Here is a 115343-nt window from a genome sequence, read left to right as displayed (position 1 = left end):
TAGTAGTTGCCGACCATGTTGACGCCGTCGGCCCACTCCCCTCCGTAGCAGGAGGTGAAGCCGTAGTTGTAGATGACGTTGTTGCGGTGGTCGGCCCGCTGGGGCACGTCCTCGACGAAGCTGAAGCGCGGGTTGCGTCCGCCCTGGTGCACCAGCAGGTTGTGGTGGTAGGTGACGTTGTCGCCGCCCCACAGTCCGCCGTAGCCGTGCCGGCCCTTCTCGTGGGCGGACATCGCGAGGCCCTCCGCGATGATGCACCACTGCATGGTGAAGTTCTCGTTGCCGTACGGCGAGCAGACCTCGTCGACCGCCCAGCTGAAGGAGCAGTGGTCGATGATGACGTTGCGGCAGCGCTCCATGCCGAAGGTGTCGATGGGCGTGCCGAGGGTGTCCGTGCCACGGAAGCGCAGGTGCCGGAGGATGATGTTCTCGACGTCCTTCGCCTTCGTCTCGTTGCCCACGACGCAGATGCCGTCGCCGGGCGCGGTCTGGCCGGCGATCGTGAGGTTCGACCCGGTGATGTCCAGGCCGCCCTTGAGCTCGATGTTCCCCGACACCCGGAAGACGACGGTACGGTCGCTGCCGGAGACGGCGTCGCGCAGCGACCCGGGCCCGGAGTCGGCGAGGGTGGTGACCTCGTAGACCGAGCCGCCCCGGCCTCCCGTGGCATAGCGGCCGCCGCCCTCCGCCCCGGGGAAGGCGAGGACGTCGCCCGCGGCGTCGGCCGCCGCGGCGAGCTTGTCGGCGGCCTGCGCGGACGGCATGCGCAGGGCCGCCGTACCGATCAGGGCCCCGGCGCCGACGACGAAGGCGCGGCGTCCCAGGCGTCTGTCCGTGTCGTCGCTCCTGCCGGTGGCGTGGCCGTTCAGGGGATTCATGGCGTGGCTTCTCCTTGAGGGGTCGAGGGAGTCGGGCCGGTCGGGGTGTCGCGCCGTCCGGGCGACACGGGTCGTCTCAGGGCTCGTCGGCGCAGTTCACGTCGAGGTCCCACAGGATCACGTCGAGGGCGTGGGGGCTGATGGTGTGTTCTCCGTGGGTGGCGTCCTCCAGGAGTTCCCAGTGGCCGTTGCCGATGACCTGGATCCGCTGGCGCACCACCGGTTCGTAGCTGCGGTGCCCCACGCCGTTGAAGCAGCAGGCGTCGAAGCGGTTGAGGATCTGCATCTGCCGGCGGTGCCGCCCGACGGACGCCAGGGCGTAGAGGTCGGGGAAGTCGCAGATGCCGTAGAACACCGGGTGCCTGTCCAGGCGCTGCTCCCAGTCGCCGGTGGTGGGGCTCGGTTTGGGCGGCGCCGAGCGCAGGAAGAACGGCAGCGAACCGGCCGTCGGATAGCTGCGGGTGATGCGGGGATCGAGGGCCGGGTACACGGTGGCGGTCCAGCCACCGCCGGAGAGACCGATCATCTGCAGGGACGAGGGCCGGTAGGTCCGGGACACGTGGTTGACCGCCACCGCGAGCGGCTCCAGGAAGAAGCGGAGGGTGGAAAAGGTCTCGGTCTCCCACGGCCCCAGGTCGTTGTGGGACTCGGGGGTCACCAGGGTGCCGGGGTCGGTGGGGCTCTGCAGCTGCTTCGGGTTCCAGTGGTACAAGGGCATCGCGCACAGCAGCACGCCGTAGCCGGCGTCGAGGAGTGCCTGCGCGGTGCGCTGCATGGTCTCGGGTGTCTCGCCGTGGCCGTTGTGGTACAGGGCGAAGCGTCCGTGGGCGGCGGCGCGGCGCGGCAGCACCAGGTGGACCACGGACCGCAGACCGTACGGCAGGTGCACGGTGAGCCGGTCGGTGCGCCGCACGCCGGTGAAGGCGGGCAGCTCGGGCGCGGTGACGCCCTGCTCCACCTCGGGCAGGGTCTGCGGCAGCCGCCCGTCGGCGGACTTCCACACCTCGGCGACGAGCAGCTGCCGCAGACGCTCGGTGTCCGCCTCGGTGTGCACGGTCATCAGCTGCTCGACGTCGACGCCGACGACCTGCTGCGGCAGGGCCCGGTAGTCGATGCCGTGGGCCCGGGCCACCTCCTGGTCGACGGGGGCGACCGGGCGCGGCCGGGCCGGCGGGCGGCCGCCCGGCGGCATCCCCTGCGCGGACGCCGTGCCGCTCGGGCCGGTACCCGCGAGCGTGGCGGCGGTCGCGGCGGCGCCCGCGGTGAGGAACAGGGATCTGCGGCTGACAGGTGGCATGACGGCCCCTCAGTGGTGTCGGGTGTGGTCGGGTGCGGCGGCCGGGTCCCAGCCGTCCAGCAGGCGGGCCGGGTCGCGCCACTCGCGCGCCTCGGCGGCGGACAGCTGCCGCGAGCACGAGAGCCGGTCGCCGGTGTCCACCGGCGCGCCGCTCAGGTCCGTGCTGCCGTACTCCCAGAAGCGCAGCCGCTGCCCGGCCGAGCAGTCGAAGCCGGTCAGGCCCCAGCCGACCGGTGCCACGTGGGAATCCATGGCCGTGTCGACGAAGACGGCCTGGCTCGCGGGGAAGCGGCTGTCGATGCGGCTGAGCAGCACACTGCCGTCGGGTACGGAGTCCGCACGGGTGAGCCTGGTGTTCACGAGGACGGCGCCGGGCGCGTCGGGTGCGTTGCGGATCTGGCTGATGTAGCCGATGTCCAGCGACTTGAGCTCGGAGTCCCGGACGAAGACGCCTCCGGTGCCCCAGAAGAAGTCGACGTTGCCCTCGATGTAGGAGTCGGTGACGAACGCCCTGCCCTGGAGCCGCAGGCTGTCCTGGAAGCTGAGTACGCGTACCCCGTCGAGGACGATGCGGTCGCCGTTGCCACGGAAGGCCTCGGCCTGCGATCCGCCCTTGGGGGTGAGGTTGTGGACGGTGAGGTCGCTCAGCCGGAAGTCGTCGGCGTCGGCTCCGAAGGCCGCGCGCCAGCAGTTGAAGCGGTCGGGGTCCGGCAGGACGCGGCGTGGGCAGTAGCTCTGCTCGGGTGGCACGCCGGCCATCGCGGAGTCGCCGTTGAGCAGGTTGTTGTTCGGGTAGCCGATGACGGTGCGGCCCGCCCCGGCGCCACGGATCCGCAGATGGGGCCGGGTCGGTCCGACGTAGACGATCTCCCGGTAGGTGCCGGGGGCCACGTCGATGCGCACCTCGGCGCGGTTGCCCTCCGGCACGGAGTCGACGGCGCCCTGGACGGTGCAGAAGTCACCTGTGCCGCGGGCGTCCACGCGCAGGCGCCGGGTGCCGCGTGGCGGTGCGTCCGCGGTGCGGAAGCGCCAGGCGTGCGGCGAGGTGATGCCCCGGTGGCCACGGAAGAAGCCGGGCTCGACGGTGACGTAGTACTCCTGGCCCGCCTCCAGGGTGCGGTGCAGCAGGACGGTGGCGGTGCGGCCGGTGACGACGACCGGCTCGTAGGTCCACAGGTGCGGTTCGCCGTAGTCGGAGCGCGCGTTTCCGACGGTCCGCCGGTACGTCGCCGGGTCGGCGAGGTCGACGGTGTCCGCGGCGCTGCCGTCGGCGCGGTGCACGGTCAGACGGCCTTCCGTGCCGAGCTGGACGGCCGAGTCGAAGGCGAGGCGCAAGGGGGTGTCGGCGCAGACGGCCCGCGCCGTACCGTTCGGTGCCGCGGACACCGGCCGGCCCCCCGCGGCGCCGCCGGTCGCGTCGGCCGCGGCCGGCGGGGCGACGACGGCCGGGGCCAGCAGAAGGGCCAGGACCGGGCCGGTGCGCAGCAGCGGGCGCACACGGGAAACAAGCTGACTGAACATAGATCGCACAGGACGACTCCTCGTCGGCATACCTATGGCATGCCAGCGATGGAAGCACATGAGTCACTCACTGAACACCCCCCTTGCCGGAGTGAAGCCCATTGCCGGAGGCACGAGTTGACTCCGAGGACCGCTCCGACCCCGCTGTACCCGCCTCGCCGGGGGGCCCGCGCCGGGTGCGCCGGCCCGTTCGCGGCGCGCAGGGATTCACACGGCGTCGCCCGAACCGGCAGACACTCCGCCTACCAGTGGCATACCATGAGTCCGGGCGCGCTGACCGGACGATACGGTGGCCCGGACAGCAGTCGCGGAGTGCCAGGAGGACGGCATGACCCCACCGAAAGCGGCATCGGCCCGGCAGGAACCGGCCGCGTCGTCGACAGCGCCGGCGTCCGAGGAGAGCCTGGAGGACCGGGCGCGCCAGGCGTTGGTGGACTGGCTGACGAAGGAGCACCCGGCGCCGGGCCAGCCCGTCCCGGTCCGGGAGTTCGCCCGGCGCCTGGGCATGAGCCGCACCCCGGTGCGCAGCGCGGTGGGGCGCCTCTACGAGCGCGGTCTGCTGGCCTACGACCCGGTCGCCGGATTCACCGTCGCCATCCCCTCGCTCTCCAGCATCTACGAGTTGTTCGAACTGCGGCTGATGCTCGAGTCGCACGCCCTGCGGCTGTTCGCGGAGCGCACCGACCGCGAGCCGCCGGCCCGTCTGCGCGAACTGGTGGACGAGGCCGACGAACTGGCCCGCCTGTCGGTCGAGGACCACACGCGGTACATCGACTTCCGGGAGAACGACAGCCGCTTCCACCGCGCCGTGGTCGAGCTCGGGGGTCTGCCCCGGCTGCTGGAGCTCCACGACGACCTGCACCTCAGCATCCATGTGACGCGCACCGGCATGGAAGCCCCCATCACCGCGTCCCGGCTGAACACGGCCGTGGGCGAACACCGGGCCGTGGTCGACGCGCTCGAGCGCGGTGACCGGCAGGCGGCCCGGGACCTGCTGGAGGCCCACATCCTGCGGGTCCGTGACCAGACCATCGCCTTCCTCGCCCGGCCCAGGATCTAGGGCCGGCCCAGAATCCAGAGGTGACCATGTCGGGACCCGCGGTTCCCACCGGCACAGCTCACTCCGCGCACCGTCCGCTGCACCTGGAACGCACCGAGCTCACCGGCGGCCTGTGGCGCCGGTGGCGGGACGTCAACCGCGCCGTCAGCCTGCCGCTCGCCCGGCAGTGGCTGGAGCGGGCGGGGAACCTGGACAACCTCCGCATCGCCGCCGGCGAGACGGACGGCCGGTACCGGGGACCGGTCTACATGGACTCCGACGTGTACAAGGTGCTGGAGTCCGCCGCGTGGGAGCTCCAGCACGAGGGCGACGCGGACCTCGCGGACTTCCTCGGCCGGACGGCGGACCTGCTGGAACGCGCCCAGCAGGACGACGGCTACCTGAACTCCCACTACCAGGTGGCGGAACCGGGCGGGCGCTACACCAGGCTGGTCGACAGCCACGAGCTGTACTGCGCGGGGCACCTGATGCAGGCGGCGGTGGCCGCCCACCGGGCGACCTCGGACACCCGGCTGCTGGGCGTGGCCCGCCGCCTCGCCGGCCACCTCGCCGAGGTCTTCCTGGACGGCGCGGGTCCCGGTCTCGACGGCCATCCCGAGGTGGAGACCGCCCTGGTCGAGCTGTACCGGGTCACGGGCGAGGAGCGGCACCTCGCGCTGGCGTCCGCGCTGGTCGAGCGCCGCGGCCGCGGCCTGGTCGGCCGGCACAAGCACGGCGCGCGCCACCGCCAGGACCATCTGCCGGTGCGCGAGGCACCGGCCCTCACCGGACACGCCGTCCGCGCGCTCTACCTGGAGGCCGGCGTCGTGGACGTCGCCACGGAGACGGGCGACGCGTCGCTGCTCGCGGCGTCGGCGCGCCGCTGGGAGGACATGGTGGCCACCCGGACCTCGCTGACCGGCGGCCTCGGCTCCCGCCAGGTGGGCGAGGTGTTCGGCGAACGCTACGAACTGCCGCCGGACCTGTCGTACAACGAGACGTGCGCCTCGGCGGCGAGCATCCAGTGGAGCTGGCGGCTGCTGCTCGCCACGGGCCGGGCCCGCTACGCGGATCTCATCGAGCGCACGCTCCTCAACGCGTTCGCCGCGGCGCGCTCCGACGACGGCAGGACGTACTACAAGGGCAACCCGCTGCAACGGCGCCCCGACCACGCCGAGGCGGTCGGTGACCCGCGGTGCCGCGACGAGTGGTTCTTCTCCGCCTGCTGCCCGCCGGCCGTGACCCGCCTCGTCGGCTCGCTGGAGCACTACGCGGCGACCGTCTCCGAACACGCCGGGGTGCCCACCCTCCACCTGCAGCAGTACACGTCGGTCACGCTGGCCTGCCCGTTCGCCGACGGCCGGCTGGGCCTGCGGGTGCGGACGGACTACCCCTGGCGCGGCACCGTCGAGGTCACCGTCACCGAGGCGCCCTCGGGACCCTGGGCGCTCGCGCTCCGCATACCGCCGTGGAGCACCCGCACCCGGCTGGACACGCCGGACGAGAAGGGTGCCGCGGTCACCGCGGACGAGCACGGGTACGCCGTGCTGCTCCGGTCGTGGCAGCCCGGCGACACGGTGGTCCTGCACCTGGACCTGACCCCCCGGCTGACCCTGCCGCACCCGCGGATCGACGCCGTGCGCGGCTGCGCGGCCGTCGAACGCGGCCCGCTGGTCTACTGCTTCGAGCAGACCGACCAGCAGGACGGCGTCGCGGTCGACGACCTGGCACTCTCCCCGGACACCGTGTTCGAGGAGGTCGCGCACGACGACCTGGCCGGCGTCGGCCCCACCGTGGCCCTGCGGACCCGGGCGGCGGCCGTCACCGGCCGGCACCAGGACGGGCTGCCCTACCGCACCCTCGGCGGCACGGACGCCGTGGACGCCGAGCGTCCCGTCACCGCCACCGCGGTGCCCTACTTCCAGTGGGACAACCGCGGCGACGGCGCGATGCGGGTGTGGATGCCGCTACTGGCCGGCTGAGCTCAGCCGGTACCGGCCGCCCCGGCGAGTGGCGAAGGACACCACACACTTCTCCGGGCGGCCGGCGTCGGCGCCCTCGACGTCCACCGGGTGCGGGGTGCGGATGCGCACCGGGTTGCCGAGCAGGGACCGCACCTCGGCGTGCGTGACGGTGCCCGCCGTCCACTCCAGGTCGACCTCGAAGCCGCCGCGGGCCCGCAGCCCCCGGAAGGAGCCGGTCGGCCAGGCCTCGGGAAGGGCGGGCAGCAGATCGATCTCGCCGGCGTGGCTCTGCAGCAGCATCTCGGTGATGCCGGACACGCCGCCGAAGTTGCCGTCGATCTGGAACGGCGGGTGCAGGTCGAAGAGGTTGGGCGCGGTGCGCGCCGGGGTGAGCAGGTCCGACAGGTGCTTGTAGGCGCGCGCCGGGTCCAGCAGCCGGGCCCACATGTTGATCTTCCAGGCGAGGGACCAGCCCTGGCCCGCCGTTCCCCGCAGCTCCAGGCTCCTGGCCGCCGCCTCGGCCAGTTCCGGAGTGCCCCGCGGGGTGATCTGCGCGCTCGGGAAGAGACCGTAGAGGTGCGAGACGTGGCGGCTGCGGACCAGCGCCGCTTCCTCCCAGTCCTCCAGCCACTCCTGGATCTGGCCGAGGTAGCCGATCCGGGTGGGGGCGAGACGGTCGCGGACCTCGCTGACCCGTTCGACGAGCCCGGGGTCGCGGTCGAGCACCTTGGCGGCCTGCCGGAAGGCGTCGAAGAGGTCCCGCAGCAGCTGCATGTCCATGGTGGGACCGGCGCAGACGGTGACGCTCTCGCCCTCGTCCTGGTGGTGGGTGACCTCGGGGGACTGCGAGGGGTTGGTGACGAGCCAGCCGGTCTTGGCGTCCACCACCAGCGCGTCGAGGAAGAACTCCACCGCGCCCTTCATCACCGGGTAGTTGCGGGCGAGCATGCCGGTCTCGCCGGTGAACTGGTAGTGGTCCCACAGCATCACGCACAGCCACGCGCCGCCGGTCGGCCACATGCCGTACTGCGCGAAGTCCACCGGCGCGGTCCCGCGCCAGCCGTCCGTGTTGTGGTGCATCACCCAGCCCGGCGCTCCGTACAGCTGCTTGGCGGTGCGGGTGCCGGACTCGGCCAGTTCGTGCACCATCCGCACGGCGGGCTCCCAGCACTCGGCGAGGTTGCCGGGGCCGGCCGGCCAGTAGTTCATCTCGAAATTGATGTTGACGGTGTACTTGGACTCCCAGGCCGGGTTCATGCTGTCGTTCCACAGGCCCTGGAGGTTGGCGGGCTGGCCCGGCGAGCGGGAGCAGGAGGCCAGCAGGTAGCGGCCGTACTGGAAGTAGAGCGCGGCCAGCTGCGGGTCCTTGCCGTCGGCGAAGAGGGGGATGCGCTGGTCGGTGGGCAGACCGGTCCGCCCCGAGGGGCCGAGGTCGATGGCCACCCGGCTGAACAGCCGCCGGTAGTCGTCCACGTGCCGCGAGAGCAGTTTCTCGTAGGGCTTGCCGGCGGCCGGGGTCAGGTGGTGGCGGGCACGCGCCACCGGGTCGGCACCGGCGTCGAGGTAGTTGCGGTAGCTGGTCGCCATGGAGATGAGCAGGGTGACCGTGTCGGCGCCCTCGACGGTCAAGGTCCCCTGGTCGGTGCGTACCCGTCCGCCCTCGGCCTCGGCCCGGGCCAGCGCGCGGAAGCGGACCGAGCCGGGCAGGCCGTACCAGTCGCCGCTCACGCCGTCGAGCGCGATGGTGTGCTCGTCGACGGCCGAGTCGCTCGCCCGCTGAGGGGTGGTGAACCGGGCGGTGAAGCCGATGGAGCCGGGGGTGTCCGCGGTCATCCGGACCACGACGACCTGGTCGGGGGCGCTGGCGAAGACCTCACGCACATGACGTACGCCGCCGCGGGTGTATCCGGTGCGGACGACGGCGGTCTCCAGGTCCAGCTCGCGTTCGTAGCCGCTGACCTCGCCGGTGCCGGTGAAGGCGAGTTCCAGGTCGCCGAGCACCTGGTAGGCGACCTGCTCGGAGGGGCTGCCGAGGAACTCGGCGTCGATCAGTCTCTGCGCCTGGTTCCACTTCTCCTCCACCACCAGGCGGCGGATCTCCTCCAGGTGTTCCACGGCGCCCGGACGGGCGTAGTCGTGCGGACCGCCGGCCCACAGGCTGTCCTCGTTGAGCTGCAGCCGTTCGGTGTCCGTACCGCCGAAGACCATGGCGCCGATCCGGCCGTTGCCGACCGGCAGTGCCTCCAGCCACTCCCCCGCCGGGGCCCGGTACCACAGACGCATGGCGTCGCCGCCGTGGCCGGGTCCCGGCGCGGCCGGTGCGGTGCCGTCCGGTGCGGCCTGTGCGGTGGTGACGCTCAGCGCGGTCGCCGCCGCTGTGGCTCCGGCCGCGGCCAGGACGTTTCGTCGGGACAACTCGGGCATGGGTGCCTCCAGGTACGTCGTGAGGGCGGTCTGGTGCGGTGCTGTCGGCGCGGGCCGGCGCCCGCCGCTCCCCCGGGCAGCGGTTCTGGACGCACGCTGCCCGGGGGGGATCATCGGATGCGGTCGCTCAGCGGCCGCTCACTGGGTGTCGCCGTCCGGCAGGGGGTAGGGGAAGTCACCGGTGACGCCGATCTTGTCGTACTCCATCTTCGACGCGTCGTAGCCGGCCTCCCAGTTGGCGTTCTTGACGTCGTTGCACTGGTAGCTCTGGTACGACTGGTCGGTGGTCCTGCCCACCTCGATGTCCTGGAAGGTGAAGCCGCAGCCGCCGGCGTCCATGTGGATGCCCCGGGTGCCGCTGTCCGGCATCGAACCGTCCGGGATCACGTCGCCGATGACCATCTGGCGCACGTGGTTGTCCATCGGGTAGGGCTCGACGTTGTTGACGCCGTAGGTGTAGAAGGCGCCCATGTCCCCGCTGTCCAGGCCGGCTTCGTCGATGCGCAGGTACTCGAAGGTGTTGTTGCGGGCGTAGTTGTCCTTCAGGGCGACCTCCGGCCGCACCTCCAGGCTGATGCCGTAGCGGGCGCTGTGCCTGACGTGGATGTGGCTGACGGTGTTGTTGCCGGTGTTCTGCAGCTCGATGCCAGAGGCGTCACCGGGCACCAGTTCGCCGACGTGGGTGATGTAGTTGTTGGTCAGCACGTGGCCGTTGGAGGTGTTGCCCTCGCCGGGGTAGGGACCCTCGACCTTGATCCCGTCGCCGCCGGTGTTCTCCAGCAGGCTGTCGCGGACCGTCAGCCCGTCGTTGGCGAACAGGGCGTAGACGGCGTGGTAACCGGTGTCGGACACGTGCACCCGGGAGAGGGTGATGTCCTTGCTGTTGGTGACGGTGACCGCACCGAAGCGGTTGCGCGGGAGCTCGATCTGCCGGTCGTACTCCGGGTACTTGCGCGGTTCGCCGGAGTCTCCGTCGCTGATCCAGCCGTAGCGGTACCAGTCGACGAAGTCGGTGTACTGCAGGGCGAGTCCGTCCAGCGTGATGTTCTGTACGCGCCGGTCCGGGTCGGCGCCGGCCAGGTCGAACAGGGTCTTCACCGTGGGCCGCAGCACCGTGACGTCGTTGATGTCACCGCGGGGCTTGTAGTACAGCTGGCCCTTCTTGAAGTCCATGTAGTACTCGCCGGCCTGGTCCAAGAAGTCCAGGGAGTTCTGCAGGAAGTAGCGCGATCCGCCGCGGGAGTTGATGAGCGCGTAGCGGGTCCAGTACTTCAGCGTCATCTGGTTCTTGGCGGGGTTCCAGTCCCGGATCGGGACCGTGTCGGTGAACCAGCTCCAGCTGCCGCCCGACCAGATCACCGCCTGGGCGTTGCTGAGGTCCCACTTCGGGTCCCACTCACCGGGGTTGGAGTAGAGCCACTGACGTACGGCCTCCTTCTCCGGCTCCTTCAGCACGGAGGTCAGGTACGGAGCCCACTCGTCGTCGGACGTGCGGTTGGGGTAACGGGCGGTGGTGGCGCGCTTGCCGTCCTCGAAGAGGGTGTAGAAGGGGTTGTCGGTGCCGACGTCCGCGCGGTAGATGCCGTCCTTGTACTCCTCCCAGCCGGTGACGGGCCGGGCGCCCATGACCCGGGCCTTGCCGGGGCCGTCGTAGGAGCGGTAGACCACCCGGTGGCCGTCGGCGCCCGAGTCGCGGTCGTCGAGTTCGATGGTGCTGCTCACCGGGTAGTCGCCGGCGCGCAGGTTGACGTCGATGTCGCAGTGCATCCGGCCGGGGCGGTTCAGGCCCTTGTCGCGGATGAGGTCGCGTGCTCCCTCGATGGTCTTCAGGGGCCGGCTCTCGGTGCCCTTGGCCTTGTCGTTCCCGTCGGGCGACACGAAGAGTTCGGTGGCCTTGCAGGCGGCGGGCTTCGCGTTCGCGTCCGGCACGTCCAGCATCGCCCCGCCGACCAGCAGGCTGCCGGCCGCGAGCAGGAGCAGAAGTCTCGGCTTGCGCCGTAGGGGTTGTGGCTGCGTGGTTGGCACGGAGGCCTCCTTGCCGCGTGGAGTACGTGATGTCGTTGTCGAGTCCGTGGACGGCCCGGCGGCCTTCGGCGTCACGGGTGGGTGACGCGCCGCGCCGGACGTGGTGCGGTGGTGCGGACGTCGCCCCGGAGCACCGCGCGGTCCGCGGACCCGCCAGGGGCCCGGGAGCGGGGGACGGCCCGGGACGTGGGCTTGTGGCGGCTGCGCTCGCAGCACGGCACACACCGTCTAGTGGGTCACTGATCGACCACCGATAGTTAATATGTTCGTGCCGATGTGCCGTCAATACACAGGAACCAATCTGAAGTTGGTGACCGGCGGGACGGCGTTTTCCCGGCATCCGAGTCAGAAGTCCGCCCAGTCAAGGAGGCGCGGCGCCATGACCGTTCCCGACGTCCCGGTGTTTCCCCCGCTCAGCGAGGAGGACCGGGCCACCCTGACCGACTGTGCCCAGCGGCCGCCCGGGGCGCTGCGGCTGCGCAGCCGCATCGTCCTGGCCTGTGCCGAGGGACTGACCAACGCGGAGATCGCGCAGCGGCTGCGGGTCTCTCCGACCACGGTGGCCAAGTGGCGGGACCGCTACCTGCGCCGGGGCATCGCCGGTCTGCGGGACGCGCCCCGCTCGGGGCGGCCGCGCAGCACGGTCCGGCAGGAGGCGGAGGCGCATGTCGCGGCCGTGCTCGAACAGGCCCGGGACGGCTCCCCGGTGCCCTCCACCCGCGCCCTGTCGGACACCCTGGGCCTGTCGCAGTCCACGGTCGCCCGGATCTGGCGCGAGCAGCTGGCCGAGCTGCCCGACCCGCCCGGACCGCGGGGCCGCCGGACCCGCACGGAGGGCGGCAGGGCCGGTGGGGGGACGGTCCCGGGCGCTGCGCGCATGCCGCGCCAGCTGCTGTCGGACCACGTGTACTCGCTGCTGCGCGACTGGATCGTCAGTGGTCAGCTGGCCCCCGGGCAGCGGCTGGTGGAGTCGGAGATCGCGCGCGGTTTCGGCACGAGCCAGGCCCCTCCGCGGGAGGCGATCAAGCGCCTGGCGTACGAGGGGTTGGTCATCTCCCAGCCGCACCGCGGCACCTACGTGGCGCGGATCTCCGAGCGGCAGGCGCAGGACGTGCGGGACATCCGGGTGATGTTCGAGGAGTACGCGGCCCGCCGGGTGACCGGCCGTCTGGACGCCGAGCACACACGGCTGCTCACCGACGACGTGACGCAACTGCGCCGGGCCGCGGCCAAGGACGACATCGGCGCTTTCCGTGACGCCGACATGTCATTTCACCGCCATCTGTGCGAGGCTGCCCGGAACGCGGCGCTGATCCGCCTGTGGCGCATGATCGAGTCCAGCCTGTGGGACCTGCACGTGCTGGGCGATCCGCGCTACGCGGGCGGGTGGGGCGCGATGGCCGAACACCACGCGGAACTCCTGGACGTCCTGCGCTCCGGCGACCCCGACGTCGCCGGCCCGATGTTCGCCGCCCACGCCGCGGGCGAGGCGTCCCGCTACCTTCCCGACCGGTCCGGGCCCGGCACCGCTCCCGTGCGGCGCGGCGACCGCACCCCACCGGACCACCTCACCGAGGGGCACAAGCATGAGTGATCCGGCACGCAGAAACGTCCTCCGGCTCGGGGCCCTGGCGGCCGCCGCCGCCGTCCCCCTGGCTCACGCCACCGGCGCGGCCGCGGGCGGCAGGGGCCGTCCGAGCTTCCCCGACGCCTGGTTCCCCGTCACCGACCACGGGGCCGTCGGCGACGGCACCACCGACTGCACGGCCGCCGTCCGGGCGGCCGTCCGGGCCTGCCACGCCGCCGGCGGCGGGCACGTGCTGATACCCCCGGGCCGCTGGGCCACCGGTGCGATCCACCTGCTCAGCGGGGTCGACCTGCACGTCGCCGAGGGTGCGACCGTGCTGTTCAGCACCGACCCGGCCGCCTACCTCCCGGTCGTGCGGACCCGGTGGCAGGGCATCGAGGTCCACAACTACTCGCCCCTGATCTACGCCCACGGCCGGCACGACATCGCGGTCACCGGCCGCGGGGTGCTCGACGCACGGAGCGACGACGCGCACTGGTGGCCGTGGAAGGGCTCCGGGCAGTACGGGTGGAAGCCGGGCATGCCCCACGAGCGTACGGACTGGGCGACCCTCGAGCAGTGGGGCGCGCAGGGCGTCCCGGTGTCCGAGCGCGTCCTCGGTGCCGGGCACTTCCTGCGGCCCAGCTTCATCCAGCCGTACGCCTGCGAGAACGTGCTGATCGAGGGCGTCACGCTGCGCAACTCCCCGTTCTGGAACATCCATCCGGTGCTGAGCCGGAACATCACCGTGCGCGACGTCCGCATCGAGTGCGAGGGTCCCAACAGCGACGGCTGCGATCCCGACTCGTGCGAGAACGTCACCATCGAACGCGTCACCTTCGCCACGCACGACGACTGCATCGCCATCAAGTCCGGCCGCGACGAGGACGGCCGGCGGGTCGGCGTGCCGTCCCGGCGCATCCGCATCCAGGACTGCGTCTACCTCAGCGGCGGGGCGGCGGTGGCGATCGGCAGCGAGATGAGCGGCGGTGTCTCGGACGTGGTGGCCCGGCGGCTGTACCTGCCGTTCGACCCGGACCTGGGCGAGGCGTCCGTCGCCTCGGTGCTCAACGTCAAGTCGACGCCGACCCGGGGCGGTTACGTCCGGGACGTCCGCGTCACCGACGTCGACGCCCCGGCCTGGACGTACGTGCCCTTCGAGGTCACCTTCCAGTACGCGGGCGGCACGGGCGGCGAGCAGCCGGCCGAGGTGTCCCGTCTGTCCGCGGAACGCTGGTCGGTGGGCGGCCGCTGCGAGTATCCCGTGCGCATCCGTGCGCTTCCCCAGGCGCCGGTCAGCGGCGTGCGCCTGGACCGGCTCGCCTTCGACGACGCAGCGCAGGACGTCCTCCTGCAGTCCGTCACGGACCTGTCGCTGCGTCGCGTGACGGTCAACGGCCTTCCCGTGGACGGTTCCGCATGACCGTCGCTCACTGCTAGCCTGCGCTGGCATGCCTCCGGCATGCCAGGCGCTCGGTCGCCTCGTGCTCCAGGCCGCCCTCCGGTCGTCCGGGCCTCGTGCCCTCGACGCCGTACTCCCCCACGGGAACGGACAGAAGGGAAACCGCCTTGCTCATCGGCGAGATCACCGCGTACAGCGTGCCGCCCCGCTGGGTCATGGTCCGGGTCACCACCGACACCGGGGTCACGGGCTGGGGCGAGGCGCTCCTGTCGAAACGGCGGCGGGCCGTCCTCGGCGCCGTCGCCGACCTGGCCGACAACCTCGTCGGGGCACCGGCCGGGCGGATCGAGGAGCTGTGGCACCGGATGCGCCGGGGGGCCTTCTTCCGCGACGGGCCGGTGCTGGCCACCGCAGCCGCGGCGATCGAGCAGGCGCTGTGGGACATCAAGGGGCGGTCGCTGGGCGTTCCCGTGCACGAACTGCTCGGCGGCCCCGTGCGGGAGCGCACGCGGGTCTACGCGTGGATCGGCGGCGACCGGCCGAGCGACGTGGTCGCCGACGCCCGGGCCCGGCTGGCCCAGGGTTTCACCGCGGTGAAGATGAACGCGACGGCCGAACTGGACCACATCGCGGGCGCGGCCGAGGTGGACGCGGTCGTCGCCCGGGTCGCGGCGCTGCGCGAGGAGTTCGGCACCGGGCTGGACGTCGCGCTGGACTTCCACGGCCGGGTGCACCGGTCGATGGTGCGTCCGCTGCTGCGCGAGCTGGAGCAGTTCCGGCTGCTGTGGGTCGAGGAACCGCTGTCGCCGGGCCACGAGGACCTGCTGCCCGAGGTGGCGCGGGCGGCGGGCGCGACCCGGATCGCCACGGGCGAGCGCCTGACCTCGCGGTGGGACTTCCGGGCCCTGCTGCGGCGCGGGGGCGTCGACATCCTCCAGCCCGACGTGTCCGTGACCGGCCTCGGCGAGCTGGTGAGGATCTGCCACCTGGCCGAGGCCCACGATGTCGCGGTCGTGCCGCACTGCCCCAACGGGCCCGTCTCGCTGGCGGCCTCCCTGCAGGTGTCCGGCGTCGCCCTCAACGTGCCGCTGCACGAGCAGAGCCTGGGCCTGCACTACAACACCGGCCATGCCGGGCTGCCCCGGGGCGAGATGGCGGACTACCTGCTGGATCCGGCACGGCTCGCTCCCGTGGACGGGGCCATCGCGCTGCCGACGGGTCCGGGCATCGGCATCGAGGTCGACGAGGCGGCGGTGCGTGCCAGGGACGGCGAGTGGCGCCACCCCGATGCGCGGTGGCGCCACCCCGACGGGCGGATCGCCGAGTGGTGACGGTCCGGTGGGCCGCGTCGGTCACCCCTGCCCGCTCATCCGGCGCACGACGTCCTGGATGAGTGCGGCCACGGCCGCCACGCGGCCGGGTGAGGCCTGGGACTTGAGCAGCGACGAACTGACGGCGAAGGGCCGGCCGTCCGGCGGACCGGGCACGGCCACCGCGACGCACACGATGCCCTCGGCGGTCTCCTGGTCGTCGACCGCGTAACCCGCCGAGCGCGCCTCACGCAGGTCGGCGATCAGCCCGTCGAGTGCCGTGATCGACCAGGACGTGCGGGCCTCGAACGGTTCGCGGCCGGCGAGGAGCCGGCGCACCTCGGCCTCGCTCGTCCCGGCCAGCATGGCCTTGCCCAGCGCCGTGCAGGTGACCGGCAGCCGGGCCCCCGCCCTGCCGGTCAGACGCATCAGGACGGTGCCCTCGTGCACCGACAGGTAGACGACGTCCGTGCCTTCCATGGTGGCCAGTTGGAGCGACTCCTCGCGGTCGCCCAGCCGGCTCACCTGCTCCCTGAAGGCGTGTACGGGATCGAGTGCGTCGAGGTAGGCCTGGGACAGCCCCAGCAACCCGGGTCCGAGCACGAATCCGCCGTCCGCGGCCCGGATCAGCGCGCACGCGTGCAGGGCCGCGCAGATGTTGACGACCGAGGCACGGGGTATGCCGCCCAGCGCGGCGGCCAGTTGGGCGGGTGACAGGGCCCGGCCCCGGGCCTGCGCCAGCGCGTCGAGGATCGCGCCGGCCCTGAGCACGGCCGGCGCCGGTGCGGCACTGGCCCATACCGATCCGTCCTGAGTAGCCATGGCGCTCACCCTAGCCGTCAGCCCAGTCAGCCCACTGACAACCCAGCAGTCCATTGACAACTGGCGGTGCCGTACACCGATACTGTGCCCGGAATTCCTGGAGCGACGGCGGCGGGACGGACCCGGACGCAGCGGCCACCCGCGCACGCCCAGGGGGTGGGGAAACGCTTCGTCAGGGCGGCCGCCACCCCTGCCCCTTCTTCACGCCGGCCCGGCCGACGGCACACACGTCCCGCACGGCGCCGGCCCTCACCGAAGGAAGAACCGCACATGAAACTCGTACGGCTCGGCGAGCCCGGGCAGGAGCGTCCCGCGGTCATCGACGACCAGGGCGTCACCCGTGACCTCTCCCCCCTGACCCGCGACATCGACGGCGCGTTCCTCGCGTCGGACGGGGTGCTCCGCACCCGCCGGGCCCTGGCGGAGGGTGCCCTCCCCGCACTGGACGCCGAGGGACTTCGCTTCGGACCCCCGGTCGCCCGGCCCGGCGCGGTCATCTGCGTCGGCCAGAACTACGCGGCCCACGCGGCCGAGTCCGGCAGCGCGCCGCCCACCCGGCCGGTGATCTTCTTCAAGCCGCCGAACACGGTGGTCGGCCCGTACGACGAGGTGGAGATCCCGCGCGGATCGGTCAGGACGGACTGGGAGGTCGAACTGGCCGTCGTCATCGGCAGGACGGCGCGGTACCTGGAGTCCCCCGCACAGGCCCTCGGCCACGTGGCCGGCTACACCGTCTCGAACGACGTCTCCGAGCGCGACTTCCAGCTGGAGCACTCCGGGGGGCAGTGGTCGAAGGGCAAGTCCTGCGCCGGCTTCAACCCCCTCGGTCCCTTCCTCGTGCCGGCCGACGAGGTGCCCGATGTGCAGGGTCTGCGGCTGCGGTCCTTCGTGAACGGCGAGCCGCGCCAGGACTCCGGCACGGCGGACATGATCTTCTCCGTCGCGCAGCTCGTGTACGACCTCAGCCAGTACCTCGTGCTGGACCCCGGGGACGTGGTCAACACCGGAACCCCCGAGGGTGTCGCCCTGTCCGGCCGGTTCCCCTACCTGCGGCAGGGAGACGTGATGGAGATCGAGATCGAAGGGCTGGGACGCCAGCGGCAGACCCTCGGCGCAGCCTAGCCGCAGCCGGATCCGGTGGCCGCCGACCCCTTTCCACTCATCACTTGTATGATACGTTACGACTTGTTGAGGGCGCGGTTCGGGGCCTCCCCCGACGGCCGCACAGCGCCGTTCCCCGCCGCCTGCCGGCACACTCCCCCACCTCCCGCGTCCCGGTCCGCCGGCGCGGTCCGGGTGGGCCACGGGTGCACGCGCCGTGGCACCCGGGCGCGGCAAGTGCCCGGGCGAGGGGAACGGTGAACGAGCACGAGGAGGGGGAGCGGATGAAGATCACCGGCTACCGGACCCTGCGGACGGTGCACCACTGGGGCCGTCCCGTGGGAGACGCGAACGGTGTCGTCGCCGGGGGCGTCACGGACGTCCCGGTGCTGCTGGTGGAGACCGACGGCGGCCTCACCGGAGTGGGCCTCGGTGCCCACGGCGACGCCGCTCGCATCTTTCCCGCCCTCGAGGGCCAGGATCCGCGCGCCGTCACCGCGCTCTACGACCGCATGCTGGCCCACACGTTCAAGAGCGGCCACGCCGGCACGACCTTCGGCACCATCGGCGCCTTCGACATGGCGCTGTGGGACCTGAAGGCGAAGATGGCCGACGAGCCGCTGTGGCGCACGCTCGGCGCCGCCGACCGCTTCGTGCCCGGCTACGCCTCGGGGCTCGACATCGCGCTCGACGACGAGGAGCTGGCGACGCTGTACTCCGGCTGGGCCGAGCGCGGCTTCACCGGCGCCAAGATCAAGGGCGGTCTGGACACGGAACGCGACATCCGGCGGTTGCGCACCGTCGCGGAGGTGCTGCGCGGGAACACGCGCTCCCCCGCGCTGATGCTCGACGTCAACGAGACCTGGGGCAGGCACCAGGCCGTGCGGCTGCTCGCCCGCATCGAGGACCGCGTCGAACTCGCCTGGATCGAGGAACCGGTGCGCCGCTGGGACGTGAAGGGCAACCGGGCCGTGGGCCGGGCCGCCCGCACCGCCGTCGCCTCCGGCGAGAACCTGACGGGGCTCGAACAGTTCCGTCCCCTGCTGGCCGCCGACGCCCTGCAGGTGGTGCAGACCGCCGGCGTCTGGGGGATCACCCACTTCCTGCGGGTCGCCACCCTCGCCCACGGGCACGACCTGCCGGTCAGCCCGGTCGGCTACGACACCAACCCCCTGGCACACGCCGCTGCCGCCGCCCCCAACCATCTGGTCACCGAGGTGCAGGACACGACGAGTCCCGTGGGGCTCACCGTGGACCAGGTCATCGCGGACGGCGGCATCGTCCTCGGCGACGCACCCGGCCTCGGCATCACGGTCGACGAGACCACCGTCGCCGGCGCGGACGCGACCGCGGGGTGGTCCCGCCCCGAAGGGCCCCATGTGCGGCCACGGGGCGCCGGTCTGCGGCTCGTTCCGGAGCCCGGGCCCCCGGGGCCGGCCGTGGACGGCGTCCGCGGCCCCGCCCGCGGTCTTCCCCGCGACGCGCGCACAGAGAGGGAGAGCACCCCGTGACGCGACCACGCGCCGTCCTCGCCATGAACCCCCCGCGGCTGGCCCGCGCCCTCTTCGACGAGGACGCCCTGGCCCGGCTGCGCCGTGCCGCCGACATCGACACCGGCCTCGTCATCGGTGAGCTGGACTCCGACCGGTCACGGAACGCTCTGGCCGAGGCCGAGATCCTCATCGCCGGCTGGGGCGCGCCGGTCGTCCGCGCCGCCCATCTTCCCCACACCTCGCGGCTGCGGGCCGTGGTCTACGCGGGCGGGGTCGCCGCGACCTGCCTGGAGGACCCGGCGGCCCTCGCCGCCCGCGGCGTCGTCGCGGCCAACGCCCGTACCGCGAACTCCGGGCCGGTGGCCGAGTACACGCTGGCGATGATCCTGCTCGCCAACAAGCGGGTCCTCGTCCACGAGCGGCGCTACCGCGCGTCCATGAGCCTTCCGGACCATGTCGCCGCCCACACCGGGCGCGGCAACTACCGGCAGACCGTGGGCATCGTCGGCGCCTCCACCGTGGGCCGGGCGGTGCTCGCCCTGCTGCGCCCCTTCGACCTCGACGTGCTGCTGTACGACCCCACGCTCACCGAGGAGGAGGCGGCGGGTCTCGGTGCGCGCCTGGTGCCGCTCGACGAGCTGATGGCGAACAGTCAGGTCGTCTCCCTGCACCAGCCGCTGACTCCCGGTACGCGCGGGCAGATCGACGCGGGCCGGCTGGCGCTGATGCGGGACGGCGCGACCCTCGTGAACACCGCGCGGGGTGCCGTCGTCGACCAGGACGCCCTGATCGCGCAGCTGCGCACCGGCCGCATCGACGCCGTCCTCGACGTCACGGATCCGGAGCCGCCGGCACCCGACAGCGAGCTGTGGACCCTGGACAACGTGGTACTCACCCCTCATCTGGCCGGATCGCTCGGCGGTGAACTCCACCGCCTCGGTGACGCCGTCGCCGACGAGGTGGAACGGTTCGCCTCGGGCCGGCCGTTCGCCCACCCGGAGGACCTGGCGGTCTCCGCGCCCACGAGGGTGCGGTGAGGCCGATGCGTTCCCGCACCCCCGCACCCGGCCTTCGGCTGTCCGAACTCGGTCTGGGAGCGGCCCAATTGGGCAACCTGGGCCGGCCGACGAGCGACGAGGACGCCGTCGGCGCCGTCGACGCGGCCTGGGACAGCGGCGTCCGCTACTTCGACACGGCCCCGCACTACGGTCTCGGACTGTCCGAACGCCGCCTCGGCGCCGCCCTCGCACGGCGCCCGCGGGCCGAGTACACCGTGTCGACCAAGGTCGGCCGGCTGCTGACGCCCAGCCCGGCAACGGCACACCGGCAGGACGACGGCGGATTCGCGGTGCCCGCCGCGTTCCGCCGCAGCTGGGACTTCAGCAGGGACGGGATCATGCGCTCGCTCGAGGGCAGCCTGCGGCGCCTCGGCCTCGACCACATCGACATCGTCTACCTCCACGACCCCGACGACCACTGGGAGCAGGCCTCGACCACCGGCGTCGACACCCTCGTCGAACTGCGCGACCAGGGGGTGGTGAAGGCGGTGGGCGCCGGCATGAACCAGGCCGCGATGCTCGCCGAGTTCGTCCGCCGCTGCGACGTCGACCTCGTCATGGTCGCCGGCCGCCACACCCTGCTCGACCAGTCCGCGCGGGACGCGTTGCTGCCGCTCGCCCAGGAGCGCGGCGTGGGCGTCGTCGCCGCCGCGGTCTACAACTCGGGCCTGCTCGCGGCCCCCCGGCCCCCGGCCGACGCCACGTACGACTACGCGCCGGCCCCCCGGGAGCTGACCGAGCGCGCCCTCGCCGTCGCCGACGTCTGCGAACGCCACGGTGTGACCCTGCCGGAAGCCGCCGTCGCCTACCCGCTCCGGCACCCCGCGGTCGTGTCGGTGGTGCTCGGCGCCCGCGACGCCGAGCAGTCCCGCACGAACGCGCGCCGTCTCGCGGCCCGCGTGCCCGACGCGCTCTGGGCCGAACTGGCACTCCTCGGCCTGGTCCCCGACGGCCCCGCGGCACCCGCCGCGCCGCGTACCGGAGAGGAACGGTCATGACCGTCATCGACGCCCACCAGCACGTCTGGGACCCCGGCCGCGCCCCCTACGACTGGCTGGGTCCCGCGATGGCGCCGATCGACCGTGCCATGGGGTTCGCCGACGTCCGCCCGGCGCTCGACGCCGCCGGAGTCACCGCGACCGTGCTCGTGCAGGCGGCGGACAACGACGCGGACACCGGCCACATGCTGGAGACCGCCGCCGCCCACCCCCGGGCCGTCGGCGTCGTCGCCTGGGTACCGCTGGACGACCCCGCCCGTGCCCGGGCCCGGCTCGCCGTCCTGCGCCGCGACCCGCACGTGGTGGGCGTACGGGCTCTCGTCCACGAGATGTCCGACCGCGACTGGATACTCCGCTCCGACGTCGGCGAGGGACTCGCCCTGCTCGCCGAGGCCGGCCTCGCCTTCGACTACGTCACCTCCTCCCCCGAGGCACTGGCCCACGTACCCCTGCTGGCGGAGCGTCACCCCGCACTGCGCCTGGTCGTCGACCACCTCGGCAAACCACCGGTCGGCGGCGGCCCCGAGGACCGCGCCGGCTGGCGCAAGCTGATCGCCGCCGCCGCACGGCACCCCGGCGTCCACGCCAAGGTGTCCGGGCTCTACTCCGCGTCCGGCCCCCTCGACTCGTGGACCACCGACGGGGTGCGCCCGTTCGTCGAGGACGCGCTGGAGCTGTTCGGGCCCGGCCGGCTGATGTACGGCGGCGACTGGCCGGTCTCGCTGCTGGCGGGGGGCTACGAACGCACCTGGGAGGCCGTCACGGACCTGCTCGCCCCGCTGGACGCCGACGACCGTGCCGCCGTGCTCGGCGGCACCGCCGCCCGCTTCTACCGCCTCGACGCCGCCCTGCTGAACGCCGCACGCGCCGCCGCCGCGTGAACCGCTCCGGAAGGAACGCCATGGAACACCACACCACCACGCCGGACACGGCGGCGCTGGCCGGCTGGCTGCACAGCTGGGTGACGGAGGAGGGGGCGATCAACGGCTTCCACAACCACAGCGTGTGGGGCACCAACCCCTTCACCTTCATAGACTTCACCAGCGGGCACACCACCTTCGCGGGCCCAGCCGTCGCCGCGTGGGCCCAGGCACTCGCGGCCCGGCCCGACGAGCGGGGTACCGCGCTGCTGCGCCGGCTGCTGCGCTACCAGGCCGGCGAGACCCAGCCCGACGGGCAGTACCGGCACATCGGCTTCCAGGTCGGCGAGTCGGCGACCCAGGGCCTCATCCACAACGCCGTCGCGAGCCTCGGCATGCTGCTCGCCCTGCGGCACGCCGGCCATCTGCTGCCCGACGACGAGGTGGCCGGCGTCCTGGCCGCCGTACGGCGCAACCTGGACGCCTGCGAGATGTACGGCGGCGGCCGTCCCGGCGAGGACGGCACGTGCAACCAGGAGTACGCCCGGGTCTGGGTCAAGCAGCTCTACACCGAGCTGAGCGACGACAAGACCTACGCCGACGAGATTCCCGAGGACCTGGCCGAGCTGGTCCGTCTCTTCCACCACCGGGGCGTGCCCGACCAGGACGGCGCGGGCGCCTTCCGCACGGTCCGGGACCGCACCGAGGGCGGCATCCTGGAGCCGGCCGAGTACTACGGCCTCATGATCGTGCCCCTGGTGCTGGGGTACCGGTCCCAGGGCGACCCGGAACTCCTCGCCGAGGCACGGCGCCTGTGCCGGCACGTCGCCCGCTCGGCCTGGACCGACGACACCGGCGCCACCCGCTACCACCGTTACTGGTACGTCAAGGGCGAGCGGGCCCTCAAGACGGACACACCGATGCTGATCGCGGGCATGGGACTGACCCTGTACGGCATCCACGAGGTCCTGGCCGAAGGCCCGGACGCCGAGCTGGAAGCCTTCACCGCGGCCTGCCTCGCCACCTACGCCCGCTATCAGACGCCGGCCGGCTACTTCGCCTCCGCGAGCGGCTGGCACAACGAGGCCGACATCGCCCCCAGCACCGCCTGGCACGCCCACGACCTGATGTTCCTGATGGCCGCGCTCGGTCCGGGCGACGGCTTCTGGGACCGGGTGTTCTCGGCACGGGAGCGGCAGTCGGTCCTGGTCAGCGATCGCGCCTACTGGAGCGAGTCCGGGGTCCACTGGTCCGTGCGCAGCCCGCTGACCGCCGGCGACCTGCACCTGTACGGCCGCAAGGACCGGGCCGCCTTCGCCCGTGAGTTCTTCGCCTGGACGGACCGCGAGGCGCTGCCCGAGGAGTTGCGCTACCCGGACGTGCCCGAGTTCTTCGTCGCGGACGACGGCATCTACCGCGTCGACCACGGCGAGGCACCCACCGATGTCACGGCCGTCGGTCCCCTGCCCTACCGCGGGCGGCTGTGACGGCTGCCCGTACCGCCCCCGCCCCACCGTGGGCGGGTGCGGGTCCCCGCTTTCCCCATCGAGGAAATGAGAGACGACGATGATGTCAACCCCCAGAGGAAGCAGGGCGCGCGGTGCCGCGCTCGCCGCCGCGGTTCCGCTGATGCTCGTCGCGGCCTGCTCGTCGGGCTCCGGCTCGGCCGGCGGCGAGGACGGCGAGATACGGATGATGGTCAATCTCACCGACAACCTCGATCAGGCCTACTGGGAGAAGCTGGTCGAGCCGTTCGAGGACAAGACCGGCCTGAAGGTGAAGATCGAGGGCCCGACCGGCAAGTCCGTCGCCGAGTCCTTCCCGCAGCAGCTCGCCGCCGGCACCGCTCCCGACGTCATTCAGTCGATCTTCCCCGACGACGACACGGCACCCGAGCTGGTGGACCTCGGCAACGAGCCCTGGGCCAAGGGGACTCCGATGTTCGACGAGTACGCCCTGGGCGACAAGCACTACGCGGTCGGCGTCGGCACCCAGACCCAGTCGCTGATCTACTACAACAAGAGTGCGTTCGAGAAGGCCGGCATCGCCAAGACCCCCACCACCTGGGCGGAACTCGCGGACGACATGGCCAGGTTGAAGCGAGCGGGCTACATCGCCCTGCAGACCGCCGGGGACTTCCAGACCGGCCTTCAGCTCCAGCAGATGTACCACCCGGCGCTGAACCAGCTGCACCCGAAGTGGCAGTCCGCGGTCTCCGACGAGCAGCTCACGGTCGGTGAGGTGTACAAGCCCGCGTTCGAGATGTACGAGGACTGGATCGGCGAGGGCTACATCGCCAAGAGCGACGTCGGACTCAACCCCTCGCAGGCGGACGGCAACTTCGTCGCGGGCAAGGTGGGCCTGTACACCAACGGCAGCTGGTTCGCCGCCACGCTCGACCGGACCAAGGACCTGCCGTTCGAGGTGGGTGTGTTCTCGCCGCCGGCCGCGGACGGCAAGCCCTACCCGGGCCCCCAGGGCGCCACCATGGCCAACCCCTACATGGTCCGCAAGGGCACCGCCGACGAGGACGGCGCCAAGCGGCTGGTCGAGTTCCTGGTCACCGACCCCGCGGCGATCAAGGCCCAGCTCGGCTCCGACGGGGTGTTCCGCAAGGACGCCGACGCGCAGCGGACCGCCGTCGACGCCCAGATCCAGGACATCCTGGACAACGCCCCCGAGCTGGTCGCCGTGGGTGAGGGCCAGGGCAACGTCCGGCTCCCCGTGACGGGGTTCAACCCGAAGTTCACCGAGGTCGCGCAGAGCCTGTACACCGGGGCGAGTGCGGCGGACGCCGCCAAGGCCGTCGACCAGTGGGTCGACGAGAACCGCTGACCCATGGAACGGACATCTCCCTCGAAGCCGCGGGGATGGCGCGACGCGGGCGCCCGCGTCAGCATGGTCGTCCCCGCGGTGCTCGTCTACGTCGCTCTGCTGGTCGTACCGGTGGTCTACGCGTTCTACTACAGCTTCACCGAGTACAACGGATTCCCCACCCGCGTCCCGGAGTTCATCGGTCTCGACAACTACCGCACCGTCCTCGGGTCCGACGACATGACCGGCACCATGGCGGTCACGGCGGTGGTGGCCGTGGTGGGCGCGCTCGCGGTCAACCTCGCCGCGCTCGGCCTCGCGCTGCTGCTGCAGCGCACCAACCGGTTCAACACCTTCGGCCGGGTGGTGATGTTCTACCCGCACGTGCTCAGCGCGCTGGTGGTCGGCTTCCTGTGGCAGGCCGTCCTCGGGCCGCAAGGGGTGGTCAACACCATGCTGGAGAAGGTGGGCACCGACAGCCTGCCCTTCCTCAGCGACCCCGACTGGGCCCTGTGGTCGATGATCCTCGTCATCGTGTGGTCCCTGTTCGGCGTCCAGCTGGTCCTCTACCTGGCGGGCCTGCAGGCCGTGCCGGCGGACCTGCTGGAGGCGGCGCGGATCGACGGGGCGGGCAGGTGGCAGACGTTCCGTGCCGTCACCTGGCCCTCCCTGGCGTCCACGGTGACGGTCGCGGTCATCACCTCCGGCATCTCCCTGCTGAAGACCTACGACGTGGTCGTCTCGCTGACCGGGGGCGGCCCCGCCGGTTCCACGAAGACCCTCGCCTACTCGATCCTCGCGGTCTCCTTCCCCCAGCGGAACATCGGCGTCGCCTCGGCCCAGGCCGTGCTGCTGATCCTGGCGGCCGCGGTCCTGGCCATCACCGTCCTCGTCCTGCGCCGGCGAGCCGAGGACGACGCGGAGTCCATCGGATGAAGAAGACCCTGACCCCGGCCGCCACCGTCCGCGTGGCGTTCATCTCCCTCGTCTCCCTCGGCATGCTCGTGCCGATGTACCTCCTGGTCGTCAACGCCTTCAAGAGCCAGCGGGAGATCCTCGCCAACCCGTTCACACTGGACTTCGGCACGGCGACCTTCCAGTACCTCGCGGACGCCTGGAACAACCCGGACTTCAGCATCCTGAAGGGCTACGGCATCACCCTCGCGCTGGTGGTCTGCGTGAACGCGCTCGCCATGGCGGTGTGCGCGCCCGCGGCCTACGTGCTGGCCCGCACCCCGAAGACGGTGGCCCGGATGCTGCTGTTCTTCTTCATCGCGGGCATGTTCATCCCCACCCAGGTGATCCTGGTGCCGGTGATCTTCGTGCTGCGCTCGATCGGTCTGATGGGCACGCTGCCCGGGCTCATCCTGTTCATGACGGCCACCACCGTCCCGTTCACGCTGTTCGTGTTCTTCGGATACATCCGCGTGCTGCCCCGGTCGCTCGACGAGGCGGCGGCCATCGACGGGGCCGGCAGGTACCGCACGCTGTGGCGGATCATCCTGCCGCTGATGCGGCCGATCATCGCCACGGTGTTCATCCTGAACTCGCTCAGCGTCTGGAACGACTTCGCCAGCCCGCAGATGATCCTCGGCCCCGGCAGCGGCGTCTACACCGTCACCACCGGTGTGTACGCGGCCGTCGGCCAGTACTCCACGGACTACACCAAGGTGTTCCCCACGCTGCTGCTCGCGGTGATCCCGATCCTGGTGATCTTCGTCGTGATGCAGCGGCACATCATGAGCGGCCTCGCGGCGGGAGCGGTCAAGGGATAGCACCGACCCCCGCGAGGCCCGGCGTCACGAAGGAGTGACCAGCCATGCCCGCACCCCGCACACCCCGCCGGGTCGCGTCCGTGATCCGGCTGCGACCCGAACACGCCGAGAGGTACCGGGCGTTGCACCGCTCCGTTCCGCAACCGGTGCTGGACACCCTCTCGCGCGCCCATGTCACCGATTACTCCATCTTCCTGCGCGACGACACGCTGTTCGCCTACTTCGAGTACACCGGCGACGACTACGAGGCGGACATGGCCGCCATCGCCGCCGATCCGGAGACCCAGCAGTGGTGGACGCTCACCGACCCCTGCCAGCAGCCCCTGGACTCGGCGGAGCCCGGGGAGCGGTGGGTGACCGGCGAGGAACTCTTCCACCTGGACTGACCACCCCGCCCCCGTGCCGTCCGGTGTCCGCCCGCGAGGCGGCACCGTGCGGTCACCCCACGCCGAGGAACACTTCCATGCCGCACAGCACCACTCCCCCGCCCCTCGAACTCGACGGTCTCACGGCCGTGGTCACGGGCGGCGCGTCCGGGATCGGGCTCGCCACCGCCCGGCTCCTGACCCGCCGCGGCGCCCGGGTCGCCGTCCTGGACCTCGATCCCGGCGCCCTGCCGGCCGCCGACCGGGACTCCCTGCTGCCCGTGCGCTGCGACGTCGGGGACGACGCCTCGGTCCGCACCGCCGTCGCGGAGGCCGCGGACCGGCTGGGCGCACTCGACATCCTGGTCAACAACGCGGGCATCGGCGCGCAGGGCACGGTGGCGGACAACGACGACGCCGAATGGCACCACGTCCTGGACGTCAACGTCGTCGGCATCGTGCGGACGACCCGGGCGGCGCTGCCCCTGCTGCGCGAGTCCCGGCACGCGGCGGTGGTCAACACCTGCTCGGTCGCCGCGACCGCGGGACTGCCCCAGCGCGCGCTGTACAGCGCGAGCAAGGGGGCGGTGCTGTCGCTGACGCTCGCCATGGCGGCCGACCACGTCCGTGAGGGCGTCCGCGTGAACTGCGTCAACCCCGGTACGGCGGACACCCCGTGGATCGACCGGCTGCTGTCCCGCGCCGACGATCCCGCGGCGGAGCGCACGGCGCTCAACGCCCGGCAGCCGACGGGGCGGCTGGTCTCCGCCGAGGAGGTCGCCGCGGCCGTCGCCTACCTGGCGTCCCCGGCCGCGGCCTCCGTCACCGGTACCGCCCTCGCCGTCGACGGCGGCATGCAGGGCCTTCGGCTGCGGCCCGAGAACGGCTGACCCCGGCACCCCGCACCGCACCGCACCGCACCGCACCGCACCTGCCAGGAACACGAGATCCCACGGAAGGGCACCCCCATGGCGAGAACCCGGCGACGACCGGCACGGACACTGCTGGCGTCCGTCGCACTGGCGCTGGTGACGGGCGTCGGCGGGCCGGCGACCGGCGCGACCGCGGCCCCCGACTCCGCCGCCCCCGGGCGACTGACGGTCTACGTCTCGGCCACCGACGGCGACGACGGCAACAGCGGCGGCAGACGAGACCCCTTCAGGACGCTCACCGCCGCCCGGGACGCGCTGGCCGGCCGTACGTCCGCGACAGCGCGCGGCACGGTGTACGTCCGGGGCGGCACCTACGTCCTCGACGACACGGTCCGGCTGACGGGGCCGGACAACTCGTGGGTCACGTACACCGCGTACCGGAACGAGAAGGTGACGATCACCGGGTCGCACGCCTTGCCGGCCGACGGCTGGAAGAGGCTCACCGACCTGTCCGCCGAGACGCTCGCGCAGCCCCGGTACTCCTCGAACAGCCGCCTCGACACCCCCGAGCTGCGGGAGGGGGTGTGGGTCTACGACCTGGGAGCGCAGGGGATCGACCCCGGCACGCTGTACAAGAACGGCTTCAACTGGGTGCAGGACCCCTTCGCGCCGGAACTCGTCGTCGGTGGTGACACGCAGGTGCTCGCCGAGTACCCCAACGGCTCCACGTGCCCCACCACCCAGACCGGCTGCCACCTGTGGGGAACGGGTGACAAGTGGGATGCCGAGGGTCCCCGGGACCTCATGAACGTGGACGTCGACGGCCGTTTCGGGCGGCAGGACGACTGGAACTCCTCCGGCACCACCCCGAGGGCGCAGTTCGAGGACAAGAAGCAGCTCCTCGCCGGCCCCGGGGAGCGCGACACCTGGTCCGTGCAGGAGATGAGGCGCATGACGCCGTCCGTCTTCACGGTCGGCGGCCGCGCGCTCGACGGGGACCGCTACCGGCGGTGGGCGCCCGAGTCCGTGCCCGTGGTGGACGATCTCGGCACCCGCGGATTCGGTGCGTACGCGGACGTGCCGGTGCAGCTCGACCCGCGGTGGATCGAGGACATCGACAACACGAAGTCCGAGACCGAGGGCTGGCTGTCCGGGTACTTCGGCAACAACTACGCCAACGACATGATGCGGATCCTGTCGTGGAGCGAGGACCGGCTCTACACGAAGTACCCGTCCATGTACATCCCGCAGGACGCGTGGACGAAGGTCAAGGTGATCAACGTCCTGTCGGAGATGGACACGGCCGGCGAGTACTACATCGACCGCTACCACGACAACGACGTCCTCTACTACCGGCCGGAGGGCGGGACCGTCGAGGGCACCAGTGCCACCCTGCAGACCTTCGACAAGAACTTCTTCCTGCTCGAGGGCACCACCGGCGTCACTCTGCGGGGACTGGCCATGACCGGGTCGCTCGTCAGCGGCGTGCAGCTCCTGGACGCCGTCGGGACACTCGTCGACGGCGTCGACATCTCCAACGTGAGCATGGACGCGGTCCGGATCGGCCGGCCGGCCGACACCATCACGAGCATGCCCGACTACGAGACCCTGCGGGGCGGCCACGGCAACGTCGTGCAGAACTCCTACCTCCACGACCTCGGGGGCGGCGGGGTACTGCTCGGCGGCGGGGACCGGGCCACGCTGGAACGGGGCGACAACGTGGCCCGCCGCAACGAGATCGCGCGCTTCTCGAAGCTGGCGACGTACACACCGGCCGGCTACCTGTACGGGGTCGGCAACTCCTTCGAGTACAACTACGTCCACGACGCCCCGCACATGGCGGTGCAGATCATGGGCAACGACATGCGGGTCAACCACAACCACTTCTACGACGTGGTGAAGAACGCCGGTGACATGGGTGCGGTGTACGCGGGCCGGGACTTCACGTACCTGGGCAACGAGATCGCGTACAACCACTTCGAGAAGATCGGCGGCTCGAACGACGCCCTGTACATGGACGACGGAGCCTCGGGCGTGCGGTTCCACCACAACGTGGTGAACGGCTCGAACTCCGGGGTCAATTTCAACTCCGGGCACAGCAACACCGCGAACGACAACGTGTTCATCGGGGTGAAGCACGCCGGTCACGGGGGCATCTACCACAAGAAGGGCGAGACGCGGCTCCCGCTGGACAACAGCTGGGTGCTGCAGAGCCGTTTCGACTCCTTCCTCGACGTCCGTGAGGGGGAGAAGTACAGCGCGACTCCCGAGACCGTCGCGGCCTGGCACGAGCACTACACGAGCGGGAAGTCCAGGTACTCCGACGGGAAGCCGATCTCGTACCCGCAGGTGGCGCGGTGGTACGTGCCGAGGGTGACCGCGACCGGCCGGGACTGCACGGCGGCCGACTACTCGACGGCGGGTACGAACGGCTGCAGCCGGGCGACGGTCTGGGACGACCCCGACTCGGTGTACGTTCCGTCCGGCGTCGAGGTCGACCACGCGGTGGTCGTGGGCGGCGGGTCGGGGTTCGTGGAGACGACGGCGGCCTTCACGCAGCCGGCGGCGGAGTACGGCGTGTCGCGCTGGAGCGACAAGGTCAACACCCATGTACTGGCGGCCGCTTCGGTGGCGGACACGGGCCTGGACCTCGGCACGCTGAAGTTCTCGGGCTCCGGCGCGGTGGCCGGGGCGTACGGGTCCGCCTGGGTCGCCGAGTGGAACCGGCACGTCACGAGCGAGGGGATCGGCCGGCCGTGACGGGCTGAGCGCCGCCCTCCTGTGCGGCGGAGGGGCCCGTCCGTGACGGGTCCCTCCGCCGCTTCGTCACGGCTCCCTACGCGTCGGGCAGGTCGGCCGGACGCCGGCGGGCCCACGACGACGTGATGTGCTCACGCATCGCCTCGGCGGCCCCGTCGACGTCCCGGGCGAGCACCGCCGCCGCGACCCGGGCGTGCGCCTCGTGCGTCAGCTCGATGTCCTCACGGGTCGGATCCCCGCTGTACTGCGGGGAGCGCACCGCCTTGCCCTGGATGCTGGAGACGATGGCCCGCCCGAACGCGTCCTGCGAGGCCCGGTGGATGATCTCGTGGAACTCTATGTCCGCCCGCGAATAGGCCTCGGGATCGTCGATGAGGGCCGCGAGTTCGTCGAGCTTGGCCGAGAGGGCGCCCGCCTGGGCGTCGTCGATGCGCACGGCGGCGCGGGCGGCCATGGCGCACTCCAGCGTCGTCCTGATCTCGATGAGGTTGTCCAGGTAGACCAGGCGGTCCTTGCGCTGGAACAGCGCGTCGAGGACCAGCGGATCGAGCAGGCTCCACTGGTCCTGGTCGAGGACGACGGTCCCCCAGCCCTGCCGCGTCGCGACCAGGCCCTTCTCCGCGAGGGTGGTCGTCGCCTCACGGATCACGGTCCGGCTCACCTCGTACTCCTCACAGAGGTCACCCGCCGACGGCAGGGCCGTGCCCGGTGGGTACTCACCGAGCACGATGGCCGTCGCGAGGCTCTGGACGACGGCCGCAGCGAGCGGTGGCCGGCGCCGTTGAGGTCGGGACACGGCAGTGGTGTCCGCGGATGGCTTACTCATCTGGTCGAAGACTCCCAATGTTCGTGCAGGTTTGCCCGGCCCCCGCTGTCCAATGACCCAAGGTTAGCCGAACGTGCTAAGGTCATCACTCGTATCACAAGTTATGAATGACAGGCGTGGGGCGGGTGGCACCACGCGGGCGCCTCGCGTGCGACGCGGGCAGACCAAGGAGAAGCGTGATGCGGATCACCGGATACCGGTCACTTGCCACGGTGCACCGCTGGGGACGGCCGGTGGGCGACGTGAACGGTGTCGTCGCCGGCGGAGTCACCGAGGTGCCCGTCGTGCTCCTGGAGACGGACGGGGGCCTCACCGGCGTCGGGCTCGGCGGCCACGCCGACGTGCACCGGGTGTTCCCCGCACTCGAGGGCCAGGACCCGCGGGCCGTCACCTCGCTCTACGACAGGATGCTCGCCCACGTCTTCAAGTACGGGCACAGCGGCCACACCTTCGGGACCATCGGCGCACTCGACATGGCCCTGTGGGACCTCAAGGCGAAGATGGCGCAGGAACCCCTGTGGCGGACCCTCGGCGCGGCCGACCGCTTCGTACCGGCCTACGCCTCCGGTCTGGACTACGCCCTGTCCGACGGCGAACTCGTCGCCTTCTACGAACAGTGGGCGCGGCGGGGCTTCACCGGCGCCAAGGTCAAGGGCGGACTCGACGTCGAACGGGACGTGCGGCGCCTCGCCGCCGTCCGGGACGTGCTGCGGGCCAACAGCGAGCGGCCGGCGATGATGTACGACGTCAACGAGGCCTGGGGCCACCACCAGGCGGTGCGCCTCGCCCGGCAGGTCGAGGAACAAGCCGACATCACCTGGATCGAGGAACCGGTCCGGCGGTGGGACGTCACCGGACACCGCGCCGTCGCCGCCGGCATCCGTGCCGCCGTCGCCACCGGGGAGAATCTGACGGGCCTGGAGCACTACCGGCCGCTGCTGGCCGCGGACGCCGTGGGGGTCGTGCAGACCGGCAGCGTGTGGGGCATCACCCACTTCCTGCGCGTGTCGACCCTCGCCTTCGGCCACAGCCTGCCGGTGAGCCCCGTGGGGTACAACGCCAACCCCGTCGCGCACGCCGCGGCGGCCGTGCCGAACCATCTGGTGACCGAGGTGCAGGACCTGCACTTCCCGGTCGGGCTGCGCGTGGACCAGGAGATCGCCGACGGCGGGATCGTCCTCGGCGACGCCCCCGGGCTGGGCATCGAGGTCGACGAGGAGGCGATCGCCACGCAGACGGCGTCCGGCGGCTGGTCCGTACCGGCCGGACCGCACGTCCGGCCCGACGACGCCGGTCTGCGGCTCGTGCCGCAGGCGCGGTGAGAAGGGAGTCGGGCGTGAGGTCGCGCAGAGCACTGGTCGTCCGCGGCGGGTGGGAGGGCCACGACCCGGCGGGCTGCACGGAGGTGTTCACCCCCCGGCTGGAGCGCGCGGGGTTCGAGGTCTCGGTCGCGGAGGACCTGGCGGTCTACGACGACGCCGGCCTGCTCGCCGCCACCGACCTCGTCGTGCACTCCTGGTCGGGAGGCGAGCTGACCGCGGCTCAGGAGGCCAACCTGGTCGCCGCCGTGGAGGCGGGCACGGGCTTCGCCGGGTGGCACGGCGGCGTCATCGGGACGAACGTCGTCAACGCCCGCTACCTGCGGATGGTCGGCGGCCGGTTCCTGTGGCACCCGGACGGCTTCCAGGAGTTCACCGTGCGCATCGCCGCCATGCCGGACCGGGACGGGGAGATCACCGAGGGCATCACCGACTACGACGTCGTCACCGAGCACTACTGGGTGCTGACGGACGCGCTCAACACCGTCCTGGCCACCTCCGTGCTCGCCCCCGGCAGCGCCGGCCCGTGGGACGTCCCGGTCGAGTTCCCCGTGGTCTGGACGCGCCTGTGGGGAGCCGGCCGGGTGTTCGTGTGCACCCTGGGACACCGCGTGGCGGACCTCCGGGTGCCGCAGACGGCGACGATCGTCGGCCGAGGGCTGGAATGGGCGGCCCGGACCTGACGGCGAGCGAAGGCCCGACGGGTCAGGTGCTCTCGCGGACGACGACCCGGTAGCCGACGTCCCGGTGCGGCACCTCGACCGGGGCGCCGCGCATCCGCGTGAGCAGCAGCTCGGCCCCCAGCTCCCCGATACGGGCGCTGGGCACCGCCACCGTGGTCAGCGCCGGGACGAGATGCCGGGCCAGCTCGAAGTCGCCGAAACCGGCCAGCGCGAGAGTGCCGGGCACCTCGACACCGCGTCGCACGCACGCCTGCAGGGCGCCGGCGGCGAAGACGTCGCTCGAGAACATCACGGCGTCGGAGTCCGGGTACCGCTCCAGGGCCAGGTCCAGCAGGGCGACGCCCGTGTCCATGGTGACCGGCTCCGGACCGGCGTCCACCGTGCGCGGGGGGCTGCCCAACAGGTCGCGGACCGCGTCCGTGTAGCCGTCGAGGCGTTCGGCGGCCCGGGAGTCGCCCGAGGTGTGCCGGCCGGCGAACGTGATCCTCCGCCGGCCGCGCTCGACGAGGTGGGCGACCATCGCGGACGCGGCGGCCGCGTTGGAGAAGCCGACCAGCAGGTCCACCGGGTCGTCCGACCAGCCCCAGGTCTCCACGACCGGCACCCCGGCCGCCCCGAGCAGCGACAGGGTGCCCGGCGTGTGGCGCGTGCCCACCATGAGCAGTCCGTCGGGCCTGCGCCCCAGGAAGCTGCGCAGTACCTCCTCCTCGTGCTCCGGCCGGTAGTCGGTCGAGCCGACGAAGATCTGGTAGCCGTGCGCCGCCAGGGCACTCGAGAAGGCGTGCACGGTGTCCGCGAAGACCGACGCGTTGATCTGGGGCACCAGCACGGCGACCGTGCGGCTGCGGTTCGACGCCAGGTTGCTGGCGGCGAGGTTGGGCACGTAGCCCGTCGCCGCGACGGCCGCCTCGACCCGGGCCCGTGTCTCGTCCGGCACCGACAGGGGGTCGCGGACGACGCGCGAGACCGTCTGGGCCGACACCCCGGCCGCGGCGGCGACGTCCGACAGGGTCACCGATCGGGTGGCGGAGCGTTTGCGCGGGCGGCGGGGCGGCGGGGTCACACCGGAAACGATATCCATCGCTGCGCCGCCCTCCGCCCGCCCCGGCTCACGGCCGCCGCTCGTGGGACCCGCGGTCACAGCGCTCCCCGCGCGGTCAGCGACCGCATCAGGTCGGCGATGCCGAAGGTCCACGGCGCGCACGCGTCGCTCGGCCGGATCCGGTTGACGAGGGTGCCGAGCCGGGGTGTCGCGATGCTGACGAGGTCGCCGTCGTGGTGGGTGAATCCCTGTCCCGGCGCGTCGCGGTCCTCGACGGGCGCGAACATGGTGCCCAGGTACAGCACCGCGCCGTCCGGGTACTGGTGGTGGGGCCCGATCAGCTGGGCGACGAGGTCGAGGGGGTCGCGGCTGATGGCGGACATCGAGGACTCGGCGTCGAGGCGGTAGCCGTCGGTGCCCTCGACGGTCAGGGACACCGTCGCCCCCCGCACGTCGTCGATGCCGAAGCCCGGCTCGAAGAGTCTCAGGAACGGTCCGAGGGCCGCCGAGGCGTTGTTGTCCTTGGCCTGCGGCAGGAGCAGCGCGGAACGGCCCTCCACGTCACGGAGGTTGATGTCGTTGCCGAGCGTGGCGCCCACGACGGCCCCGGTGGAGGAGACGGCCAGGACCACCTCGGGCTCGGGGTTGTTCCACCGGGAGGAGGGATGCACCCCCGCGTCGGACGCACTGCCGACGGCGGCCAGTACGGGGGCCTTGGTGAAGATCTCGGCGTCGGGGCCGATGCCGACCTCCAGGTACTGGCTCCACATCCCCTGGGCGACCAGGATCTCCTTGAGCGCGGCGGCCTTCTCGGAGCCCGGCCGCAGCGCAGCGAGGTCGTCCCCGACGACCCGGCGGATCCCTTCGCGGGTCCGGGCGGCCTCCGAGGCGTCGCCGCGGACCCGCTCCTCGATCACCCGTTCCAGCATCGACACCACGAAGGTCACCCCGGCGGCCTTGACGGCCTGGAGGTCGACCGGGGCGAGCAGCCAGGGCCGGCCGGTGTCCCGCGTGCCGGCCGGCGTGTTGGCCAGCAGTTCACCGAGCCCGGCGATCCGCTCCCCGTCCGCGGCGCGCAGCCGCCCCGCCGGGTCGGGTGCTTCGCACAGGTCCCGGACGGTCGCGAAGGCCGCGGTCACGTCGTACACGCCGGTGTCGCGGACGGCGACGACGGAGGGTCCGAGGCCGGGTCGCCAGACCCGGCCCACGAGCGCCCCCTCGGTACCGTCGGACGGCAGGGTGGTCTCGGCGTCCGGCCACTGGTTCATGGGCGTTCCTCTCAGCGCTTGCGGAAGACGGGAGTGCGCTTCTCGGCGAACGCGCGACGGCCTTCGGCGGCGTCCTCGGTGGCGAAGCAGATGGTCTGGAGGTCGCGTTCGTAGGCGAGCGCCTGGTCCTCGGGGAGATTGCCGGCGGCCCGCAGGTTGATCTTCGCGGTCTCCGCCGCCACGGGAGCCCGGGACGCGATCACGGCCGCGAGCGCGCGGGCCCGGTCGAGCAGTTCGGCGCGCGGCACGACGTCGCTGACCAGGTGCCAGTCCAGCGCCCGCGCCGCGTCGATGCGTTCGCCGGTGAGCAGCATCAGCGCGGCGTTGCCGGGGCCGGCGGCGCGGCTGAGGAAGGCGGCCATGCCGCCGCCTCCGATCCAGCCGAGCGCGATCTCCGGCGCGCCGAAGGAGGCGGTGTCCGCGGCGAGGCGGATGTCGCAGGACAGCGCGGTCTCCAGTCCACCGCCCAGGGCGTAGCCACCGACCGCCGCGATGGTGGGGGTGCGGGCCGCGCGGACGGCGTCGCAGTAGTCGACGCGGTGGCGGAAGTCCCACGGCGTCGCGTACCGGTCGAGTTCGCCGATGTCCGAGCCGACGCTGAAGGCGCGTTCGCCGGCGCCGGTGACGATCACGGCACGGACGTCGTCGGTGGTGTCGCACCATGCGATCGCCCGCACCAGGGCGCGGGACATCTCGGGCGTCACGGCGTTGAGCTTCCCGGGCCGGTTCAGGGTCAGGGTCGCCACCCGGTCCGCCACGTCGAGCAGGACGTGCCCGGTCCCGAGGTCGGGCGGGCCGGACGGGGCGGGAGGGGTGGCATCGGTGGGATCACTGTGGGTCATGCTGCTCGTTCCTCCGGTGTGCGGCTCGCCCGGTACAGCGTGCGCAGACGGTCGAGTACGTCGCGGTGGCCGGCCTCCCCGGCGAGCGCGGCCCGGACGGCGCCCGACGCCGCGGTCTGGAAGCCGATGTAACCGGCGTGCCGGGGTCTGACCCAGGCCTGTTCGCAGGTCCTGGTGGTGCGCCGGTAGAAGTCCGCGCCGACGATCGCGGGATCGGTCCAGGCGGCGCGCGCGCTGGGCTGCCCGTGGTGCCGGGGCAGGAAGTCGCGCTGTGCGGCGGGGGACATCAGCCAGCGCACGTGGTCGAGGAGGGCGTCGGACGGGGTACAACGGGCGCTCAGGGCCAGCCCGGTGCCGCCGAGGGTGGATCCCGGGCGTCCCCCGGGCGCCACGGTGGGGGCGTCGGTGAAGGCCGTCCGGTCGGCGTAGGTGACATAGCCGTAGACGAGCGGGCAGTGCGCCAGGCGGTCGGTGCTCGACATCAGTTCCAGCAGCCCGATCGGGTTGAGGGCACGGGTCTCGGGCGGGGCGAGCGCGTCGACTGCGGCCATCAGGTCGAGGACGGCCGCCCCCGTCCCGGGGCTGATCAGTTCGTCGGGGTCGGCGGCCGGTTCCTCCCCCATCGCGACCGCGACGGAGGCGAAGGTGAGGAAGGCGTGCGGCCCGGCGAGGGACAGCGCCACCGGAGCGCGGCGGGCGAGGCGGAGGACCTCGTCCCAGGTGGCGGGCGCCTCGCCGACGAGGTCGGTCCGGGTGGCGGCGACCTGGGTGGCCGCGTCCAGGGGGAGCGCCCACTGCCTGCCGTCCATGGCGTACGAACGCATGGTGGGGCCGATGGAGGCGGCGTCCCACCGGGCCAGTTCCCCGGGGGTGAACAGATCGTCCAGCGGCAGCAGGCACCGTGCCCGGACGGCCTCCCCGAGGTGCGGGTGGTCGAGGACGACGAGGTCGTACCGGGCGCACAGCTCGTCGACGGGACGGGACTCGAAGCCTTCCAGCGGCTGCACGTCCCAGTGGACGAGGTCGCCGGCCGCCGCGGCGAGGGCGTCGTGGCCGCGGGGATGGTCCCAGGTCAGTCCGGCGTACGTCATGAGGTCTCCGCCACGGCGCCGGAGGCGAACAGTTCCTCGATCTCCTGTGCGCCGAGCCCGGCTTCGGCGAGGATCTCGCGGGTGTGTTCCCCGGTGAGGGGTGCGCCGCGGTCGATGCGGGGCGGGGTCGCGGAGAACCGGTAGGGGAAGCCGGGCGTCGTCACGCGGCCCTCGGTGGGGTGGTCGTAGGTGACGAAGGTGCCGTTGTGCCGGATCTGGGGGTCCTGGACCAGGTCCGCGTAGCCGTAGACCGGGCCGGCCCAGATGCCGGCGGCCTCGAAGGCGTCGAGCCAGTGGCGCGTGGGCCGGGTCAGCAGGCGGGACGCGGTGCGGGCGAAGATCTCGTCGCGGTGGGTCCAGCCGTGCTCCTCGTCCTCCATGGACAGGAAGCTCTCCTCGCCGATGATCTCGCCGAGCCGCTTCAGGGGCGGGAAGGCGAGGACGAGGTAGCCGTCGGCGGTCCGGAAGGCGCCGTAGGGCGAGCGTATGTAGACGTGCGCGTGCGGTTCGGCGGACCGCGTCTGGGGCAGTCCGCCGACGGTGTGTACGGACAGTTCCTGCATCTGCAGGGTGGTGACGGCGTCGAGCATGTTCACCGTCACGAGCTGTCCCTCACCCGTGCGTTCGCGGTGCAGCAGCGCGGCGAGGACCCCCTCGAACGCCGTTGACGCGGTGACGGCGTCCACGAGGTACTGGCCCGCGGCCCGTGGGGCCTCGCCCGCCCGTCCCGCGGAGAGCATGGCCCCGGACATCGCCTGCAGCAGCAGGTCCTGGCCGGGGCGCTGGGCGTAGGGGCCGTCCTCGCCGTAGCCGGAGATGGAGACGTACACGAGGGACGGGTTGACGGCGGCCAGGGACGCGTGGTCGACGCCGAGCCGGTCGGCGACACCGGGGCGGTAGTTCTGGAGGAAGACGTCGGCGCCGGCGACGAGGCGGCGCAGGACCTCCTTGCCCGCCGGGTCCTTGAGGTCGACGGCCAGTGAGCGCTTGTTGCGGTTCAGGGAGAGGAAGGAGACGTTGATCCGGTTGCCGGCCGCACCGCCCGCCGCGGCGTGGCGCTGCCACTCGCCGGTGACCGGTTCCACCTTGACGACGTCGGCGCCGAGGTCGCCGAGGCGCTGGGCCGCGAACGGGCCGGCCATGGCGATGGAACAGTCGAGGACCCGGTACCCGGCGAGGATTCCGGGCTTGTCACGCGTGGTCATGGGGCTCCTTGAGGGGCGGCACCGACGTGCGGACGAGGGTGCGGAACGCGTGGGCGTCATCGCCGCACTGCCTGTCCGGACCCTGTTGTTAGCGCTATCGATAGCGCTAACATGCACGCTAAGCGGGCCCCGCTCGCAGTGTCAACGCCCACTCGACCGCCCTCTCGGCGCCCGGCCGGCACCGGGAAGATGGGATCCACCGATGAAACAACCCCGAGCCGCACTCGTGACCGGCGCCGGCGGCGCCCTGGGCCGGGCGGTCGCCGTCCGGCTGGCCGCCGACGGGCACGACGTCGCCGTACTCGACCGCGACGCCGAGTCGCTGGAGCAGACCGCCGCGCAGGTGGAGAAGGCAGGCGCCCGGGTCCTGCCCCTCACCACCGACCTGCGTGACGCGACGGCCGTCGAGGCGGCCGTCGACCGGACCGCGGCCGAGCTGGGCACGCTGCGCGTCCTGGTCAACAACGCCGCCGTGTACCCGAGCCGGCCGTTCCTCGACGTTCCGCTCGCCGAGTACGAGGAGGTGGTGGCGGTCAACCAGCGGGCGTACTGGGTCGCCGCCCAGGCCGCCGCGCGGCGCATGACCGCGACGGGCGGCGGGGCGATCGTCAACATCGCGTCGATCACCATGCACGGCGGCTGGGACTCGCTGGCCGCGTACGTCTCCACCAAGGGCGCCGCCGTCGCGTTCACCCGCGCCCTCGCCCGGGAGCTGGGCCCCGCGGAGATCCGCGTCAACTGCGTCTCGCCGGGCGCCTTTCCCACCGCGGCCGAGGAGATCCACGACGACCCCGGCGCCTACCGGCGGCACGTCCTGGACCACCAGGCCCTGAAGCGGCGCGGGCGCCCCGACGAGCTGGCCTCGGTGGTGTCCTTCCTCGCCGGACCCGACGCCTCCTTCGTCACCGGCCAGTGCATCGAGGTCAACGGAGGGTGGGTGATGTCGTGAACCTCAACGGGCGTTCCTACGACCGTCGGTCCCTGGCGCGGCTCGCGGGCGACCTGAGCGCGGCCGGCGGCGTACGGTCCGTGGTGCTGGACGACGGCTCCGAACGCGGCATCCGCACGCTGGAGTTCCGTACCGGCGCGGGGCTCTCCTTCGACGTGCTGGTGGACCGGGCCATGGACCTGGGCGGCGCGGAGTTCGCGGGCCGCGGCTTCGGCTGGCGCTCCGCGACCGGGTTCCGGCATCCCGGTCTGCACGAGTACCGGGACGACGACGGCCTGTCGATGATGCGCAGCTTCTCGGGACTGCTGCTCACCGCCGGCCTCGACCACACCCTCTTCGGCGCCGAGGTCGACGCCTCGCAGTACCGCTATCCGCCGCGGCGCACGGCCGTCCACGCGCTGCACGGACGCGTCGCCAACCTGCCGGCCCGGCTCACCGGGTACGGCGAGCGGTGGCAGGACGACGGCCGCTGCGTGCTGTGGGCGGAGGGCGAGGTCCGGCAGGCCGCCGTCTTCGGCGAGCACCTGCGGCTCACCCGCCGGATCGAGGCCGACCTGGGCGGTACGGAGATCCGGCTCACCGACCGGGTGCGCAACGCCGGATTCGACCCGACGCCGCACATGTACCTGTACCACGTCAACATCGGCTGGCCCTTCCTGGACGAGGGCGCACGCTACGAACTGCCGCCGCACCGCACCGTGTGGCAGAGCGACAGCGTCGCCGAGCAGGGCGTCTCCCACACCGACATGCCGGGCCCGGTGACGGGGTTCGTCGAGCAGGTCTACGAGCACGAACTGCAACCGGACGCGGGCGGCCTGGTCCGGCCGCGGCTGGTCAACGAACACCTCGGCGTGTACTTCGAGTTGGAGTTCGACACCGCGCAGTTCCCCTGCTTCTTCCAGTGGCTGCACCTGCGCGAGGGCGCCTACGCGGTGGGGTTCGAGCCCTCCACGCACCATGTCGGGGGCGAGGCCGCGGCCCGGGAGGACGGTTCCATGACGTTCCTGGAGCCCGGCGAGGAACGCGCGTACACGACGACGTTCCGGGTGGGGCGGCTGGGCTGACCACGCGTGCCCCGGCGGGCGGCACCGCCGGGGCGGTGTCACCCGCCGGGCACCGCTCGGGTAGGGTCCGCGTGCGCCGGAACGGCCCCAGCCGGTCGGCTGTCCGGCGGACGCGAGTCCTGACGACGAGTACGGGGGTACCCACCGCCATGAACGCACTGTTCCACCTCACCATGGTGGTCCTGCTGGCCGCCATGGTCTGGTCCGCGGTCGCGCTGGTCCGCCGGACACGGCAGCGGCGGGAGGCCTGGGAGAGCGGACTGAGCGCCCCCGCGCGGGTGGTGCGCGCCTGGGCCACGACCCAGATGGTCAACAACGTGGCCCGGCGCGTGCAGTGGCACGAGTACGACTACACCACCCGGGACGGCCGCGCGGTCCGCTTCCGGGAGAGCGGCGGCCCCCGCGACCGGGCCGAGGGCGACACGGTCCCCGTCCACTACTCCCCGCAGGACCCGGAGCGGGCCACCGCGGCCGAGCCGCAGCCCGGCAAGGACGCGGCGGCCATGGCGTTCTGGCTGGTGGTCCTGGCGGCGTGCGCGATCTTCCTGGTGTACGAGTGGGTGGATCTGTCCACGGCGCTGAGCTGATGCGCGGCACGCGGGCACGGGACGTCCGCGGCGGGGGCCGGCGGCCCTCCCGGGGGCCCGCCTAGCCGGCCGCCCAGCTCCGCAGCAGCCTCTCCCGTTCCGGCCCCCGCGGGGTCCCGCCCGCCGAGGCGCGGCCCCACTGCGACATCGCGGCCGGGTGGTCGCCATGGTCGCGGCGCCGTCGGTGAGGCGGGACAGGAGGGCGAGGGAGAGCTCGACCTCCGCCGGCGAGTAGCCCGCGGCCGCGGCGGCGTAGACCGACAGCTCGTGGTCGGCGGCGGGCGACGTGACGCGCAGCGTCATCAGCGCCGGCGCCTCGTCCGTCCGGTCCGGCCCCATGGGCATCGCCAGGTTCACCACCATGGTCACGGCGAGGTCCCTGAACACGCCGGCCTGCCGTACGAGGGACTTCACGGGAACGTCCGTCACGGTCAGGGCGCGCACGTCCTCCCACAGGTGGACGCCGGACTGCCGCTCGCCGAGCGCCACCACGCCCTCGGGGGTCAGGCGTGCCCCGGGCGCCAGGCCGGAGGGCTTCGCGCCCACGTACACGTCGCCCTCGGCGATCCAGAACAGGCCCACCATGGCCATGCGTCGCTCACTTCCCCCCGCGACGGCGGCGCCGCCGGTCCCGCACCGAAATGATCAGGTCCCCTGCGCAACGCGCGAGGGGCCGGGCGAGTTCCCGGCCGCGCCGCGCACGGTTCCCCGGAGCGTGGCGGCGTACTAGGAGGCGCTCGGAGTGCCCTGGTGGAAGTACATCCGCCAGCCCGTCTCCGTCAGACGCCAGAGCGAGCTGCGCAGGACCCGGTGTCCCTGGTTGTCGGCGGCGTACGTCAGGTGGACGACGCCCGGGGCGAGGACGACCCCGGACATCTCACTCACCTCGACCGGGGACCGGGGGGACACCGAGCCGCCGCTCGTCACCGAGAGGATCGACTCCACGTCCCACCGGCGTCCGGAGGCCCCGATCTCGGTGAACTCCGGATCCAGCAGCTCCAGGACACGTTCCGGGTGAGCGCGCACCTCGGGATCGAGCAGCCGCAGCTCCCCCTCGACGGCCGCCCGCACCGCCCCCGCATTCTCGTCCGCCATACCGGAACCCTACGGTCGCCGCCGTCCGACGCACAGTGCTTTCCGTACCCTGGCGGCATGCGCATGCGCCCCACTCTCAGCTGGACCCCCACCGAGGACCTGCCGCCGGGCACCCTGGACCCGCGGCCCGTCGTCGACGCGCTGAGCGACGGCGGTGTGCTCGTGCTCAGCGGGGCCGGCATCTCCACGGAATCGGGCATCCCGGACTACCGGGGCGAGGGCGGGAGCCTGAGCCGGCACACCCCGATGACCTACCAGGACTTCACCGGCTCCGCACAGGCCCGGCGCCGGTACTGGGCGCGCAGCCACCTCGGCTGGCGCACCTTCGGCCGCGCGCTCCCGAACGCCGGGCACCGGGCCGTGGCCGCGTTCGGGCGGCACGGGCTGCTGTCCGGGGTGATCACACAGAACGTCGACGGCCTGCACCAGGCCGCCGGCAGCGAGGACGTCGTGGAACTCCACGGGAGCCTGGCCCGAGTCGTCTGCCTCTCCTGCGGCGCCCTCAGCCCGCGCCGCGAACTCGCCCGGCGGCTGGAGGAGGCCAACGCGGGCTTCGAGCCCGTGGCCGCCGGCATCAACCCGGACGGGGACGCGGACCTCACCGACGACCAGGTGGGTGACTTCCGGGTGGTGCCCTGCACGGCCTGCGGCGGCATCCTCAAGCCGGACGTGGTCTTCTTCGGCGAAGCGGTTCCGCCGCTTCGCGTCGAGCACTGCCGCCGGCTGGTCCGTGAGGCGGCGGCGCTGCTGGTCCTCGGCTCCTCGCTGACGGTGATGTCCGGGCTCCGCTTCGTCCGCCAGGCGGCCCAGGCCGGAAAACCGGTGCTGATCGTCAACCGGGACCCGACCCGGGGCGACCGGCACGCCCTCACCCGGGTCGCGCTGCCGCTGGGAACGGCCCTCACCACGGTGGCCGGCCGCCTGGACATCCCCGTCGACGGCCGGACGCCGGACGACACGAGGCCCTGACGGGAGCGGAACGGAGAGGGACGCACCCGGGAGCCCTCCCCCGTCAGTGCGCCGCCCCCGCCTCGGCGACGTGGTGCCAGCCCTCGGCGAGGCCCTCCGAGACCTGCCCGGCGCTCCCCCGGGCCGGCCGCCGTGTCGCGTGTCCCCGCGCGCTACGCCGGGGCCCGGTCCGTCCGCCCGCCGGGCGGCGGGGCCGTGCTGGCCCGGACGATCAGCGCCGGCTCGACGGACGCCGGTTCGGGCGCGGCTTCCGGGTCCTCGATGTGCCGCAGCAGGTGCGCGACCGCCAGCGCGCCCATCTGCGTGAACGGCTGGGCGACCGTGGTCAGCGAGGGCGAGCAGTACTCGGCCAGCGCGATGTCGTCGACGCCGACCACGGAGATGTCCTCGGGGACCCTCCTGCCGAGCTCGTGCAGGGCCCGGACGACGCCGAAGGCCATCTCGTCGCTCGCCACGAACACGGCGGTGGCGTCGGGGATCTTGCCCAGGACCAGCCCGTTGCGGTACCCGGACTCGGGTGTCCAGTCGCCCTCCAGCACCGGTGGCGCGACCAGGCCCGCGGCCTCGAGGGTGTCGCGCCAGCCGGCGCAGCGGCTGGCCGCGTCGAGCCACTCCTTCGGCCCGGCCACGTGCCAGACGCTCCGGTGCCCGAGCTCGATCAGGTGCCGTGTCGCCAGCCGGGCCGCGAGGGTCTGGTCGACGGCGACGACCTCGGTCGCCGGGGTCCGTGATCCGTCGACGGTGACGGTCGGCACCGCGCCGGTGAGCTGCTCGATCCGCGCGCTGACGTGGACCAGCGGCACGGAGAGGATGACCCCCTCGACGCCCTGTTCCGCCAGACGGGACAGGGCGTCCTCGATCGCGGCCGTGTCCAGGGACGCGGTGGTCGCGGTGCTGACCGCGTACCCGGCCTCCCGCGCCGCCGTCTCGATGCCGAACGTCAGGTTCGTGCGCGAGTAGAAGTTGGTCTGCAGGGTCACGACGCCGATCGTCCGGCTGCGCCCCGAGGACAGCACCCGGGCCGCGTTGTTCTTGCGGTAGCCGAGCTGCTCGACGGCGGCGAGCACCTTGGCGCGGGTCCTCGCCTTGACGTTGGGGTGCCCGGCCAGCGTCCTGGACACCGTCTGCGCGGACACACCGGCGAGCCGGGCCACATCGGTCATGCCGGGCTGCCGTGCCACGCCGTCGCCCGCCGCACGTCCGCGCGCCGGCGCTTCGCCGGCTGCCGGTGTTCGCGATGCCATCGTCCGCTTCTCCCGTCGGGCCGCGGTCTCGGCCGCGTCGTCGCAGGTACCGCTGTCGCGCGCAGTCTATCCACACCACCGATATTGGCATCGATAACAACGTCTGCCATAGTTCCCGCCAGCGCGCCTACCGAGGCCGAGAGGGAGAGCAAGTGTCATCGATAACATCGGGTCCCGCCGACGGCCGGACGACGGAGGACCGGGCGAGCGGTACGCCGGCCGGGGATCCCTCGTGCGCGCCGGGGCCCGTCCTGACCCATCCGCGGGGGACGCTCCTGCGGGACGGGCGCCCGCACCGCGTGCTCGCCGGGTCGCTGCACTACTTCCGCGTCCACCCCGCCCAGTGGGCGGACCGGCTGGAGCGGGTCGCCGCCATGGGACTCAACACCGTGGACACCTACGTCCCGTGGAACTTCCACGAGCCACGGCCGGGCCGGTACCGCTTCACCGGCGGCCACGACGTCGAGCGCTTCGTCCGGACCGCCCAGGAGACCGGCCTGGACGTGATCGTGCGGCCCGGCCCGTACATCTGCGCCGAGTGGGACAACGGCGGCCTGCCCGTCTGGCTGACCGGGCGGCCGGGCATGCGGCTGCGTTCCTCCCACCCGCCCTACCTGGCAGAGGTCGCGCGCTGGTTCGACGAGCTGATCCCGCGCCTCGCCGCGTTGCAGGCCGGGCGCGGCGGCCCGGTGGTCGCCGTGCAGATCGAGAACGAGTACGGCAGTTACGGCGACGACCGGGGCTACCTCCGCTGGGTGCGGGACGCCCTCGTGGAACGCGGTGTCACGGAGCTGCTCTACACGGCGGACGGTCCCACCGAGCTGATGCAGGACGGCGGCGCGCTGCCGGGACACCTGGCGGCCGCGACGTTCGGCTCCCACGCCGGTGAGGCGGCCGCGCTGCTGCGTGCGCGCCGCCGCGACGAGCCGTTCGTGTGCGCCGAGTTCTGGAACGGCTGGTTCGACCACTGGGGCGAGAGGCACCACGTCCGGTCCGTGGAGAGCGCGGCACGGACGCTCGACGACATCCTGGCCGCCGACGGCTCGGTCAGCCTCTACATGGCGCACGGCGGCACCAACTTCGGCCTGTGGGCCGGCGCCAATCACGACGGCGGCGTGATCCAGCCGACGGTGACGAGCTACGACTCCGACGCGCCGATCGCCGAACACGGCGCGACGACGGCGAAGTTCCACGCGTTCCGCGAGCGGCTGCTCGCCGTCACCGGGGCACCGGCACGCCCGCTGCCGCCCGAGCCGTCGCTGCTGGCCGCCCGGACGGTCCCCGTGCGCGCCGGGGCCCCGCTGCTCGCGGCGCTGCGGGCCGCGTCCGAACCGGTGGCCTCCCCGCATCCGCTCAGCTTCGAGGAGCTGGGGCAGGCGTCCGGTCTCGTCCTCTACCGCGCCGAACCGCTCCTGCCCCGCGGCAGCCACACCCTCGCGGTCTCCGGGCTCCACGACCGCGCCCAGGTCTTCCTGGACGGCGCGCCGCTCGGCGTCCTCGAGGGCGGGACCGCCTCCCTGGAGATACACGGCCGGGGCGAACGGGTGCTTCTGGAGCTGCTGGTGGAGAACCAGGGGCGCGTGAACTACGGTCCGCTGCTCGGCGGGCACAAGGGCATCCTCGGCGGTGTCTCGGTCGGCCGGCGGCTCGTGCACGGCTGGACCATGCACCGGCTGCCGCTCGACACGTGGACGCGGGAGGACCTCGCGCACGCCGTGTCGGCCGCCGGACCGGACGGCTCCGCGGGATTCGCCTCGGCCCGCTTCACGGCTCCCGAGCCCGCCGACGCCTTCCTCGCGTTCCCCGGCTTCGCCAAGGGCTTCGCCTGGGTCAACGGCGTTCTGCTCGGCCGCTACTGGGAGACCGGGCCCCAGCGGACGCTCTACGTGCCCGCACCCCTGCTCGTGCCGGGCGAGAACACCGTCACCCTGCTGGAGCTGGAGCGCCCGGGTGACCGCGTCGAGTTGTGCGAGGGGCCCGAACTGGGGCCCGCCGAGGAGTACGTCGAGACCTTCTGACCCGTCCCGGGCGGCTTACGCCCCGTTCCCGCGCGCGGGGCGGTCCACGGCGCTCCGCGCTCCCGGCCGCCGTCGCCTCGCCGCCGCCGTCACGATCTCACCGCCGTCTCCCGTCCCTCACCCGATCCGAGGAGGAAGTACCAGGTGGAAACCACGACGTCCCCGTCACCCCGCCCGCCCGGGCGCAGACGCGGCCCGCGCCCCGCTGCCGTGGCCGCGGTGCTCAGCGTGTGTCTGGGCATGCTGTCGACCGCGGCCGTGCCCGCCGGCGCCGCGCCGCCCCGGGCCCCGTCCGCCTCCGCGCCGGCGGCCGCCACGCCGGTGCAGCTGACCCGGGGCGGCCTGACCGTCACGGTGGCCGAGGAGTTCCCGCAGATCGTCTCCTACCGGCTGGGCACACGCACCCTCGGCGGACAGGCGTCCGTCCTCGACACCTTCACCGTCAACGGCACCCCGCACCGGGCGACGACCACCATGAAGGCGGAGGGAAGCAAGGCCACCTACACCTCCGGCTTCACGGACCTGCCCGGCCTGACCATCACCTCGACCATCACGGTGACCGAGGACACCACGGTCGTCTTCGCCGTCGAGAGGATCTCCGGCGACGCCGCCCCGACGGTGCGGACCCTCGCGATCCCCGGCCAGTCCCTGGTCTCCGTCGACTCCTCCGCACCGGGCGCCAACCTCGCCCGTACGAAGATCTCCACGGACTCGACGACGACCGCCGACCGGTTCATCCCGATCACCGACGGCACCGCCCCGGACGCGGCGCCCGTCGGCACCCCGTACGCGTTCGTCGGCAACGCCCAGCTGTCCGCGGGCATCGTCACGAACGCCACCGACGACTCTCCGCAGAACGACAACACCAACGGGAACACCCGCCTGCAGTCCCGCATCGTCGACGCCGGCGGCGGCAGGCGCCGGGCGGAGCTGTCCGTGGGCACCTACACCCACCACCCGCAGGGCGCCACCGATCCGCGGGTCGCCACCTACGAACTGCCCCGGGCGACCGTGGTCCTCGCCGCCGACGCGAACGGCGACGGCACGGTCGACTGGCAGGACGGCGCGATCGCCCAGCGGGAGCACACGCGGCGCCCGCTGGGCGCGGACCGGGTGCCCGAACGGGTGGTGCAGCGCATCCCGTTCAACTTCGCGAGCCAGGCCACCAATCCGTTCCTGAAGACCCTGGACAACACCAAGCGCATCTCCATGGCCACCGACAACCTCGGTCAGTGGGTGCTGGAGAAGGGCTACGCGAGCGAGGGCCACGACTCGGCCCACCCCGACTACGGCGGCAACGAGAACGTGCGCGCCGGCGGACTGGAGGACCTCAACAGGCTCACCGGGACCGGCGCCGGCTACAACGCGGACTTCGCCGTGCACGTCAACGCCACCGAGGCGTACGCCCAGGCGAAGAACTTCAGCCAGGAGCTGGTCGCGGGACAGCCGAACGGGTGGGACTGGCTCAACCAGGCCTACCACATCGACCAGCGCAAGGACCTCGGCACCGGCGCCGTCCTGGACCGGTTCGCGCGGCTGCGCAAGGAGGCCCCGCAGGTCAAGACGGTGTACATCGACGCCTACTACTCCAGCGGCTGGCTGGCCGACGGACTGGCGGCCGGGCTGCGCAGGATGGGCTTCGAGGTCGCCACCGAGTGGTCGTACAAGTTCGAGGGCTCGTCGCTGTGGTCGCACTGGGCCGCCGACAAGAACTACGGCGGCGCCACCAACAAGGGCATCAACTCGGACATCGTCCGGTTCATCGCCAACTCCGACCGCGACGTCTGGAACGTCGACCCGCTGCTCGGCGGAGCCAGCGTCGTCGAGTTCGAGGGCTGGACCGGCCACGACGACTGGAACGCCTTCTACCGCAACATCTGGACCGACAACCTGCCCACCAAGTTCCTCCAGCACTACCAGGTGACGGACTGGGACCGCGGCAGGTCGGCGACGCTCACCGACGGCGTGCGCGTGCAGGCCGTGGACGGCCGGCGCCGGATCTCCATGGACGGCACCGTCGTCCTCGACGGCGACACCTATCTCCTGCCGTGGGGCGACTCCCGGCAGGGCAACGGCACGTCCTCACCGAGCGACGCCGACAAGATGTACTTCTTCAGCGCCTCCGGCGGCACCCACACCTTCGAGCTGACCGGCCAGTTCGCGCGGAACAGGAACTTCACCCTGTACGCGCTCACCGACCAGGGCCGGGTGCGCAGGGCCCGGGTGAAGGCCGAGGACGGGAAGGTCACGCTGACCGGCGAGAAGGGGCAGCCCTACGTCCTGGTGCCGAACGGCGGCAAGGCGCCGCACCGAGACGCGGCGTACGGCGAGTTCACCGGGCTGACCGCCCCCGGGTTCAACGGCGGGGACCTGGACGCCTGGAACCCGCGGGGCGACGCCGCGATCACACGGTCCGGCAACGGCGACAACGTCGTCCGCCTCGGCGAGGGCACCGCGGGCATCTCCCAGCGGGTCTCCGGCCTGGTGCCGGGCAGGCGGTACACGCTCGGCGCCGACGTCGAGATCGGCCCCGGCGAGCGCCGCGACACCACGCTCCGGGTCCGCGGCGCCGCGGCCCCGGCCCAGAACACCTTCGACATCACCCCCGCGCGCAACTGGATGGCGGCCGACGAGAAACGCGACACCTACTCCCAGCGGGCCTCGGTCGCGTTCACGGCTCCGCGTGGCGGCAAGGTCACGGTGGAGCTCGGCGCCGGTGACGGCGCGGCGCCGGTCGTGCTGGACGACGTACGCGTGATGGCGGACACCACCTCCCCGCTCCCCCGCGCCGAGGCCGGCACCGTCGTCGCCCACGACGACTTCGAGGGCAACCAGCCGGGCTGGGGCCCGTTCGTGAAGGGCGACGCCGGTGGCGTCACCGACCCCCGCACGAGCATCAGCGACCTGCACGAGCCGTACAGCCAGAAGGCGTGGAAGAACACCTACTCGCCGTACGACAGCGGCACGTTGAAGGGCAAGGCGGTCGACGACGTGCTCGCCGGCCGGCACTCGCTGAAGTCCCACGCGGAGAACACGGGGCTGGTGTACCGCACGACGCCCGCCACGGTGCCGTTCGAGGAGGGCCACAGGTACCGGGTCTCGTTCTCGTACCAGACCAACATCGAGGGCCAGTGGGCCTGGGTGAGGGGCGCGGACCGGGTCGCGGACGGGAGGACGGCCTCCCGGGACATCGGCCGTGACGTCCTGGAGCCCTCCCTGGAGACGGCGACGTACTCCCAGGAGATCGTCGCGGGCTGCGGGGACACCTGGGTGGGCCTGCGCAAGCTCGGCGGCGCCGGGGGCACGGACCTGGTCGTCGACGACGTCACCGTGACCGACCTGGGGGAGGCCGGGACCGGGGCCGCCTGCGCCGACGTGAACGTCCCGGCCGGTGCCGAGCTGAGCCCCGGGGTGCCGGGCGCGTTCGTCACCACCTTCACGAACAACGAGTCCGCCGACGCCGTGAACGTCGGGATGGCGCTGCGCGGACTGCCGGAGGGCTGGAAGGCGGAGGTCGGGAAGAAGGACGGCAACCTCTTCGGGACGGTGGCGCCGGGCGCGAGCGTGAGCACCACCTGGCTCCTGAGGCCGCCCGCCGGCGCGGCCGGCACCACCGCCGCCTGGCAGGCGACCGCCACCTACGCCCACGCCGGGGCCACCAAGACCGTCTCGGCGGACGCCCGGGCCGCGGTGACCACCGAGCCCCTGCTCTCCCCCGGCTCGATGACGGCCACCGCCGACTCGGAGAACGGCTCCTCCGGCGCCGGGGAGGGACCCGTGTCCAACGTCCTCGACGGTGACCCCGGCACCATCTGGCACACCGACTACACCGGCACGCCCGCGCCCTACCCGCACTGGGTGACGCTGAAGCTCGGCGGCGCGGCCGACGTCGACGGCTTCGGCTACCAGACCCGCCAGAGCGGCGGCCAGAACGGACGCGTCGGCGGCTACGAGGTCGCGGTGTCGCAGGACGGCACGAACTGGACGACGGTGGCGACGGGCACGCTGAAGGACGTGCCGCAGATGCAGCGCGTCTCCTTCGACCGGGTCCGCGCCTCGTTCGTGCGGTTCACGGCGCTGAACGCGCTCAACGGGCAGCCGTTCGCCGCCGCCGCGGAGCTGCGGGTGTACGGCACGCCGGTGGACCTGCCGGCGGGCTTCCCCCCGGGCGAGCGGCCCGCCGACCGGGCCTGAACCGTCCCCGCCCCCCGGTGTGTTGCGCCGGGGGGCGGGGACGGCCCGGGGTCCGGGGCCGGCCCCGGCGCGTTGCCGCCGGGGCCGGCGGGGGTCAGAGGCGGCCGCCCGGAACCACCGTGAACGTCGCCGGACCGGCCGGCAGGTTCACCGTGTACTGGCGCAGGTACGTGTCCAGGAACGGTGAGCGGTCGCCGGCGGTGGCGACGTCGTCGGCCGGGTCGTCCAGGGCCAGCCTGAGCTTCGCGCCCTTGACCTGGATGGTCTCGCCCGACGGGGTGTCACGCCACGATCCCGTCCGGACGGAACCGATCTCCACGGCCAGGACGTGTCCTGCCGCCAGGGTCCAGTCGGTCGCCTTCAGATCGACGGTCAGCCGGCCCGAGTCCACCAGGGAGACCTGCTCGTCGAACATGACGGCGGTGCCGTCGGGGGCGACGTCGTACAGCTTGAGCATGACGTTGCCCTCGCCCCGCGCGGTCAGCGAGATTTGCGGGGTGCCGGTGACCCGCACGTCCTGCTTCACCGGTTTCGACCACACGAAGAAGCTGGACGCGACGGCACCGGCCTGCTGTCGCTTCGCCAGTGCCCCCGCAAGCCCGCGCGGCGGGGCCTGTTCGGTCGCGGGCGCGTTCTCCATGTCCCACCTGCCGGCCGGCTGGGCGGACGGCTGCGGTGCCGGCCCGCCGGAGGCGGTCAGTGCCGCGCCGGCGGAGGCGCCGCCGTCGTCCACGTACGAACCGCCGCCGAGCGGCAGGGTGACCGTCCGTTCCGTGACGGGCCAGGTGCGCTGGGCGCGCCAGGCGCCGGTGGAGTCCTCGACGGCGTAGGCCGGATAGCGGACGGCGGGCCTGATGCCCTTGAGGTACTGGTCGTAGAAGGACAGGGTCTCGTCGTACCAGCCCTCACGGCCCATGGCCAGGCGTCCGTCACCGACGCGGTCGCCGCCGCGCACGTGGTCCCACTGGCCGAGCCAGCCGCGCTCGGGGCCACGGTGGTTGTCGAGGTACTCCTCCATCTCCTCGGGCTTGGTGTTGTTCTCGATGAAGCCCTGGGTGACGAAGAGCGGGGTGTCGCTGCCCCTCGCCATCTTCGCGAGGTCGCGGGAGGTCCAGTACGGGTCCCGCCGGTCGGATATCCGGTATCCGGCCGAGTTCTCGGTCAGGCACTCCGGGTGGCTCTCCTCGTACCGGGCGTTGGCCTGGTAGCGCGGGTCGTCGTCCGCCATCGGGGGCATCGTGGCGATGGAGTTGTACGCGTCGGCGGTGCCGGTCACGTTCGGACGGGGGACGCCGTTGGAGTAGATGTACGGGTACATGTCCCACAGGGGTTCCTGGGCGACGACGGCCTTGAGGGCGCGCTGGTCCAGGTCGTTGCCGATGAGCCCGGTGACGGCGTCGTACGACTTGCCGTACATGCCCACGGCGCCGGTGGACCACGGCTGCTTCGCGGCCCAGTCGACCGCGGCCTTCACGTCGGCCTGTTCGCCGGGGCCGCCCCAGTCGAGGCAGCCGGTGGAGCCGCCGAAGCCGCGCAGGTCCACCATCACGAAGGCGTAGCCCTGGTCGAACAGGTCCGTGCCCTCGATGAAGTCCTGGAAGCGGGACGACGGGCCGGTGTGGGTCCAGCCCTCCGGGCCGGTCTGCCCGGAGTGGGAGAAGTAGGGGCCGATCGACAGGATGACCGGCACCTTCGCGTTCTTCTTCCCGGCCGTCCTCTCCGGCAGCAGCACGTCGGCGTGCAGTCGGGTGCCGGAGCGGTCCGAGGACGGGAAGTAGTGCTGGGTCCAGACCGAGCCCTCGGGGACGCGGTCGTTCTCCTCGTGGGTGACGGGGTCGGTGGCGGTGGCCGCCTCCCCCGTCAACGTCCGGGGTGCGGCGGCCGGTTCGGCCTCCGCCCCGGGCGCCGCGACGGCGGGACCGGCCAGGCCGGCGGTCAGCGCGAGGGCGGCGACAAGTGCCGAGGCGGTCCGGGTGGCCGCGCTACGGGCTCTCACATGCTCCTCCTTGAACGGTGGGTGCAGGTGGTACGGGTGGTGCAGGTTTAGCAGCGACACCCGCCGCGCGTCGATGGGGCGTGCAACTTCTCCGGCCCGCAGCGGAACTGACTGGTGCTCCGGAGCCGGTGCCGCCTACCGTCGGCCCCATGGCTGACGAGTGCTTCGGGCATCCACGGCTGGCCGCGATCCACGACCCGCTCGACCCCGATCGCGGCGATCTCGACGCATACGTCCGCATGGCCGAGGAGTTCGGTGCGCGCCGGGTGCTGGACATCGGGTGCGGAACGGGGGTGTTCGCCCTTCTTCTCGCCGGCCGCGGCGTCGAGGTCGTCGGTGTGGACCCCGCCGCGGCGTCGATCGACGTCGCGCGGGGCAAGCCCGGTGGTGAACGGGTGCGATGGATCCACGGTGATGTGTCCGCTCTCCCGCCCCTGCGGGTCGATCTGGCGACCATGACGGCGAACGTGGCGCAGGCCGTCGTGGCCCCGGAGGCGTGGCAGGAGACTCTGCGGGTGGCGTACGGATGCCTGCGGCCGGGCGGGCACCTGGTGTTCGAGACACGGGATCCGGCCCGCCGCGCCTGGGAGGAGTGGGACCGGGCGCGTTCCCGCCGCGTGACGGACATCGCGGGCGCCGGCACGGTCGAGAGCTGGGTGGAGCTGACCGACGTGAGCCTGCCGCTGGTGACGTTCCGCTGGACGTACGTCTTCGCCGTGGACGGGCAGGTCCTGACGTCGGAGTCCACAGTGCGCTTCCGGGACCGCGAGGAGGTCGAGGCGGACCTGACCGCGCAGGGGTACGTGGTCGACGACGTGCGTGAGGCTCCTGACCGTCCGGGCCGGGAGTTCGTCTTCGTCGCACGCCGTCCGCACGCCGAAAAACTTCTGCCGACGGTGACACAACCATTCCGGTACGTCACGGGTCACACCAGGCAGGAGCACCAACCGGCTCCAAGACCACACAAGGGGGAAAAATGATGTCGACCCGCTCCAAGCTGGCCGCTGCCGTACTGGCGGCGGTGTCCGTCGCGGGCACCACCGCCCTGGCCGCGCCCTCCTCCGCCGCGGCGAGCGTCACACCGCAGACCGTCTGCGGCAGCGGCTACAAGACCGTCAACTCCGCGCCCATCGGCTCGAGGGGGACGGTCTACCTGACCTACAACGCCTCCAACGGCAACAACTGCGTCGTGACCATCCGCAACACCGTGGGAACGGCCGTGGACATGTCCGCGTACCTGTACGTCCCCGACACCGACCAGGGTGACGGGGACTACGGGAGGTACACGTCGTACGCGGGCCCGATCCGCGCCTACGGCAAGGGCCACTGCGTCGACTGGGGCGGCAGCATCGGCCCGGTGTCCGTGCAGGTGACGGGCTCCAACTGCGCGGCGCTGAAGGAGCACCGGGTCACCACGACCCGCTGATCCGGTTCCCTCTCGTCCCGGCGGAGCGCGCGGCGCCTCCGCCGGGACACTGCCGGACGGACACGACACACGACTCCGACGGCGCGTGCGGCCCTCGCGCTCCCCGGCCGCGTCGCCTCGCGGGGCGGGACGTCACGCGGCGGCGCGGGCGGCCGGGACCTGCCCGGCGGGCGCGGCGGCGACCAGCAGGACGGCGAGCGCGACGGGAGCCGCCGCCTGGTAACCGACCCACACCTCTCCCCCGGCGCCGCTGCCTCGCCAGGCCGTCAGCAGACCGGCGAGCGTCGCCAGCACCCAGCCGCCGTCGTAGGCGATCATCAGACGCATGTAGGTGCGCTGCGTGCGGCGGTTCAGACACCTGATCTCGGCGCCGCCGCCGACCAGCAGGGCCGCGCCCGAGAGGACCATCAACCACGCGGACACGCCGAGCAGATGACCGAGCCTGGCGGCTCCTGCGAGGAACACCGCACCGAGCAGCACCTTGACGACTCCGTCGCCCATGATGCCCGTCCGAAGGATCCCTGCCTCGAAGAGATCGAACAGGCGGTCCCGCCAGGAGCGGACCTGCTCGAAGCGGTGGACGGCTTCGCCCGGTACTACCGGCGCAGCTGCGACACCCCGGACGCCGTGTCCGCCCTGTCACTGCAGATCACCCTGATGGACATGTCCCTGCACGACGCCGGGTTGAGAGCCCAGCTCGCCGCGTCCGTCCAGGCTCAGGAGCGTCACCTGGTCGCGTTGTTCACCGGACGGGTCCACGACGGCGGCCTCGTGACGTCGCATCAGGCGCAACGTCTGGTCACCGCGCTCAGGGCACTGTTCGTCGGCCTCAGCCAGGGCGTCGTCCTCGGCCTCGCCCCCGGTGCCGACGAGCGGTACTTCGCCGACGCCGCCCGTGCCCTGGTCTCCGGCGTGACCGTCGTCGGCCACGGCGCGGACGCTCCCGAGCGCCCCTGTCGGGAGTGAGCGCGGGCCGGACGGCCGGGGCCCGTCGCACACCGTCCGGCGGGAGCCGCCGGTCGGACGAGCCGCACGCGTGGGCCACTCACCGTACGAGTGCGGCGTCCGCTCCTCACGCGCTCGGCGCGGTCAGAACTCGTCCTCCGGGAAGTCCGGGTCGGCGAGGCCGCTCTCGGCGAACTCCTCGTCGTCCGCCATCGGGCCGGCGAAGAGGCCCCCCATGAGCTCGCCCAGGTCCAGCTCGGTCGCACCGGCCGGGGCGGTGGGGAGGGTGCCGTCGCTGATCCGCAGGGCCAGGCTCAGCTTCTTGACGTCGGCGTCCTCCGCCAGCTTCGCGAGGTCGATGTCCACCTCGGTCAGCTCCCCGTTCCTGAGGGTGAAGTCCGCCGTCACATCGGTGTCGGGGGCGTCCTTCAGATCCTTGTCCGTCGGCAGCTCCATGCCCGGGGGCAGGTCCTTCGCCAGCGGGCGGATCTCGCGCAGCAGCTCGGTGATCAGCGTGCGGAAGGGAGCGGTGGCGGTGACGTGCTCGGCGCCGTCCTTCTCCCCGGACGTCTTCAGCTCCACCTCGCGCGCGACGACCCCGCGCAGCGCCTTCACGAGCTTCTTCTGCGTCGCGGCGTCGAGGGTCGGCTCGGGTCCGGGAGCGGCCCCGCCCTCCTCCTCCGCGGCCGCGGCCTCCTCCATCTCCTTGGTGCTGATCCTCACCCACTTGCCCTCGAGGGCGTCCTTGAGCCCTCCGGCCTGCGGGGGCAGATCCTCGACGGAGGGCATGGGGCTGCCCATCGCCCTGCCGAGCTTCTCGACGTCGGAACGGAGGTAGACGTAGTCGCCGACCACCCGGTACTCGACGAGGTCGCCGTCCGAGCCGGTGACCTTCATGGCCATGCCGGCGAAGTCCTTCTCGCCGGACTCCTCGAGCGGCTTCTTCGACTGCACGGTGAACGTGATCTTCGCGTCGCTGATCAGTTGGGCGGCCTCGTCCGGGATCTCCTCGCCGGGCGCGGGCTCGGATGCGGCGTCGAGCGCCTTCAGCGACGCGACGTCGGTGTCCAGGTCGAGCTCGAAGGAGAGCGACTTCTTCTTGCCGAGTTCCTCGAAGGCCCGGTCGAGCTTCTTGCCGGCGGAGAGCTGCTCCACCGTGCCGCAGGCGGCGGAGCCCGCGAGGACGGCACCGACGACGGCGGTGGCGGTCAGGGTCTTGCGTATGGCGCTGATGATGGTCTCCTCGTGGGTCCGATCACGGTGTGATCGTTCAGGAGACTCACCACCCGCTCACAAGGTTGCCCCCGATCACCGGGCGACGCCGCAACACGTACGGCGCAGCGCGCGTGAGCCGTCGCCGGCCCGTCCGGCCGACGGCGTCCGCCCCCGTACGGGGTGCTGTGGCGCGGAGTTCGCGGTGCGCGGGCCGTCGACACCGCCGCCACGCCTGACGTGCGCTCCTCCTCGACCGGTCCTAGCGTGGCAGACGTCGCTCGGATGATCGACGGCCGGCCGAGCCGGCAGAAGGCGAGCTGTCATGGCTGAGCGGAGCAAACGGTCCTCACTCATCGGCGAACTGTCGGCTGAATTCGCCGGCACGATGATCCTCATTCTCTTCGGCTGCGGCGTGGTCGCCCAAGTGGTCGCGGGCGGGGCCCTCACGGACCCGGAAGGCGGCCTCGGGAACCACGACAGCATCTCCTGGGCGTGGGGCCTTGCCGTCACCCTGGGCGTCTACGTGGCGGCGCGGCTCAGCGGCGCCCACCTCAACCCCGCGGTGACCGTCGCCCTCGCCGTGTTCAAGGGGTTCCCGTGGCGCAAGGTGCTGCCCTACGCGCTGGCCCAGACGGCCGGCGCCTTCGTGGCCGCTCTCCTGGTCCGCTGGAACTACACCGAGGCCCTGGCGAAGGCCGACCCCGGCCACACCCTCAAGACGCAGTTCGTGTTCTCCACGCTGCCCGCCAACGGGAACACCGCACTCCCGGTCCACGAGTGGGGCGCCTTCCGCGACCAGGTCATCGGCACCGCCATCCTGCTGCTGCTGATCATGGCCCTCACGGACGTGCTGAACTCACCGCCGGGAGCGAACCTGGCGCCCTTCGTCATCGGCCTGATCGTGGTCGCGATCGGCATGGCCTTCGGCACCAACGCGGGCTACGCCATCAACCCGGCCCGCGACCTGGGCCCCCGGCTGGCCAGCTTCATCACCGGGTACGGCGGGGCCTGGCGGGACCAGTACGGGAACCTCTATTTCTGGGTGCCGATCGTGGGCCCGCTGATCGGCGGCGTGCTCGGCGCCGGTCTGTACAAGCTGTTCATCGGCCGCTTCCTGCCCACCGCCGAACCCGAGCCCCCGGGACGCGTCCCGGCACCCGCGGACTGACCACACCGGCTGGAGAGGCAGACATCATGGCGGACTTCATCGGCGCGGTGGACCAGGGGACCACCAGCACCCGATTCATGATCTTCGACCACGGCGGCAACGAGGTGGCGAAGCACCAGCTGGAGCACGCGCAGATCCTCCCGCGTTCCGGGTGGGTGGAGCACGACCCGGTGGAGATCTGGGAGCGCACCAACTCGGTGATGCAGAACGCCCTGCGCTACGGCGGCCTGTCGGCGACCGACCTGACGGCGATCGGCATCACCAACCAGCGTGAGACCACGGTGGTGTGGGACCCCCGCAACGGCCGCCCCTACTACAACGCCATCGTGTGGCAGGACACCCGCACCGACACGATCGCGGCCAACCTGGAGCGCTCGGGCAAGGGCGACGTCATCCGCCGCAAGGCCGGACTGCCCCCGGCGACGTACTTCTCCGGCGGCAAGATCCAGTGGATCCTGGAGAACGTCGACGGGGTGCGCGAAGCGGCGGAGCGGGGCCACGCGCTCTTCGGCAACACCGACGCGTGGGTCCTGTGGAACCTGACGGGCGGCCCCGACGGCGGCATCCACGCCACCGACGTCACCAACGCCAGCCGCACCATGCTGATGAACCTCGAGACGCTCGACTGGGACGACGAGCTGCTGGGCTTCTTCGACATCCCCCGGGCGATGCTGCCGGCCATCAACGCCTCCTCGCACCCGGAGGCTTACGGGGTGACCCGGACGACCCGGCCGCTGCGCGCTCCCCTGCCGATCGGCGGGGTCCTCGGCGACCAGCAGGCGGCCACGGTCGGGCAGGTGTGCTTCCGCCCCGGTGAGGCCAAGAACACCTACGGCACCGGCAACTTCCTGGTGCTCAACACCGGTACGGAGCTGGTCCGTTCCCAGCACGGTCTGCTCACCACGGTGGCCTACCGGTTCGGCGACGAGCCCGTCGTGTACGCGCTCGAGGGCTCCATCGCGGTGACCGGCTCCGCCGTGCAGTGGCTGCGCGACCAGATGAAGATCATCAAGACGGCCGCCGAGAGCGAGGATCTCGCCCGCACCGTCGACGACAACGGCGGCATGTACTTCGTCCCCGCCTTCTCCGGCCTCTTCGCACCGTACTGGCGCTCCGACGCCCGCGGGGCGATCGTCGGCCTCGCCCGGTACAACGACAACGCACACCTGGCACGGGCCACCCTGGAAGCCATCTGCTACCAGAGCCGCGACGTCGTGGAGGCGATGGAGGCGGACTCCGGGGTCCATCTCGACGTGCTCAAGGTCGACGGCGGCGTGACCGCCAACGACCTGTGCATGCAGATCCAGTCCGACGTCCTCGGTGTCCCGGTCAGCCGTCCCGTCGTCGCCGAGACCACCGCACTGGGCGCCGCCTACGCCGCCGGACTGGCCACGGGCTTCTGGCGCGACACCGACGAACTGCGCACGCACTGGCACGAGTCCAGGCGGTGGGAGCCCCAGTGGTCCGACGAGCAGCGCGCCGAAGGCTACGCCGGCTGGAAGAAGGCGGTGGACCGCACGCTCGACTGGGTGAAGATCCCCTGAGCGGTCAGCGCCCGAGCACCGGCCCGAAGGCGTCACGCGTGTCCGCGCCCGGGCACCCGCCACCCCGCCGCCTGCGGACGTGGATGCTGGAGGGCCTGTCCGACATGGGCAGGGAGGGCGGCCCTCAAGGACCGCACGCCCAGCCCGAACCGCCGCACCAGGGCCGGGCCTGGTACCGGGTGATGTGCCTCACCGGCGTCGACTACTTCTCCACGCTCGGCTACCAGCCGGGCATCGCCGCCCTGGCCGCCGGACTGCTCTCCCCGGTCGCCACCATCGTGCTCGTGGTCGTCACCCTGGCCGGTGCGCTGCCCGTGTACCGGCGGGTGGCGCAGGAGAGCCCGCACGGGCAGGGCTCGATCGCGATGCTGGAGCGGCTGCTGACGTTCTGGAAGGGCAAACTGTTCGTCCTCACCCTGCTGGGCTTCGCGGCGACCGACTTCCTCATCACCATCACGCTGTCCGCGGCGGACGCCGCCACGCACCTCGTGGAGAACCCGCATCTGACCGACGCCCTGCACGACAAGCAACTGATCATCACGTTGTTCCTGATCGCGCTGCTCGGCGCGGTCTTCCTCAAGGGCTTCCTGGAGGCGATCGGCGTCGCCGTGGTGCTCGTGGGGATCTACCTCGCGCTCAACGTGGTGGTCGTCGTGACGGGCCTGTGGCACGTAGCCACCGACGGGCACCTCGTCACCGACTGGACCAGGGCCCTGACCGCCGAGCACGGCGACGTCCTCGCCATGATCGGCGTGGCACTCGTCGTCTTCCCGAAGCTCGCGCTGGGCCTGTCGGGCTTCGAGACCGGCGTGGCCGTGATGCCGCACGTCCGGGGCGACGCGTCCGACACGGAGGAGCAGCCCACCGGCCGCGTCCGGGACACGAGGAAGCTGCTCACCACGGCCGCCCTGATCATGAGTGCCTTCCTGATCACCACCAGCTTCATCACCACCGTGCTGATCCCGGAGAAGCAGTTCGAGTCCGGCGGCGAGGCCAACGGGCGCGCACTGGCGTACCTGGCACACGAGTACCTGGGGAACGGCTTCGGCACGGTCTACGACGTCTCGACCATCGCCATCCTCTGGTTCGCCGGAGCCTCCGCGATGGCCGGGCTGCTCAACCTGATGCCGCGGTACCTGCCCCGCTACGGCATGGCACCGCACTGGGCGCGCGCGGTGCGCCCCATGGTCATCGTCTTCACGCTCGTCGGGTTCCTCGTCACGTGGATCTTCGACGCCGACGTCGACGCACAGGGCGGTGCCTACGCCACCGGTGTCCTCGTGCTGATCAGCTCGGCGGCCGTCGCGGTGACCGTCGCCGCCCGCAGGGCCGCGCAACGGGGCTGGACCATCGCCTTCGCCGTCATCGCCGCGGTCTTCCTCTACACCACCGTCCTCAACGTCATGGAGCGTCCGGACGGCGTCAAGATCGGTGCCTGCTTCATCGCGGCCATCGTCCTGGTCTCCTTCCTCTCCCGGCTCGCCCGCTCCTTCGAGCTCCGCGTGACCGAGGTCGAGCTGGACGTGACGGCGGAGCGTTTCGTCCGGGACATCGCGAGCCGCAAGCTCCAGTTCATCGCCAAGGAACCCGACGACCGGGACGTCGCCGAGTACCGCGACAAGGTCGAGCAGATCCGTGCGGACAACGAGGTCCCGTCGCACGAGGACTTCGTCTTCGTGGAGGTGACCGTCACCGATCCCTCGGAGTTCGAGTCGGGTCTGACCGTCCACGGCGAGGTGATGCACGGCCGCTACCGCGTCCTGACGCTGGAGGGCTCCTCGGTCTCCAACGCCCTGGCCGCCTTCCTCCTCCACGCCCGTGACCTCACCGGCCAGACCCCCCACATCTACTTCGAATGGACCGAGGGCAACCCCTTCGCCAACTTCCTCCGCTTCTTCCTCTTCGGTCACGGCGAGGTCGCCCCGGTGACCCGGGAGGTGCTGCGCGAGGCCGAGCCCGACCGCTCCCGGCGCCCCCGGGTCCACGTCGGCTGAGGACGCCACCGCCCGACCACCCGGACGCCGGCCCCGGCAGCGCCCAGGCAGCACCACCCGGCCGGCCATGGGCCAGACCGTTACCGGCCAGAGGTTGGCGCATTGGCGGCGGGTGATTCACACCGGGCTGACAGGCACCGTCCCTACGGTCGCGTGCATGTCGAAAACCGCTCCCGAAGAGCCTGACAACGCCCTCGTCTCCCGACTCGTCTCCCGCCGGCGCATGCTGCTCCTGGGCGGCGCGGCCGGCGCCGTCGCCCTCGGCGGGGCGAGCGCCGCAGCGAGCGCCGCCGGCCGGAGCGCCACCGGCGCCGGCACCCTCGCCTCGGTGAAGGCGGCCGCCTCCGCGTCCAGCGCCTGCATGTCGCTGACCACGGAGCAGATCGAGGGCCCGTACTACATCGACTACGAACTCTTCCGGAAGAACGTGGTCGAGGACCGCACCGGAGTGCCGCTGCTCCTCGTGCTGCGCGCCGTGGACAGCGCGACCTGCAAGCCCATCCGCAACTCGGCCGTCGAGATCTGGCACTGCGACGCGTCCGGCGTCTACTCCGGCTACACCCAGATCGGCAACGGCGGCGGAACGCCTCCCGGCCCTCCGCCCTCCGGCACGCCGACGACGCCTCCGGACGGCCCGGGCGGTCCGGGCGGCGGTGGCGGTGGCGGTCACGCGACTCCGACCGACGACCTCACCTGGCTGCGCGGCATCCAGATGACCGACCACCAGGGCTTCGTCACCTTCCGGACCGTCTTCCCCGGCTGGTACAGCGGCCGCGCCGTCCACATCCACACCAAGGTCCACACCGGCGGCTCCCGGACCTCCGACGGCTACACCGGCGGACGCACCTGTCACACCGGCCAGTTCTACTTCTCCGAGGAGTCGGTGAAGGCCACCGCGGGCGTCGCCCCCTACTCGGCGAACTCCGTCACGCGCGTGACCCTCGACCAGGACTCGATCTACCCGGGAACCGGCACACCGGGCGGTCTGCTCGAGCTCGTCTACGACAAGAGGCACGTCGAGCGCGGCGTCATCGGACACATCACGATGGCGGTCGACCCCAGCGCCACGAACGACGGCGAGGGCGCACCCGGGGGCGGCCCCGCCCCCACCGCGTCCCCGGCCCCCTCCGCCTGATCCGTCGACGTCGGGCACGTGCGGCGGGCACCGCATGCGCCGGCGACCGCGCGGTGGCCGCGGGGCTCCTCCCGGTCCGACCCCGGAGGGGCCCTCGGCCTCAGCGACCCTCGCCGGCGAACACGTGGCTACACGGACTTCAGGGGCTCCTTGAAGGATTTGCGGAACACCGGTCCGGCCAAGGGAATGATCGGTGAGAGCACCTTCGCCTTGAGCGAGCTGGGATGGCGTTCGAGTTGGACGTCGATGCGCGTGCCGTCGCTCGTGGGCGTCATCCGGAAGTCCCACCCGCCCGGCCCGAAGGGGGTCGAGTCGTGCGTGGTGACGGTGACCCTGTTGTGCGACGGATCCCACTCATAGCGTGCGTGCTCCCACGACTTGCCGTTCCCTTCCGTGACCTCGGCCCAGGTCTCGCCCCTCTCGTGGACCGCGAAGTGCTCGGCATCGATGGACGGCCACCGCTCCACCCGCGAAGGGCTGAAGTCGGTCAGTACCCCCATCACCTCGGAGGGGGTCATCGAGGAGTTCATGTGGAAGTGCAGGGATGGCATGGCCTGCTCCTTGGTGCGAGAAGGCGGAAGCGTGCGTCCGGCCCCCTCCCAGCATGCGCGCACCGTTGCTCTCGCGCACCAGCGTGTCAGGCGCGGGGCGTGACGGGGCGTTCGACGACGATCATGGCGGCGTCGTCGTCCAGGTGACCGCCGACGTGGTGCAGCAGGTCGCGCCGCAAGCGCCCGAGGAGAGCGTCGGGGTCGCTCTCGGTCCAGCCGGTGACCCGCTCGGCGAGCGGGTAGAAGGTGCCGGCGGGGTCGCGGGCCTCGGTGACGCCGTCCGTGTACAGCAGCATGAGGTCTCCCGGGAGGAACGGGAAGGCCTCGACGTGGTAACTCGGGTCCGTCAGCTCGCCCAGTCCCAGCGGTGGTGCGGGATGACGGGCGTTCATCGTCGTCGGCCGGCCCTCGCGCAGGACGATGGGCGGAGGGTGCCCGCAGGAGACCATCTGAACGCGGTCGCCCCGGTCGGGGATGTCCAGGACGGTGGCGGTGATGAACGTTTCCCCGTAGCGGGCCGTCTCCCCCGGCTCCGTCAGGTCCCAGCACACACTGCGGTCGAGGTAGGCCACCAGCTCGCCCAGGCTCGCCCGGCGGTGAGCCGCGACGCGGAACGCGCCGAGCAGCAGCGACGCGTCACCGACCGCGGTCAGCCCCTTGCCCCGCACGTCGCCGACGATCAACCGGGTGCCGGAGGCGGTGCGCGCCGCCGCGTACAGGTCGCCGCCGATCCGGGCCTCGGCCTCCGCGGCGAGATAGAGGGAAGCGGTGCGCAGCGGACCGAGCCGGCCGGGCAGCGGGGGCAGGACCACCCGCTGGGCGGTCTCGGACACGTACCGCACCTGGGTCAGCTCTCGCGCGCGGCGTTCGCGCACCACGCAGAAGACGACGAGGCTCGCTCCCACGAGCAGCAGGGCGAGCACCTGTGCCTCGTGGTTGGCGGAGAGCAGTTCGCCGGTGTCGCGCAGCACCCCGATGACCGTCTGCGCGATCACCGCCAGCGCGGCCACCAGTCCCACGGTCCAGGGCCCGCCGAACAGGGGGGTGATCGCCGGGGCGGCGACGAGCAGCGGCCCGAGGTGGATGTGGGGCGGCGCGAGAACGTCGGTCACGGACACCGCGACGATCCACGCGATCGGGATGGCGACCAGCGCCCGACCCGGTCGGTCCGGCCGGCGAAGTCCGTCGAGCCCTTGTGACATGCCTCCTCTCTACACCGTGCTCGGTCCGTGCGCACCGCCGGTACGGGCTCGGCACCCCTCCCACCAGCAAGGCCGCGCGCTGCGCCTGCCGGGGTGACTCCGCACCCCGGCACGGTCGAGCCGGCGGGACACCCACGGCCCACGGCCCGGTTGTGCGGCGGGAGGGTCAGCCCAGACGCGCGAGCAGGTCGTGGCACGCCTGCTCGCAGCGCCGGCACGCCTCGGCACAGACGCGGCAGTGCTCGTGCATGTCCGCGTGGGCGGCGCACTCGTCGCCGCACGCCTTGCAGACGGTGGCGCAGGCCTGCAGGACGGCCCGGGCGATGTCGGCGTCGTAGCCGGTGTGTCGGGAAAGCACCGATGCGGTGGCGTTGCAGATGTCGGCGCAGTCCATGTCGGTGCGGATGCACTTGGTCAGATCGCCGACCATGCCCTCCGACAGGCAGGCGTCGGCGCACGCGGTACACGCCTGCGCGCAGGCGATGCACTCCTCGATGCACCTGGCCATGGCTTCCCGGTCCACGCCTCCCAGGTCCGCGGGGTAGGTGCGGAGCATCTCGTTGACGGAAGTGCTCATGAGCCGCTCCTGTTCTGCTGCTGGTGTGCTGCTGCCGGCGCGGCATGGGACAGTGCGCGCCGCGCGGTGCCTGCCGGGTTTCACCCGACCGCGTCCCGCAAACGGCCGCCGCGTGCCGCCCTCCGGCGCTCACGCCGAGCCGTAGGCGTGGCGGCGCTGCGTCGGTCGTCGTCGCCGGATGGAAAACACGTTGGCCGGTGAGCCGTAGTGCTGCGACGATGCCTTTGTTTCTCCCGCGGAGGATCTTTGTTCGTCTTTCTCTGTGCCGACTGTGGGGCCAGGCTGACCGTCCCGCTGTCGCAGGTCGCGCTGCCGGTCCACGCTCACCAGAAGTACGGCAACGGAACCCAGCCCCCGGTGCTCATGGAGTCGGGCACGTTCGCCGTGGACCCGGAGCCCTGGGGGCCGCCGTGGCGGAGGTGGGAAGAGATCGCTCCGGAGGAAGCGACCGCCCGCGGTGTCCACGCGCCGGTGTTCGCCCTCTCCGACGGCGCGCCCGGCGCCGTCGTCATCGCGCCGGGCGATGCCACCGGTACGGCCCTGATCCCGGAGGCACGCGCGGGCGGCTACTGCTGCGGCCTCGACGGCGCCGACGGCCCCAACGTGGCCTGCGTGGAGTGTTCCCTGCCCGTGGCGAGCCGCATCGACGACTGTTCGCTGTGGCAGGCGCTGTGGCTCGCCCCGAACGCCGTACGCCGCGTCCCTGTCGACGGCGCCGGTGCCGCGCCGCTGTCCTGGTCGGAGCTGATGGAGACAGGTGAGGGCACGCCCCCGTTCGAGCCGATCGCCACGTGGGCGTCGCGGACGGCGGCCGGGCACTGGTCGAACCACTGGTGGTCGTGGAGCCCGCAGTGGGAGGCGGCGGCCGGTCAGGCGCTCGCCCACCTGCTGGCGGCGTCGGAGGGCCGACCGGTGACCGTCCCGGACGGCTTGGCCGGCCAGGTCTTCCAACGCGCGCTCGACGCCCTGCTGCCCGCGGGCGGGCCCGCGAGGAGTGCCGCCCTGGCCGGACCGGGACTGCCGGTTCCCGGCGAGGACACAGCCATCCTCCTCGTGCCGTCCCACCCTCGGACGGGAAGGACCTGGGCCCCGGCCCTCCCAGCGCCGCACCTGGTGCCTTTGCCGTTCGGCGTGTGGCTTCGACTGGCCTTCCCCGAGCCCGACCCGCCCGCCCCCGCGTCAGGGACACTTCCCGACGGCGCCCTCCGCGACGACTTCGATCCGCCCGCGGCGCGCCCCCGCCACCTGTTCCGGGCCGACCCGGAAGTGTTCCGGCGCACCCTGGTCCGGCTGCCGGCCGTCCGCAGTCCGTGGCTGCGCGAGATACTCGACGACCTGACGCACCACATGCGAAGTGGCCTCTTCTGATCGATCCGTTCCGGGGGCCGGTGATCGTCTCGGACCGCACCACCAGGAGGAAACAGTGTCAGACCCGCGACTGCTCACCCCCGAGGAGAAGCTCGCCGCCGCGAAGAAGCTGTTGAGCCTTCCCCGTATCGTCGCGATCTGCGGCTCCACCCGCTTCATGGCCGAGATGAACGAGGCCGATCTGCTGGAGACGAAAGCGGGAAGGATCGTCGTCAAACCAGGCTGTGACATGAAGTCGCCGCACGAGCTCTGGTCCGATCCGGTCGAGGCCGAGGCGCTGAAGGTCCGGCTCGACGAACTGCACCGGGCGAAGATCCGGCTCGCCGACGAGGTGCTCGTGGTCGGCGACTACATCGGGGACAGCACCCGAGCCGAGATCGCCTACGCCCGGTCGCTGGGCAAGCCCGTGCGCTTCACGCACCCCGAAGTCGACCCTGCCGCCTGACCGCCCGCCGCCGCCACGGCACCCCGGGCAGTGGTGCGGGTGCGCTCACGGGCGGCCGGGCCGGGGCGGCGCGGATCAGCTCGGCCAGGGACGTTCCTTGCAGATGTGCCCTGGCCGTGAGGGCGAGACCGTCGATGTCCGCCCCGCCTCGGCGCCGTCTCCGTCGACTTGCCCTGCCCCGTCGCTGAACTGGCCCTCCAGCACGTCGCAGTCCGCCGCAGCCATGCCGCTCTCGTCGGACGGACTCACCCTGGCTCCTCCCCGGCGCTCAGTCCGGCCGCCCGATCAGCGTCAGGGCTGCGGGCCGGCGTCTCCGCGAACTCGGCATCACCGTCGCCGTCACTTGGCAGCGAGCCGCCGCCGGAGACGCCTACGCAGCCGAGGTCACGATCAGCGCCGCGCTGCGCAGGCCGAACGCGACGCCGGAACTGCTCCGCGTCGACAGCCAACCGGCGTGTCCAAGACTCTCCTGTCACCGCATGGAAGACAGGTGGGGACCCCTCGCCGTAACTGGCGAGAGCTCACATTCCTTGGTTTGAGCGATGCAGTGGAGTCAATTCGAAGGCCAGCACAGGTGAATACCAGGACTCATGGCGTGTCTGACATTTCCCTTCCGGCGACCATTGACGGTCCGGCTGGTGCGGTGTTTAAGTGACGCGTCTCGATCGGAGACAGTGTCCTCTTATAGGAGACAGCGCAGTGGTCACTCAGATCCTCACCTCGTCGCTCAAGACGCTGGAGGTCCTCGCCGCCCTGGCCGACGAGCCGCAGGGCGTAGGGGTCTCCGAGCTCGCCCGTCGTACCGGCGGCAACCGGGGCTATGTGCACCGGCAGTTGGTCACGCTGTGCGCCGGTGGCTGGGCCGAGCAGGCGGAGGACGGGACCTACCGGCTCAGCCTCCGTGTCTCCAGGCTCTCCGACGCCGCGTTCGCCCAGGCGGGGCTCGGCCACCGGGCCACCGCGGCGATGGAGGAACTGGCCGCCCTGGTCGACGAGACGGTGTCGCTGGCCGTCCTCGACGGTGACTCCGCCCGGATAGTGCAGCGGGTCGAAGTGGACCGGCTGCTGCGCGTCGACTCCAGGATCGAGGCGCGGATGCCGATCTCCGACACGGCCTCCGGCCGGGTACTCACCGCATGGGCACTGCCGCACGATCTGGCAGCGCTGCGGGACGCGGGCGTCCCCACCGCCCGCGACGACGAATTGGAGCACATTCGGCACCTCGGCTACGCGATCTCGCTGCCGAACCGGCTGGAACCGACAGTTGCCGTGGCGGCCCCGGTCTTCGACGCCAGGCGCCGAGTGATGGCCGCTCTGTCCGTGGTCGGCCCGATGGTCCGCTTCGACGCCGAAGCCGCGGCAGGCGACGCCATGGCCTGCGCGGCCCGCGTCACCAAGATCGTCTCCGGGAGCAGGTGACCGCCGTCGTCCGACCCCCCTCGCCACCGGGCTCTGACCCGGTCCCCGTCCGCAGCCGCCGCTGCCACCCGCACGGTGCCGACCCTCTCGTCCGCCCGAACCCCACGGCCCCGTGGCGCCGCCGCCCCTGACCCCGGGCGGGCCCCGCCACACCGCCCGCTCCAGCGCACCACCTCGCGGCCGGACCGCACCCCTGGCCGGCGTTCCCCCGTTCACCCTCCCCGCGTGCCCGGCCCTGGGCCGTCTTCTGCTGCCCTGCCGCCCGTCACGCACCCGCCTTGTCACCCCACACGGGCCGGATCACTGGCCCGCGGCGACGACCGCCGCACCGCCCGCGGCGGCCGTCGCACCGTGTGACCCGCACGAAAGGAACCATCCGTGGCACCACAGCCCAGCCCGGTCGGCCTGGTCGGCCCCGTCGGCCGACCGGCCGACGAGATCATGACATCTACCGCCCTCTCCTCCTTGCAGGCCGGGCGCCTCTCGTCGGCCCGTTCCCTGGTCAACCGGATGCTCCGAGAGGGCTGGCGCGTCGAGCGCCGCTCGCTGACCGTCGAGGCGGACGGCAGCGGTGAGGCCGTCTACCGCATCCACACGGCGGACCGGGCGATGGACTTCGTGGCCTTCGCCTTCCCGCCCTCCTCGCAGGAGCGCACCCTGCGCATCTTCGACCTGGGGTGGGACATGATGGGCGCCCTCCTCGACGGTCCCGCCACCACCGAGGACATCGAGCACACCCGCAACGAGATGCCGCGCCTCTACCACGGCCGGGCCACGGCGCACACGCTCACCTGGTGCCGCGCCAACCGTTCGCTGCGCGTCTTCGAGCACGTCGTGGAGGCGCTGGCCGCGGGCCGGCAACCCGACACCGTCGCGCTCGCCCGTGTCGGCTACCTCATGCGCAACATCGGGCTGGACGGAAACGGCACCTTCGGCACCCGGACGTTCCTGGCATACGGCGAGGACCATCCTCTGGCGGTGCCGTACCACGCCCAATTGCTGTCCGCCTACATGATGCGTGAGCTGAGCGCGGACCTGGTCGAGGCGCTGGCCGCCCGCCGTTCGGACACCGCGGTGGCCCTCGCCCCGCAGGTCCGCCGCTTCCTCGGCGTCGGCAACAGCTCCGCGCTCGGACTGGTCCTCTGGGTCAGCAACCACCCGGTGCTGGTGGACCGCTGGATCGCGCTGCGCGAACAGGCCCTGGCCCATGCCCGCGGCCTCAGGGCGGCCCCTGGTACCGCCGTCAGGGACACGCTGGTCGCACTGCTGGAGCGGGCCGCGCTGTACCAGAGCGAAGACGTCAACGAGTACACCTGTTTCACCCCCGCCGAGCGGATCGTCGCCGACCTGCGCCGCGTACTCGCCGCGATCCCCGGACGCGCCGCTGCGGCCGAAGCGGACGGCCGGGTGCCGACGGTGGCCGAGTTGGTCGACGGCGTCGAGGACGTCTGTGACGAGGCCGCCGAGGTGGTCAACTCCGTACTCACCGAGCTCGACCCCGAGGAGTCGGACCGGCTCGCGGCGGAACTCACTGTCAACGAGACGTTCCGCCGGGACGCTTCGATGGCCATCGGTGAGCTTCGTGAGCTGCTCGCCGAGCGGTACGCCTGGGCCCTTGCCGTCGACCGGACCGCACCGGGCGCGGTCTCCAACACCTGGTACAAGTCCCGGTCGGCGGAGGAGCCCAGGTGCGGCGCCACCGCCGAACTGCCCGAGGGCACCATCGATCTCACCGTGGACGTACCCGGCATGGTCCAGCACCTCGACGGCGTACTCGCCACCGAGGAGGACCCGGCGCTGCCCGTCGGACGCCTCCTCGCAGCCCGCCCCGAGCTGCGGGGAGCCGTCGAACGCCTCCAGTCCCTCGCCGGACACGCGTATGCCGTCCCGCACGCCAACATCCGCGACGCCGCCTTCGTGCCTGCGCGGATCATCCGCTTGGCGAACGCGGCCCTCTACGGCTTGGAACGCACCAAGGACTACCTGGGCCGCGACCTGCGCGGCGTGATCTTCCAGGGCGCGCCCACGGCGGCCGACCTCGGCGCCGGCGCTGTGGGCCCGTGGTTCTGGCCGGCCATACCGCGCCCCGCCGACACCCTTGTCCTCGAAGCCCCCGTGCCCGCCCCCTCGAACGGAGCCGCCCGATGACCTCCGCCACGCTCGCCAGTGCTCCCGGGAGCGACGGCACCGCCGACCGCCTGGGCCGCACCTGGCAGAACGCCTCCGATGCCGAGACGCTCCGGCTGTCGCTGCGTGAGCTGCGGCTGGTCAGCGAGCGGCTGCTTCAGGCCCAAGGTCTCGCCCTCGGCGCCGTTCCCGCAGTGCGCGATCTGGTGCTGCATGCCCAGGCGGCCGGGTTGCCGGCTCTGCAGTTCCTCTCCGAGGGGCTCAGCGCCGCCGACCGTGCCGACGCGGGCCGGGTGGAGATCGTCGCCGAGATCCCGGGTGCTCTCGTGGTCGACTGTCTCGGCCAGAGCGCCCTCGTCGTCGCCCCCGCGCTGCTCGACCTGCTCCAGGCCGGACCCGGGGAGCGGGTCACCCTGTGGGCGGGGCGCGTCGAACACGCAGGCCTCGCCGCCGTGCTGGAGCACCAGGGCACCGACCGCGGAGTGGTACTCACCGTGACGCCCGCCCCCTCGGCCGCCGCACCGGCCGCTGGGCTGCCCCCGGTGCCCGACGAGTTGGCCGGCAGCGGCGTACTGCTCGTCATGGAGCGCCGGGCGCCCGAGCTGCCCGATGATCCCGAGTTGCTGCGTCTCCTGCCGCTCGTCGGCTCACTGCCCGCCGCCCGCGCGGTACACACCGGAGTGATGATCTCCGCAGCCCTGTGGTGGTCGCTGTTCGAGGACTCCGCACGTGCGCTGTCCACCGAGTCGGTGACCTCGCTCAAGCACGCCGGCGCGACCGCCGTCGACGAGAACGGCGTGATCGAACCCGACCTCACCGACGACGTGGACTTCGTCGGTGGCACGGCCAAGAAGGAGCAGGAGCAGCGATGAACATCGACGGACTCGAGTGCGGCGTCTTCAACCGGACGGTCTTCGAGGAGTTGCACGCCGGGCGCGTGGACTGCGTGACGAACACCATCGCGTTCTGGGAGAACGCGGCGGAGACCATGCAGGCCCTCGCCGACTGGTACGGCATGGAACGCGACAACGCCGATCTCATACGGATCGCGTACTCCACGGCCGACATCGAGGAGGCGGCCGCCGAAGGCCGTACCGCGGTCCTCATGGGGACCCAGAACGCGTCCCCGATCGAGGACCGGCTCGACTACATCGAGCTGTTCGCCCGCATGGGCCTGCGGGTCATGCAGCTCACGTACAACATCCAGAACACCCTGGGCGCGAGTTGCTACGAGACCACCGACGCGGGCCTGACGCGCTTCGGCCGCAACGCCGTCGAGGAGATGAACCGCTGCGGCATCGTCGTCGACTGCTCCCATGTGGGCGACCGGACCTCCTACGACGCCATCCATGCCTCGGCCGTCCCGGTGGCGATCAACCACGCCAATCCGCGTGAGTTCTTCGACCACGCCCGCAACAAGCGGCCCGAGGTCATCGACGCGCTCGCGGAGCGCGGCGGGGTGCTCGGCCTGACGATGTACCCGAACATCGCCGGCGAGTGGTGCGAGACCGTCGAGAGCTGGTGCGAGCTCGTCGCCCGCACCGTGGAGCGGATCGGTGTCGACCACGTCGGCGTCGGTTCCGACCTCGGGCGGTTCCTCACGGAGGAGCACATGGTGGAGATGCGCAAGGGGCACTGGACGCGCGGCCCCGAGTACGGGGCGGGCAAGCCCGGGCAGTCGCCGGTCGTGCCGGACCCGGAGTGGTTCGAGACGGCGGCCCAGTTCGGCAACATCCCCGCCGGGCTGGCCAAGGCCGGCTTCTCCGACGACGAGGTCGAGAAGCTGTGCGGCGGCAACTGGCTCCGCCTGTACCGGCAGACCATCGACGTGGACCTGCAGGGCGGCCGGGGGGCCGTACCCGTGACGGCCTAGACGCGCGCGGACCCGGCGGGGCCGAACCCCCGCCGGCTCCCGCGGACCGGCCGCTCCGGTACCTGCACCCGCCGAGGGCACCGGCCGCCGGCCGTGCGCACCCGGTGCCTGCCCCGTCCCGGGACGCCACCAGGAGCGACGTCCCCCGACTCCTCCCTGCCCGTCTCTCCGAGTGGAGACTCCCGATGCCCCACCGCCCCCTGCCGCCCCGGACCCGGCGGCGTACCCTCGCCGCCCTCACTCTGGCCTGCGCCCTGACGGCTTCGCTCACCTCCTGCGCGACCGCCGGCGTCTCTGTCGAGGCAGCGCGCCACACCCTGGTCATAGACACGGCCTTCAACGCCAAGTCCATCGATCCGGCGCGCGTCTACCAGCCGACCGACTACCTCGTCGACCACGCCCTGTACGAGACGCTGACCACCTACCGCGGCGAGGACCTGCGCACTCCCGTGCCCGGTCTGGCCACGTCGTGGTCCAACTCGGAGGACGGGCAGTCCTGGACGTTCGAGCTCCGCAAGGACGCCCGTTTCTCCGACGGCAGCCCCGTGCAGGCGAGCGACGTCGTCTTCTCCTTCGACCGGCTGCGTCACGTCGACGCCAGCCCGGCCTATCTGATGGCCGGGGTCTCCGTGGAGGCCACGGATGCGCGGACGGTCGTCCTCACCACCGAGTCACCCCGCGCCGATGTGCCCGCGATGCTCGCCACCCCCCAGTTCGGAGTGGTCAACGCCGACGTGGTGCGCGCGCACGGCGGCACCGACGCGAAGGACGCGGTCACCGAGGACAAGGCCGAGATCTGGCTGAACACTCGGTCCGCGGGCTCGGGGCCGTACCGGCTGAAGAGTTACAGCAACTCCTCGCAGATCGTCCTGGAGGCCAACCCGGAGTACGCCGGTGACGCACCGGCATATCCCCGGGTGATCATCCGGAACGTGCCGTCCGCGCAGCAGCAGTTGCTCGGGGTGCAGTCCGGTGACTCGCAGATCGCCCTCGACATATCCGCGCTGCAGACCAAGGGCCTGAACGACGACAACCTCGTGGTCGACGACAGCCGGGCGGCCGAGGTGCTCTATCTCGCGGTCAGCCGCGCGAAGAACCTCCCCAGCGCCTCCGCGGACGTGCAGAAGGCGATCCGGCTCGGCATCGACTACGCGGGCCTCGTCGAGATCGCCGGCCCCGGCTCCACCCAGGCCACCGGCATCCTGCCGACCGTCTTCACCGGAGGCCTGGGGAAGGCGGACGCCGCCGCGTACGACCCCGGGGCGGCCCGAGCCCTCGTCGAGAAGGCAGAGAAGGAACAGGGCCTGGAAACAATCGAGCTGACCCTCGACTACGCCAGTGACTACCACCGGCTGGCCGGCCTCGACTACGGCGTACTGGCCCAGCGCATCCAGAGCGACCTGGGGAAGATCGGCATCACGGTCACGCTCCGGCCCTCGCCGACGTCGACCTCCCTGCAGCGGTATGTGGACGGCAAGACGCAACTCGCCCTGTGGTCCTACCCGCCGGACTACCTCGACCCCCAGAACATTCTCGGCTTCGCGCCCGGCGACTTCCTCTCCAAGCGGGTGCACTGGCCCGCGAAGGACGCCCCCGGACTCGGCACCCTGACGAAGGCGGCGTACGGCTCGGTCGACGAGCGGGACCGGCTCACCGCCTACACGGCGTGGAACCGTGCGATGAACGAGGACGGCCCCTTCGTCCCGCTGCTGGAACCGAACTTCGTCACCGTCGCCTCGGCCGAGGTCACGGGACTGGTCCGCAATCCGCTCTACTACCTCGATCTGGCCACGCTCGGCCGCTCGGAGGGGTGACCCATGACCGAGACCGCCCCCAGCCCGGCTCCCGCCGGACCGGCCCCCGCACCGGCGGGCCCGCCGGTCCCCGCGAAAGACGCCCGCCGCGGCCGCCGCAGGGTGCCGCCCCTGCTGGCGTACGCACTGCGCCGCGTCGCCTCCTCGGTGCTGATCGTCTTCGGCGTCACCCTCGTCACCTTCCTGCTCAGCTCCGTCGTCCCGGCGGACCCGGCCACCGCCAATCTCGGCCAGCGCGCCCTGGACGACCCCGAGATCGTCGCCCGCTACCGCGCCGAGCAGGGCCTCGACCGGTCGCTGCCGGTGCAGTACGCCTCTTACCTCGGCAACCTCCTCACCGGAGACCTGGGCACCTCGCAGCAGACCCAGCGCCCGGTCCTCGACGACCTCGCCGAGAAGCTCCCCGCCACCCTCGAACTGGTCGTCGCCGCCACCGTGATGGCCCTGGTCACCGGTGTTCTCTTCGGCGTACTCGCCGCGAAGGGGCGCGGCGGACGTCTCGACCGGATCTCCCGCACCCTGTCGCTCACCGGGGTCTCCCTGCCGACCTTCTGGATCGGCATGGTCGCCGCCGTGCTGTTCGTCAAGAATCTCGGCATCCTGCCCGGCTCCGGGCGGCTCGCCCCCGCCCTCGACCCACCGGGCCAGATCACCGGCTTCTACACGGCCGACGCCCTCCTGGCAGGCGACCTGGGCGCCTTCGCATCCGCAGCCGCTCATCTCGTCCTGCCCGCCTCGGTCCTCGCCCTGTCCGTCGTCGGCATGGTGCTGCGTTTCACCCGCAGCGCGGTGCTGGAGGCGCTGTCGTCCGACTTCGTCAAGGCCGGGCATGCCAAGGGCCTGCGGGGGCGCGGCGTCCTGTGGGGCTACGCGGTGCGCTCGGCGTCCGGCCAGCTGATCACCGCCACCACTCTCTCCTTCAGCCTGCTGCTCGCCGCGACCGTCTACATCGAGCAGCAGTTCTCCTGGAACGGCATCGGCCAGTACGCCTTCCGCAGCTCGACCAACCTCGACCTGCCCGCCGTGATGGGCGTGTCCATCCTCATCGCCTTGGTCTTCGTCGTGGTCAACCTGGTCGCCGACCTGCTGTACGCCGCCTTCGACCCGAGGATCCGCCTCTCATGACCGCTACTTCGACTCCGGTCACCGCACTGGGCCACCGCGGGGGACGGGTGGCCGGCGCCTGGCGCTGGGCACGCCGCAACCCTGCACAAGGCGTCGCCGTCGGCGTGCTGCTTGTCTGGACGGTCGTCATCGTCCTCGCCCCCGTGCTGGCACCGTACGACCCGCTCGACCAGAGCGCCGTACCCCTCGAGGGCGCCTCGTCCGCGCACTGGCTGGGCACCGATCCCGCCGGGCGCGACGTGCTCTCGCGTGTCCTGTACGGCGCCAGGCTCTCAGTACCGGTGGGTCTGCTGCTCATCACGGTGACCGCCGTGATCGGCACGGTCGTCGGTCTCGTCGCGGGCTTCTTCGGCGGCTGGGTCGACGAGGTCCTGATGCGCGTCACCGACGTCGTCTTCGCCTTCCCTGTCATCATCCTGGCGATGGCGGTGGCTGCCTCGCTCGGCCCGTCCCTGCCCAACTCCGTGCTCGCAGGCGCCCTCGTCTGGTGGCCCGGCTACGCACGCACCGTGCGCTCCGCCGTGCTCTCCCTGCGCGAGACGGACTTCGTGCACGCCAACCGGCTCGCCGGAGTCGGTTCGGTCCGCTCCATCCTCGTGGACCTGGTGCCCGGCATCGCCGGTTCGCTCCTCGTTCTGGCCATGCTCGACGTCGGCGGCGCGATCCTGCTCCTCGCCGGGCTGTCCTTCCTCGGGCTGGGTGCCAGGCCGCCGGCCGCAGAGTGGGGATCGATGGTCTCCGAGGCGTCGCAGTACTTCAACCAGTGGTGGCTCGCGGTCGTGCCCGGGCTCGCCATCGTCACGGTCGTGGTCGCCTTCAACGTCCTCGGTGACGCCCTGCGCGACCGGCTCGACCCCAAGCTCTCGACGGCTGGAGAACGATGATGAGTGGTGACCGGACCCTCGACGCGCGCACCCCGCTGGACACCCGCGCGGGTACGGGCACGGCACGCACCGGTACGACGGAATCCGGTACGGCCGCCGAGCCTCTGCTGCGCGTACGTGACCTGACGGTCACCCTGCTCCGGGGCGGGCGCGATGTGCGGCTCGTCGACGGTGTCGGTCTGGAGGTGCGTCCCGGCGAGGTGCTGGGCGTCGCCGGGGAGTCCGGCAGCGGCAAGACCGTGACCGGCATGACTCTGGTCGGCCTCGGACCCGACCGGGCCACCGTCACCGGGTCGGTCCGCTTCGACGGCCGGGAACTGGTCGGACTTCCCGACAAGGAGTGGGGGCGGGTGCGCGGACGGGACATCGCGGTCGTCTTCCAGGACCCGTCCTCCGCCCTGCATCCGATGCTCACCGTCGGCCGGCAGCTCACCGATCACGTCCGCCGCCACCAGGGCATCAGCCGCAAGCAGGCGGCTGCCCGCGCGGCCGAACTGCTCGACATGGTGCGCATCCCGGGCGGGGCCTCGGCCGCCGCCCGCTACCCGCACCAGTTCTCCGGCGGCATGCGCCAGCGCATCGCCATCGCGTCCGCCCTGGCCTGCGGCCCGCGCCTGCTCATCGCCGACGAGCCGACCACCGCCCTCGACGTCACGGTCCAGGCCGGAATCGTCGAACTCCTCGACGAGCTGCGGCGCGAGACGGGCATGGCCGTCGTCATGGTCACCCACGATCTCGGAGTCCTGTCCTCCATCGCCGACCGGATCGCCGTCTTCTACTCCGGCCGCGTCATCGAGACCGGCACTGTCTCAGAAGTCATCGGCGCTCCTCAACACCCCTACACACGAGGCCTGCTGCAGGCCCTGCCGCACTCCTCGCTCGGTGCACGCTCCGTTGTCGGGCACACCGTGCCGCTGCGCCCCATCCCCGGTTCGGCCCCCGCCGCCGACGCACCGGTTCCCGGCTGCCCCTTCCACCCGCGCTGCTCGTCTGCAGTCGACGGCTGCGACCGCACCCGTCCGGAGCCGGTCACCATCGGCCCCGCCCGTACGGCCGCCTGCGTACTGGTCGAGCCCGGCGTCGCCCGCCCCGCCGACCCCCCACCGACTCCCGGCCCCGTCTCCGCGGCCGATGCCCCCGCCAGGAGGAAGGCATGAGCGTCCCCGCAGGCCACCCGGCCGCACCGCTGCTCCGCGTCGAGGACGTGGTCGTGGAATATCCGCGCAAGGGGCTGCCCCCGACGCGTGCCCTGGCCGGCGTCGGCCTGGAGATCGCCCCGGGCGAAGTCGTGGGCATCGTCGGGGAGTCCGGCTGCGGCAAGTCCACCCTGGCCCGGGCCATCACCGGTCTCGCCCCGGTGCGGGCGGGCTCGGTCTCCTTCGACGGCACGCCGGTCGGCACCATGGGCCGCCGCCGCCGCGCCGCCGGCCTGTTGCCGTTGCAGATGGTGTTCCAGGATCCGAACGCCTCGCTCAACCCCCGGCGCACCATCGGCGCGCAGATCCAGGAAGTCGTGGCCGCTCGCGAGCGCGCGCAGGGCACCGGGCGCGGCCGCCGCGACCCGGAGAGCGCCCGCGAGGCCGTGGAGGCGTTGCGCCGGGTCGGCCTTCCGGACGGAGCGGCGGACAAGTACCCGCACGAGTTCTCCGGCGGGCAGCGACAGCGGGCCGCGATCGCCAGGGCGCTCGCCTCCCGCCCGAAGCTGATCGTCGCGGACGAGCCGGTGTCGGCCCTCGATGCCTCCGCGCAGGCGGCGGTGGCGAATCTGCTGCGGGACCTGTCGCGCGAGGAAGGCATTGCGCTCGCGTTCATCTCACACGACCTGGCGGTGGTCGGTGCGCTCGCCGACCGGGTGGTCGTCATGTACCTGGGCCGAGTCGTCGAGACGGGCACCGTCGAGCACGTCTTCAACGCGCCGCGGCACCCTTACACCCAAGCCCTGCTGGCCGCCGTGCCCGTACCGGACGGCACCGGTTCCCGCCCGCAGGCGCTGACCGGCGAGGTGCCCGATCCGGGCAGCCCTCCGCCCGGCTGCCGCTTCCACCCCCGCTGCCCGCTGGCCGTCGACCGCTGCCGGACGGACGAGCCCGTTCTGCTGCGGACGCCAGGCATGACGGTGGATTCCGAGGTGGCCTGCTGGGTCGTGCAGGCCGAGGAAACGGCGGCGGTCTGAACGCGCGACGCCCCACCGGAGGGCCCGCACGCCCGTGCGAGCCCTCCGCTGGAGGCTCGCTCAACCGTACCGGCGGCGGACTGCCCGCGGATCATGGATCTCCTGGCCGGCCGGCCCGAGGCGGATGCCGCGCCTACGGCGTGCCGCTCTACGTGACGGACAAACGGCGGACGCCGTACGGGATCGTGCACCCTGTCCGACCCCGATCCCGTCCGGCCTCGATGCCACGAAGCAGCCGGTCCTTGCCCGAAGCGGGCCAGGAGGAGGGCGCCCCGGACCCCGACGCACCCCACAGCCGTTGGGATGCGGCGCCGAGTGCCCCCGCCGCCAGGCCCGTCGCCCCCCGCCAGCAGGGCGGCCGCGACGGCCGGCAGGGCCGCTGACGCGCTGCGCCCGGCCCGCTCCCGAGGACCGCTCAGTCGGGCAGAGCGGCGGTGAGGTCCACCTCGACCAGTTGGCCCGCGAAGCCCAGCTGCGCGACCCCCAGGAGCGTGCTGGCGGACGTGAAGGCGGGGCCGAGGGCTGAAGTGGTGAGCCGGTGCCAGACGCGGCCCAGGTCCTCCCTGTCGTCGCTGCGCACGTAGATCACCGAACGCACCACGTGCTGCGGCTGAGCGGCTACCGCCGCGAGGGCGGCGAGTGCGTTCGTGACGACCTGGTCGACCTGCGCGTCGAGGGAGCCGGCGCCGACGAGAGAGCCGTCCTGGCCGAGGGGGCACTGACCCGCCAGATAGGCCGTTCGGCCGGTCTCCACCACGGTGATGTGGTGGTAGCCCGGCGTCTCGTGCAACCGGTCGGGGTTGATACGGCTGATCTTCGCGGTCATACCGCGAGTCTGACCGGCCCGCCGCCCCACACGCACCCGAATTTACCCCACCGCACAAGTGACCATCGCGGGCGACGCCTCAGCGGCGGGCGAAGGACAGCACGGCGAGGAGGGTGGTCGGCTGCCGGGTGGAGAGGTACACGTAGGGGACGGAGCTGCCCGGATCGTCGATCTCGATGCGCAGGGCCGTCGGGATGTGGCTGCGCAGCAGCATCTTCGCGCGGACGTCGGCCCGCCGGGTACGCCACAGGAACGCCTCTTCGGCGTCGAGGATCTCCGCGAGACCGAGAGCGGTGAGAGGGAACCGGAGCTGTCCGGCCGTCAGGTGCCGGTCCGTCACCACGATGGCTGCGGCACCGTAGGAGTGCAGCCCCAGGGCGGTGAGGGCGGCCACGACCAGCAGTCCGGTGACGGCGGCGACAGGGCCGAAGGGCAGCAGGAGGACGGCGGCCATCACGCTCAGCAGGGCGGCGAGCCAGGAGGCGGCTCTCGGGACGCCGAGACGTTCTTCGTACAGACGCATGCGCTCAGCCTCTCAGCTCCGCCCCGCGGTCCGCGCACCACCCGCCCGGAGGCGCGCGGCGCGTGCCCCTGGCATGTCACAGGTTCACGCCGGCGCGCCCTGGGCCTTCACTGGACGCAACGTCGGTGAACGGAAGGGCATGACATGAAGGGTCTCTGGAAACGCGCACTCGTCACCGGAGCGGCCGCGGTCGCTCTGACCGGGGGAGTCGGTCTCGTGACCGCCACGCCCGCGGCCGCCGAGGGGAACGTGCTGCAGTGCCGCACCTGGATCGCCAACGACACGGCCTACGGCGAGTGCCACAACCCCGGGACGCAGCTGCACGCGTTCTCGGTGCGTGCGATCTGCGGCTGGGCCGTCGACAACTACTCGAACTGGATCTACGTGTCGCCCGGCGGGACGAGTTCGGTCGGCGTGGGCTGCAGCGGACCGCTCACGACCGGCGTCGGCGGCGTGGCGATCGAGTACGGCGGCTGAGGGCGGCCCCGGCCGCGGGGGCCGCCCTCGGCCGGCCGTCCCGCGGGCCGGCCGGCGGGCCTACAGGGTGCGCTCCAGGCGGTCCGCCACGAGCTTGACGAACCGGGCCGGCTCCTGCGGTCGGCCGCCCTCGGCGAGCACCGCCAGGGTGTGGAGGAGCTCGGCGGTCTCGGTGACCTCCGTGCGGTCCTCACGCTCGGTGTAGGCCCGGTTCAGGGCCTTCACCAGCTGGTGTTCCGGGTTGAGTTCGAGGATGCGCTTCGCGTGGGGCACCTCCTGGCCCATCGCCCGGTACATGTTCTCCAGCGCGGGCGTGAGGTCGTCGGCGTCGGAGACGACACAGGCCGGGGAGACCGTGAGGCGGGAGGAGAGGCGGACCTCCTTGACGTCCTCGCTCAGGTGCTCCGTCATCCAGCCGAGCAGCCCGGCGTACTCCTCGCTCCGCCGGTCCTTCTCCGCGTCGGTCTTCTCCTCCTCGTCGCCGTCGAGGTCGATCTCGCCCTTGGTCACCGACCGCAGCCGCTTGCCCTCGTACTCCCCCACCGCGTCGGTCCACACCTCGTCCACCGGGTCGGTGAGCAGCAGCACCTCGATGCCCTTGGCCCGGAAGGCCTCCATGTGCGGGGACGCCTCCATCGCCTGCCGGGACTCGCCCGTCATGAAGTAGACCGCGTCCTGGCCCTCCTTCATCCGCTCCACGTACTCCTTCAGCGTGACCGGCGCGTCGGCGTCGTGCGTGGACGCGAACGAGGAGACGGCGAGGATCGCGTCGCGGTTCTCGGAGTCGGTGATCAGGCCTTCCTTGAGGACGGCGCCGAACTCCCGCCACAGCGTGGCGTAGCGGTCCGGCGCGGAGGCCATCATGTCCTTGACCGTCGACAGGACCTTCTTGGTCAGGCGGCGCTGGATCATGCGGATGTGGCGGTCCTGCTGGAGGATCTCGCGGGAGACGTTGAGCGAGAGGTCCTGCGCGTCGACGACGCCCTTGACGAAGCGCAGGTGGGGCGGGAGGAGTTCCTCGCAGTCGTCCATGATGAAGACGCGCTTCACGTAGAGCTGCACGCCGCGCCGCTGTCCCTGGGTGAACAGGTCGTGCGGGGCGTGGGAGGGGACGAAGAGCAGGGCCTGGTACTCGAAGGTGCCCTCCGCCTGGAACCGGATCGTCTCCAGCGGTTCGCGCCAGTCGTGGCTGAGGTGCTTGTACAGCTCGTGGTACTCGTCGTCGGACACCTCGTCGCGCGGGCGCGCCCACAGGGCCTTCATCGAGTTGAGGGTCTCGGTCCCACCGGGCCCGCCGTCGTCACCGGCTGCCCCGACGAGCCGGATGGGCCAGGTGATGAAGTCCGAGTACCGCTTGACGATCTCCTTCACCTTCCAGGTGGAGGTGTAGTCGTGAAGCTGGTTCTCGGTGTCCGCCGGCTTGAGGTGGAGGGTGACGGCGGTTCCCTGCGGCGCCTCGTCCACCGTTTCCAGGGTGTACGTGCCCTCGCCGCGTGAGGTCCAGCGCGTGCCCTGGGTCTCGCCGGCGCGGCGGGTCACCAGGGTGACCTCGTCGGCCACCATGAAGCCCGAGTAGAAGCCGACGCCGAACTGCCCGATGAGCCCGTCGGTCCCGTCGCCGTCCTGTGCCTCGCGCAGTTCCTTGAGGAACGCGGCCGTGCCGGAGTTGGCGATGGTGCCGATGAGCCGCGTGACCTCCTCGTACGACATCCCGATGCCGTTGTCCCGCACCGTGAGGGTGCGGGCCTGGCTGTCGATGTCGAGCTCGATGTGCAGGTCGCTCACGTCGGCGTCGAGCGTGTCGTCCCGCAGGGCGGCCAGGCGCAGCTTGTCCAGCGCGTCGGAGGCGTTGGAGACGAGCTCGCGCAGGAAGACGTCCTTGTTCGAGTAGACCGAGTGGATCATCAACTGCAGGAGCTGACGCGCCTCTACCTGGAACTCAAACGTTTCGGTCGGCATGGTTGGTGACTACCTCACTGATCCGCAGTCGTCTGCACTGGTGAAGGCCACTTTAGAGCAGCCCTGGCCCGGGCGGGTGTTCGCCGTGGGCGTCGTGGGCCCCGCGAGGCGGGCAACGGGATGCCCGTTGCAAGAAGTTCCGTCAACAACGTTGACGCGGTGACGGGAACGCGGGCAGATTACTTCACGGTAGAACCGATTGGTAACTCGCGTTCGGTACTCCACGGTCGTCGGCGTGCGCGTTCTCGACCGTGGCACGGCCGTCGCCCCGTTCCTTCGCTCGAGCCGCCGCACTCTCACCGATCAGCACGCCTGCGCGGGCACCGCCGTGCCCGCTTCCCGTGCCCGTTTCCCGAGAGAAGAGAGCACATGCCGAAGCACGCCGTGCGCCGTGTCATGACCGCGACCGCTGCCGCGGTCGGCACGCTGGCCCTCAGTGTCACCGCTGCCGCCGCCGACACCACACCGTCCCTCGACTACGTCGCCCTCGGCGACAGCTACAGCGCCGGTTCCGGCGTCCTGCCCGTGGACCCGACGAACCTGCTGTGTCTGCGCTCCACCGCGAACTACCCGCACGTCATCGCCTCCCGGACGGGCGCCCGCCTCGACGACGTCACGTGCGGCGCCGCCGAGACGAAGCACTTCACGCAGGCCCAGTACCCCGGAGTCGCACCCCAGGTGGACGCGCTGGGCGCGGGCACGGACCTGGTGACGCTGACCATCGGCGGCAACGACAACGGCACGTTCATCAACGCGGTGACGGCCTGCGGCACCGCCGGGCTGCTCAGCGGCGGCAAGGGCAGCCCCTGCAAGGACGAGCACGGCACGTCCTTCGACGACGAGATCGAGGCGAACACCTACCCCGCCCTCAAGAAGGCGCTGCTCGATGTCCGCGCCAAGGCGCCCAACGCCCGTGTGGCAGCCCTGGGTTACCCGTGGATCGTGCCGGCCGCCGCCGATCCGTCCTGCTTCCTGAAGCTGCCCATCGCCTCCGGGGACGTGCCCTACCTGCGGGGCATCCAGGCACACCTCAACGCGGTCGTCGAACGCGCCGCCGAGGAGACCGGTGTCACCTACGTGGACTTCGCCCGGGCCTCCGACGGGCACGACGCCTGCAAGGCCCCCGGCACCCGGTGGATCGAGCCGCTCCTGTTCGGCCGGAGCCTGGTCCCCGTCCACCCCAACGCCCTGGGGGAGCGCCGCATGGCCGAGCACACGATGGACGTCCTCGGACTGGACTGATCCGGTCCCGGGCCGCTGCCGCCACGGGGCCGGCCGGCCTCAGCCGGCCTTCCGGAAGAGCTCCGACATCCGGTCGCCCGCCGCGGCGGCCAGCGGGCCTGTCGAGTCCGGGGCCACCAGGCCGACCCGGGCGGCCAGTTCCCTGCCGTGAACGTCGACGGCGGCCTCGACGAGTTCCGCCAGCGCCTCCAGCGCCGCCCGGGCCCGTGCCCGCGACACGGCGGCGCAGGCGACGGCGGGCAGCGCGGCCGGCCACCACCAGCAGGCGAGCAGGGCGTAGCCGGCCGCCCAGGCCGCGAGCCGTCCCGCGGCGCCGAAGGAGTCGCGGGACGACTGGATCTGCCGTACGGCGGGTTCGGGGAGGATCAGCCACAGCCGGGGCCACAGCGCCGCGAGGTCGGCACCGTAGGCCTCCTCGACGCGGTCCGCCACCGCCTGCATGCGGTCCCCGTACCAGCAGGGCCGCACGGGCGCGCGCGGCGCGATGCGGTCACGGGCCTCGGTGAGGTCCTGGATCCGTGCCCACACGGCCGCCGGGACCGTCAGCGCACCGCCTTCTCCCCCGCCGGCCGGGGTGGCTCGGGCCACGGCCTCCCCGAGCCCGGCGTCCCTCCGGGCCCACCGGGACCGTCGGCGCGCGGTGAGGGCGCGCGAGAGCGGGTCGCGGCCGGCTCGAAGCCAGTACCGCTCGACCGCGCCGCCGAGGAACTGCGCGGCCAGCGCCGCCGCCGCGGCGGTCAGCAGGACGAAGGCCACCAGGAGGGCGGCGGTGCCGGTCCGGTCGAGCGCGGGACGTGCTGCGAGGTCGTCCAGCGTGGCGCGCAGCCGGTCGACGTCGTGCCAGTGACGGTGCCCCAGTCGGGTGCCGACGGCCGCGACGGCGAGGAAGAGGGCGCCGGGCAGCACCAGCAGGTTCAGCCAGCGTTCGGTGAGTTTGCCGCCCAGGGTGGCGAGAAGCGGGTTCATGTGGTCGGCGGTCCGGGCGCGTTCACCGGTCGGGGCGCAGGCGCGCCTTGTGCATGCGCGCGTCGTGGACCGCGCAGTGCGGGGCGGGCAGCAGGTCGCGGGCCCGCTCCGTGCGGCTGCAGCGCGCCGCCGCGGGGCACACGGCCACCTTCAGGTGCGTGGTCACGCCCGGCACCGCTACGCCCCGGGAGGCGACGAGCAGTCCGCCCGCGTACCCCGCCCGGCGCAGGGCGTGGTCCAGCGCGTCGAAGCAGGCGGCGAGTTCGTCGGCGGCCGCGCCCGCGCGCAACAGGTCCCGCGCGCGCTCGGCCGCCTCCCCGACGCCGGGCCGCTGCATCTCCTCCCGGGAGCCGAGCAGGGCGCACAACGCCGCCTGCCGGTGCGCGAGTTCGGGAACGCCGGGCGATACGGTCATGGTCACAGTGTGCCTCAGGACGGGCACAGGGGAGAGTGAGTCGCCAAGCCGTCGGAGTCGACCGCAGGGGGGACGACAGGGTGAGGGACGACAGGGACCGGCTCGTACGGGCCGTCCGCACGCGCCTCGCGCGGGCCGGCACCGCGCAGACCGGGGTGGACCCGGGCGTGGTGTTCGGTCCGGAGGCGGACGCCGAGTTGCGGGCGCTGCTGCGGGCCGCGGACCCGAGGACGGACCTGGAGGCCCGGCACGTGGCCGGGTGGCTGTGCGTCGCCCGCGCGTCGGCCACCGGCGGTGCCGAGGGCAGCATCCACGGAGCGATGGCGGGGACGCTGCTCTTCCCGGTGTGGGTGGCCGATCCGCGGCTCGTGCCACCGCAGTTGGCGGCCGGTTTCGCCGCCACCGACCCCGCCGACCTTCCCGATCCGGCGGACGCCGACGGCGTCGCCGAGTGGTCGGCCCAGTGCGCCGCGGCCCTGATCGCCGCCGAGGGCCGGCAGCACCGGACGCCGCGCCGTGCCACCCAGGACGACCTGCGCCTGTACGCACTGGCCGAGCGGGTGAGCGCCTCGGTGCCCGGCCGCGAGGTGCTGCTCGCCACGGCCGTCGCCGCGGGGAGCCTCGCCGTCCTCGCGACACCGGAGGAGGACCCCGCGTACGGGGCCCGGGTCGCCGATCTGACCCGCGCGCTGTCCCTCGGCGGACAGCAACGCGGACAGCAGCAGGGGGAACCGGGTCCGGACGCCGGACCGCTCCTCGCCCACCGCACCCTGAAGGCCCTCCCCGGCCGCTCCCCCGACCGGCTCCCGGCCCTGAGCAACCTGGGCATCCAGCTGCTGGACCGCTATCAGCGGGAGCACGACCCCGAGGACCTGTACGACGCGGTCGGCATCGCCCGCGACGTGCTGGCCCAACTCCCGCCCGGGAGCCCGCACCTGGCCCACTGCCTGAGCACCCTGGGCAGCACGCTGCTCGCGCTGCGGCACCGGGACGGCGCCACCGTCGAGGAGTGCGACGAGGTGGTGGACCTGTTCCGCAGGGCCGCTCCCGGCGACCCGAAGGGCCCGGCCGCGGCAGGCCTCAACCTGGGTATCGCGCTCGTCCTGCGCTACCAGCGCGCCGGCCGGCCGAACGATCTGCACGAGGCGGTCGCGGTGTTCACCGAAGCCCTGGACGCGGCGCGGGATCCCGAGCAGCGCACCGGCGTACGCGCCGCGCTGGGCAACGCGCTGCGCGGCCGCTACGCGCTGCGCGGCGATCCGGCCGATCTGGACGCGGCGATCTCGCACCTGTCCGCCGTGGCGGCCGTGTCCACACAGGCGACGCCCCGCGCCGCGACGCGACTGCTCGCGCCCGCGATGGCCCTGCACGCCCGCTACCGGCTCGACCCGGACGGCAACGGCGCGGACCTCGCACAGGCCCTCGCGTTCCTGCGGCGGGCCGAGTCGCTGCTGCCGCCGGGTCACCCGGAGCGGCCCGTGACGCTCTGCGATCTCGGACTCGTGCTGAGCGACAGTCATGAGCGCAGCGGCCGCCCGGAGGAGCTGAACGAGGCCGTGGAAGCGCTGCGGGAGGGCGTGGCGCTCACCCCGGACGGGCACGAGGTGCTCGGCGTGCGGCTGCTGAACCTCGGGATGGCCCTGGGGCTGCGCCACGGCCTGTTCGGCGACGGCGAGGACCTGCGCGAGGCACAGGAGTGCCGGGACCGTGCCGGGCGGCTGCCCGGGCTCGGCCGCGCGCACCGCGCGACGCTGCTGGGCTCCACGGGGATCAGCGCGATGACCGGTTTCGAGCGTGCCCCCGACCCGGTCGCCCGGCTAGACGAGGCCGTCGGGCTCTTCCGGCAGGCGCTCGCGCTGACCCCCGCGGAGGATCCCCTCCTGCCGCGCCGGCGCCACAATCTGGCGATGGCCCTGATGGCCCGCTGCGACCGGGAGTGGCGGGCCGGTGACGCGCGGGAGGCACACCGGCTGGCCGACGCGGTCGTGGCGGCGCTGCCCGACGACTCGCCCGAGCTGCCCCCCGCCCTGACGGTGGCCGCCGAGTCCCGCCTGGCGGCCCTGCATTCGCGGGTGGCGCCCGGCGTCCGGGCCGAGGCGGTCGCCCTGCTGCGCCGGGCGGTCGAGGTCACCCCGCCCGGTCACGCGCGGCGCGCGCTGCGGCTGACGAACCTGGGCGTCGTCCTGCGGGACCGGGGCACCGGCCGGGGCCGCGACACCGATCTGGCGGAGGCGGCCGAGGTGTTCCGCACGGCCGCCCTGGAGCCGCAGTGCCCGCCCTGGCAGCGGCTTAACGCGGCACGGGCCTGCGGCGACCTCTGGGCGGAGCTGGGTGCGTGGGACCGGGCCCTGGACGGCTACGTGCGGGCGGTCGACCTGCTGCACGCCGTCGCGCCGCGCCATCTGCTCCGCGACGACCAGGAGTTGCTGCTCGGCAAGGCCGCCGGCCTGGGCGCCGCCGCGGCGGCCTGTGCGGTGCGCTGCGGCCGTCCCGGGCTCGCGGTGGGGCTCCTCGAGCAGGCCAGGGGCGTCCTGCTGTCCCAGGCGTTCGACGCGGACAGCGACCTCACCCGGCTCAGGGAGAAGGCGCCCGGGCTGGCCGACCGCTTCGAGGAACTCCGGGCGGCCCTCGACACGGCGACCGAGGACCGGGAGCAGTTGAGCGAGGAGGTCACGGACCGCGTCCCGGGCGGCGCGGCGCATCCGTCACGCGCCACGGACGCGCGGGCCGACCGGCGCCAGCGGCTGGCCGCGGAATGGCAGGAGCTCACGCTGCGCATCCGTGCGGAGCATCCGGATCTCGGCCTGCTGCGCCCGGTGCGGGAGTGGGACGAGAGCGAGCTGCGGGCGACGGCCGCCGCGGGCCCGGTGGTCCTGGTCAACGTCTCCCCGTACGGCAGCGACGCCCTGGTCGTCACCGGCCGATCCGTCGACGCCGTGCCGCTGCCCGGTCTCGACCCCCGGACGACGGCGGCACACCGGGAGGCGTTCGAGGAGGCACTCGTGCGCATCGAGGCGCCCGGAACGCCGCGCAAGCACGCGCGGCGCGCGCAGCAGGTCGTCCGGGACACCCTCGACTGGCTGTGGCGGACGGTCACCGGGCCGGTCCTGGACCACCTGGGCCTCCCTGCCCGGCCCGCCGGGCCGTGGCCCCGCGTGTGGTGGTCGCCCGGCGGCGCCCTCGGGACGCTGCCGCTGCACGCGGCGGCCCCGGCCGACGGCGTGTCCGGGGCGTTCGACCGGGTGACGTCCTCGTACACACCGACGCTGCGGGCCCTGCACCACGCCCGGCAGCGTGTCGCGCGGCCCGCGGGCACCACGACGCTCGTGGTCGGCGTCGCGGAGGCCGCCGGCGCCGCTCCCCTGCCCGGCGCGCGCCGCGAGTCGGAGCACCTGGCGGGGCTGCTCCCCGGTGCCGCGGTGCTGGCGGACGCCGCCGCCACGCGCTCCGCGGTCGTCTCCGCCCTGCCCCGCCACGCCCACGCGCACTTCGCCTGCCACGCCCTCGGTGATCTGCGACGCCCGTCCGAGAGCCGGCTGGTGCTGCACGACGCGTCCGAGCGTCCGCTGACCGTCCGCGATCTCGCCCGGCTCCGGCTGCCGTCCGCCCGGCTGGCGTACCTCTCCGCCTGCGACACCCTGCGCAGCAGTCCGGAGCTCGCCGACGAGGCCGTCCACATCGTCAGCGCCCTGCAGATGGCGGGCTTCCCGCACGTCGTGGGCTCCCTGTGGCACGTCGTGGACGCCGTCGGCGCCGAGGTCGCCCGCGACGTGTACGAGGAGCTGCACACCGGCGGCGGCGCGCTGGACGTGGCCCGCACGGCCGGGGCCCTGCACACGGCGGTGCGCGCGCTGCGCGACCTGTATCCGCAGACCCCCAGCCTGTGGGCCTGCCAGGTGCACGCCGGTCCGTAGCGGGGACCGTGCCCCGCATACCCTGTCCCCGTGCCAGCACCCCGCCTGCGTCGCGTCGCCGTCCTCGTGCTCGAGGGTGCCAAGCCCCTCGACGTGGGCATTCCCGCGCAGGTGTTCACGACCCGGGCCAGCATGCCGTACGAGGTGCGGGTGTGCGGCGCGGCGCCCGGTCTCGTCACCGGCGGCGACGGCCTGTCGTACCACGTCGCCCACGGCCTCGACGCGCTGGCGTGGGCCGACCTCGTCTTCCTGCCCGGCTACCGTTTCCCGGACCGTGAGGACCCTCCGCCGGCCGTGGTCGACGCGCTGGTCGCCGCCCACGACCGGGGGGCGCGGCTCGCGGCCATCTCGACGGGCGCCTTCGCGCTCGCCGCCACGGGGCTGCTCGACGGCCGGCGGGCCACGACGCACTGGCACTACACGCGGGCGCTCGCGGCGAAGCATCCGCTGGTGCGGGTCGACGAGAACGTGCTGTTCGTCGACGAGGGCCTGGTGCTCACGTCGGCCGGCGCCGCCTCCGGCATCGACCTGTGCCTGCACGTCCTGCGCGGCGACCTCGGGGTGGCCGCGTCCAACCACGCGGCCCGGCGCCTGGTGGCGGCGCCCTACCGCAGCGGCGGCCAGGCGCAGTACGTGCCGCGCAGCGTGCCCGAGCCGCTCGGCGAGCGGTTCGCCGCGACCCGCGAGTGGGCGCTGCACCGGCTGGGTGAGCCCCTCACCCTGGAGACGCTCGCCCGGCACGCGGCGGTGTCGCCGCGCACCCTGTCCCGGCGCTTCGTCGAGGACACCGGGTACACGCCGATGCAGTGGGTCATGCGCGCCCGTATCGACATGGCGCGTGAGCTGCTCGAACGGTCGCAGCGCAGCGTCGAGCAGATCGCCGGCGACGTCGGTCTGGGCACCGCCACGAATCTGCGGCTGCACTTCCAGCGCATCCTCGGCACCACGCCGACCCAGTACCGGCGGACCTTCGCCCAGGGCGAGTGACGGCCTCGCCGTGAGCGTAGGCCCGCCTGGCGGGATCCTTTCGAACGGTGGCGATCGCGCCGCTGTCCGGGGCGTCCGGCGCGCGCCAACCTGGGTGGCGAGACGAAAGGGACACCTCTCATGACTCGTATCGCCATCAACGGATTCGGCCGCATCGGACGCAATGTGCTGCGCGCTCTGCTGGAACGCGGCAGCGACCTGGAGGTCGTCGCCGTCAACGACCTCACGGAGCCCGCCACGCTGGCGCGGCTGCTCGCCTACGACACCACGGCCGGCCGGCTCGGCCGCCCGGTGACCGCCGACGGGGACGCCCTGGTCGTCGACGGCCGCCGGATCAGGGTGCTCGCCGAGCGTGAACCGGCGCGGCTGCCCTGGGCCGAGCTGGGCGTGGACATCGTGCTGGAGGCGACCGGCCGCTTCACGTCGGCCAAGGCCGCCCGCGCCCACCTCGACGCGGGCGCCCGGAAGGTGCTCGTCAGCGCGCCCTCGGACGGCGCCGACGTGACGCTCGCGTACGGGGTCAACACCGACGCCTACGACCCGGACGTGCACACCGTCGTCTCCAACGCCTCGTGCACGACCAACGCGCTCGCGCCGCTGGCCGCGGTGCTGGACGAGCTCGCCGGTATCGAGCACGGCTTCATGACGACGGTGCACGCCTACACGCAGGAGCAGAACCTCCAGGACGGTCCGCACCGCGACGCCCGCCGCGCCCGTGCCGCCGCCGTGAACATCGTGCCGACCACCACGGGAGCCGCCAAGGCGATCGGCCTGGTGCTGCCGAACCTCGACGGCAAGCTGTCGGGCGACTCGATCCGCGTGCCGGTGCCGGTCGGCTCGATCGTCGAGCTCAACACCACCGTCTCCCGCGAGGTGACGCGCGAGGACGTGCTGGCGGCCTACCGGGCCGCGGCCGAGGGCCCGCTGGCCGGTGTCCTCGAGTACTCGGAGGACCCGCTGGTGTCCTCCGACATCACCGGCAACCCGGCCTCGTCGGTCTTCGACGCGGAGCTCACCCGTGTCGACGGCCGCCACGTCAAGGTGGTCGCCTGGTACGACAACGAGTGGGGCTTCTCCAACCGTGTGATCGACACGTTGCTGCTGCTCGCCACCCGTTGAGGGGCAGCCGGTTACCGGTCCGCGGACCACACCCGTCACAATGGTGGGATGAGCAATTCCCAGGTTTTCTTCGACATCGACATCGACGGCAAGGACGCGGGCCGCATCGTCTTCGAGCTCTTCGAGGACGTCACCCCCAAGACCGCCAAGAACTTCATCGAGCTGGCGACCGGCGAGCACGGCTTCGGCTACAAGGGCTCCCCGTTCCACCGGGTCATTCCGCAGTTCATGCTGCAGGGCGGTGACTTCACCGAGGGCAACGGCACCGGCGGCAAGAGCATTTACGGCGAGAAGTTCGCGGACGAGAACTTCCAGCTGAAGCACACCGGCCCGTACCTGCTGTCGATGGCCAACGCGGGTCCGAACTCCAACGGCTCGCAGTTCTTCATCACCACCGTCCCCACCCCGTGGCTGGACGGCAAGCACGTCGTCTTCGGCAAGGTCGTCGAGGGCACGGACGTGGTGGACCGGATCGAGGGCTACGGCTCCTCCCCGTCGGGCCGCACCTCCGCGACCATCACGGTGCGGGAGTCGGGCAAGCTCTGAGCCCGCACCGGCCGGGCGAAGGCCCGCCGGACACGGCGCCCGCCGCACTCGGTGCGGCGGGCGCCGTCCCGTTCCCGCCGCCTCCCCGGCGCCCCGGGCCCGCCGCCCGCGTGGTGCGGGGCGGCGGGCGGTGCGACGCTGGGTGGAGAGGCGTCCGAGGAACCGGGAGGGCCGATGGGGCGTGACGTCCCGGCGCTGGTCTTCACCCGCGAGGACCGCCGCCGGTACCGGATCAAGATGCAGGAGTGCCTGGAGGCCTTCGCGCAGATGCTGCGCGAGTCCCGGTTCGAGACCGAGCGGCCCCAGGTGGGTCTGGAGATCGAGCTCAACCTGGTCGACGACGAGGCCGAACCGGCGATGCGCAACAGTGACGCACTGGAGGCCATCGCGGACCCCGCCTGGTCCACCGAGCTGGGCCGGTTCAACCTGGAGATCAACATCCCGCCCCGCCGGCTCACGGCGGGCGGCCCCGACTCCTGGGAGACCGAGATCCGCGGCGCCCTGAACCACGCGGAGGACCGGGCGACGTCCGTCGGCGCGCATCTGATCATGATCGGCATCCTGCCCACGCTGCGGCAGTCGGACGTCGGCGAGGCCGCGCTGTCGGAGAATCCGCGCTACCGGATGCTCAACGACCAGGTGTTCGCGGCCCGGGGCGAGGACCTGCACATCGAGGTGGACGGCGTCGACCGGCTGCGGACCTACGCGGACACGATCACCCCGGAGGCCGCGTGCACGAGCACCCAGTTCCACCTCCAGGTGTCCCCCGAGCAGTTCGCCCCCTACTGGAACGCAGCGCAGGCGATCGCCGGCGTGCAGGTCGCGCTCGCGGCGAACTCGCCCTTCCTGCTCGGCAAGGAGCTGTGGCACGAGAGCCGCATCCCGCTGTTCGAGCAGGCGACCGACACCCGGCCGCAGGAGATCAAGGCGCAGGGCGTGCGGCCGCGGGTGTGGTTCGGCGAACGGTGGATCAACAGCGTCTTCGACCTGTTCGAGGAGAACCTGCGCTACTTCCCCGCGCTGCTGCCCCTGTGCGAGGAGCAGGACCCGGCGGAGACGCTGGACCGCGGTGACATCCCCGAGCTGGGCGAACTCACCCTCCACAACGGCACGATCTACCGCTGGAACCGCCCGGTCTACGCCGTCGCCCACGACAAGCCGCACGTCCGGGTGGAGAACCGGGTGCTGCCCGCCGGGCCGACGGTCGCCGACACCCTCGCCAACGGCGCCTTCTACTACGGGCTCACCCGCGCCCTGGTGGAGGAGGACCGGCCGGTGTGGTCGCGGATGTCGTTCTCGGTCGCCGAGGACAATCTGCACACCGCGGCCCGGCACGGCATCGAGGCCCTGCTGTACTGGCCGGGCATGGGCGAGGTGCCCGTGCCCGAACTGGTGCTGCGCCGGCTGCTGCCGCTGGCGCACCGGGGGCTGGAGCTGTCCGGCATGGACGCGGCCTGGCGGGAACCGCTGCTCGGCATCATCGAGCAGCGGTGCGTCACGGGGCGCAACGGCGCGGTCTGGCAGAAGGAGGCGTTCCATCACATCGACGACTCCACCCACGTCGGCCGGCACGAGGCCCTGCGGCGGATGACCCGGCAGTACATGGACTACATGCATCTGAACGCCCCGGTCCACACCTGGCCGGTCGACTGACGCGCGGCGCCCCTCGCGGCACGTGCCCCGAGACCATGGAGGCGGCAGACGATGTGCCGATGGCTCGCCTACTCGGGTACTCCGGTGCTGCTGGAGACCATCCTCTACAAGCCCGAGCACTCCCTGATCGACCAGAGTCTGCATGCCCGTATGGGCGTCGAGACGACCAACGGGGACGGGTTCGGCGTCGGATGGTTCGGGCCGGAGATGACGACGCCCGCGATCGTCCGGGAGATCGGCCCGGCGTGGAGCAACCGCAATCTGCGGGAGATCGCCGGCCACGTCCGGTCGTCGCTGTTCTTCGCGCACATCCGGGCGTCCACGGGGAGCCCGGTGCAGCAGACCAACTGCCATCCGTTCCGCCACGGCCGCTGGATGTGGATGCACAACGGCGCGATCGCCGAATTCCCCCGGCTGCGGCGTGACCTGGCCCTGGCCGTCGATCCGCGGCTGTTCTCCGACATGGAGGGGTCGACGGACTCGGAGATGATGTTCTACCTGGCCCTCACTCTCGGTCTGGAGGACGATCCGCCGGGGGCCGTGGCGCGGATGGCCGGACTGGTGGAGGAGATCGGGCGCGAGCACCACGTGGAGTACCCGCTGCAGATGACGGTCGCCGTGACCGAGGGACGGCGGCTGTGGGCCTTCCGCTACTCCAGCCGGCAGGAGACGCGGTCGCTCTTCTACAGCTCGGCCGTGGAGAGCCTGCGCGCGCTCCATCCCGACCTGCCGTTCCTGCGGGAGGCGTCCGACGACACCCGTCTGATCGTGTCGGAGCCGCTGGGTGATCTGCCGGGGGTCTGGAACAAGGTGCCCGAGAGCAGTTACGGCGTGGTCCAGCCGGACGGTGACGCCATGTTCCCCTTCACCCCGCAGCCCGCCTGACGCCCGCGGGGCGACCGGCCGCCGGGCGGCCGGCCCGCGTTCCGTCACGCCGTCCAGTGGTGCGGCCCGCCGCCGCGCCACTCGATCCACCGCGCGGCCTCGACGTCCGAGGCCTCCACGTCCTCCAGGCCGGCCCGGCGCAGGAACTCCGCGATGTCGACGAGCGTGTAGGCCAGGCCGATGAAGGCGTCGTCGAGGCGGACGCGCCGGCCGCCGTCCTGGGCGGGCGGGTAGACGACGATGGCAGGGTCACCGGGCATGCTCCCAGGGTGGGCCGGACGACGGCCGCGCGCACCCGGACACCGCCGGTGAGCACAGCCCGGGGTGCCGGGGGACGGCCGTTCAGCGGTCCTCCTCCCCGAGTGGCCGTTTGCGCGCGGACTCCCCCGCGGACAGGTGCTGCAAGGCCTCGACGAGCTCCTGACAGGCCCGTTCCACCGAACGCCGGGTGTTGCGCTGTTCGATGATCACCGCCGACAGCAGGAGGGCGGTCAGGCCCATGGCCCCGTTGAAGGCCTGGAGCTTCATCATCACCTCGATGTCGGTCAGCCCCGTGAAGGAGCCGGACCCGTCCGTGGCGGCGACGGTGGACGTCACGGAGGCGAAGAGCGCGCACGGCAGGCTGCCCGCGAGCTGGAAGCGCAGTGCGGCCCAGATCAGCAGGGGGAAGACCAGGAACTGCACGCTGACCGGGCTGAGGGTGATCGGCGGGACCAGGACGCCGATCACCAGGATCATGGTCACGGCCTCCCCCCACCGGGAGCGCGGGGGCGGCCGGTGGACCCGGTACAGCAGCAGGAGCAGCGGAGTGACGAGGACGACGCCCATCGCGTCGCCCGCCCACCAGGCCAGCCAGACGGGCCAGAAGCGGTCCGTGGCGAGGTCGCCGGTGAGGACAGCCATGCCCGCACCGGCCCCGGCGCTGATCAGCATGGCGGTCAGCGCACCGAGGAACACCAGCGCCAGGCCGTCGCGCAGGCGGCTCAGGTCCGTCCGGAAGTCCACCGCGCGCAGCAGCAGGTACGCGCAGACCGGGGCGGCGGTGTTGCCGGCCAGGATGCCGAGCACCGAGGGCCGCAGCGGCGAGATGGACATGACGACGAGGAGGGCGCCGAGGACGATGCCGGGCACGCAGCGCAACCCGAGGACGAGCAGGCAGGCCACCGCGACGCCGGTGGGCGGCCACATGGGGGCGACGACCGCGCCTTCCACGACCAGGTGACGCAGCAGCCCGAGCCGGCCCGCCGCGTAGTAGCAGCCGGCGACGAGCAGTGTCTCCAGGGCCCGGACGAGCGGGCGCGGCCACCCAGCGATACCCACCACAGCAGCCATCAGACACCGGCGCCGCCCCGTCGGCGAGGCGAGCGGCGCGCTGCCCCGCGGCTCTACGGCCGACCGGCGCGCCCGTCGTGGCCGACGACGAGCACGGCCGCGTCGTCCTCGTGCCCGACCAGCGTCGCGTTCTTGATCACGGCGGCGGCCAGCGAGGTCGCCTCCATGCCCGCGACGGCCGCGACGCCGGCGAGCCGCACGACCCGTTCGAGCCCCTCGTCCACGGGCAGTGAGGGGCCTTCCACGACACCGTCGGTCAGCAGGAGGAAGACGCCGCCGGTGGTGAGCCGGTAGCGGGTCACCGGGTACTCCGTGCCCGCCAGGACACCGAGCGGCGGGCCCCCCTCGTCCTCGGAGACGCCGGACTTCCCGTCCGCCGTGGCCCACACGCAGGGGATGTGTCCGGCCCGCGCGCTCTCCAGGGTGCCGGTGCCGGGGTCGAACCGCATGAAGGTGCAGGTGGCGAAGAGGTCGGTGCCCAGGGTCAGGAGCAGGTCGTTGGTCCGGGCGAGGAGTTCGCCGGGCTCGCTGGTGACGGAGGCGAGCGCCCGAAGGCCGACCCGGATCTGTCCCATGAAGGCCGCCGCGTCGATGGTGTGGCCCTGCACGTCCCCGACGGACAGGCCTATCCGGCCGTCGGGCAGCGTGAAGGCGTCGTACCAGTCGCCGCCGACGTTCAGCCCGGCGTAGGCGGGCGAGTACCGGGCGGCGAGATGGAAGCCGGGGACGTCGGGCATGTCGCCCGGGAGCATGCCGCGCTGCAGGGCGATGGCCAGCTCCACCCGGGACCGCTGCAGCTCCGCGAGCTCGCGCGCCTGTGCGGTGAGCGATCCGAGCCTGGCCAGCAGCTCGTCGCCGTCGTGTGCAGGACGCTTGCGGAACATCGACCGCTCCAGCTCCGGCTCCAGAGGATGAGTCCGCGGGGGACATGTATCACTATGGCACCGTTCGTTCCTCCGGCGCGCGGCCGAGGCCGACCACGCCCGGGCACGCTCGACGCCGCGTGGGCCGTCCGGGTGACCTCCGGGGACGTGCGGGCCCCGGCCGGTCAGGCGGGCGGCAGTCCGCGGTGCCACCGTGCCGGGTCGATCCGGCCCCCGTACAGGGGGAGCTCGATGGGCTGCTGGTCCTCCGTGAAGGGGGCCCAGACGCGGGTGAGTCCCGCGGTGCCGTGCCGGCGGACCCGGCGGGCCCCGGCGAGGTCGAGGACGTCCGTGACGACGATCTCCGGTTCGGGCCCCGCCTCGGCGCGTACCCGGCCTTCGGGGTCCACCACGGCGCTGCGGCCGATGCCGTCCGGGGGCGCCGCGTTCACGCTGGCCATGAAGACCTGGTTGACGATCGCGTTCGCGCGGGCGAGGACGAGTTCCTGGGCACGGTCGACGGTCGGGGTGCGCACGAGGTTCAGCACGAGGTCGGCGCCCTGCCAGGCCAGGTGCCGCGTGGTCTCCGGGAACCACGCGTCGTAGCAGATGGACAGGCCCACACGCCCGTGGTCCTCCATGTCGAAGACGACGAAGCGGTCGCCGGCCGCGGTGGTCTCGTACGGACGCCAGGGGAAGATCTTGCGGTACTCGGCGACCCGCCTGCCGTCGGGCGAGTAGACCGGCGCCGTGTTGTGGATCCGCCCGTCCTCGCCGCGTTCGTACACGGTGCCGGGGACGAGCCACACTCCGAGTTCGCGGGCGAGGGCGGCCAGCGCCGTGCCCCTCGGGCCGTCGAGTTCCTGCGCCGCTGCGTTCATGACCTGCTCGGGATCCTCGTCCGGCCGGTGCCCGCACACGTGCAGTTCCGGGAAGACGAACAGCCGGACGGCCGGGTAGGTGCGGGCGAGGCGGTGCACCTGGTCGGCGAACAGGCCGAGACTGTCGTCGGCGTGGTGGAAGGCGGCCGCCTGCACCAGTCCGAGCGGCAAGGGGGTGGGCATGGGAGAAGGCACCTTCCGCGGGCGGCGGCGTACAGGGGGACCGGCGGAAGCCAACCACTCCACGATGCGCGGGACAAGGCGGGCATCCCCTGCGGAAGGCACAGGAGAAACCTGTGGCGTCGGCCGGCCCGGGTGAGCCGTCCGCCCCGTTAGGGTTCCGGCATGCCATCGACCTGGTCCTCACCCGCTCCGTCCGCCGCCACCGCAGGGCGGGCGGCATGACCCTCAACCAGCTCAGGGCGTTCGTCGAGGCCGAGCGGCTCGGCTCGTTCACGGCCGCGGCCAGGGCCATGGACATCGCCCAGGCCTCCGCCTCCGAGCTGGTCCGCCGCCTGGAGGCGGAGCTGGACGCCGAGCTGTTCGTCCGCGGGAGCCGCACGCTCGCCCTCACCACCGCCGGGCAGGAGCTGCTGCCGTACGCGCAGGAAGCGCTGGCCGCGGCGGACGGCGGGATCCGTGCCGTGCATTCGCTGGGTTCGCTGGGCGGCGGCACGGCGACGTTCGGAGTCCTGCGCAACGCCGACTACTACCTCCTGGCGGACCTGGTCCAGATGTTCCACGCCCGCTACCCGAGGGTCCGGGTCCGGCTCGTCGGCCAGAACTCGGCGGAGACCGCCGCCGCCGTGGCGGCCGGGCGCATAGAGGCGGGGCTCGTCGTCCTGCCGATCGACGACGAGGTGCTGTCGGTCACGCCGCTGCTGCGCGACGAGGTCCTGTACGTCAGCGCCGACAGGGAGCGCACCCGCGAACCCGTGACCATCGAGGCGTTCTCCCGCGCGCCCCTGGTGCTGTACGACGCGCACTACGGGTGGCAGGACCCGACGCGGCGGCAGCTCGCCGAGCGGGCCCAGCTGGCCGGCGTCCGGATCGATCCGCTCATCGAGCTGGAGCACGTCGAGGCCGCGGTGAAGCTGGCCGCGGTCGGTGTGGGGGACACGATCGCGAGCAGCGCCGTCATCGGCAGCCCGACGTTCCCGTCCGGGCTGCACACGGCGTCCTTCGCGGAGCCGCTGTACGACACGATCGCGCTCGTCCGCCGCCGGGGCCGGCCGTTGTCGCGTGCCACCCGGGAGCTGGCCCGGCTGGCCGAGGACACCCTGCGGGAGCTGCGCCAGAGCAGGGGTGTGTGACGGCCCTCGACGGAGCCACAGGGTTTCCCTGTGGTTCGGTCAGGACAGGCCCCTCTGGTCCTGTGGCTCGGTCCCGCATAGCGTCCCGGGCATGCAGATCACGCACGATGAAGCACAGGCCCTCCCCCCTCTCCAGTGGCTGAAGAAGCCCGCCGTCGACGGTCCCCCCGCCCAGCGCGACCCCAAGGTGGTCGAGCGGGTCTCGCAGATGCTGCGGGAGATCGAACGCAAGGGGCTGGACGCGGTCCGCGCCTACGCCGAGGAACTGGACGGCTGGTCCGGCGACCTGGAGATCGGTGAGGCCGAGCTGAAGAAGTCCGGGGACGCGCTGCCCCCGGACGTCCGCACCGCGCTGGAGATGGGGTACGAGCGCACGCACCGGTTCGCCGCCGCGCAGCGCGAGCACCTGACCGATTTCGAGATCGAGCTGGCACCGGGGGTGAACTGCGGCCAGCGGTACGTCCCCGTCTCCCGGGTCGGCGCGTACCTGCCGGCGGGCCGGTTCCCGCTGCTGGCCAGCGCCTTCATGACCGTCAACGTCGCGAAGACGGCCGGTGTGCCGATGGTCGTGGCGTGCACGCCGCCGTCCGGCGAGCACGGCGCCCACCCCGCCGTCCTGTACGGCGCCCACCTGTCGGGGGCGGACCGGGTGTTCGCCGTCGGCGGTGTCCAGGCGCTGGGCGCCATGGCCTTCGGCCTGCTCGGCGAGGCACCGGTCGACATGCTGGTCGGCGCGGGCAACGCCTTCGTCACGGAGGCCAAGCGGCAGCTGTTCGGGCGGGTCGGCATCGACCTGCTCGCGGGTCCGTCGGAGGTGGCGGTGATCGCCGACGACAGTGCCGACCCGGCGTGGGTGGCGGCCGACCTGCTCGGTCAGGCCGAGCACGGCCCCAACTCGCCCGCCGCCCTCATCACCACCTCCGAGGCGATGGGCCAGGCGGTGGCGGCCGAGGTGGAGCGCCAGCTGGAGAAGCTGACGACGCGCGACATCGCCGGAGCGGCCTGGCGGGACTTCGGCTCCGTGATCGTGGTGCGGGACGCGGACGACGCGGTCGCCGTCGCCGACGTCCTGGGCCCGGAGCACCTGGAGGTCCACACCGAGGACGACGACTTCTACCTGCGCAGCCTCACCAACTACGGTTCGCTGTTCATCGGCCCCTGGTCCACGGTGGCGTACTCCGACAAGGGCATCGCGGGCACGAACCACGTGCTGCCGACCGGCAAGACCGCCCGCTACAACGCGGGCCTGTCGGTCTCCCGCTTCCTCAAGCCCCTCACCTACCAGAGGGCGACCGAGGAGGGCACCGCCGCGCTGGCGCCCGCCGTCGAGCGCATCTCCGCCTTCGAGGGACTCGCCGCCCACGGGGCGACGGCCACGCTGCGCATCGACCGGATCGGCCGTACGTCCTCGGCGTTCGACTCCGTTCCCGCACCGCTGCGCGAGCAGCTGTGACCGGTCACCGGTAGGACACCGGCCGCGCGGACGACACCGCATCACGCCCGGAGCGCCCGTGCCACGGCGCGGACGCTCCGGGCGCCGTACAGCGCGACGGCCCACCCCCTCCGGCCGGGACTCCGCTCCTCCCCTCCACGTCCCCGAGGTCTCCCATGCACCGACCCCCTCCGTCCACCTCCCCGCCCGGCGCGCACGACGCCGCCCTCACGCCCGGCCTCAAGGGCCGCCAGATCACCATGATCTCCATCGGCGGCGTGATCGGAGCCGGACTCTTCGTCGGCTCCTCCACCGCCGTCGCGGCGGCCGGACCCGCCGTGCTGGTCTCGTTCCTCCTGGCGGCCGCCCTGGTCGTCCTGGTGATGCAGATGCTCGGGGAGATGGCGGTCGCCCACCCCGACACCGGCTCGTTCTCGACCTACGCCGACCGCGCCCTGGGCCGCTGGGCGGGCTTCTCCGTCGGCTGGCTGTACTGGTGGTTCTACGTCCTCGTCATCCCCATCGAGGCCATCGCCGCCGGCCGGGTCATCGGCGGGTTCGTCGCGGTGCCCAGCTGGATACCGGCCCTGGTACTGATCGCCCTCCTGGCCGGGAGCAACCTTCTCGCCGTACGCAACTACGGCGAGTTCGAGTACTGGTTCGCCCTGCTCAAGGTCATCGCCATCGTGGCGTTCCTCGTCCTCGGCGCGCTCGCGGTGCTCGGGCTGCTGCCGGGCAGCGACGCCCGGGGAGTCGGCCACCTCTGGAGCGACGGCGGGTTCGCGCCGCGGGGCTGGGCGGCCGTGCTCGCCGGACTGCTCACGGCGATGTTCGGTTTCCAGGGCAGCGAGATCGTCACGATCGCCGCCGCGGAGTCCGAGGAACCGCGGAAGAACATCAAGAAGGCCGTGCGCGCCGTGGTCTGGCGGCTCGGTCTCTTCTACCTCGGGTCGATCTTCTTCGTCGTGAGCCTCGTGCCGTGGGACTCCGACGCGCTCGCCGACGGCTCGTACCAGGCGGTGCTCGACCGCATGAACATCCCGGGCGCCGGGCGCATCATGGACGTCGTCCTCGTCGTCGCCGTCAGCAGCTGCCTGAACTCGGCGATCTACACCGCGTCGCGCATGGCCTTCTCGCTGGCCCGGCGCGGCGACGCGCCGGCTGCGTTCGCGGCCACCTCCTCGTCGGGCGTGCCGCGGTTCGCGGTCGCCGCGTCGACGGTCATCGGCGTCGCCGCCGTGATCGCCAACTACGCGCTGCCGAAGGTGTTCGGCTACCTGATCGCCTCCAGCGGCGCGATCGCCCTGATGATGTACCTGGTCATCGCGGTCACGCAGTACGCGACCCGGCGTACGGGGCCCCGGCCGTCCGACGTGCGGATGTGGGGGTTCCCGTACCTGACCGTCGCGACCATCGCCTTCATCGCGGGCGTCCTGGTCCTTATGGCGGTGCTCCCGGAGCACCGGCTCGAACTGTGGCTGTCGCTCGGACTCGCCGCCGTGCTCGTCGGAGTCGGGGTGCTGCGCCAACGGCGGCTCGGGCGTGCGCGGCCGCCGGCCCGGTCGCGCGACGACGCCGGGCCGTCCCCGGCACCCTCGCCGGCCGATGCCGTGCGGCGGTGAGCCGTGCGGCGCTGACGGCTCACGCCGGCGGCGCGTGCGTCCCCCTCGGCACGAACTCCGTCGGCAGGACCAGGCGCTCCCCCGCCGGGTCCGCCCGGCCCGTGATCCGGCGCACCAGCAGGCGCGCCGCCTGACGGGCCAGCTCCGGCAGGTCGTGGCGCACCGTGGTCAGGCGGAGCACCTCCCAGGAGGCCATGGGAAGGTCGTCGAAGCCGATGACGGTGAGGTCCGCGGGTACGGACAGGCCGGCGGCGCGGGCGGCGTTGAGGACGCCGACGGCGACCACGTCGTTGCCGCAGAACACCGCGGTGGGCCGTTGCGACGCGCCCAGCAGGAAGGGCAGGGCCTCGTAGCCGGTCTCGTACTCGAAGGGGCCCCGCACCACCCGGTCCTCGGGCAGGCCGATGCCCTCGTCGGCGAGGGCCAGGCGGAAGCCGAGCTCCCGTTCCCGGCCCGTGGTGGTGTTGGCCGCGCCGAAGACGCCGGCGATGCGACGGTGCCCGAGCGCGGCGAGCTCGCGGGCGACGAGGCGGCCGCCGCCCTCGTTGTCCACGACGGAGGCGTAGTCGCCGGCCCGGCCGGTGTCGCGGTTGAGGAAGACGTACGGGACGTCGCGACGGTCCAGCAGGGCGGGGAGACGGGAGTCCGTGGTGGCCGTCGCGAGGACGACGCCGTCGAGCGACTGGTCGAGCAGGTTCTCCTGGGCGACCGCCTCGTCGGACCGCTCGGTCAGGAGCATCATCCGGTAACCCAGACGCCCGAGTTCGTCGTGCAGGGGCGCGACGACGTGGGGGTAGAAGGGGTTCGTCAGGTCGGTCACGATGACGCCGATCCGCCGCGTGGAGCGGGTGGACAGCGAGCGGCCCACTTCGCTCGGCACGTAGTTGAGCGCCCGTGCCGCCTCCCTGACCTTCTCCCGCGTGGCCGGCGACACCCTGGGGTCGTCCCGCAGGGCGCGGGACACCGTCGGCTGGGACACGCCCGCCAGTTTCGCCACGTCGTGACTCGTGATCCCCATCGACCCCTCTTCTCGCCGCCCGCCGCGCGCCGACCTGGCACCCTCCGCTCCAGGATACGTATGTATCGGTCCGCGACCTCGAACGGGTCGTGTGCGCGCGCCCTCCGTCACGTCCCGCGGAGCGGCCCACTCGACTTTTGCGGCGCACCCCTTGACATTGCCGGCGACACCCCCTGTCATGGAAATGCATACGTATTCACGACTCGATCGACCAGAGGAGCCGTCATGCCCGATGCCGTCGTCACCCCCGCGGAACTCGACCGGCGCACGATCCGCCGCAGTGACTTCGTCTCCTGCAACCAGGCGTTCATCGACTGCCGTACGCCGGGCTCGGACCGCAAGGAGAACTACGCGATGATCGGACCGGGGGTGTCGCAGGCGGCCGGCCAGTTCGTCAACCTGCGGCTCCCCCACGGGTACAACATCGGCGCCGCGGCCATGCCCCACGGCATCACCAACAACCTCCACCTGCACTACACGGCCGAGGTGTTCGTCTGCACCGAGGGCGAGTACCTGCTGCGCTGGGGCGCCGACGGCACCGAGGGCGAGCTGCCGCTGCGCGCCGGGGACGTCGTGTCGGTGCCGACCTGGATCTTCCGCGGCTTCACCAACACCGGGCCGGACGACGGCTGGCTGTTCACCGTGCTCGGCATGGACGACACCGGCGGCATCATCTGGGGGCCGTCCGTGCTGCGCGAGGCCGAGGGACACGGCCTGTACCTGACCGCCGACAACCAGCTCGTCGACACCGTCGCGGGGGACGAGATCCCCGAGGGCACCGAACTCGTGCAGCCGATGGCGCAGGAGCACATCGACCGGCTGCGCCGCTACAGCCCGGAGCAGATGAAGCGCCGGGTCGCGGCGGCGGACGAGCTCGTCTGGTCCGAGCACCCCTTCCTCGACAGCTCCCTGCCCGGCGCGGGCGCGCGCCTGAGCTGTGTCATCGGGTACGGCATGACGGAGGACCCGCACCAGGAGCCGCGCATCTTCAACCCGCACGGCCACAATGCCGCCTGGCTGCGCGCCGACCCGGGCCAGGGCGTCTCCCTGCACCGCCAGCACGAGACGCAGACGCTCATCGTCAAGGACGGACTGTGGGAGATCACCCTCAACCGCACGGACCCGGTGTCGGTGCGGCTGGGCCCGCGCGACATGCTCTCCGTGCCGCAGGACGCCTGGCGGACCCTGCGCAACGCCGGCGACGACCGGGGCGAGCTGCTCGTGGTCAACTCCGGTGACGGCCGGGTCCGTCTGGAGTGGGACGAGGAGGTCGTCAAGGCCGCCGCCGACGCCGGCCTGGGCATCGACCACAACGGGTACGTCGCCCCGTACGCGCTGCTGCCCCGCTCCGCGCGCCGCTGATGCCCGGCCCCTCCCCCGCCGCGCCGGACGGGCCGCTGCCCCTGGTCGTCGTCCCGGGCATGCTGTGCGACGCGAGCCTGTGGTCGGACGTCGGCTTCCCGGACGGGCATCCGGTGCACCATGTCGCGCTCGCGGAGGCGTCCGTCGGGGAGCTGGCCGACGGCGTGCTGTCCGCGACGTCCGGCCCCTTCGTGCTGGTCGGGCTCAGCCTCGGGGCCATCGTCGGGTTCGAGGTGCTGCGCCGCGCCCCCGGACGCGTGGCCGGGCTGTGTCTGGTCTCCACGAACGCGGCGGCTCCGCGCCCCGACCAGTACGCGGCCTGGCGCGCACTGGACGAGGCGACCCGCGACGGCCGGTTCGACGCGGTGATCGAGCAGACCCTGCCGGGGATGTTCGCCCGGGACCCGGCGCCCGCCCGCCTCGCGGAGCGCTACCGCCGCATGGCCCGCGCGGTGGGCCCGCGCGCCGCACGCGCCCAGCTCGCCGCCCAGGCCACCCGCCGGAACGCCTTCCCCGCGCTGCGCACCGCCCGCTGTCCCACCGCCGTGGTCTGCGGCACGCGGGACGCCCTGTGCCCGCCCGCCTTCCACCGGGCCATCGCCGGCGCGGTCCCGGGCGCCCGGCTGCACGAGGTGCCCGGCGCCGGACACCTGCTGCCGTGGGAGCGGCCCGAGGCGCTCACCTCGGTCCTCGGCGGCCTCGTGACGGCCGCCCGGACCCCCCACCTTCTCCCCCGGGTGAGCTGAGCCCCGCTCCGTCACCCCACGACCCCCCTCCCCCTCCGTACGGAAGAGTCACCATGCCCCGACACCTGAAGTCCGCCGTTCCGGCCGGTCACGTCCGTGCCGCCCGCGCCGACGTCGCCGAGCGCGTCACCGCCATCCTCGACGACATCCGCGAGCGCGGCGACGAGGCCGTCCGCCAGTACTCGGAGAAGTTCGACGACTGGAGCCCGGAGTCCTTCCGGCTGTCCCAGGACGACATCGCGCGGATCGTCTCCGGCGTGCCCGGGACGGTCCTGGACGACATCCGCTTCGTGCAGCAGCAGGTACGCACGTTCGCCCAGGCGCAGCGCGACTCGATGACCGACATCGAGATCGAGACGCTGCCGGGTGTGCGTCTCGGTCACCGCCACGTGCCGGTCTCCGGCGCGGGCGCGTACGTGCCCGGCGGCCGCTACCCGCTGACCGCCTCCGCCCACATGACGATCGTCACGGCGAAGGTGGCCGGGGTCTCCCGGGTGGCCGCCTGCACCCCGCCGATCCGGGGCGAGATCCCGGCCGCGACCGTCGCCGCCATGCACCTCGCGGGTGCCGACGAGATCTACCTGCTGGGCGGGGTCCAGGCCGTCGCGGCGCTCGCCGTCGGCACGGAGACCATCGGCCGGGTGCCGCTGATCGCGGGGCCGGGCAACGCCTACGTCGCCGAGGCCAAGCGGCAGCTGTTCGGCGAGGTCGGCATCGACCTGTTCGCCGGTCCCACGGAGATCCTGGTCGTCGCCGACGAGCACGCCGACCCCTTCGTGGTGGCCGTGGACCTGCTGTCGCAGGCCGAGCACGGGCCCGACTCCCCCGCCGTCCTCGTCACCACCTCCGAGGAGCTGGGACGCGAGGTCGAGCGGCACGTCGAACGCCTCCTCCCCGGGATGCCCACGAAGGACTTCGCCGGCCCGGCCTGGCGCGACCACGGCGAGATCGTGGTGGCGGACTCGCTCGACGAGGCGTTCGCCGTCGCCGACTCCTACGCCAGCGAGCACGTGGAGGTCCTGACCGAGAACCCGCGCCAGGCGCTGGACCGGATGCACGACTACGGGGCGCTGTTCCTCGGCGAGGGTACGTGCGTGTCGTACGGCGACAAGGTCATCGGCACCAATCACGTCCTGCCCACCCGTGGCGCGGCCCGCTACACGGGTGGTCTGTGGGTCGGCAAGTACCTCAAGACGGTGACGTACCAGGAGGTCACCGACACGTCCTCCTCCGCGCTGCTCGGTGAGGTGTGCGGGCGCGCCGCACGCGTCGAACTCTTCGAGGGGCACGCGCGCTCGGGTGATGTGCGCGCGGCCAAGTACGGCGACGCCGTGCTGCCGTGGAACGAGGAGGCGGGCGCGTGACCGGCACGAAGACCCCGCTCGCGGGCCGCACCGCGCTGGTGAGCGGGGGCGGCAACGGCCTGGGCAGTGCCATCGCCCGGTCCCTGCTGTCCGAAGGGGCCCGTGTGGTGATCACGGGCCGCACCGAGCGCACCCTGAAGGAGACGGCCGCGCGCCTCGGCCCCGGCGCCGGCTACCGGGTCTGCGACGTCTCCAGGCCCGGTGACGTGCAGGCGCTCGCCGACGAGCTCGCGGACGAGGAGATCTCCGTCCTGGTCAACAACGCGGGGATCGCCGGGCCGGTCGCACCGCTGACGGACGTCACGCCCGAGGAGTGGGACGAGGTCTTCGCCGTGAACGTGCGCGGCATGTTCCTCATGTGCCGCGCCTTCCTGCCCCCGATGACCCGGCGCGGGGCCGGTGACGTCGTCAACGTCGCCTCCGTGTCCGGCAAGCGGCCCCTGCTGCGGCGCACGCCGTACTGCGCCTCGAAGATGGCCGTCATCGGGCTGACGACGACGCTCGCCGGTGAGGTCGGTCCGCTCGGGGTGACGGTCAACTCCCTGTCCCCGGGCCCGGTCTCGGGCCCGCGCATGGAGCGCAACTTCCGCCTGGAGGCCGAGCGCACCGGCAGCAGCCGGGACGAGGCGGAGGCCGCGTTCGTGTCCCGGGCGGCACTCGGGCGGATGGTCACCGAGGAGGAGGTCGGCTCGGCCGTGACCGCGATGCTGCGGATGCCGGGGCTGTGCGGGGCGGACATCGACCTGTCGGCCGGGATGGTGGCCCGATGACGGCTCCCGCGCCCAGGCGCCCGTCGCTCAAGCGGCGGCTCGCGGCCGGGGAACGGCTGTACGGCGCCCTGCTGCGGCTTCCTTCGGAGACGCTCGTGGAGATGGCGGGGGTCGCGGGCCTCGACTACGTGGTCCTGGACTGCGAGCACGGGCCGGCCGACACGACCGCGCTCCAGCACCATCTGACGGCCGCGGCGGCCCAGGGCGTCGAGGTCCTGGTGCGCGTGGGCACGGCGGAACCGGCCCTGGCCCTGCGCTGTCTGGACCTGGGGGCGGCGGGCGTCATCCACCCTCATGTCGACAGTGCCGAGGACGCCCGGCGGGCCGTCGCGGCGGACCACTATCCGCCGCTGGGGCGGCGCGGCTTCGCCACGTACAGCAGAGCGGGCCGGTTCGGCACCGTGACGGCCCGGCAGCATCTGGCGGCGGGCGAGGACACCCTGGTCGTGGTGATGATCGAGACGGAGCGTGCCTGTGCCGCGGCCGGGGAGATCGCCGCGACGAAGGGCGTGGACGCCGTCCTGGTGGGACCGTCCGACCTCGCGGCCGACCGCGGGTTCCCCGGCCGGGACGTGGTCGACTCGCTCACCGAGGCCGCCCATCGGGCCGCGCGTGCGGCGGGGCGGTCGGTGATGACCATCGTGCCGTCGACGGCGGCGGCCCGGAAGGCCGAGGAAGCGGGCGCACAGCTGGTCCTGTTCAACATGGCCGCCGTCCTGATGGACGCCTTCCGCTCCCTCGTGCCTCCGACGGCAGGCGGGCCGGCCGCGGAACCTCCCGCTCCGGCCGCCCGCACACCTCTTGACGCCACCCCGGACGCTCCCTAACGTTCACCGCAGTCGCAGCATTCATACGTATGCATCCACGCTCACCCATTCATCCGCGCGATCGGAGAAGCCATGTCCGCTGCAGCGCCAACCACCGCACCCGTCGGCGCCCTTGAGGACGCCGCGCAGAAGCGGAAGGCGATACGCCGCGCCATCGGCGCAGGAAGCATCGGTAACTTCGTAGAACAGTTCGACTACGGCCTCTACGGCTACATGGCTCCCATCATGGCCTCGTCGTTCTTCCCCGCGAGCGACGAGGGCGTCGCGGTCATCAGTACCTACGCGATCGTCGCCATCGCCTGCCTGTTCCGCCCCCTGGGCGGAACGCTGGTGGGCCGCTGGGGCGACCGCGTGGGCCGCAAGAAGGCGCTGCTCTACACCATCGTCTTCATGGGTGTGACGACCGCGCTGATCGGGGTGCTGCCCACCTACCAGGCGGTCGGCGCCCTCGCCCCGCTGCTCCTGCTGCTGCTGCGCGTCGTGCAGGGCATGGTCTCGGGCGGCGAGTACGTCGGCGCGGTGGCGTTCGTCGTGGAGTGGGCGGAGCCGAAGCGCCGCGCCCACTACACCTCGTACGCCTCGAACAGCTGCTTCGTCGGGATCCTCGCGGGGGCGGGCACCGCCGCGCTGACCAGCTGGGTGTTCCAGGGGCCCGACCTGGAGTCGTGGGGCTGGCGCATCCCGTTCGTCCTGGCGCTGCCGCTGAGTCTCGTCGGGATGTGGCTGCGCCGGCACATCGGGGAGACCCCGGAGTTCGTCCGCGCGACCGAGGGCGGCGCCGACGTGGTGAAGGCGCCGATCCGTGAGGCGCTGCGCTCGCAGTGGCGCCCGATCCTCGTCTTCTGCGGGGTGTCGGTCATGCTGGCGATCCTGTCCTACACCTGGGTCACCTTCTATCCGGAGTACCTGAGCGGCACGCTCGGCCTGCCCCGCTGGATGGGGCTGGCCTCCAACGCGATCTCCGTCGCGGTGCTGATCCCGATGCTGCCGCTGGCCGGCATCCTCTCCGACCGCATCGGCCGCAAGCCCATGCTGATCGCCGGTGCCGTCGCCTGCCTCGTCCTCGTCCCGCTGGCCTTCCGGGTCGGCGAGGAGGGCACCTTCGCCGCGGCCGTCGCGAGCCAGCTCATCTACATCGTCCCCGAGTTCTTCCTCACCGGCATCGTCACGGTCTGCGCGGCAGAACTCTTCGCCACGCGGACCCGCTTCAGCGCGAGCGCCATCGCCTACAACAGCTCCTTCTCCGTCTTCATGGGCATCACACCGTTCGTGGCGGCCCTGCTCGTGAACACCTTCGGCACCATCTACGCCGTGTGGGCCTACCTCGCCGCCGGCGCACTCCTCGCGCTCGTCGTGGTCACGTGCTTCATGACGGAGACGTATCGGAGCCAGCTGGGCGCCGACAAGTTCGCCCGCTGAACCGGGCCGAACCACACATACGTATAACGCCCTGCGCGGGCAAAGTCCCGCCGCACCGCACCATCGAGACAAGGAAGCACCATGCCGCTCGACCCCGTCGCCTACCAGCCCTACGCCGACCCGGACGACTTCATCCGCGAGGTCACCGACCGCATCTGGGTGGCCCGCGACATCGACCACATCGTGGAGAACTACGAGCCGGACTCCATCGTCCACACCAGCCTGGGCACGGTCGTCGGACGCGACGGCGTGATCGAGGGCAGCACCATGCGCATGTCCGCGGTGCCCGGGCACGTCGGGCAGGCCGAGGACGTCGTGTGGGAGGCACGCGGCGACGACGCGTTCCTCAGCTCGCACCTGGTCTTCTCCGCCGACGAGCACCTCGTGGGCGGCCGCCTCGTACCCGTCCGCAAGCGCACCGTCGCCAACTGCCTCTACCGGCGCGGCCGGATGGTCGAGGAGTGGGTCGTCCGCGACGATCTCGCGGACTGCCTGCAACTGGGACTCGACCCGGACGAGGTGGCCCGTGGGCTGCGCTTCCAGGGATACAGCGGCTCGATGACGGAGGCCGCCCCCAAGGAGGTGCTGCTGACCGGCGACAGCGGGGAGCGCCCCGACCAGTTCCGGCCCGAGTGCGAGATGGTGCTGGAGTTCATCGAGGACGTGTGGTCCAGGCGGCGCCTGAACAAGGTCCACGACTACATGGAGCGGGACCTGTTCCTGCACACGGTCGGCGACCGCACCGTCATCCGTCCCGAGCGCTACCAGGCCGATCTGCTGGCGATGGTCGGGCCCTTCCCGGACGCCCGGTTCGCCGTCCGCGACGTCCAGGCCAACTACAACGAGCGGTACGCGGGTCTGCGCGTCGCCGTCCTGTGGACCATGCACGGCACGTACCGGGGCACGCCCGCGTTCGGGGCCCTGACCGGGCAGCCGGTGACCGTGCTCGGCGTCTCGCAGTTCCTGATCCAGAACGGCCGGATCGTGCGGGAGTACCGCGTGTACGACGAGATCTCGCTGCGCGCCCAGATCAACGCGGCGCGCGGGGACGGTCCGGAGGTCGACGCCAACATCTACTGAGCCGTGAAGCACGCGGAAGCCCCCCGCCGGACGGTGCCGGCGGGGGGCTTCCGCGTGCGACGTGGCGAATCCCGGCGACGACACAAATGGTATTCCATTTACTCCCGACCTCTTGACGGTGCCGTTTGGCGAAAACTACGTTCTGGGGCACGGAACCCCGCTTCCGCTTCGTGGAAACCGCCAACTCCCCGCATCCCGAACCAGGAGTCCGTGCATGACTGCCCTGGAAGACCGCCGCTCGTCCGTGCCGACCGGCGACACCGCCACCAGCTCCGCCCTCTACACCTACGACCTGGCCCCGACGAAGAAGGAGGGCCGCCGCTGGGGCGCCTACAACGTCTTCACGCTCTGGGCCAACGACGTCCACAGCCTGGGCAATTACGCGTTCGCCATCGGACTGTTCGCCCTGGGACTGAACGTGTGGGGCATCCTGGCCGCCTTCGCCCTCGCCTCCGTCCTGCTCTTCCTCCTGCTCACGCTGTCCGGGTTCATGGGGCACAAGACGGGTGTGCCGTTCCCCGTGATGAGCCGCATCGCGTTCGGCATCAAGGGAGCGAAGATCCCGGCCGCCGTACGCGGCGCCGTCGCCATCGCCTGGTTTGGTATCCAGACCTATCTCGCCTCCGCCGTACTCAGCGCCCTCCTGGTGGCGCTGTTCCCGGGTCTCGCCCGCCTGGACACCGACTCCCTGCTGGGTCAGTCGACGCTCGGCTGGATCACCTTCCTGGCGCTGTGGGCGCTCCAGGTGCTCATCGTGAGCTACGGGATGCAGATGATCCGGCGTTACATGGCCTTCGCGGCGCCCGTCACGCTGCTCACCATGTGCGCGCTCGCGGTGTGGATGTTCGTCCGGGCGGACGGCTCGATCTCCCTGTCCGACGGCGACCCGCTCACCGGCGGCGCGATGTGGCTCCAGGTCCTCCAGGCGGCCGCGCTGTGGGTGGTCATCTACGGGACGTTCGTCCTCAACTTCTGCGACTTCACGCGGTCCGCGAGGAACCGCGGCTCCATCGTCCGGGGCAACGTCATCGGCATTCCGGTGAACATGCTCTTCTTCGCCTGCATCGTGGCGGTCCTGAGCGGGGCCCAGTTCAGCCTCGACGGACGGGTCATCACCAGTCCGACCGACATCGTCCGGTCCGTCCCCAACATGTTCCTGCTGACCGTCGCCTCGCTCGCCCTCATCGCCCTGACGGTCGCGGTCAACCTGCTGGCCAACTTCGTCGCGCCGATCTACGCCCTGGTCAACCTCTTCCCCCGCCGGCTCGACTTCCGCCGGGCCGGTCTGGTGAGCGCCGCGCTGGGCCTGGTGATCACGCCCTGGAACCTCTACAACAGCCCGGTCGTCGTGAACTACTTCCTCGGTGGGCTCGGCGCCCTGCTCGGGCCGCTCTTCGGCGTGATCATGGCCGACTACTGGCTGCTGCGGAAGGCCCGGGTCAACGTGCCCGCCCTCTACACCGAGGACGCCGACGCCGAGTACCACTACCGGCGCGGCTACAACCCGCGGGCCGTCGCCGCGTTCGTCCCGAGCGCCGCGATCGCCGTCGTGGTCGCCCTCGTCCCCCTCTTCCACGCCGCGGCCGGGTTCTCCTGGTTCATCGGCGCCATCGTCGCCGCCGCCCTGTACGCGGTCGTCGCCGACCGTGCCGTGCCGATCCGCGACGTGGACGGCGAGGCCATCGCCGTCGCCGCCGAATGACCAGCCCGAGCAGAAGGCCCCACCCCATGCGCATCCTCGTGGTCAACGTCAACACCACGCAGTCCATCACCGACGCGATCGGCAAGCAGGCGGCCGGCGCCGCCTCGCCGGGGACCGAGATCGTCCCCCTCACCCCTTCGTTCGGCGCGGAGTCCGTCGAGGGCAACTACGAGAGCTACCTCGCCGCGGTGGCCGTCATGGAGACCGTCCGCGCCCATCCGGAGCCGTTCGACGCGGTCGTCCAGGCCGGATACGGCGAACACGGGCGGGAGGGACTGCAGGAACTGCTCGACGTCCCCGTCGTCGACATCACCGAGGCGGCGGCGAGCACCGCCCAGTTCCTCGGCCGCCGCTACTCCGTCGTCACCACCCTCGACCGCACCGTGCCCCTCATCGAGGAGCGGCTGGCGGCGGCCGGGCTGAGCGCCCGGTGCGCGTCCGTGCGGGCCAGCGGGCTCCCCGTCCTGGAACTCGAACGGGACGAGCGGGCCGCCGTGGACGCCATCGCCGAACAGGCCGCCCGTGCGGTGCGGGACGACCGGGCCGAGGTGATCTGCCTGGGCTGCGGGGGAATGGCCGGCCTCGCCGAGCACGTCGTGGACCGCACCGGCGTACCCGTCGTCGACGGGGTGACCGCCGCCGTGACGATCGCCGAATCACTGGTGCGGCTCGGCCTGTCCACGTCCAAGGTCCGCACGTACGCGGCACCGCGGCCCAAACAGATCGTCAACTGGCCCCCGACGGCCCGCTGACGGCCCGCGTCGTCCCTGTTCCCGCCCTCCGCACCGGCATCGGGCCGGGCCGCGGGCCGCGCCGGCCGCGCCGGCCGCGCGGTATTCTGACGGGCCGCCCGGCTGCCGCGCCGCACCGCCGCAGCCGGTGCGCCGTGGAACGGGACGAACGACGAAGGACGGCGATGGCTGCGTCAGGGGATTTCACGCCCGAGTCCGAGCGGGTGACCCGGCAGTTGCGCGACGAGATCCTCGACGGTGTGCGACCGCCGGGCAGCAGGCTCGTCGAGCGGGAGCTGGCCGAGGCACTCGGGGTGAGCCGGCTGCCCGTCCGCGAGGCGCTGCGGACGCTGGTGTCCGAAGGGCTGGTGACGCCCCGGCCGCGCACGTGGGCGGTGGTGCGTGAGTTCACCACGAGCGACATCGCCGACCTCGACGAAGTGCGCTCGGGCCTGGAGACCCTCGCCTTCCGGCTGGCCGCGCAACGCCACACCCGCGCCGGACTGGAGAAGCTGCGCGCGACGGTGGACGCCGAGCTGGCGGCGGCCCGGGCCGGCGACGCGGTGCGGGCCCACCGGGCGGCAGCCGACTTCCACCAGACCGTCATCTCCCTCGCCGCCAACGAACTGCTCAACGAGCTCGAAGGCGTCCTGCGCAGCCGGCTGCGGTGGCTCATGGGCCAGCACGACGACCTGGAGGGCGTCGCGCTGGAACACGACGCGCTCTGCCGGGCGATCGCGGAACGCGACGTCGAGCGGGTGCAGGAACTCGTCCTGGAGCACCTCGCGACCAGCCGCAGCGCCGCGCTGGGCCGCCACACCCGGCTGGACCGGGAAGAAGGGGACTGAGGCCGGCGGCCCCGCGGGGCCGCCCGCAGTGCCGCCCGCGGTGCACGGCCACGTCCTGGCACTGCCCCCGGTTCCGGTGCGGCGCACGTCGGGAATGTGCGCCAGGGCGGTGCGAACCAGCGTGACGCACGCGCATAGCTGCTCGCCCTCGCCGCCTGCTCCGCCCCGGGTGGCCGCCCTCCGATTCCGGGTGACGCGAGGGCAGTCCCTGTCCGGGCCAGGCCCCCGGGCCGTAGGACGTCACAGCGTCACGTCGGACCACTGGTCGAGCGGGTCGGCGTCGTCCGGGAACCCGCCGAGGCCCGTCGTCCCGCCGTCCAGCGACTGCTCGGTCCAGATGACCTTGCCCGTGCCGGTGTACCGGGTTCCCCAGCGTTCGGCGTACCGGGCGACGAGGAACAGGCCGCGCCCGCCCTCGTCGGTGGCCGCCGCGTGGCGCAGGTGCGGCGAGGTGCTGCTGCCGTCGGACACCTCGCAGATCAGAGCGCGGTCGCGCAGCAGGCGGACGTGGATGGGGGCGCTGCCGTGGCGGATGGCGTTGGTGACCAGTTCGCTGAGGATGAGCTCGGTGGTGAAACCCACCTCCGCCAGGTCCCACGCCTCCAGTTGCCGGCCGACGTCGGCGCGGACGACGGAGACGGCCGAGGTCTCGCGCGGCACGTCCCAGCCGGCGACCCGGCCGGGGTCGAGCACCCGGGTGCGGGCGACCAGCAGGGCGATGTCGTCGCGCGCCCGGTCCGGCGGGAGGGCGTCGAGCACGGCGCGGCAGGTCTGCTCGGGGGTCCGGTCGGGGTGGGACAGCGCGGTGCGCAGGATGCCGAGGCCGACGTCGATGTCCCGGTCGCGGTCCTCGACGAGTCCGTCGGTGTAGAGGACGAGCCGGCTCCCCTCGGGCACCCGGAACTCGGTGCTGTCGAACGGCAGGCCGCCCAGACCCAGCGGTGGGCCGGCGGGGAGGTCGGGGAAGGACACCGTGCCGTCCGGGAGGACGAGTGCGAACGGAGGGTGTCCCGCCCTGGCCGTGCAGCAGGTGCCGGTGACCGGGTCGTAGACGACGTAGAGGCAGGTGGCCCCGATGAGCCCCTCGTCCTCTCCCTGCGCCGCCCGCTCCCGGTCCAGCCGGGCGACCAGGTCGTCGAGGCGGGCCAGCAGTTCGTCGGGGGCCAGGTCGAGGGTGGCGAAGTTGTGCACCGCGGTGCGCAGGCGTCCCATGGTGGCCGCCGCGTGCATCCCGTGCCCCACCACGTCCCCGACCACCAGCGCGACCCGGGCACCGGACAGCTCGATCACGTCGAACCAGTCGCCGCCGACGCCCGCCTGGGCGGGCAGGTAGCGGTGGGCCAGCTCCAGGGCGCTCGGTTCCGGCAGGTCGCGGGGCAGCAGGCTGCGCTGCAGGGTGACCGCCATGGCGTGCTCACGGGTGTAGCGGCGGGCGTTGTCGAGCGCGACGGCCGCGCGGGTGGCCAGTTCCTCGGCGAACGGCAGGTCCTCCTCGTCGAACGGCTCCGCCCCGCCGGCGCGGCGGAAGCCGACCACTCCGAGCACCGCGCCGCGAGCGCGCAGCGGCACCGCGATCAGGGCCTCGGCGTGGTGGTCCGGCGGGCGTGTCCCGTGCCCGGTGTCCCGCTCCCGTCCCGCCTCGGCCGTGCCCGGGGCCGTCTCCAGCACCGCCCGGCCGCTCGCCACACACCGCGCCTGGGGCGTGCCCTCGGCGAGGGGGATCGCCGTGCCCACCGGCAGCGGTGGCGGACCGGCGCCGCCGCCGCTCACGGCGGTACGGCGCATGACGGTGACCGGGGCCGCCGGTTCCTCTCCGCGCAGCACCTCCTCGGCCAGTTCCACGGTGACGCGGTCGGCGAAGCGCGGCACCGCCGCCTCGGCCAGCTCCCGTGCGGTGCGCTCCACGTCCAGGGTGGAGCCGATGCGCATCCCGGCGTCGTAGAGCAGCGTCAGGCGCTCGCGCGCCACCTCGGCCCGTCCGGACAGGGCGCGCAGCTCCGTGGTGTCCCTGAGCGTCACGACGCTCCCGGCGTACGCGCCGTCGGGCGCCGTGGGCCGTTTGTTGACCGCGAGCAGCCGGTCGGCGGTCAGGTGCACCTCGTCGGTGGCCGTCCGGTCCGACGTCAGCAGCTCGGCGATGCCCGGGTCCAGGCGCAGCTCGGTGATCCGCGGCCGCTCCAGGTCCGGCGGCAGGTCGAGCAGGCGCCGTGCCTCGTCGTTGGCCAGCAGCAGCCGCCCGTCGCCCCCGGTGATCAGCACGCCCTCCCGCACCGCGTGCAGCACCGCGTCGTGGTGGTCGTACATGCGGGTCATCTCCACCGGACCGAGGCCGTGGGTCTGGCGCAGCAGCCGGCGGCTGACCAGCGCGGTGCCGCCCGCGCACACGGCCAGCGCCCCGGCCGCGGCGCCGAGGAGGATCGGCATCTGCTCGGCCGCCATGCCCGCCACCTTGCGGACCGTGATGCCCACGGACACCGAACCGACCGCGGCGCCGTCCGCCCCGGGGACGGGGACGGTCGAGACGACCGACAGCCCCTGGGTGGTGTCGATGGTGCGGGTCACGGGTTCGCGCGGCGGCGCGGGCGAGCCGGGAACGGTCTCGCCGATCTGGGCGGGGTCGGGGTGGGTGAAACGGACCCCTTCCCGCGAGTACACGACGACGAGGTCGACGCCCGTCTCGTGTCTGATCCGCTCGGTCAGGGGCTGCAGTACGGCGGTGGGGTCGGGCCCGGTCATCGCGCTCGCCGTGCCCGGGGCCTGCGCGAGCGTCGTGGCGGTGTCCAGGGACCGGAGCCGGGC

95 protein-coding genes (2 of these 95 cut by a window edge) are annotated in these 115343 nt (G+C 72.5%); 64 read left to right on the top strand and 31 right to left on the bottom strand.

Features of this window, described 5'->3' with window-relative positions; translation table 11 throughout:
- The 3 genes from ACGF3H_RS15795 to ACGF3H_RS15785 form a co-directional block, all read right to left on the bottom strand.
- Nucleotides 1-878 carry the start of an Ig-like domain-containing protein gene (locus ACGF3H_RS15795; protein WP_362497148.1) on the bottom strand. Its footprint begins 1414 nt before the window's first position, so 878 of the gene's 2292 nt are visible here — the first part of the coding sequence; it begins with the start codon at nt 876-878; the stop codon falls past the left edge of the window.
- Between the two features lie 76 nt (nt 879-954).
- Entirely contained in the window at nt 955-2175 is a 1221-nt protein-coding gene (locus tag ACGF3H_RS15790; RefSeq protein WP_362497145.1) for a hypothetical protein, read from the bottom strand.
- 9 nt (nt 2176-2184) lie between these two features.
- Nucleotides 2185-3696, bottom strand: coding sequence for a pectinesterase family protein (locus ACGF3H_RS15785; RefSeq protein ID WP_362497250.1), 1512 nt, complete (start codon nt 3694-3696; stop codon nt 2185-2187).
- A gap of 328 nt (nt 3697-4024) precedes the next feature.
- Between ACGF3H_RS15785 and ACGF3H_RS15780 the strand changes: the two genes are divergently transcribed.
- Nucleotides 4025-4756: a GntR family transcriptional regulator gene (locus ACGF3H_RS15780; RefSeq protein ID WP_362497143.1), complete on the top strand. Its 732-nt coding sequence runs from the start codon at nt 4025-4027 to the stop codon at nt 4754-4756.
- Between the two features lie 26 nt (nt 4757-4782).
- Entirely contained in the window at nt 4783-6717 is a 1935-nt protein-coding gene (locus tag ACGF3H_RS15775; RefSeq protein ID WP_362497247.1) for a beta-L-arabinofuranosidase domain-containing protein, read from the top strand.
- Here the strand turns inward: ACGF3H_RS15775 and ACGF3H_RS15770 are convergent.
- A complete protein-coding gene (locus ACGF3H_RS15770) occupies nt 6703-9123 on the bottom strand; it encodes a glycoside hydrolase family 95 protein (RefSeq protein WP_362497141.1) in 2421 nt (806 codons plus the stop codon). The genes ACGF3H_RS15775 and ACGF3H_RS15770 overlap by 15 nt on opposite strands.
- Before the next feature lie 138 nt (nt 9124-9261).
- Nucleotides 9262-11148 (bottom strand): right-handed parallel beta-helix repeat-containing protein, encoded by a 1887-nt coding sequence (locus ACGF3H_RS15765; RefSeq protein WP_362497138.1) that lies wholly within the window; start codon nt 11146-11148, stop codon nt 9262-9264.
- A 379-nt stretch (nt 11149-11527) separates the two neighbouring features.
- On the opposite strand from ACGF3H_RS15765, the gene ACGF3H_RS15760 reads away from it, so the two are divergent.
- The 3 genes from ACGF3H_RS15760 to dgoD all read left to right on the top strand — a co-directional run bounded on the left by ACGF3H_RS15760 (nt 11528) and on the right by dgoD (nt 15448).
- Nucleotides 11528-12742, top strand: a complete 1215-nt coding sequence (locus ACGF3H_RS15760; RefSeq protein ID WP_362497135.1) for a GntR family transcriptional regulator — start codon at nt 11528-11530, stop codon at nt 12740-12742.
- A complete protein-coding gene (locus ACGF3H_RS15755; protein WP_362497132.1) occupies nt 12735-14138 on the top strand; it encodes a glycoside hydrolase family 28 protein in 1404 nt (467 codons plus the stop codon). Before ACGF3H_RS15760 ends, ACGF3H_RS15755 begins: the two co-directional genes overlap by 8 nt.
- A 146-nt stretch (nt 14139-14284) precedes the next feature.
- On the top strand, nt 14285-15448 hold the full coding sequence (dgoD, locus tag ACGF3H_RS15750; RefSeq protein ID WP_362497130.1) for a galactonate dehydratase: 1164 nt from the start codon (nt 14285-14287) through the stop codon (nt 15446-15448).
- Between the two features lie 21 nt (nt 15449-15469).
- Here dgoD and ACGF3H_RS15745 read toward each other — a convergent pair whose 3' ends face one another.
- The gene (locus ACGF3H_RS15745; protein ID WP_362497127.1) at nt 15470-16249 is read right to left on the bottom strand and encodes an IclR family transcriptional regulator; all 780 of its coding nucleotides are present in this window, start codon (nt 16247-16249) and stop codon (nt 15470-15472) included.
- 270 nt (nt 16250-16519) lie between these two features.
- Between ACGF3H_RS15745 and ACGF3H_RS15740 the strand changes: the two genes are divergently transcribed.
- From ACGF3H_RS15740 to ACGF3H_RS15685, 12 genes are all read left to right on the top strand, one after another.
- Entirely contained in the window at nt 16520-17371 is an 852-nt protein-coding gene (locus ACGF3H_RS15740) for a fumarylacetoacetate hydrolase family protein (protein WP_362497125.1), read from the top strand.
- Nucleotides 17372-17634: 263 nt separating this feature from the next.
- Entirely contained in the window at nt 17635-18861 is a 1227-nt protein-coding gene (locus ACGF3H_RS15735) for a mandelate racemase/muconate lactonizing enzyme family protein (RefSeq protein WP_362497245.1), read from the top strand.
- Nucleotides 18858-19880, top strand: a complete 1023-nt coding sequence (locus ACGF3H_RS15730; RefSeq protein WP_362497122.1) for a hydroxyacid dehydrogenase — start codon at nt 18858-18860, stop codon at nt 19878-19880. The genes ACGF3H_RS15735 and ACGF3H_RS15730 overlap by 4 nt, the downstream gene beginning before the upstream one ends.
- Before the next feature lie 5 nt (nt 19881-19885).
- On the top strand, nt 19886-20899 hold the full coding sequence (locus ACGF3H_RS15725; protein WP_362497119.1) for an aldo/keto reductase: 1014 nt from the start codon (nt 19886-19888) through the stop codon (nt 20897-20899).
- The gene (locus ACGF3H_RS15720) at nt 20896-21780 is read left to right on the top strand and encodes an amidohydrolase family protein (protein WP_362497116.1); all 885 of its coding nucleotides are present in this window, start codon (nt 20896-20898) and stop codon (nt 21778-21780) included. The genes ACGF3H_RS15725 and ACGF3H_RS15720 overlap by 4 nt, the downstream gene beginning before the upstream one ends.
- A gap of 20 nt (nt 21781-21800) precedes the next feature.
- Nucleotides 21801-23246 carry a hypothetical protein gene (locus ACGF3H_RS15715; RefSeq protein ID WP_362497114.1) on the top strand — a complete coding sequence of 482 codons (1446 nt, stop codon included), beginning with the start codon at nt 21801-21803 and terminating at the stop codon, nt 23244-23246.
- A 79-nt stretch (nt 23247-23325) separates the two neighbouring features.
- Nucleotides 23326-24594: an ABC transporter substrate-binding protein gene (locus ACGF3H_RS15710; protein ID WP_362497111.1), complete on the top strand. Its 1269-nt coding sequence runs from the start codon at nt 23326-23328 to the stop codon at nt 24592-24594.
- Between the two features lie 3 nt (nt 24595-24597).
- Nucleotides 24598-25509, top strand: coding sequence for a sugar ABC transporter permease (locus ACGF3H_RS15705; protein ID WP_362497108.1), 912 nt, complete (start codon nt 24598-24600; stop codon nt 25507-25509).
- The gene (locus tag ACGF3H_RS15700) at nt 25506-26348 is read left to right on the top strand and encodes a carbohydrate ABC transporter permease (RefSeq protein ID WP_362497106.1); all 843 of its coding nucleotides are present in this window, start codon (nt 25506-25508) and stop codon (nt 26346-26348) included. The genes ACGF3H_RS15705 and ACGF3H_RS15700 overlap by 4 nt, the downstream gene beginning before the upstream one ends.
- Nucleotides 26349-26392: 44 nt before the next feature.
- Complete coding sequence (locus ACGF3H_RS15695; RefSeq protein ID WP_362497104.1) at nt 26393-26734, top strand: L-rhamnose mutarotase; 342 nt, start codon at nt 26393-26395, stop codon at nt 26732-26734.
- A 77-nt stretch (nt 26735-26811) separates the two neighbouring features.
- Entirely contained in the window at nt 26812-27603 is a 792-nt protein-coding gene (locus ACGF3H_RS15690; protein ID WP_362497102.1) for an SDR family oxidoreductase, read from the top strand.
- A 78-nt stretch (nt 27604-27681) separates the two neighbouring features.
- Nucleotides 27682-30345: a hypothetical protein gene (locus ACGF3H_RS15685; protein WP_362497100.1), complete on the top strand. Its 2664-nt coding sequence runs from the start codon at nt 27682-27684 to the stop codon at nt 30343-30345.
- 76 nt (nt 30346-30421) lie between these two features.
- Here the strand turns inward: ACGF3H_RS15685 and ACGF3H_RS15680 are convergent, their stop codons facing one another.
- Complete coding sequence (locus ACGF3H_RS15680) at nt 30422-31141, bottom strand: FadR/GntR family transcriptional regulator (protein ID WP_362497097.1); 720 nt, start codon at nt 31139-31141, stop codon at nt 30422-30424.
- A gap of 209 nt (nt 31142-31350) precedes the next feature.
- Between ACGF3H_RS15680 and ACGF3H_RS15675 the strand changes: the two genes are divergently transcribed.
- Together ACGF3H_RS15675 and ACGF3H_RS15670 are read left to right on the top strand one after the other, a co-directional pair.
- The gene (locus ACGF3H_RS15675) at nt 31351-32493 is read left to right on the top strand and encodes a mandelate racemase/muconate lactonizing enzyme family protein (protein WP_362497094.1); all 1143 of its coding nucleotides are present in this window, start codon (nt 31351-31353) and stop codon (nt 32491-32493) included.
- A 14-nt stretch (nt 32494-32507) separates the two neighbouring features.
- Entirely contained in the window at nt 32508-33173 is a 666-nt protein-coding gene (locus ACGF3H_RS15670; RefSeq protein WP_362497091.1) for a ThuA domain-containing protein, read from the top strand.
- Nucleotides 33174-33195: 22 nt separating this feature from the next.
- Here the strand turns inward: ACGF3H_RS15670 and ACGF3H_RS15665 are convergent, their stop codons facing one another.
- The 5 genes from ACGF3H_RS15665 to ACGF3H_RS15645 all read right to left on the bottom strand — a co-directional run bounded on the left by ACGF3H_RS15665 (nt 33196) and on the right by ACGF3H_RS15645 (nt 38621).
- Nucleotides 33196-34236: a LacI family DNA-binding transcriptional regulator gene (locus ACGF3H_RS15665; protein WP_362497089.1), complete on the bottom strand. Its 1041-nt coding sequence runs from the start codon at nt 34234-34236 to the stop codon at nt 33196-33198.
- Between the two features lie 74 nt (nt 34237-34310).
- A complete protein-coding gene (locus ACGF3H_RS15660; protein ID WP_362497086.1) occupies nt 34311-35483 on the bottom strand; it encodes a fumarylacetoacetate hydrolase family protein in 1173 nt (390 codons plus the stop codon).
- A gap of 11 nt (nt 35484-35494) precedes the next feature.
- Nucleotides 35495-36325 carry an enoyl-CoA hydratase-related protein gene (locus ACGF3H_RS15655; protein WP_362497083.1) on the bottom strand — a complete coding sequence of 277 codons (831 nt, stop codon included), beginning with the start codon at nt 36323-36325 and terminating at the stop codon, nt 35495-35497.
- The gene (locus tag ACGF3H_RS15650) at nt 36322-37416 is read right to left on the bottom strand and encodes an extracellular solute-binding protein (protein ID WP_362497081.1); all 1095 of its coding nucleotides are present in this window, start codon (nt 37414-37416) and stop codon (nt 36322-36324) included. The genes ACGF3H_RS15655 and ACGF3H_RS15650 overlap by 4 nt, the downstream gene beginning before the upstream one ends.
- Complete coding sequence (locus tag ACGF3H_RS15645) at nt 37413-38621, bottom strand: CoA transferase (protein ID WP_362497078.1); 1209 nt, start codon at nt 38619-38621, stop codon at nt 37413-37415. The genes ACGF3H_RS15650 and ACGF3H_RS15645 overlap by 4 nt, the downstream gene beginning before the upstream one ends.
- Nucleotides 38622-38823: 202 nt before the next feature.
- Here ACGF3H_RS15645 and ACGF3H_RS15640 point away from each other — a divergent pair, with 202 nt between their 5' ends.
- The 3 genes from ACGF3H_RS15640 to ACGF3H_RS15630 all read left to right on the top strand — a co-directional run bounded on the left by ACGF3H_RS15640 (nt 38824) and on the right by ACGF3H_RS15630 (nt 41221).
- Nucleotides 38824-39570 (top strand): SDR family oxidoreductase, encoded by a 747-nt coding sequence (locus ACGF3H_RS15640; protein ID WP_362497076.1) that lies wholly within the window; start codon nt 38824-38826, stop codon nt 39568-39570.
- Nucleotides 39567-40634 carry an aldose 1-epimerase family protein gene (locus ACGF3H_RS15635; RefSeq protein WP_362497073.1) on the top strand — a complete coding sequence of 356 codons (1068 nt, stop codon included), beginning with the start codon at nt 39567-39569 and terminating at the stop codon, nt 40632-40634. Before ACGF3H_RS15640 ends, ACGF3H_RS15635 begins: the two co-directional genes overlap by 4 nt.
- A gap of 149 nt (nt 40635-40783) precedes the next feature.
- Nucleotides 40784-41221, top strand: coding sequence for a DUF3592 domain-containing protein (locus tag ACGF3H_RS15630; RefSeq protein WP_362497070.1), 438 nt, complete (start codon nt 40784-40786; stop codon nt 41219-41221).
- Nucleotides 41222-41947: 726 nt separating this feature from the next.
- Here ACGF3H_RS15630 and ACGF3H_RS15625 read toward each other — a convergent pair.
- Nucleotides 41948-42316, bottom strand: coding sequence for a DUF4440 domain-containing protein (locus ACGF3H_RS15625; protein ID WP_362497068.1), 369 nt, complete (start codon nt 42314-42316; stop codon nt 41948-41950).
- 57 nt (nt 42317-42373) lie between these two features.
- On the opposite strand from ACGF3H_RS15625, the gene ACGF3H_RS15620 reads away from it, so the two are divergent.
- A complete protein-coding gene (locus ACGF3H_RS15620) occupies nt 42374-43285 on the top strand; it encodes an NAD-dependent protein deacetylase (RefSeq protein WP_362497065.1) in 912 nt (303 codons plus the stop codon).
- 152 nt (nt 43286-43437) lie between these two features.
- Here ACGF3H_RS15620 and ACGF3H_RS15615 read toward each other — a convergent pair whose 3' ends face one another.
- A complete protein-coding gene (locus tag ACGF3H_RS15615; protein WP_393816491.1) occupies nt 43438-44448 on the bottom strand; it encodes a LacI family DNA-binding transcriptional regulator in 1011 nt (336 codons plus the stop codon).
- A gap of 332 nt (nt 44449-44780) precedes the next feature.
- On the opposite strand from ACGF3H_RS15615, the gene ACGF3H_RS15610 reads away from it, so the two are divergent.
- Nucleotides 44781-46547, top strand: a complete 1767-nt coding sequence (locus ACGF3H_RS15610) for a beta-galactosidase (protein ID WP_362497242.1) — start codon at nt 44781-44783, stop codon at nt 46545-46547.
- A gap of 144 nt (nt 46548-46691) precedes the next feature.
- On the top strand, nt 46692-50741 hold the full coding sequence (locus ACGF3H_RS15605; RefSeq protein WP_393816490.1) for an endo-alpha-N-acetylgalactosaminidase family protein: 4050 nt from the start codon (nt 46692-46694) through the stop codon (nt 50739-50741).
- A 94-nt stretch (nt 50742-50835) separates the two neighbouring features.
- On the opposite strand, the gene ACGF3H_RS15600 is transcribed toward ACGF3H_RS15605, so the two are convergent.
- Entirely contained in the window at nt 50836-52737 is a 1902-nt protein-coding gene (locus ACGF3H_RS15600; RefSeq protein ID WP_362500299.1) for a CocE/NonD family hydrolase, read from the bottom strand.
- A 149-nt stretch (nt 52738-52886) separates the two neighbouring features.
- Between ACGF3H_RS15600 and ACGF3H_RS15595 the strand changes: the two genes are divergently transcribed.
- Both ACGF3H_RS15595 and ACGF3H_RS15590 read left to right on the top strand, forming a co-directional pair.
- Complete coding sequence (locus tag ACGF3H_RS15595) at nt 52887-53717, top strand: class I SAM-dependent methyltransferase (protein WP_362500300.1); 831 nt, start codon at nt 52887-52889, stop codon at nt 53715-53717.
- On the top strand, nt 53714-54163 hold the full coding sequence (locus ACGF3H_RS15590; RefSeq protein WP_362500301.1) for a spore-associated protein: 450 nt from the start codon (nt 53714-53716) through the stop codon (nt 54161-54163). Before ACGF3H_RS15595 ends, ACGF3H_RS15590 begins: the two co-directional genes overlap by 4 nt.
- A 132-nt stretch (nt 54164-54295) precedes the next feature.
- On the opposite strand, the gene ACGF3H_RS15585 is transcribed toward ACGF3H_RS15590, so the two are convergent.
- Nucleotides 54296-54586: a hypothetical protein gene (locus ACGF3H_RS15585; protein WP_362500302.1), complete on the bottom strand. Its 291-nt coding sequence runs from the start codon at nt 54584-54586 to the stop codon at nt 54296-54298.
- Between the two features lie 9 nt (nt 54587-54595).
- On the opposite strand from ACGF3H_RS15585, the gene ACGF3H_RS15580 reads away from it, so the two are divergent.
- Nucleotides 54596-55129 (top strand): hypothetical protein, encoded by a 534-nt coding sequence (locus ACGF3H_RS15580; RefSeq protein WP_362500303.1) that lies wholly within the window; start codon nt 54596-54598, stop codon nt 55127-55129.
- Nucleotides 55130-55252: 123 nt separating this feature from the next.
- Here ACGF3H_RS15580 and ACGF3H_RS15575 read toward each other — a convergent pair whose 3' ends face one another.
- Nucleotides 55253-56263, bottom strand: coding sequence for a hypothetical protein (locus ACGF3H_RS15575; protein WP_362500304.1), 1011 nt, complete (start codon nt 56261-56263; stop codon nt 55253-55255).
- A gap of 382 nt (nt 56264-56645) precedes the next feature.
- On the opposite strand from ACGF3H_RS15575, the gene ACGF3H_RS15570 reads away from it, so the two are divergent.
- The 4 genes from ACGF3H_RS15570 to ACGF3H_RS15555 all read left to right on the top strand — a co-directional run bounded on the left by ACGF3H_RS15570 (nt 56646) and on the right by ACGF3H_RS15555 (nt 62164).
- Nucleotides 56646-57491 (top strand): MIP/aquaporin family protein, encoded by an 846-nt coding sequence (locus ACGF3H_RS15570; protein ID WP_362500305.1) that lies wholly within the window; start codon nt 56646-56648, stop codon nt 57489-57491.
- A gap of 26 nt (nt 57492-57517) precedes the next feature.
- Complete coding sequence (gene glpK / locus ACGF3H_RS15565; RefSeq protein WP_362500306.1) at nt 57518-59035, top strand: glycerol kinase GlpK; 1518 nt, start codon at nt 57518-57520, stop codon at nt 59033-59035.
- 83 nt (nt 59036-59118) lie between these two features.
- Nucleotides 59119-61029 carry an amino acid transporter gene (locus ACGF3H_RS15560; RefSeq protein WP_362500333.1) on the top strand — a complete coding sequence of 637 codons (1911 nt, stop codon included), beginning with the start codon at nt 59119-59121 and terminating at the stop codon, nt 61027-61029.
- Between the two features lie 157 nt (nt 61030-61186).
- Nucleotides 61187-62164: an intradiol ring-cleavage dioxygenase gene (locus ACGF3H_RS15555; protein ID WP_362500307.1), complete on the top strand. Its 978-nt coding sequence runs from the start codon at nt 61187-61189 to the stop codon at nt 62162-62164.
- A 128-nt stretch (nt 62165-62292) separates the two neighbouring features.
- On the opposite strand, the gene ACGF3H_RS15550 is transcribed toward ACGF3H_RS15555, so the two are convergent.
- The 3 genes from ACGF3H_RS15550 to ACGF3H_RS15540 form a co-directional block, all read right to left on the bottom strand.
- Nucleotides 62293-62715, bottom strand: coding sequence for a hypothetical protein (locus ACGF3H_RS15550; protein WP_362500308.1), 423 nt, complete (start codon nt 62713-62715; stop codon nt 62293-62295).
- An 86-nt stretch (nt 62716-62801) separates the two neighbouring features.
- On the bottom strand, nt 62802-63917 hold the full coding sequence (locus tag ACGF3H_RS15545; protein ID WP_362500309.1) for a PP2C family protein-serine/threonine phosphatase: 1116 nt from the start codon (nt 63915-63917) through the stop codon (nt 62802-62804).
- A 166-nt stretch (nt 63918-64083) separates the two neighbouring features.
- Entirely contained in the window at nt 64084-64494 is a 411-nt protein-coding gene (locus ACGF3H_RS15540; RefSeq protein ID WP_362500310.1) for a four-helix bundle copper-binding protein, read from the bottom strand.
- A 246-nt stretch (nt 64495-64740) separates the two neighbouring features.
- Between ACGF3H_RS15540 and ACGF3H_RS15535 the strand changes: the two genes are divergently transcribed.
- From ACGF3H_RS15535 to ACGF3H_RS15485, 11 genes are all read left to right on the top strand, one after another.
- The gene (locus tag ACGF3H_RS15535) at nt 64741-65862 is read left to right on the top strand and encodes a hypothetical protein (RefSeq protein ID WP_362500311.1); all 1122 of its coding nucleotides are present in this window, start codon (nt 64741-64743) and stop codon (nt 65860-65862) included.
- 55 nt (nt 65863-65917) lie between these two features.
- Nucleotides 65918-66307 carry a hypothetical protein gene (locus ACGF3H_RS15530; protein ID WP_362500312.1) on the top strand — a complete coding sequence of 130 codons (390 nt, stop codon included), beginning with the start codon at nt 65918-65920 and terminating at the stop codon, nt 66305-66307.
- Nucleotides 66308-67006: 699 nt separating this feature from the next.
- Nucleotides 67007-67726, top strand: a complete 720-nt coding sequence (locus ACGF3H_RS15525) for an IclR family transcriptional regulator (RefSeq protein ID WP_362500313.1) — start codon at nt 67007-67009, stop codon at nt 67724-67726.
- Between the two features lie 378 nt (nt 67727-68104).
- Nucleotides 68105-69874, top strand: coding sequence for a hypothetical protein (locus ACGF3H_RS15520; protein WP_362500314.1), 1770 nt, complete (start codon nt 68105-68107; stop codon nt 69872-69874).
- Entirely contained in the window at nt 69871-70725 is an 855-nt protein-coding gene (locus tag ACGF3H_RS15515; RefSeq protein ID WP_362500315.1) for a hypothetical protein, read from the top strand. The genes ACGF3H_RS15520 and ACGF3H_RS15515 overlap by 4 nt, the downstream gene beginning before the upstream one ends.
- Complete coding sequence (locus tag ACGF3H_RS15510; RefSeq protein ID WP_362500316.1) at nt 70722-71726, top strand: membrane dipeptidase; 1005 nt, start codon at nt 70722-70724, stop codon at nt 71724-71726. Before ACGF3H_RS15515 ends, ACGF3H_RS15510 begins: the two co-directional genes overlap by 4 nt.
- Before the next feature lie 185 nt (nt 71727-71911).
- On the top strand, nt 71912-73540 hold the full coding sequence (locus ACGF3H_RS15505; RefSeq protein WP_362500317.1) for an ABC transporter substrate-binding protein: 1629 nt from the start codon (nt 71912-71914) through the stop codon (nt 73538-73540).
- A 3-nt stretch (nt 73541-73543) separates the two neighbouring features.
- Complete coding sequence (locus ACGF3H_RS15500; protein WP_362500318.1) at nt 73544-74665, top strand: ABC transporter permease; 1122 nt, start codon at nt 73544-73546, stop codon at nt 74663-74665.
- Nucleotides 74662-75549: an ABC transporter permease gene (locus ACGF3H_RS15495; protein ID WP_362500319.1), complete on the top strand. Its 888-nt coding sequence runs from the start codon at nt 74662-74664 to the stop codon at nt 75547-75549. The genes ACGF3H_RS15500 and ACGF3H_RS15495 overlap by 4 nt, the downstream gene beginning before the upstream one ends.
- Nucleotides 75549-76706 carry an ABC transporter ATP-binding protein gene (locus ACGF3H_RS15490; protein ID WP_393816489.1) on the top strand — a complete coding sequence of 386 codons (1158 nt, stop codon included), beginning with the start codon at nt 75549-75551 and terminating at the stop codon, nt 76704-76706. Before ACGF3H_RS15495 ends, ACGF3H_RS15490 begins: the two co-directional genes overlap by 1 nt.
- Complete coding sequence (locus tag ACGF3H_RS15485; protein WP_362500321.1) at nt 76703-77722, top strand: ABC transporter ATP-binding protein; 1020 nt, start codon at nt 76703-76705, stop codon at nt 77720-77722. The genes ACGF3H_RS15490 and ACGF3H_RS15485 overlap by 4 nt, the downstream gene beginning before the upstream one ends.
- A 415-nt stretch (nt 77723-78137) precedes the next feature.
- Here ACGF3H_RS15485 and ACGF3H_RS15480 read toward each other — a convergent pair whose 3' ends face one another.
- Nucleotides 78138-78548, bottom strand: coding sequence for a Rid family hydrolase (locus tag ACGF3H_RS15480; protein ID WP_362500322.1), 411 nt, complete (start codon nt 78546-78548; stop codon nt 78138-78140).
- A 79-nt stretch (nt 78549-78627) separates the two neighbouring features.
- On the bottom strand, nt 78628-79071 hold the full coding sequence (locus tag ACGF3H_RS15475; RefSeq protein ID WP_362500323.1) for a DUF3093 domain-containing protein: 444 nt from the start codon (nt 79069-79071) through the stop codon (nt 78628-78630).
- Nucleotides 79072-79287: 216 nt separating this feature from the next.
- Between ACGF3H_RS15475 and ACGF3H_RS15470 the strand changes: the two genes are divergently transcribed.
- Complete coding sequence (locus ACGF3H_RS15470) at nt 79288-79548, top strand: hypothetical protein (protein ID WP_362500324.1); 261 nt, start codon at nt 79288-79290, stop codon at nt 79546-79548.
- A 60-nt stretch (nt 79549-79608) separates the two neighbouring features.
- On the opposite strand, the gene htpG is transcribed toward ACGF3H_RS15470, so the two are convergent.
- Nucleotides 79609-81507, bottom strand: a complete 1899-nt coding sequence (gene htpG, locus ACGF3H_RS15465; RefSeq protein ID WP_362500325.1) for a molecular chaperone HtpG — start codon at nt 81505-81507, stop codon at nt 79609-79611.
- A 369-nt stretch (nt 81508-81876) separates the two neighbouring features.
- Between htpG and ACGF3H_RS15460 the strand changes: the two genes are divergently transcribed.
- Complete coding sequence (locus tag ACGF3H_RS15460) at nt 81877-82749, top strand: SGNH/GDSL hydrolase family protein (protein WP_362500326.1); 873 nt, start codon at nt 81877-81879, stop codon at nt 82747-82749.
- Nucleotides 82750-82788: 39 nt separating this feature from the next.
- Here ACGF3H_RS15460 and ACGF3H_RS15455 read toward each other — a convergent pair whose 3' ends face one another.
- Both ACGF3H_RS15455 and ACGF3H_RS15450 read right to left on the bottom strand, forming a co-directional pair.
- A complete protein-coding gene (locus tag ACGF3H_RS15455; protein WP_362500327.1) occupies nt 82789-83715 on the bottom strand; it encodes a hypothetical protein in 927 nt (308 codons plus the stop codon).
- Nucleotides 83716-83737: 22 nt separating this feature from the next.
- A complete protein-coding gene (locus ACGF3H_RS15450) occupies nt 83738-84130 on the bottom strand; it encodes a hypothetical protein (RefSeq protein WP_362500328.1) in 393 nt (130 codons plus the stop codon).
- A gap of 80 nt (nt 84131-84210) precedes the next feature.
- Between ACGF3H_RS15450 and ACGF3H_RS15445 the strand changes: the two genes are divergently transcribed.
- The 6 genes from ACGF3H_RS15445 (at nt 84211) to ACGF3H_RS15420 (ending at nt 93234) form a co-directional block, all read left to right on the top strand.
- Nucleotides 84211-88044 (top strand): CHAT domain-containing protein, encoded by a 3834-nt coding sequence (locus tag ACGF3H_RS15445; protein WP_362500329.1) that lies wholly within the window; start codon nt 84211-84213, stop codon nt 88042-88044.
- Between the two features lie 30 nt (nt 88045-88074).
- A complete protein-coding gene (locus ACGF3H_RS15440) occupies nt 88075-89031 on the top strand; it encodes a helix-turn-helix domain-containing protein (RefSeq protein ID WP_362500330.1) in 957 nt (318 codons plus the stop codon).
- A 120-nt stretch (nt 89032-89151) separates the two neighbouring features.
- A complete protein-coding gene (gene gap / locus ACGF3H_RS15435) occupies nt 89152-90150 on the top strand; it encodes a type I glyceraldehyde-3-phosphate dehydrogenase (protein WP_362500331.1) in 999 nt (332 codons plus the stop codon).
- Between the two features lie 48 nt (nt 90151-90198).
- Nucleotides 90199-90696: a peptidylprolyl isomerase gene (locus ACGF3H_RS15430; RefSeq protein ID WP_362500332.1), complete on the top strand. Its 498-nt coding sequence runs from the start codon at nt 90199-90201 to the stop codon at nt 90694-90696.
- 174 nt (nt 90697-90870) lie between these two features.
- Nucleotides 90871-92349, top strand: coding sequence for a glutamate-cysteine ligase family protein (locus ACGF3H_RS15425; RefSeq protein ID WP_362498628.1), 1479 nt, complete (start codon nt 90871-90873; stop codon nt 92347-92349).
- Between the two features lie 51 nt (nt 92350-92400).
- Nucleotides 92401-93234 (top strand): class II glutamine amidotransferase, encoded by an 834-nt coding sequence (locus ACGF3H_RS15420; RefSeq protein ID WP_362498625.1) that lies wholly within the window; start codon nt 92401-92403, stop codon nt 93232-93234.
- Nucleotides 93235-93278: 44 nt separating this feature from the next.
- Here the strand turns inward: ACGF3H_RS15420 and ACGF3H_RS15415 are convergent, their stop codons facing one another.
- From ACGF3H_RS15415 to ACGF3H_RS15400, 4 genes are all read right to left on the bottom strand, one after another.
- Nucleotides 93279-93494: a hypothetical protein gene (locus ACGF3H_RS15415; RefSeq protein WP_362498622.1), complete on the bottom strand. Its 216-nt coding sequence runs from the start codon at nt 93492-93494 to the stop codon at nt 93279-93281.
- A gap of 82 nt (nt 93495-93576) precedes the next feature.
- Nucleotides 93577-94566 carry an MASE1 domain-containing protein gene (locus ACGF3H_RS15410; protein ID WP_362498619.1) on the bottom strand — a complete coding sequence of 330 codons (990 nt, stop codon included), beginning with the start codon at nt 94564-94566 and terminating at the stop codon, nt 93577-93579.
- A gap of 53 nt (nt 94567-94619) precedes the next feature.
- Nucleotides 94620-95450: a PP2C family protein-serine/threonine phosphatase gene (locus tag ACGF3H_RS15405; RefSeq protein WP_362498617.1), complete on the bottom strand. Its 831-nt coding sequence runs from the start codon at nt 95448-95450 to the stop codon at nt 94620-94622.
- A gap of 164 nt (nt 95451-95614) precedes the next feature.
- Nucleotides 95615-96493 (bottom strand): carbon-nitrogen hydrolase family protein, encoded by an 879-nt coding sequence (locus tag ACGF3H_RS15400; RefSeq protein ID WP_362498615.1) that lies wholly within the window; start codon nt 96491-96493, stop codon nt 95615-95617.
- A 218-nt stretch (nt 96494-96711) separates the two neighbouring features.
- Here ACGF3H_RS15400 and ACGF3H_RS15395 point away from each other — a divergent pair, with 218 nt between their 5' ends.
- The 3 genes from ACGF3H_RS15395 to ACGF3H_RS15385 all read left to right on the top strand — a co-directional run bounded on the left by ACGF3H_RS15395 (nt 96712) and on the right by ACGF3H_RS15385 (nt 100677).
- Entirely contained in the window at nt 96712-97623 is a 912-nt protein-coding gene (locus tag ACGF3H_RS15395) for a LysR family transcriptional regulator (RefSeq protein ID WP_362498612.1), read from the top strand.
- Between the two features lie 91 nt (nt 97624-97714).
- Nucleotides 97715-99076: a histidinol dehydrogenase gene (gene hisD / locus ACGF3H_RS15390; RefSeq protein ID WP_362498609.1), complete on the top strand. Its 1362-nt coding sequence runs from the start codon at nt 97715-97717 to the stop codon at nt 99074-99076.
- A 155-nt stretch (nt 99077-99231) separates the two neighbouring features.
- Nucleotides 99232-100677: an amino acid permease gene (locus ACGF3H_RS15385; protein ID WP_362498607.1), complete on the top strand. Its 1446-nt coding sequence runs from the start codon at nt 99232-99234 to the stop codon at nt 100675-100677.
- Between the two features lie 19 nt (nt 100678-100696).
- Here the strand turns inward: ACGF3H_RS15385 and ACGF3H_RS15380 are convergent, their stop codons facing one another.
- Entirely contained in the window at nt 100697-101695 is a 999-nt protein-coding gene (locus tag ACGF3H_RS15380; protein WP_362498605.1) for a LacI family DNA-binding transcriptional regulator, read from the bottom strand.
- 225 nt (nt 101696-101920) lie between these two features.
- On the opposite strand from ACGF3H_RS15380, the gene ACGF3H_RS15375 reads away from it, so the two are divergent.
- The 10 genes from ACGF3H_RS15375 (at nt 101921) to ACGF3H_RS15330 (ending at nt 112544) form a co-directional block, all read left to right on the top strand.
- Nucleotides 101921-103057 carry a cupin domain-containing protein gene (locus ACGF3H_RS15375; protein ID WP_362498602.1) on the top strand — a complete coding sequence of 379 codons (1137 nt, stop codon included), beginning with the start codon at nt 101921-101923 and terminating at the stop codon, nt 103055-103057.
- On the top strand, nt 103057-103803 hold the full coding sequence (locus ACGF3H_RS15370) for an alpha/beta fold hydrolase (protein WP_362498599.1): 747 nt from the start codon (nt 103057-103059) through the stop codon (nt 103801-103803). Before ACGF3H_RS15375 ends, ACGF3H_RS15370 begins: the two co-directional genes overlap by 1 nt.
- Before the next feature lie 53 nt (nt 103804-103856).
- A complete protein-coding gene (hisD, locus tag ACGF3H_RS15365) occupies nt 103857-105167 on the top strand; it encodes a histidinol dehydrogenase (protein ID WP_362498597.1) in 1311 nt (436 codons plus the stop codon).
- Nucleotides 105164-105937 carry an SDR family oxidoreductase gene (locus ACGF3H_RS15360; protein WP_362498594.1) on the top strand — a complete coding sequence of 258 codons (774 nt, stop codon included), beginning with the start codon at nt 105164-105166 and terminating at the stop codon, nt 105935-105937. Before hisD (ACGF3H_RS15365) ends, ACGF3H_RS15360 begins: the two co-directional genes overlap by 4 nt.
- Entirely contained in the window at nt 105934-106764 is an 831-nt protein-coding gene (locus ACGF3H_RS15355; protein ID WP_362498591.1) for an aldolase/citrate lyase family protein, read from the top strand. The genes ACGF3H_RS15360 and ACGF3H_RS15355 overlap by 4 nt, the downstream gene beginning before the upstream one ends.
- Before the next feature lie 72 nt (nt 106765-106836).
- Entirely contained in the window at nt 106837-108183 is a 1347-nt protein-coding gene (locus ACGF3H_RS15350; protein ID WP_362498589.1) for an MFS transporter, read from the top strand.
- Between the two features lie 81 nt (nt 108184-108264).
- Complete coding sequence (locus ACGF3H_RS15345; RefSeq protein ID WP_362498586.1) at nt 108265-109263, top strand: ester cyclase; 999 nt, start codon at nt 108265-108267, stop codon at nt 109261-109263.
- Between the two features lie 214 nt (nt 109264-109477).
- Nucleotides 109478-110965, top strand: coding sequence for an NCS1 family nucleobase:cation symporter-1 (locus ACGF3H_RS15340; protein WP_362498583.1), 1488 nt, complete (start codon nt 109478-109480; stop codon nt 110963-110965).
- A gap of 26 nt (nt 110966-110991) precedes the next feature.
- Nucleotides 110992-111717 carry an aspartate/glutamate racemase family protein gene (locus ACGF3H_RS15335; RefSeq protein WP_362498580.1) on the top strand — a complete coding sequence of 242 codons (726 nt, stop codon included), beginning with the start codon at nt 110992-110994 and terminating at the stop codon, nt 111715-111717.
- A 164-nt stretch (nt 111718-111881) separates the two neighbouring features.
- Nucleotides 111882-112544, top strand: coding sequence for a GntR family transcriptional regulator (locus ACGF3H_RS15330; protein ID WP_362498578.1), 663 nt, complete (start codon nt 111882-111884; stop codon nt 112542-112544).
- Nucleotides 112545-112784: 240 nt separating this feature from the next.
- Here ACGF3H_RS15330 and ACGF3H_RS15325 read toward each other — a convergent pair whose 3' ends face one another.
- On the bottom strand, nt 112785-115343 hold the 3' portion of the coding sequence (locus ACGF3H_RS15325; RefSeq protein WP_362498633.1) for a SpoIIE family protein phosphatase. Its footprint extends 123 nt past the window's final position; only the last 2559 of its 2682 coding nucleotides appear in the window; the start codon falls outside the window, past its right edge — the gene reads right to left on this strand; the stop codon is at nt 112785-112787.

Origin of the sequence: Streptomyces sp. NPDC048185, assembly GCF_043202495.1 — a bacterium.
In the GTDB taxonomy this organism is placed as follows: domain Bacteria; phylum Actinomycetota; class Actinomycetes; order Streptomycetales; family Streptomycetaceae; genus Streptomyces.
Note: the sequence above shows the minus strand (reverse complement) of the source record. Positions and strands in the feature narration are given on the sequence as shown.

Excerpts from the sequence above, each read along its gene's own strand:
- ACGF3H_RS15395 (WP_362498612.1), top strand. The coding sequence starts at position 96,712 with ATGACCCTCAACCAGCTCAGGGCGTTCGTCGAGGCCGAGCGGCTCGGC.
- ACGF3H_RS15720 (WP_362497116.1), top strand. The coding sequence starts at position 20,896 with ATGACCGTCATCGACGCCCACCAGCACGTCTGGGACCCCGGCCGCGCC.
- ACGF3H_RS15780 (WP_362497143.1), top strand. The coding sequence starts at position 4,025 with ATGACCCCACCGAAAGCGGCATCGGCCCGGCAGGAACCGGCCGCGTCG.
- ACGF3H_RS15540 (WP_362500310.1), bottom strand. The coding sequence starts at position 64,494 with ATGAGCACTTCCGTCAACGAGATGCTCCGCACCTACCCCGCGGACCTG.
- ACGF3H_RS15735 (WP_362497245.1), top strand. The coding sequence starts at position 17,635 with ATGAAGATCACCGGCTACCGGACCCTGCGGACGGTGCACCACTGGGGC.
- ACGF3H_RS15785 (WP_362497250.1), bottom strand. The coding sequence starts at position 3,696 with ATGTTCAGTCAGCTTGTTTCCCGTGTGCGCCCGCTGCTGCGCACCGGC.
- glpK (WP_362500306.1), top strand. The coding sequence starts at position 57,518 with ATGGCGGACTTCATCGGCGCGGTGGACCAGGGGACCACCAGCACCCGA.
- ACGF3H_RS15370 (WP_362498599.1), top strand. The coding sequence starts at position 103,057 with ATGCCCGGCCCCTCCCCCGCCGCGCCGGACGGGCCGCTGCCCCTGGTC.
- ACGF3H_RS15430 (WP_362500332.1), top strand. The coding sequence starts at position 90,199 with ATGAGCAATTCCCAGGTTTTCTTCGACATCGACATCGACGGCAAGGAC.
- ACGF3H_RS15705 (WP_362497108.1), top strand. The coding sequence starts at position 24,598 with ATGGAACGGACATCTCCCTCGAAGCCGCGGGGATGGCGCGACGCGGGC.
- hisD (WP_362498597.1), top strand. The coding sequence starts at position 103,857 with ATGCCCCGACACCTGAAGTCCGCCGTTCCGGCCGGTCACGTCCGTGCC.
- ACGF3H_RS15505 (WP_362500317.1), top strand. The coding sequence starts at position 71,912 with ATGCCCCACCGCCCCCTGCCGCCCCGGACCCGGCGGCGTACCCTCGCC.
- ACGF3H_RS15335 (WP_362498580.1), top strand. The coding sequence starts at position 110,992 with ATGCGCATCCTCGTGGTCAACGTCAACACCACGCAGTCCATCACCGAC.
- ACGF3H_RS15555 (WP_362500307.1), top strand. The coding sequence starts at position 61,187 with ATGTCGAAAACCGCTCCCGAAGAGCCTGACAACGCCCTCGTCTCCCGA.
- ACGF3H_RS15560 (WP_362500333.1), top strand. The coding sequence starts at position 59,119 with ATGCTGGAGGGCCTGTCCGACATGGGCAGGGAGGGCGGCCCTCAAGGA.
- ACGF3H_RS15755 (WP_362497132.1), top strand. The coding sequence starts at position 12,735 with ATGAGTGATCCGGCACGCAGAAACGTCCTCCGGCTCGGGGCCCTGGCG.
- ACGF3H_RS15450 (WP_362500328.1), bottom strand. The coding sequence starts at position 84,130 with ATGACCGTATCGCCCGGCGTTCCCGAACTCGCGCACCGGCAGGCGGCG.
- ACGF3H_RS15690 (WP_362497102.1), top strand. The coding sequence starts at position 26,812 with ATGCCGCACAGCACCACTCCCCCGCCCCTCGAACTCGACGGTCTCACG.
- ACGF3H_RS15420 (WP_362498625.1), top strand. The coding sequence starts at position 92,401 with ATGTGCCGATGGCTCGCCTACTCGGGTACTCCGGTGCTGCTGGAGACC.
- ACGF3H_RS15580 (WP_362500303.1), top strand. The coding sequence starts at position 54,596 with ATGACCGAGCCTGGCGGCTCCTGCGAGGAACACCGCACCGAGCAGCAC.
- ACGF3H_RS15405 (WP_362498617.1), bottom strand. The coding sequence starts at position 95,450 with ATGTTCCGCAAGCGTCCTGCACACGACGGCGACGAGCTGCTGGCCAGG.
- ACGF3H_RS15660 (WP_362497086.1), bottom strand. The coding sequence starts at position 35,483 with ATGAACCAGTGGCCGGACGCCGAGACCACCCTGCCGTCCGACGGTACC.
- ACGF3H_RS15715 (WP_362497114.1), top strand. The coding sequence starts at position 21,801 with ATGGAACACCACACCACCACGCCGGACACGGCGGCGCTGGCCGGCTGG.
- ACGF3H_RS15685 (WP_362497100.1), top strand. The coding sequence starts at position 27,682 with ATGGCGAGAACCCGGCGACGACCGGCACGGACACTGCTGGCGTCCGTC.
- ACGF3H_RS15480 (WP_362500322.1), bottom strand. The coding sequence starts at position 78,548 with ATGACCGCGAAGATCAGCCGTATCAACCCCGACCGGTTGCACGAGACG.
- ACGF3H_RS15500 (WP_362500318.1), top strand. The coding sequence starts at position 73,544 with ATGACCGAGACCGCCCCCAGCCCGGCTCCCGCCGGACCGGCCCCCGCA.
- ACGF3H_RS15490 (WP_393816489.1), top strand. The coding sequence starts at position 75,549 with ATGAGTGGTGACCGGACCCTCGACGCGCGCACCCCGCTGGACACCCGC.
- ACGF3H_RS15400 (WP_362498615.1), bottom strand. The coding sequence starts at position 96,493 with ATGCCCACCCCCTTGCCGCTCGGACTGGTGCAGGCGGCCGCCTTCCAC.
- ACGF3H_RS15425 (WP_362498628.1), top strand. The coding sequence starts at position 90,871 with ATGGGGCGTGACGTCCCGGCGCTGGTCTTCACCCGCGAGGACCGCCGC.
- ACGF3H_RS15570 (WP_362500305.1), top strand. The coding sequence starts at position 56,646 with ATGGCTGAGCGGAGCAAACGGTCCTCACTCATCGGCGAACTGTCGGCT.
- ACGF3H_RS15695 (WP_362497104.1), top strand. The coding sequence starts at position 26,393 with ATGCCCGCACCCCGCACACCCCGCCGGGTCGCGTCCGTGATCCGGCTG.
- ACGF3H_RS15675 (WP_362497094.1), top strand. The coding sequence starts at position 31,351 with ATGCGGATCACCGGATACCGGTCACTTGCCACGGTGCACCGCTGGGGA.
- ACGF3H_RS15650 (WP_362497081.1), bottom strand. The coding sequence starts at position 37,416 with ATGACGTACGCCGGACTGACCTGGGACCATCCCCGCGGCCACGACGCC.
- htpG (WP_362500325.1), bottom strand. The coding sequence starts at position 81,507 with ATGCCGACCGAAACGTTTGAGTTCCAGGTAGAGGCGCGTCAGCTCCTG.
- ACGF3H_RS15355 (WP_362498591.1), top strand. The coding sequence starts at position 105,934 with ATGACGGCTCCCGCGCCCAGGCGCCCGTCGCTCAAGCGGCGGCTCGCG.
- ACGF3H_RS15345 (WP_362498586.1), top strand. The coding sequence starts at position 108,265 with ATGCCGCTCGACCCCGTCGCCTACCAGCCCTACGCCGACCCGGACGAC.
- ACGF3H_RS15460 (WP_362500326.1), top strand. The coding sequence starts at position 81,877 with ATGCCGAAGCACGCCGTGCGCCGTGTCATGACCGCGACCGCTGCCGCG.
- ACGF3H_RS15595 (WP_362500300.1), top strand. The coding sequence starts at position 52,887 with ATGGCTGACGAGTGCTTCGGGCATCCACGGCTGGCCGCGATCCACGAC.
- ACGF3H_RS15485 (WP_362500321.1), top strand. The coding sequence starts at position 76,703 with ATGAGCGTCCCCGCAGGCCACCCGGCCGCACCGCTGCTCCGCGTCGAG.
- ACGF3H_RS15375 (WP_362498602.1), top strand. The coding sequence starts at position 101,921 with ATGCCCGATGCCGTCGTCACCCCCGCGGAACTCGACCGGCGCACGATC.
- ACGF3H_RS15640 (WP_362497076.1), top strand. The coding sequence starts at position 38,824 with ATGAAACAACCCCGAGCCGCACTCGTGACCGGCGCCGGCGGCGCCCTG.
- ACGF3H_RS15455 (WP_362500327.1), bottom strand. The coding sequence starts at position 83,715 with ATGAACCCGCTTCTCGCCACCCTGGGCGGCAAACTCACCGAACGCTGG.
- ACGF3H_RS15380 (WP_362498605.1), bottom strand. The coding sequence starts at position 101,695 with ATGGGGATCACGAGTCACGACGTGGCGAAACTGGCGGGCGTGTCCCAG.
- ACGF3H_RS15725 (WP_362497119.1), top strand. The coding sequence starts at position 19,886 with ATGCGTTCCCGCACCCCCGCACCCGGCCTTCGGCTGTCCGAACTCGGT.
- ACGF3H_RS15385 (WP_362498607.1), top strand. The coding sequence starts at position 99,232 with ATGCACCGACCCCCTCCGTCCACCTCCCCGCCCGGCGCGCACGACGCC.
- ACGF3H_RS15410 (WP_362498619.1), bottom strand. The coding sequence starts at position 94,566 with ATGGCTGCTGTGGTGGGTATCGCTGGGTGGCCGCGCCCGCTCGTCCGG.
- ACGF3H_RS15550 (WP_362500308.1), bottom strand. The coding sequence starts at position 62,715 with ATGCCATCCCTGCACTTCCACATGAACTCCTCGATGACCCCCTCCGAG.
- ACGF3H_RS15615 (WP_393816491.1), bottom strand. The coding sequence starts at position 44,448 with ATGACCGATGTGGCCCGGCTCGCCGGTGTGTCCGCGCAGACGGTGTCC.
- ACGF3H_RS15745 (WP_362497127.1), bottom strand. The coding sequence starts at position 16,249 with ATGGCTACTCAGGACGGATCGGTATGGGCCAGTGCCGCACCGGCGCCG.
- ACGF3H_RS15740 (WP_362497125.1), top strand. The coding sequence starts at position 16,520 with ATGAAACTCGTACGGCTCGGCGAGCCCGGGCAGGAGCGTCCCGCGGTC.
- ACGF3H_RS15620 (WP_362497065.1), top strand. The coding sequence starts at position 42,374 with ATGCGCATGCGCCCCACTCTCAGCTGGACCCCCACCGAGGACCTGCCG.
- ACGF3H_RS15645 (WP_362497078.1), bottom strand. The coding sequence starts at position 38,621 with ATGACCACGCGTGACAAGCCCGGAATCCTCGCCGGGTACCGGGTCCTC.
- ACGF3H_RS15330 (WP_362498578.1), top strand. The coding sequence starts at position 111,882 with ATGGCTGCGTCAGGGGATTTCACGCCCGAGTCCGAGCGGGTGACCCGG.
- ACGF3H_RS15700 (WP_362497106.1), top strand. The coding sequence starts at position 25,506 with ATGAAGAAGACCCTGACCCCGGCCGCCACCGTCCGCGTGGCGTTCATC.
- ACGF3H_RS15415 (WP_362498622.1), bottom strand. The coding sequence starts at position 93,494 with ATGCCCGGTGACCCTGCCATCGTCGTCTACCCGCCCGCCCAGGACGGC.
- ACGF3H_RS15775 (WP_362497247.1), top strand. The coding sequence starts at position 4,783 with ATGTCGGGACCCGCGGTTCCCACCGGCACAGCTCACTCCGCGCACCGT.
- ACGF3H_RS15625 (WP_362497068.1), bottom strand. The coding sequence starts at position 42,316 with ATGGCGGACGAGAATGCGGGGGCGGTGCGGGCGGCCGTCGAGGGGGAG.
- ACGF3H_RS15770 (WP_362497141.1), bottom strand. The coding sequence starts at position 9,123 with ATGCCCGAGTTGTCCCGACGAAACGTCCTGGCCGCGGCCGGAGCCACA.
- ACGF3H_RS15655 (WP_362497083.1), bottom strand. The coding sequence starts at position 36,325 with ATGACCCACAGTGATCCCACCGATGCCACCCCTCCCGCCCCGTCCGGC.
- hisD (WP_362498609.1), top strand. The coding sequence starts at position 97,715 with ATGCAGATCACGCACGATGAAGCACAGGCCCTCCCCCCTCTCCAGTGG.
- ACGF3H_RS15510 (WP_362500316.1), top strand. The coding sequence starts at position 70,722 with ATGAACATCGACGGACTCGAGTGCGGCGTCTTCAACCGGACGGTCTTC.
- ACGF3H_RS15760 (WP_362497135.1), top strand. The coding sequence starts at position 11,528 with ATGACCGTTCCCGACGTCCCGGTGTTTCCCCCGCTCAGCGAGGAGGAC.
- ACGF3H_RS15340 (WP_362498583.1), top strand. The coding sequence starts at position 109,478 with ATGACTGCCCTGGAAGACCGCCGCTCGTCCGTGCCGACCGGCGACACC.
- ACGF3H_RS15475 (WP_362500323.1), bottom strand. The coding sequence starts at position 79,071 with ATGCGTCTGTACGAAGAACGTCTCGGCGTCCCGAGAGCCGCCTCCTGG.
- ACGF3H_RS15495 (WP_362500319.1), top strand. The coding sequence starts at position 74,662 with ATGACCGCTACTTCGACTCCGGTCACCGCACTGGGCCACCGCGGGGGA.
- ACGF3H_RS15515 (WP_362500315.1), top strand. The coding sequence starts at position 69,871 with ATGACCTCCGCCACGCTCGCCAGTGCTCCCGGGAGCGACGGCACCGCC.
- ACGF3H_RS15350 (WP_362498589.1), top strand. The coding sequence starts at position 106,837 with ATGTCCGCTGCAGCGCCAACCACCGCACCCGTCGGCGCCCTTGAGGAC.
- gap (WP_362500331.1), top strand. The coding sequence starts at position 89,152 with ATGACTCGTATCGCCATCAACGGATTCGGCCGCATCGGACGCAATGTG.
- ACGF3H_RS15710 (WP_362497111.1), top strand. The coding sequence starts at position 23,326 with ATGATGTCAACCCCCAGAGGAAGCAGGGCGCGCGGTGCCGCGCTCGCC.
- ACGF3H_RS15790 (WP_362497145.1), bottom strand. The coding sequence starts at position 2,175 with ATGCCACCTGTCAGCCGCAGATCCCTGTTCCTCACCGCGGGCGCCGCC.
- ACGF3H_RS15630 (WP_362497070.1), top strand. The coding sequence starts at position 40,784 with ATGAACGCACTGTTCCACCTCACCATGGTGGTCCTGCTGGCCGCCATG.
- ACGF3H_RS15590 (WP_362500301.1), top strand. The coding sequence starts at position 53,714 with ATGATGTCGACCCGCTCCAAGCTGGCCGCTGCCGTACTGGCGGCGGTG.
- ACGF3H_RS15545 (WP_362500309.1), bottom strand. The coding sequence starts at position 63,917 with ATGTCACAAGGGCTCGACGGACTTCGCCGGCCGGACCGACCGGGTCGG.